The organism is Pseudaquabacterium pictum, assembly GCF_005403045.1.
Taxonomy (GTDB): Bacteria; Pseudomonadota; Gammaproteobacteria; order Burkholderiales; family Burkholderiaceae_C; genus Pseudaquabacterium; species Pseudaquabacterium pictum.
Window position 1 is genome coordinate 1 of the sequence record NZ_BJCL01000017.1, and the last position, 115,343, is coordinate 115,343.

At 65.0% G+C, this 115,343-nt stretch carries 98 protein-coding genes and 2 pseudogenes (1 of these 100 running past the window's edge); 39 read left to right on the plus strand and 61 right to left on the minus strand.

All coding sequences use genetic code 11. The annotated features are described in order from the left end of the window. The 4 genes from FFT10_RS22750 to FFT10_RS22765 form a co-directional block, all read left to right on the plus strand. On the plus strand, positions 1–195 hold a 195-nt coding region (locus FFT10_RS22750; RefSeq protein ID WP_137735180.1), incomplete at its 5' end, for an Hpt domain-containing protein. Positions 196–379: 184 nt separating this feature from the next. After that, positions 380–4,219, plus strand: a complete 3,840-nt coding sequence (locus tag FFT10_RS22755) for a PAS domain-containing protein (RefSeq protein WP_162520889.1) — start codon at positions 380–382, stop codon at positions 4,217–4,219. Positions 4,220–4,238: 19 nt separating this feature from the next. Then, positions 4,239–4,898 (plus strand): trimeric intracellular cation channel family protein, encoded by a 660-nt coding sequence (locus FFT10_RS22760; protein WP_137735182.1) that lies wholly within the window; start codon positions 4,239–4,241, stop codon positions 4,896–4,898. 269 nt (positions 4,899–5,167) lie between these two features. Next, a complete protein-coding gene (locus FFT10_RS22765; protein WP_228027257.1) occupies positions 5,168–7,195 on the plus strand; it encodes a methyl-accepting chemotaxis protein in 2,028 nt (675 codons plus the stop codon). Between the two features lie 15 nt (positions 7,196–7,210). On the opposite strand, the gene FFT10_RS22770 is transcribed toward FFT10_RS22765, so the two are convergent. From FFT10_RS22770 to FFT10_RS22790, 5 genes are all read right to left on the minus strand, one after another. Next, on the minus strand, positions 7,211–7,909 hold the full coding sequence (locus FFT10_RS22770) for a VOC family protein (protein WP_137735184.1): 699 nt from the start codon (positions 7,907–7,909) through the stop codon (positions 7,211–7,213). Positions 7,910–8,637: 728 nt separating this feature from the next. Then, positions 8,638–10,101, minus strand: a complete 1,464-nt coding sequence (ccoG, locus tag FFT10_RS22775) for a cytochrome c oxidase accessory protein CcoG (protein ID WP_137735185.1) — start codon at positions 10,099–10,101, stop codon at positions 8,638–8,640. Between the two features lie 46 nt (positions 10,102–10,147). After that, complete coding sequence (gene fdxA, locus FFT10_RS22780) at positions 10,148–10,471, minus strand: ferredoxin FdxA (protein ID WP_054139971.1); 324 nt, start codon at positions 10,469–10,471, stop codon at positions 10,148–10,150. An 18-nt stretch (positions 10,472–10,489) separates the two neighbouring features. Further along, complete coding sequence (locus FFT10_RS22785) at positions 10,490–10,804, minus strand: DUF2249 domain-containing protein (RefSeq protein ID WP_137735186.1); 315 nt, start codon at positions 10,802–10,804, stop codon at positions 10,490–10,492. 77 nt (positions 10,805–10,881) lie between these two features. Continuing rightward, on the minus strand, positions 10,882–12,120 hold the full coding sequence (locus FFT10_RS22790; RefSeq protein ID WP_137735187.1) for an NnrS family protein: 1,239 nt from the start codon (positions 12,118–12,120) through the stop codon (positions 10,882–10,884). Positions 12,121–12,242: 122 nt separating this feature from the next. On the opposite strand from FFT10_RS22790, the gene FFT10_RS22795 reads away from it, so the two are divergent. Further along, the gene (locus FFT10_RS22795; protein WP_137735188.1) at positions 12,243–12,761 is read left to right on the plus strand and encodes an RrF2 family transcriptional regulator; all 519 of its coding nucleotides are present in this window, start codon (positions 12,243–12,245) and stop codon (positions 12,759–12,761) included. 23 nt (positions 12,762–12,784) lie between these two features. After that, complete coding sequence (locus FFT10_RS22800; RefSeq protein WP_137735189.1) at positions 12,785–13,357, plus strand: hemerythrin domain-containing protein; 573 nt, start codon at positions 12,785–12,787, stop codon at positions 13,355–13,357. On the opposite strand, the gene FFT10_RS22805 is transcribed toward FFT10_RS22800, so the two are convergent. The 4 genes from FFT10_RS22805 to FFT10_RS22820 form a co-directional block, all read right to left on the minus strand. Then, complete coding sequence (locus tag FFT10_RS22805; RefSeq protein WP_137735190.1) at positions 13,348–13,929, minus strand: nitroreductase family protein; 582 nt, start codon at positions 13,927–13,929, stop codon at positions 13,348–13,350. The two genes, FFT10_RS22800 and FFT10_RS22805, sit on opposite strands and share 10 nt — an antisense overlap. Then, on the minus strand, positions 13,926–14,597 hold the full coding sequence (locus FFT10_RS22810) for a response regulator (protein WP_137735191.1): 672 nt from the start codon (positions 14,595–14,597) through the stop codon (positions 13,926–13,928). Before FFT10_RS22810 ends, FFT10_RS22805 begins: the two co-directional genes overlap by 4 nt. Beyond that, positions 14,594–16,411, minus strand: coding sequence for a type IV pili methyl-accepting chemotaxis transducer N-terminal domain-containing protein (locus FFT10_RS22815; RefSeq protein ID WP_306446643.1), 1,818 nt, complete (start codon positions 16,409–16,411; stop codon positions 14,594–14,596). Before FFT10_RS22815 ends, FFT10_RS22810 begins: the two co-directional genes overlap by 4 nt. Before the next feature lie 118 nt (positions 16,412–16,529). Further along, complete coding sequence (locus tag FFT10_RS22820) at positions 16,530–16,949, minus strand: SirB2 family protein (protein ID WP_174246141.1); 420 nt, start codon at positions 16,947–16,949, stop codon at positions 16,530–16,532. A 40-nt stretch (positions 16,950–16,989) separates the two neighbouring features. On the opposite strand from FFT10_RS22820, the gene FFT10_RS22825 reads away from it, so the two are divergent. Beyond that, positions 16,990–17,394: a ribonucleotide reductase subunit alpha gene (locus FFT10_RS22825; protein ID WP_137735268.1), complete on the plus strand. Its 405-nt coding sequence runs from the start codon at positions 16,990–16,992 to the stop codon at positions 17,392–17,394. Between the two features lie 16 nt (positions 17,395–17,410). Here the strand turns inward: FFT10_RS22825 and FFT10_RS22830 are convergent, their stop codons facing one another. The 9 genes from FFT10_RS22830 to FFT10_RS28660 form a co-directional block, all read right to left on the minus strand. Beyond that, on the minus strand, positions 17,411–18,097 hold the full coding sequence (locus FFT10_RS22830) for a carbonic anhydrase (protein WP_137735193.1): 687 nt from the start codon (positions 18,095–18,097) through the stop codon (positions 17,411–17,413). A gap of 22 nt (positions 18,098–18,119) precedes the next feature. Further along, on the minus strand, positions 18,120–18,899 hold the full coding sequence (locus tag FFT10_RS22835; protein ID WP_228027258.1) for a peptidylprolyl isomerase: 780 nt from the start codon (positions 18,897–18,899) through the stop codon (positions 18,120–18,122). Between the two features lie 46 nt (positions 18,900–18,945). Beyond that, on the minus strand, positions 18,946–19,671 hold the full coding sequence (gene narI, locus FFT10_RS22840; RefSeq protein ID WP_137735195.1) for a respiratory nitrate reductase subunit gamma: 726 nt from the start codon (positions 19,669–19,671) through the stop codon (positions 18,946–18,948). Continuing rightward, positions 19,668–20,381 carry a nitrate reductase molybdenum cofactor assembly chaperone gene (gene narJ / locus FFT10_RS22845; protein ID WP_137735196.1) on the minus strand — a complete coding sequence of 238 codons (714 nt, stop codon included), beginning with the start codon at positions 20,379–20,381 and terminating at the stop codon, positions 19,668–19,670. The genes narI and narJ overlap by 4 nt, the downstream gene beginning before the upstream one ends. A 1-nt stretch (position 20,382) precedes the next feature. Next, positions 20,383–21,906 carry a nitrate reductase subunit beta gene (narH, locus tag FFT10_RS22850; protein ID WP_137735197.1) on the minus strand — a complete coding sequence of 508 codons (1,524 nt, stop codon included), beginning with the start codon at positions 21,904–21,906 and terminating at the stop codon, positions 20,383–20,385. Next, complete coding sequence (locus FFT10_RS22855) at positions 21,903–25,709, minus strand: nitrate reductase subunit alpha (RefSeq protein WP_137735198.1); 3,807 nt, start codon at positions 25,707–25,709, stop codon at positions 21,903–21,905. Before FFT10_RS22855 ends, narH begins: the two co-directional genes overlap by 4 nt. A 61-nt stretch (positions 25,710–25,770) precedes the next feature. After that, positions 25,771–27,162: an MFS transporter gene (locus FFT10_RS22860; protein WP_137735199.1), complete on the minus strand. Its 1,392-nt coding sequence runs from the start codon at positions 27,160–27,162 to the stop codon at positions 25,771–25,773. Positions 27,163–27,202: 40 nt separating this feature from the next. Next, complete coding sequence (locus FFT10_RS28655) at positions 27,203–28,861, minus strand: MFS transporter (RefSeq protein WP_137735200.1); 1,659 nt, start codon at positions 28,859–28,861, stop codon at positions 27,203–27,205. A gap of 20 nt (positions 28,862–28,881) precedes the next feature. Next, positions 28,882–30,165 (minus strand): MFS transporter, encoded by a 1,284-nt coding sequence (locus tag FFT10_RS28660; protein WP_137735201.1) that lies wholly within the window; start codon positions 30,163–30,165, stop codon positions 28,882–28,884. A 224-nt stretch (positions 30,166–30,389) separates the two neighbouring features. Here FFT10_RS28660 and FFT10_RS22875 point away from each other — a divergent pair, with 224 nt between their 5' ends. The 5 genes from FFT10_RS22875 to FFT10_RS22895 all read left to right on the plus strand — a co-directional run bounded on the left by FFT10_RS22875 (position 30,390) and on the right by FFT10_RS22895 (position 34,904). Next, the gene (locus FFT10_RS22875) at positions 30,390–30,878 is read left to right on the plus strand and encodes a hemerythrin domain-containing protein (protein WP_137735202.1); all 489 of its coding nucleotides are present in this window, start codon (positions 30,390–30,392) and stop codon (positions 30,876–30,878) included. A 20-nt stretch (positions 30,879–30,898) separates the two neighbouring features. After that, the gene (locus tag FFT10_RS27840; protein ID WP_162520890.1) at positions 30,899–31,882 is read left to right on the plus strand and encodes a DUF6306 domain-containing protein; all 984 of its coding nucleotides are present in this window, start codon (positions 30,899–30,901) and stop codon (positions 31,880–31,882) included. Beyond that, on the plus strand, positions 31,879–32,121 hold the full coding sequence (locus FFT10_RS22885) for a DUF3079 domain-containing protein (protein WP_137735203.1): 243 nt from the start codon (positions 31,879–31,881) through the stop codon (positions 32,119–32,121). The genes FFT10_RS27840 and FFT10_RS22885 overlap by 4 nt, the downstream gene beginning before the upstream one ends. A 208-nt stretch (positions 32,122–32,329) precedes the next feature. Then, positions 32,330–33,468, plus strand: a protein-coding gene (locus FFT10_RS22890; RefSeq protein ID WP_137735204.1) for an IS3 family transposase whose coding sequence is annotated in 2 segments (ribosomal slippage) — positions 32,330–32,591 and positions 32,591–33,468 — 1,140 coding nt in all. Because the reading frame shifts where the segments join, the coding sequence is not laid out codon by codon here. Positions 33,469–33,710: 242 nt separating this feature from the next. Further along, positions 33,711–34,904: an HPP family protein gene (locus FFT10_RS22895; RefSeq protein WP_228027259.1), complete on the plus strand. Its 1,194-nt coding sequence runs from the start codon at positions 33,711–33,713 to the stop codon at positions 34,902–34,904. 494 nt (positions 34,905–35,398) lie between these two features. Here the strand turns inward: FFT10_RS22895 and FFT10_RS22900 are convergent, their stop codons facing one another. From FFT10_RS22900 to FFT10_RS22980, 17 genes are all read right to left on the minus strand, one after another. Beyond that, positions 35,399–36,835: an IS1182 family transposase gene (locus FFT10_RS22900; RefSeq protein WP_137735205.1), complete on the minus strand. Its 1,437-nt coding sequence runs from the start codon at positions 36,833–36,835 to the stop codon at positions 35,399–35,401. Between the two features lie 212 nt (positions 36,836–37,047). Then, complete coding sequence (locus tag FFT10_RS28865) at positions 37,048–37,308, minus strand: helix-turn-helix domain-containing protein (protein WP_137735206.1); 261 nt, start codon at positions 37,306–37,308, stop codon at positions 37,048–37,050. A gap of 1,244 nt (positions 37,309–38,552) precedes the next feature. Continuing rightward, positions 38,553–40,244, minus strand: a complete 1,692-nt coding sequence (locus FFT10_RS22910; protein ID WP_137735207.1) for an LPD7 domain-containing protein — start codon at positions 40,242–40,244, stop codon at positions 38,553–38,555. Beyond that, positions 40,244–40,951, minus strand: coding sequence for an OmpA family protein (locus tag FFT10_RS22915; protein ID WP_137735208.1), 708 nt, complete (start codon positions 40,949–40,951; stop codon positions 40,244–40,246). The genes FFT10_RS22910 and FFT10_RS22915 overlap by 1 nt, the downstream gene beginning before the upstream one ends. Before the next feature lie 5 nt (positions 40,952–40,956). Then, on the minus strand, positions 40,957–42,975 hold the full coding sequence (locus FFT10_RS22920) for a type IV secretory system conjugative DNA transfer family protein (protein ID WP_137735209.1): 2,019 nt from the start codon (positions 42,973–42,975) through the stop codon (positions 40,957–40,959). Beyond that, a complete protein-coding gene (virB11, locus tag FFT10_RS22925; protein ID WP_228027260.1) occupies positions 42,972–44,018 on the minus strand; it encodes a P-type DNA transfer ATPase VirB11 in 1,047 nt (348 codons plus the stop codon). Before virB11 ends, FFT10_RS22920 begins: the two co-directional genes overlap by 4 nt. Next, positions 44,015–45,322 carry a type IV secretion system protein VirB10 gene (gene virB10, locus FFT10_RS22930; protein ID WP_137735210.1) on the minus strand — a complete coding sequence of 436 codons (1,308 nt, stop codon included), beginning with the start codon at positions 45,320–45,322 and terminating at the stop codon, positions 44,015–44,017. The genes virB11 and virB10 overlap by 4 nt, the downstream gene beginning before the upstream one ends. Continuing rightward, positions 45,319–46,230, minus strand: coding sequence for a TrbG/VirB9 family P-type conjugative transfer protein (locus FFT10_RS22935; RefSeq protein WP_137735211.1), 912 nt, complete (start codon positions 46,228–46,230; stop codon positions 45,319–45,321). Before FFT10_RS22935 ends, virB10 begins: the two co-directional genes overlap by 4 nt. Then, positions 46,227–47,012 carry a VirB8 family type IV secretion system protein gene (locus FFT10_RS22940; RefSeq protein WP_162520891.1) on the minus strand — a complete coding sequence of 262 codons (786 nt, stop codon included), beginning with the start codon at positions 47,010–47,012 and terminating at the stop codon, positions 46,227–46,229. The genes FFT10_RS22935 and FFT10_RS22940 overlap by 4 nt, the downstream gene beginning before the upstream one ends. A gap of 9 nt (positions 47,013–47,021) precedes the next feature. Then, positions 47,022–47,738: a TrbJ/VirB5 family protein gene (locus FFT10_RS22945; protein ID WP_137735213.1), complete on the minus strand. Its 717-nt coding sequence runs from the start codon at positions 47,736–47,738 to the stop codon at positions 47,022–47,024. Positions 47,739–47,788: 50 nt separating this feature from the next. After that, positions 47,789–48,847 carry a TrbL/VirB6 family protein gene (locus FFT10_RS22950; RefSeq protein WP_137735214.1) on the minus strand — a complete coding sequence of 353 codons (1,059 nt, stop codon included), beginning with the start codon at positions 48,845–48,847 and terminating at the stop codon, positions 47,789–47,791. Between the two features lie 6 nt (positions 48,848–48,853). After that, positions 48,854–49,288, minus strand: a complete 435-nt coding sequence (locus tag FFT10_RS22955; RefSeq protein ID WP_137735215.1) for a hypothetical protein — start codon at positions 49,286–49,288, stop codon at positions 48,854–48,856. Then, the gene (locus FFT10_RS22960) at positions 49,285–51,738 is read right to left on the minus strand and encodes a VirB4 family type IV secretion/conjugal transfer ATPase (RefSeq protein WP_137735216.1); all 2,454 of its coding nucleotides are present in this window, start codon (positions 51,736–51,738) and stop codon (positions 49,285–49,287) included. The genes FFT10_RS22955 and FFT10_RS22960 overlap by 4 nt, the downstream gene beginning before the upstream one ends. After that, positions 51,722–52,054, minus strand: a complete 333-nt coding sequence (locus FFT10_RS22965; protein ID WP_228027261.1) for a VirB3 family type IV secretion system protein — start codon at positions 52,052–52,054, stop codon at positions 51,722–51,724. Before FFT10_RS22965 ends, FFT10_RS22960 begins: the two co-directional genes overlap by 17 nt. Positions 52,055–52,057: 3 nt before the next feature. Further along, positions 52,058–52,384 carry a TrbC/VirB2 family protein gene (locus FFT10_RS22970; RefSeq protein WP_137735217.1) on the minus strand — a complete coding sequence of 109 codons (327 nt, stop codon included), beginning with the start codon at positions 52,382–52,384 and terminating at the stop codon, positions 52,058–52,060. Further along, positions 52,381–52,884, minus strand: a complete 504-nt coding sequence (locus FFT10_RS22975; protein ID WP_137735218.1) for a lytic transglycosylase domain-containing protein — start codon at positions 52,882–52,884, stop codon at positions 52,381–52,383. Before FFT10_RS22975 ends, FFT10_RS22970 begins: the two co-directional genes overlap by 4 nt. Beyond that, entirely contained in the window at positions 52,881–53,462 is a 582-nt protein-coding gene (locus FFT10_RS22980) for a hypothetical protein (protein WP_162520892.1), read from the minus strand. The genes FFT10_RS22975 and FFT10_RS22980 overlap by 4 nt, the downstream gene beginning before the upstream one ends. A gap of 150 nt (positions 53,463–53,612) precedes the next feature. On the opposite strand from FFT10_RS22980, the gene FFT10_RS22985 reads away from it, so the two are divergent. Further along, the gene (locus tag FFT10_RS22985) at positions 53,613–54,491 is read left to right on the plus strand and encodes a helix-turn-helix domain-containing protein (RefSeq protein ID WP_137735220.1); all 879 of its coding nucleotides are present in this window, start codon (positions 53,613–53,615) and stop codon (positions 54,489–54,491) included. Between the two features lie 24 nt (positions 54,492–54,515). Here FFT10_RS22985 and FFT10_RS22990 read toward each other — a convergent pair whose 3' ends face one another. Then, the gene (locus FFT10_RS22990) at positions 54,516–56,900 is read right to left on the minus strand and encodes a sensor histidine kinase (protein ID WP_162520894.1); all 2,385 of its coding nucleotides are present in this window, start codon (positions 56,898–56,900) and stop codon (positions 54,516–54,518) included. Positions 56,901–57,100: 200 nt separating this feature from the next. Here FFT10_RS22990 and FFT10_RS22995 point away from each other — a divergent pair, with 200 nt between their 5' ends. Together FFT10_RS22995 and FFT10_RS23000 are read left to right on the plus strand one after the other, a co-directional pair. Next, positions 57,101–58,993 carry a PAS domain S-box protein gene (locus tag FFT10_RS22995; RefSeq protein ID WP_162520895.1) on the plus strand — a complete coding sequence of 631 codons (1,893 nt, stop codon included), beginning with the start codon at positions 57,101–57,103 and terminating at the stop codon, positions 58,991–58,993. Between the two features lie 28 nt (positions 58,994–59,021). Continuing rightward, positions 59,022–62,039 carry a PAS domain S-box protein gene (locus FFT10_RS23000; protein ID WP_137735223.1) on the plus strand — a complete coding sequence of 1,006 codons (3,018 nt, stop codon included), beginning with the start codon at positions 59,022–59,024 and terminating at the stop codon, positions 62,037–62,039. A 184-nt stretch (positions 62,040–62,223) separates the two neighbouring features. On the opposite strand, the gene FFT10_RS23005 is transcribed toward FFT10_RS23000, so the two are convergent. The 3 genes from FFT10_RS23005 to FFT10_RS23015 form a co-directional block, all read right to left on the minus strand. Then, a complete protein-coding gene (locus tag FFT10_RS23005) occupies positions 62,224–64,098 on the minus strand; it encodes a hybrid sensor histidine kinase/response regulator (protein ID WP_137735224.1) in 1,875 nt (624 codons plus the stop codon). After that, a complete protein-coding gene (locus FFT10_RS23010; protein WP_162520896.1) occupies positions 64,095–64,565 on the minus strand; it encodes a putative pterin-binding protein in 471 nt (156 codons plus the stop codon). The genes FFT10_RS23005 and FFT10_RS23010 overlap by 4 nt, the downstream gene beginning before the upstream one ends. A gap of 165 nt (positions 64,566–64,730) precedes the next feature. Further along, positions 64,731–65,081 carry a hypothetical protein gene (locus FFT10_RS23015; RefSeq protein ID WP_137735226.1) on the minus strand — a complete coding sequence of 117 codons (351 nt, stop codon included), beginning with the start codon at positions 65,079–65,081 and terminating at the stop codon, positions 64,731–64,733. A gap of 388 nt (positions 65,082–65,469) precedes the next feature. Here FFT10_RS23015 and FFT10_RS23020 point away from each other — a divergent pair, with 388 nt between their 5' ends. From FFT10_RS23020 to FFT10_RS23030, 3 genes are all read left to right on the plus strand, one after another. Beyond that, a complete protein-coding gene (locus tag FFT10_RS23020; protein ID WP_228027262.1) occupies positions 65,470–65,925 on the plus strand; it encodes a hypothetical protein in 456 nt (151 codons plus the stop codon). 299 nt (positions 65,926–66,224) lie between these two features. Continuing rightward, positions 66,225–66,431 (plus strand): hypothetical protein, encoded by a 207-nt coding sequence (locus FFT10_RS23025; RefSeq protein WP_137735227.1) that lies wholly within the window; start codon positions 66,225–66,227, stop codon positions 66,429–66,431. A 343-nt stretch (positions 66,432–66,774) separates the two neighbouring features. Continuing rightward, positions 66,775–67,005 (plus strand): hypothetical protein, encoded by a 231-nt coding sequence (locus FFT10_RS23030; RefSeq protein WP_137735228.1) that lies wholly within the window; start codon positions 66,775–66,777, stop codon positions 67,003–67,005. 47 nt (positions 67,006–67,052) lie between these two features. Here FFT10_RS23030 and FFT10_RS23035 read toward each other — a convergent pair whose 3' ends face one another. From FFT10_RS23035 to FFT10_RS23050, 4 genes are all read right to left on the minus strand, one after another. Next, positions 67,053–67,298, minus strand: a complete 246-nt coding sequence (locus tag FFT10_RS23035; protein WP_137735229.1) for a hypothetical protein — start codon at positions 67,296–67,298, stop codon at positions 67,053–67,055. A 140-nt stretch (positions 67,299–67,438) separates the two neighbouring features. Then, complete coding sequence (locus FFT10_RS23040) at positions 67,439–67,822, minus strand: H-NS histone family protein (protein WP_137735230.1); 384 nt, start codon at positions 67,820–67,822, stop codon at positions 67,439–67,441. Between the two features lie 317 nt (positions 67,823–68,139). Next, positions 68,140–68,472 carry a DMT family transporter gene (locus tag FFT10_RS23045; protein ID WP_137735231.1) on the minus strand — a complete coding sequence of 111 codons (333 nt, stop codon included), beginning with the start codon at positions 68,470–68,472 and terminating at the stop codon, positions 68,140–68,142. A 464-nt stretch (positions 68,473–68,936) separates the two neighbouring features. Further along, positions 68,937–69,356, minus strand: coding sequence for a nuclear transport factor 2 family protein (locus tag FFT10_RS23050; RefSeq protein WP_137735232.1), 420 nt, complete (start codon positions 69,354–69,356; stop codon positions 68,937–68,939). Between FFT10_RS23050 and FFT10_RS23055 the strand changes: the two genes are divergently transcribed. Both FFT10_RS23055 and FFT10_RS23060 read left to right on the plus strand, forming a co-directional pair. Beyond that, positions 69,342–70,376 (plus strand): LysR family transcriptional regulator, encoded by a 1,035-nt coding sequence (locus tag FFT10_RS23055; RefSeq protein WP_306446634.1) that lies wholly within the window; start codon positions 69,342–69,344, stop codon positions 70,374–70,376. The two genes, FFT10_RS23050 and FFT10_RS23055, sit on opposite strands and share 15 nt — an antisense overlap. A 70-nt stretch (positions 70,377–70,446) precedes the next feature. After that, positions 70,447–71,025 carry a VOC family protein gene (locus FFT10_RS23060; protein WP_228027263.1) on the plus strand — a complete coding sequence of 193 codons (579 nt, stop codon included), beginning with the start codon at positions 70,447–70,449 and terminating at the stop codon, positions 71,023–71,025. 209 nt (positions 71,026–71,234) lie between these two features. Here the strand turns inward: FFT10_RS23060 and FFT10_RS23065 are convergent, their stop codons facing one another. The 5 genes from FFT10_RS23065 to FFT10_RS23085 all read right to left on the minus strand — a co-directional run bounded on the left by FFT10_RS23065 (position 71,235) and on the right by FFT10_RS23085 (position 77,558). Beyond that, positions 71,235–73,382, minus strand: coding sequence for a site-specific integrase (locus FFT10_RS23065; RefSeq protein WP_228027264.1), 2,148 nt, complete (start codon positions 73,380–73,382; stop codon positions 71,235–71,237). Beyond that, positions 73,379–74,047 (minus strand): HD domain-containing protein, encoded by a 669-nt coding sequence (locus tag FFT10_RS23070; protein WP_137735233.1) that lies wholly within the window; start codon positions 74,045–74,047, stop codon positions 73,379–73,381. The genes FFT10_RS23065 and FFT10_RS23070 overlap by 4 nt, the downstream gene beginning before the upstream one ends. A 15-nt stretch (positions 74,048–74,062) precedes the next feature. After that, on the minus strand, positions 74,063–74,419 hold the full coding sequence (locus FFT10_RS23075; RefSeq protein WP_228027265.1) for a DUF7673 family protein: 357 nt from the start codon (positions 74,417–74,419) through the stop codon (positions 74,063–74,065). Positions 74,420–75,264: 845 nt separating this feature from the next. Then, positions 75,265–76,290 carry a ParB/RepB/Spo0J family partition protein gene (locus FFT10_RS23080; protein ID WP_137735234.1) on the minus strand — a complete coding sequence of 342 codons (1,026 nt, stop codon included), beginning with the start codon at positions 76,288–76,290 and terminating at the stop codon, positions 75,265–75,267. Then, positions 76,290–77,558 carry an AAA family ATPase gene (locus FFT10_RS23085; protein WP_194150909.1) on the minus strand — a complete coding sequence of 423 codons (1,269 nt, stop codon included), beginning with the start codon at positions 77,556–77,558 and terminating at the stop codon, positions 76,290–76,292. Before FFT10_RS23085 ends, FFT10_RS23080 begins: the two co-directional genes overlap by 1 nt. A gap of 703 nt (positions 77,559–78,261) precedes the next feature. On the opposite strand from FFT10_RS23085, the gene FFT10_RS23090 reads away from it, so the two are divergent. The 6 genes from FFT10_RS23090 to FFT10_RS23115 all read left to right on the plus strand — a co-directional run bounded on the left by FFT10_RS23090 (position 78,262) and on the right by FFT10_RS23115 (position 89,413). After that, positions 78,262–79,581, plus strand: a complete 1,320-nt coding sequence (locus FFT10_RS23090; protein ID WP_137735235.1) for a replication initiation protein — start codon at positions 78,262–78,264, stop codon at positions 79,579–79,581. A gap of 33 nt (positions 79,582–79,614) precedes the next feature. Beyond that, the gene (locus FFT10_RS23095; RefSeq protein WP_137735236.1) at positions 79,615–80,073 is read left to right on the plus strand and encodes a DUF1016 N-terminal domain-containing protein; all 459 of its coding nucleotides are present in this window, start codon (positions 79,615–79,617) and stop codon (positions 80,071–80,073) included. Between the two features lie 99 nt (positions 80,074–80,172). After that, positions 80,173–80,634: an HU family DNA-binding protein gene (locus tag FFT10_RS23100; protein ID WP_137735237.1), complete on the plus strand. Its 462-nt coding sequence runs from the start codon at positions 80,173–80,175 to the stop codon at positions 80,632–80,634. A gap of 118 nt (positions 80,635–80,752) precedes the next feature. After that, positions 80,753–81,916, plus strand: a complete 1,164-nt coding sequence (locus FFT10_RS23105) for a metallophosphoesterase family protein (protein ID WP_137735278.1) — start codon at positions 80,753–80,755, stop codon at positions 81,914–81,916. Then, a complete protein-coding gene (locus FFT10_RS23110) occupies positions 81,913–84,645 on the plus strand; it encodes an AAA family ATPase (RefSeq protein ID WP_137735238.1) in 2,733 nt (910 codons plus the stop codon). The genes FFT10_RS23105 and FFT10_RS23110 overlap by 4 nt, the downstream gene beginning before the upstream one ends. Before the next feature lie 454 nt (positions 84,646–85,099). After that, positions 85,100–89,413 carry a tetratricopeptide repeat protein gene (locus FFT10_RS23115; protein WP_137735239.1) on the plus strand — a complete coding sequence of 1,438 codons (4,314 nt, stop codon included), beginning with the start codon at positions 85,100–85,102 and terminating at the stop codon, positions 89,411–89,413. A gap of 334 nt (positions 89,414–89,747) precedes the next feature. Here FFT10_RS23115 and FFT10_RS23120 read toward each other — a convergent pair whose 3' ends face one another. The 5 genes from FFT10_RS23120 to FFT10_RS23140 form a co-directional block, all read right to left on the minus strand. Continuing rightward, the gene (locus FFT10_RS23120) at positions 89,748–90,479 is read right to left on the minus strand and encodes a TIGR02391 family protein (RefSeq protein ID WP_162520897.1); all 732 of its coding nucleotides are present in this window, start codon (positions 90,477–90,479) and stop codon (positions 89,748–89,750) included. A 186-nt stretch (positions 90,480–90,665) separates the two neighbouring features. Next, positions 90,666–92,189 (minus strand): class I SAM-dependent DNA methyltransferase, encoded by a 1,524-nt coding sequence (locus FFT10_RS23125; protein ID WP_137735241.1) that lies wholly within the window; start codon positions 92,187–92,189, stop codon positions 90,666–90,668. Continuing rightward, on the minus strand, positions 92,186–93,328 hold the full coding sequence (locus tag FFT10_RS23130; protein WP_228027267.1) for a PDDEXK nuclease domain-containing protein: 1,143 nt from the start codon (positions 93,326–93,328) through the stop codon (positions 92,186–92,188). The genes FFT10_RS23125 and FFT10_RS23130 overlap by 4 nt, the downstream gene beginning before the upstream one ends. 54 nt (positions 93,329–93,382) lie before the next feature. Continuing rightward, positions 93,383–94,897 (minus strand): restriction endonuclease subunit S, encoded by a 1,515-nt coding sequence (locus tag FFT10_RS23135; RefSeq protein ID WP_137735243.1) that lies wholly within the window; start codon positions 94,895–94,897, stop codon positions 93,383–93,385. Continuing rightward, on the minus strand, positions 94,894–97,689 hold the full coding sequence (locus FFT10_RS23140; RefSeq protein WP_137735244.1) for a type I restriction endonuclease subunit R: 2,796 nt from the start codon (positions 97,687–97,689) through the stop codon (positions 94,894–94,896). The genes FFT10_RS23135 and FFT10_RS23140 overlap by 4 nt, the downstream gene beginning before the upstream one ends. Positions 97,690–98,295: 606 nt before the next feature. Between FFT10_RS23140 and radC the strand changes: the two genes are divergently transcribed. The 8 genes from radC (at position 98,296) to FFT10_RS23180 (ending at position 104,575) form a co-directional block, all read left to right on the plus strand. Beyond that, positions 98,296–98,829 (plus strand): RadC family protein, encoded by a 534-nt coding sequence (gene radC, locus FFT10_RS23145; RefSeq protein WP_137735245.1) that lies wholly within the window; start codon positions 98,296–98,298, stop codon positions 98,827–98,829. A 416-nt stretch (positions 98,830–99,245) separates the two neighbouring features. Next, positions 99,246–101,375 carry a ParB/RepB/Spo0J family partition protein gene (locus FFT10_RS23155; protein ID WP_137735246.1) on the plus strand — a complete coding sequence of 710 codons (2,130 nt, stop codon included), beginning with the start codon at positions 99,246–99,248 and terminating at the stop codon, positions 101,373–101,375. Between the two features lie 74 nt (positions 101,376–101,449). Then, positions 101,450–101,701 (plus strand): hypothetical protein, encoded by a 252-nt coding sequence (locus FFT10_RS23160; RefSeq protein ID WP_137735247.1) that lies wholly within the window; start codon positions 101,450–101,452, stop codon positions 101,699–101,701. A 495-nt stretch (positions 101,702–102,196) separates the two neighbouring features. Continuing rightward, positions 102,197–103,186: an ArdC-like ssDNA-binding domain-containing protein gene (locus tag FFT10_RS23165; RefSeq protein WP_137735248.1), complete on the plus strand. Its 990-nt coding sequence runs from the start codon at positions 102,197–102,199 to the stop codon at positions 103,184–103,186. 38 nt (positions 103,187–103,224) lie between these two features. Beyond that, entirely contained in the window at positions 103,225–103,476 is a 252-nt protein-coding gene (locus FFT10_RS23170; RefSeq protein ID WP_137735249.1) for a hypothetical protein, read from the plus strand. Positions 103,477–103,489: 13 nt separating this feature from the next. Then, positions 103,490–103,630 (plus strand): hypothetical protein, encoded by a 141-nt coding sequence (locus tag FFT10_RS27710; RefSeq protein ID WP_154694099.1) that lies wholly within the window; start codon positions 103,490–103,492, stop codon positions 103,628–103,630. Continuing rightward, a complete protein-coding gene (locus FFT10_RS23175; protein ID WP_137735250.1) occupies positions 103,627–103,941 on the plus strand; it encodes a hypothetical protein in 315 nt (104 codons plus the stop codon). The genes FFT10_RS27710 and FFT10_RS23175 overlap by 4 nt, the downstream gene beginning before the upstream one ends. Positions 103,942–104,179: 238 nt before the next feature. After that, positions 104,180–104,575: a thermonuclease family protein gene (locus FFT10_RS23180; RefSeq protein WP_137735251.1), complete on the plus strand. Its 396-nt coding sequence runs from the start codon at positions 104,180–104,182 to the stop codon at positions 104,573–104,575. 51 nt (positions 104,576–104,626) lie between these two features. Here FFT10_RS23180 and FFT10_RS23185 read toward each other — a convergent pair whose 3' ends face one another. The 5 genes from FFT10_RS23185 to FFT10_RS23205 all read right to left on the minus strand — a co-directional run bounded on the left by FFT10_RS23185 (position 104,627) and on the right by FFT10_RS23205 (position 108,667). Continuing rightward, complete coding sequence (locus FFT10_RS23185; protein ID WP_137735252.1) at positions 104,627–105,922, minus strand: hypothetical protein; 1,296 nt, start codon at positions 105,920–105,922, stop codon at positions 104,627–104,629. 50 nt (positions 105,923–105,972) lie between these two features. After that, positions 105,973–106,731 carry a TraX family protein gene (locus FFT10_RS23190; protein ID WP_137735253.1) on the minus strand — a complete coding sequence of 253 codons (759 nt, stop codon included), beginning with the start codon at positions 106,729–106,731 and terminating at the stop codon, positions 105,973–105,975. A gap of 214 nt (positions 106,732–106,945) precedes the next feature. Further along, positions 106,946–107,404, minus strand: a complete 459-nt coding sequence (locus FFT10_RS23195) for a hypothetical protein (protein ID WP_137735254.1) — start codon at positions 107,402–107,404, stop codon at positions 106,946–106,948. Positions 107,405–107,426: 22 nt separating this feature from the next. Further along, on the minus strand, positions 107,427–108,179 hold the full coding sequence (stbB, locus tag FFT10_RS23200; RefSeq protein WP_137735255.1) for a StbB family protein: 753 nt from the start codon (positions 108,177–108,179) through the stop codon (positions 107,427–107,429). Further along, a complete protein-coding gene (locus FFT10_RS23205; RefSeq protein WP_137735256.1) occupies positions 108,176–108,667 on the minus strand; it encodes a hypothetical protein in 492 nt (163 codons plus the stop codon). Before FFT10_RS23205 ends, stbB begins: the two co-directional genes overlap by 4 nt. A 309-nt stretch (positions 108,668–108,976) precedes the next feature. On the opposite strand from FFT10_RS23205, the gene FFT10_RS23210 reads away from it, so the two are divergent. From FFT10_RS23210 to FFT10_RS23220, 3 genes are all read left to right on the plus strand, one after another. Then, the gene (locus FFT10_RS23210; protein WP_137735257.1) at positions 108,977–109,282 is read left to right on the plus strand and encodes a hypothetical protein; all 306 of its coding nucleotides are present in this window, start codon (positions 108,977–108,979) and stop codon (positions 109,280–109,282) included. A 91-nt stretch (positions 109,283–109,373) separates the two neighbouring features. Continuing rightward, positions 109,374–109,976, plus strand: a complete 603-nt coding sequence (locus FFT10_RS23215; protein ID WP_137735258.1) for a plasmid mobilization relaxosome protein MobC — start codon at positions 109,374–109,376, stop codon at positions 109,974–109,976. Continuing rightward, positions 109,973–111,079, plus strand: a complete 1,107-nt coding sequence (locus tag FFT10_RS23220) for a relaxase/mobilization nuclease domain-containing protein (RefSeq protein ID WP_137735259.1) — start codon at positions 109,973–109,975, stop codon at positions 111,077–111,079. Before FFT10_RS23215 ends, FFT10_RS23220 begins: the two co-directional genes overlap by 4 nt. A 321-nt stretch (positions 111,080–111,400) precedes the next feature. Here the strand turns inward: FFT10_RS23220 and FFT10_RS23225 are convergent, their stop codons facing one another. Continuing rightward, on the minus strand, positions 111,401–112,012 hold the full coding sequence (locus FFT10_RS23225) for a TetR/AcrR family transcriptional regulator (RefSeq protein ID WP_137735260.1): 612 nt from the start codon (positions 112,010–112,012) through the stop codon (positions 111,401–111,403). Positions 112,013–112,172: 160 nt separating this feature from the next. On the opposite strand from FFT10_RS23225, the gene FFT10_RS23230 reads away from it, so the two are divergent. Together FFT10_RS23230 and FFT10_RS23235 are read left to right on the plus strand one after the other, a co-directional pair. Next, positions 112,173–113,174: an NADP-dependent oxidoreductase gene (locus FFT10_RS23230; RefSeq protein WP_137735261.1), complete on the plus strand. Its 1,002-nt coding sequence runs from the start codon at positions 112,173–112,175 to the stop codon at positions 113,172–113,174. Positions 113,175–113,208: 34 nt separating this feature from the next. Then, a pseudogene (locus FFT10_RS23235) lies at positions 113,209–113,331 on the plus strand (SDR family NAD(P)-dependent oxidoreductase); the annotation flags it as partial. Between the two features lie 90 nt (positions 113,332–113,421). Here the strand turns inward: FFT10_RS23235 and FFT10_RS23240 are convergent. Beyond that, positions 113,422–113,626 (minus strand): annotated as a pseudogene (locus FFT10_RS23240) (putative Na+/H+ antiporter); the annotation flags it as partial. A gap of 88 nt (positions 113,627–113,714) precedes the next feature. Beyond that, positions 113,715–115,343 carry the 3' portion of an ATP-binding protein gene (locus FFT10_RS23245; protein ID WP_137735262.1) on the minus strand. 894 nt of this gene lie beyond the right edge of the window, so 1,629 of the gene's 2,523 nt are visible here — the last part of the coding sequence; its start codon lies beyond the right edge, outside the window; the stop codon is at positions 113,715–113,717.

Genomic DNA, 115,343 nt, shown 5'->3' on the forward strand with positions numbered 1-115,343 from the left:
CAGCGTGGCGTCCACTCGCTGAAGTCCAGCGCCGGTCAGGTCGGCGCGTTGGCGCTGGCAGCCGAGGCGGGACGCATCGAAACCGCCCTGCGCCGCGGCGAACTCGATGCGGCTGCGCTAGCGCCAATGCTCCAGCGCCTGCAGGCCGCACAACGGCGCTTTGCAGAGACCGTAGCGGCGAGCGCCGCGGACTGACGGCCACGCTGAACCCCGGTGCCCGGCGGAGGGCGCGACGGACACCGAATCGTTTGGCCGCCGGCCGAAGGCACGCCCCAAAGTGCGTTCCTCCCGCCCGTGGCGTCGGCTCTTCCACGCCGCCATGACCCGTAAGAAGCGATATCCTGGACCATGCAGGGGCTTTTCAGGGGTGTTCCGGGACATGAGCGCATCGATATCAAAGCTGCTGCGACAGCCTGGTCCGGCCAGACGCGTCCTGTTCCTGGCGCTGGGCACCAGCGTTGGCGTGCTCGTGGCGATCCTCTTCGGGATCGTCGTGTTCCGAAACGGCTCCGTCGAGGCTAGCCGCAAGCTCAACGGGTCGTTCGCCCGCATCGTTGAAGAGCAGACGTCCAGAAGCCTTCAGGTGGTCGACCAGCGGCTGGAACTGGCAGCAGCGGCCTTCCTGACGCTGCAGGCCAGGGGCGTCGTGAGCGAGGACTCCGGCAGGCTCCTGCTCCGCGACCAGATCAAGCAGTTGCCGCTGCTTCGTGCCATGTGGATCCTGGATGCCGACGGGCACATCCGATTTGATTCGGATGTCGGCAACATCGGACTCAACCTGGCCGACCGGCCCTACTTCCAGGCCTACCTGAAGACGCCGGAGGCCGGGTTTCAGCTGGCTGATCCGGTGCGCAGCCGAACCACAGGCGGATGGCTGATCAGTGCCACCCGAGCCCTGAGAGACAGCGCAGGCAACTTTCGTGGCGTCATCGTCGCGGCGGTCGAACCGCCCTACTTCGACCAGCTGTGGCGCTCCATCGACCTCGGCGAGGGCGGCACCATCGCGCTGATCCGCCGAAACGGCACCCTGCTCATGCGGAGCCCGCTGGTCGACCGAATGATGGGGCAACCCAATCCCGAGCTTCGCATCGTGACGGAGCCGATGGATGTCAAGTCCGAAGGCGACTTCGAGAAAGCCAGTTCCTTCGATGGCCAGATGAGGCTGTTTTCCTATCGCCGGCTCTCGGTGGAGCCCGAGCTCGTGATCGTCGTTGGCCAGGCCAAGGACGTGATGCTGGCCCAGTGGCGCCGGCTCTCGCTGCTGGCCCTGATGGCATGGCTAGCAGGCTCGCTGCTGTTGTGGAGCCTGTCGGTGCACCTGGCTCGCGCCATGACTGCACGGATGGCCGGTGAAGCGGCGTTGCGCGAGAACGAACAAAACCTGGCGGTCACGCTGCAATCTATCGGGGATGCGGTCATTGCAACGACCGCAGAGGGATCGATCACCCGGATGAACGTTGCCGCGGAGCGGCTGACAGGGTGGACTCTGGCCGAAGCACGGGGCCGGCCGCTGATCGACGTCTTCCACATCGTCAGCAGCGAGACGCGACAGCCGGTGAAGGATCCGGTCGACCAGGTCATCGCACGAGGAGAGGTGGTCGGCCTGGCCAACGGCACGCTGTTGCTGGCCAAGGATGGGCGCGAGTTCCAGATCGCCGATAGCGCAGCACCAATACGCTCGTCCGACGGGAAGGTTCAAGGCGTGGTCCTCGTGTTCAGTGATGTGACCGATTCCTACCGCGCGAGCGAGACATTGCGCCGCAACGAGCAGCGGCTGCGCACCTTGCTGGCGAATCTGCGCTCCGGCGTCCTGGTGCACAACGCCGACACCACGCTCGTCGAAGTGAACGCAGCCGCGTGCCGGATCCTCGGGTTGTCGGAGGATCAATTGCTGGGCAAGGTGTCGATGGATCCGTTCTGGCGCCTGCTGCGCGAAGACATGTCGCCCGTGCCGATCGAGGACTTCCCGGTGAGCCGCGTGCTGGCGTCGGGCCAGCCCGTCCAGGACCTCCTGCTCGGAATTCAGCGATCGGACTTGCCGCGACCGGCCTGGGGCTTGTGCAATGCGTTTCCGCTGTTCGACAGCCAAGGTCAGATCGCCCAGATCGTCGTGACCGTCGCGGACATCACCGAACGCAAGTACGCGGAGCAGGAAAGCCGTCAGGCGAGAGAGTCACTGAGCGCGACGCTGGAGGCGATCCCGGATCTGATGTTCGAAGTGGACCTGGATGGGCGTTACTACACCGTCCACGCGCCGCAGCCCGAACTGCTGGCCGCGGCCCCGGAGGACCTCCTTGGCAAGACGGTCGCCGAGGTGCTGCCCCGCGAAGCCAGCAGCATCGTCTACTCGGCCCTGCTCGAAGCCGCGACGACAGGCCACTCATGGGGCCAGCAACTCGCGCTTCCCCTGGCGCAGGGTAAGAATTGGTTCGAACTCTCGGTGTCGCGCCGATCGGCGGCAGGTGATGCCCTGCCAAGGTTCATCGTGCTGGCACGTGACATAACCTCGCGCAAGCGAGCCGAATTCAAGCTTGAGCAGGTCAATCGCACACTGCTCGTGCTGAGCCGTTGCAGCGCGCTGGCGTTGCAGTCCACCGACGAGGAGCGTTTTCTTGCCGAACTCTGCAGGACCATCGTCGACGTGGGCGGCTTCAAGCTGGCCTGGATCGGATTCGCGGAAGACGATGCGGCAAAGTCCGTGCGAAAGGCGGCCAGGGCAGGCGAGGCCAGTGACTATCTCGATGCGGTCACGGTGACCTGGGACCCATCGCAGCCGACAGGGCGTGGCCCAACCGGGCGGGCCATTGCGACCGGGACCACTCAGGTCAACCTCGACTTCGCGACCCGACCAGACGCGGCGCCGTGGCGAGAAGCCGCCTTGAAATGGTACCTGCACTGCAGCGTCGCGCTGCCCATCGTCAGCGCCTCGCATGCGAGGGGGGCGTTGATGATCTATGCCGCCAGCGCGGAGGCCTTCGATGAATCGACGGTGGGCGTGCTGCAGGAACTGGCCCAGAACCTGTCCATCAGCCTGCAGGCATTCGGAGCGCGGAGCCAGCGCGATGAGGCGAACGTGGCCAGTCGCGCGAAGAGCACGTTCCTGGCGAACATGAGCCATGAGATCCGCACGCCGATGAACGCGATTCTCGGCATGAACTACCTGCTCAAGCGCACCACCCTGACCCCGGAACAACTCGATCGCGTCGAGAAGGTGGAAACTGCGGGCAGGCACCTTCTGGCACTGATCAACGACATCCTCGATCTGTCCAAGATCGAGGCTGGTGCGGTATCGCTCCAAGGCGAGGACTTCGTCGTCAAGTCCTTGCTGGACCTCGTGCACTCGATGGTGGCGGATTCGGCGTCGCGCAAGGGCCTGCGCCTGTCGGTTGAACACGATGGGCTGCCGCGAAGGCTGCACGGCGACGTGACGAGGATCCGGCAGGCCCTCTTAAACCTGGTCGGCAATGCCGTGAAGTTCACCGAACGGGGCTTTGTCGCGATACGAGCCGAGGCCCTTGAAGAATCGGCAGAGGGTGTACTGGTGTGCTTCAGCGTTCGCGACAGTGGCATCGGCGTCCCGGCCGAAGCGCTCCCCCGGCTCTTCAACGCGTTCGAGCAGGTGCGTACCGTCGGCCGCACCGAAGGCGGGACCGGGCTGGGCCTCGCGATCACGAGGCAGCTCGCGCAACTGATGGGCGGCACGGCGGGTGTCGAGAGTCGGGAGGGCGTGGGCAGTCGTTTCTGGTTCACGGTGCGGCTGCAGCAAGCGGAAGGAACGGACACTGGGTTCTCCGAACTGCAAGGCCAGGGGAACGAGGAGGACCAACTCCGAGAACGGTTCCCGGGAACTCGGGTGCTGGTCGCTGAAGACAACGCCGTCAATCGGGAGGTCATATCGTCGCTGCTGCACCTCCTTGGCTTCTCGGTGGACTGTGCGGAGGATGGACTCGAGGCCGTTGCCTTGGCCGAGACGAACCACTACGACCTGGTGCTGATGGATGTGCAGATGCCCCGGCTCGACGGACTGTCCGCAACACGCACGCTGCGGAACCCGCCCGGCTGCGCCGCCACGCCCATCGTCGCACTCACCGCCGATGCGCTGAGTGAGAGCCGGGCCGACTGTGAAGACGCCGGGATGAACGACTTCCTGTCGAAGCCGGTCGAACCTGCCTTGCTCTATGCCTGTCTGCTGCGCTGGCTCAGCAAGCCAGCGGGTTGAGGCGAAGGTCGCCGGTTCCATGAACGAACCTTCTTCGAACACGCTGACCCTCGCCCTGACGCTCATCGAGGCATGCGCGACCGTGGCCTTTGCGCTGTCGGGACTGATTGCAGCCGCGCGCAAGAAGTTGGACGCAGTCGGCGTCTGCGTCGTGGCGGGGCTGGCCGCCTTCGGAGGTGGCACGCTCCGCGACGTGTTGCTGGACCGTCGCCCGTTCTTCTGGGTCGAACACGCCTCGTGGCTCTGGGCGCTTTTGGCCCTGTGCATCGCCGCCATGGCATTCATGCGGGCACGTCACTTTGCCCCCACCGAGCGCGCGATGCAGTGGCCTGACGCTGTGGGCCTGGGTCTCTTCACCGCCGGTGGGACGCAGGTCGCGATGCAGGCGGGCATGCCTGCCATCGTGGCCGTTTTGATGGGTGTGGTGACCGCAGTGTTCGGCGGCGTGCTGCGCGACATCGTGTGCAACGAGATTCCGAGCGCTTTCAGCGATCACCGGCCCTATGCCGTGTGCTCATTCTTCGGTGGCTGGATTCTGGTGGGGGCGCAGGCCTTGCAGGCACCGGCGTGGGTGGGCCTGGTGGTCGCGATCGCCGTCGCGGCCGGATTGCGCGTTCTCGCGCTCGCAAGCGGCTACACGCTGCCACAGTGGTCGACCGGAGACACCGCCGACCGGTGATACCCGGCGAAGCAGCTGGCACCCGGTAGCCCACTGCGCTCCGCGGCAGCACCTGGACTTGCCGCAGCTTGGGCCGCACAGGTCACGACTTTCTCCCACGCAAAGAGGACTCGTGAATCTGGGGAAACGTGATTCCGCTCAAGCACCAACTCGGTGCTGCCGATAAAGGGGGAGTGCGCTGTGGGGGAAGCCGCGGGCAGCGCCGCTTCAGTGCGCCGTCGCCTTCCCGAACCTCAGCAGCCGGATCGAAACCCAATATGTCAGCAGTCTTGTCTTCCCTCGGAACCTTGCCAACCCGGAACGACAAGGACCGCGGCAACGCCGACGGTTTCTTTGCGCACCACGGCGTGTGGGCGCCGGGCGTGCGGTTGTTCCGTCGCCTGCGCTTCTCGGCGAAGGCGCTGATCATCTCTCTGGCCTTCACGTTGCCCTTCCTTGGTGTGCTGGGATGGCAGCAGGTGACGGAGTACGACCAGCTGCTCGAGGCACGGATGGAGGCGACCCGGCAACACGTGGAGGTCGCGCACGGCTTGATCCGGTGGGCCCAGGCCAAGGAGGCCAGCGGGAAACTGCCACGGGATCAGGCGCAGCAGATGGCGCTGCAGGCGCTCTCGGAACTGCGCTACGACAAGAAGGAGTATTTCTGGGTCAATGACATGCAGCCGCGGGTGCTCATGCACCCCATCAAGCCGGATCTGAACGGCAAGGATGTCGGCGATGTCAAGGATCCCAACGGTCTGGCGCTGTTCAAGGCGTTTGTCGTCAAGGTGCGAGAAAGTGGCAAGGGCTTCGTGGCCTACCAGTGGCCCAAGCCCGGAAGCGACCGTCCCGTGGACAAAGTGTCGTACGTGATGGGCTTCGAGCCCTGGGGGTGGGTCGTCGGCTCCGGCGTGTACACCGGCGACCTGCGTGATGCGGCCCTGAAGAAGGCCGAGTGGACCACGGGCATCGTGGTGGCGTCGCTGATGTTCGCCGCCTATCTGTTCCTGTGCTTCTACCGGGTCATGAACGGTGGCCTGCGCGAGACGCGACGCCACCTTCGCGCCATGACGCAGGGTGACCTCACGACCTCGCCTTCCCCCTGGGGTGGCGACGAGGCAGCCCAACTGATGTTCGAGCTCCGGGACATGCAGGACTCGCTGCGCAGTATGGTCCTGCGCGTTCGCCGCTCCAGCGACGAAATCGTCCACTCGAGCAGCGAGATCGCTTCGGGCGCATTGGACCTGTCAGCCCGCACGGAACAGGCCGCGGCCAACCTAGAGCAATCGGCGGCGTCGATGGAAGAGATCGCCTCGACGGTGAAGAGCACCGCCGAGAACACGCAGGAGGCGTCGCGCGTGGCTCGCCACAACGCCCAGACGGCGTCCGACGGGGGTCGGGTGATGGGCGATGTGGTGAGAACGATGGACGGGATCCGCGCCTCGTCATCGAAGATCGGCGAAATCACCGGCACCATCGACAGCATTGCCTTCCAGACCAACATCCTTGCGCTCAATGCGGCCGTGGAAGCTGCCCGTGCAGGCGATCAAGGGCGCGGATTCGCTGTGGTCGCCAGCGAGGTGCGGGTGCTGGCGCAAAGAAGCGCGCAAGCTGCGCGTGAGATTAAGGCTCTGATCGCGAGCAGCCTCGAACAGGTCGAGACCGGAACGACGGTTGTGCGAGGCGCTGGGACGACGATCGAGGAGATCGTGTCGTCATCCCAGCGCGTGGACCGGCTGCTCGATGACGTGGCCTCGGGCGCGCGCGAACAGAGTTTGGGTGTTGGTCAGATCGGGCAGGCCGTTCAGGAGCTCGACCGCATGACCCAGCAGAACGCGGCCATGGTGGAGCAAACCGCCGCGGCAGCCTCCGCCATGAAGGAACAGGCTCACACGCTGGCCGACGAAGTGGCGCGATTCAAGATCCCGGAAGAGCTCGCCCTCGCGGACGCCTCCGGCCCCGTCACCAACTTTGACTTTGACAAGGCCATCGAGGCGCACCGCCAGTGGAAGGTGAAACTGCGCAAGGCGATCGCGGAGCGCGAGAAGCTGGACAGCGACACCATCTGTCGCGATGACCAGTGCCCACTGGGCAAGTGGATTCACGGCCCTGGTGGCGCCCAGTGGGGTTCGCGGCCATCCTTTGTCGAATTGACGAGGAAGCATGCCCAGTTCCACCAGACGGCCGGCTCGGTCGCCAGGCAGATCAATGCCGGGCACTACGCGGAAGCCGAACGCCTGATCGGATCGGGATCGCAGTTCGCCCGGGCGTCGACCGAGGTCGCGACCATCCTTTCCCGGGCTAAGCGCGGGCTCTAGGCACTCGTCGCCGAGTCATTGCCGCAGGGCGGATCGCACTGGTGCGGCTGTGCTGCCAGGGCGACCATGCAAGGTGATTGCCAGACTGGGAACGTGCAGGTCGATATGGTGGGGTGAGGAAAACTCAATCACAAGTTCCGGCCGGGCCGACCTGTGGACCTTTAGCAATCCGGAGTCTCGTGCTGCACGCATTGGCTCGGAAGGGTCATCAGTATCTGAAAGGCCAACCGACACTTCGAGCATTGACTTCAGCGGCAGCCCATGCGCACGCGGTTGTGGGGACGCTGCGGCTGCTGGCTGCGGCCACCCCAGCACAAAGAGTTCTGGCTCGGACAGGGCAGCTGCTTGGGCGAAGAAGATCCGCTTGCCCTTGGGCAGATAGACCGGTTCGTAAGCCCAGGAAGCAAACGGCAAAGAGAGATCGACTTCAGACTGCGGCGAGAAGCAGATGCCGAACGGATTGGCTTGTCCGCCTCGCATTGACCAACGATCCCAAAGACGAGTCGGCCGGGTGCGGGTGGAGGTTGCTTCCGATTCGTCGTGCACCCACAAGAGCTCGAGGAACCCGTACTCGAAAAAGAAGCGACGGTTGGAAGTGCCTTGGCCTGGATGCACATTGCCACTTCCCTCAACGAGGCCGGCATCGAGCAGTGCCTGTGCCTCCGGGGCGCCAATCGATGTGCAGACGAAGATGTGGTCGAGGCGGAATGTCATTTACGCCGGGCGGATTGCGAGTGAGGTGCGACACCCTTTGGAAGAGAGGCGTTGAGTCGTAGGCTTACAGTTTCTCTTCCGGCAAGAAAAATCTGCCGCATGGGATCTCAGCAGTTCGCCTACAGGGAAGGCTATCTGCTTGGCAAGCACAAGTCCAGCGGCGACCTTGTGTCTGCCTAGGGGCCCCGTCCATCGGCGGCGGCCAGCAGTCGCGCGGCATCAAGAGGGCCAAGGGTCAATCCGTTGAGTCTTCGCCACCAGGCGCTACAGGTGCGCGACACGCTGTCACCCAAGAGGCCGCTGCCAGCCCGTGCGGGGGTCAATACGCCGAGTCCTCCGTCGTTGTCTAGTAGGGGCCCCGACCAACGGCGACGAGCGGCTTCAGTGCTTCGCTTGAGCGACGTATATGGCCGGACTGTCAGCTTGCCGAAGGACCTGACGATCATGAAGCCGAGACGACCGATCGAGGTCGACCCAAAGCAGCCACGTGAGACTGGGCAAAGCGGTCGCCTGCCCTGGTCCTGCCTTGGAGATCCAAGAGGCGGAGCGGCAACTTTCTCGGCAAAGTGCCCCGGCTAGAGTCGGGCCCCAGGCCCTTGTAAGGAGAGTGTATTGAAAACGCATGCCGTCAAGATCGTGCCAACCTTCTTGCGGCTGCATCACGTCCAGGATAGAAGCGCGCACGAAAGGTCAAGCGAAGGACGTAGCCTCTGACGGACCAGCGCGCTTCAGCGAGGGACAAAGAAGGTCGCTTTCTCGAATTGGACGACCGATTCTGTGCCGGTCCCCGCGCTGCGCTCCACGCCCCTGACCTCGAACACCACGGGCACCGACCGGCCTGCGAGCCCTTGCGCCACTGCGAAGGGCAAGCGCAGGCTGACCGGCATCGACGCCACGGCAGCCGGGCCGGCGCTGGCCGGCATTGCCAAGACCTCCAATCCATCGATCCCGGAGGCGGCAACCCGATAGGTCTGCGGGGCCTCCGTGCGATTCATGATCTGGATGCGGTAGACGTTCTCGACGGCGCCCTCCTCCACCACACGCGCCAACGCGCCACGGTCCTTGACCACATCGAATTTGAACGGGCTGCGCATCGCCACGCTGGCCGCGAAGGCAATGCTGGCCGCGGAGAGCACGGCCCCGTAGACCAGGACACGCGGCCGCAGCGCACGCTTGAACATCTGCAGCCGCGTCCAGCCGTTCACGACACCGTTTTCGGTGGAATAGCGGATCAACCCCTTGGCGTAGCCCATCTTGTCCATCACGTCGTCGCACACGTCGATGCACGCAGCGCAGCCGATGCACTCGTTCTGCAGCCCATTTCGGATGTCGATTCCCGTGGGGCAAACCTGCACGCACAAGGTGCAGTCGATGCAGTCGCCCAGTCCCTGCGCGGCGGCGTTCGTCTTCTTCGAGCGCGAGCCCCGGGGGTCGCCGCGCCCGGCGTCGTAGGCGATGACCAGCGAGTCCTTGTCGATCAAGGCGCTCTGGAATCGGGCGTAGGGGCACATGTACTTGCACATCTGCTCACGCAGGAAACCCGCGTTGCCGTAGGTGGCGGCGCCGTAGAAGAGCACCCAGAAGGCGTTCCACGCCGACATGTCCAGGGCCACTGCAGCGGCGGCCAGCTCCCGGATCGGCGTGAAGTAGCCGACGAAGCTGAAGCCAGTGATCAGCGCGATGGCCATCCAGACGCCCTGCTTGGCGCCCTTGCGCAGGATCTTGTTAGCGCCCCAGGGCGCCTGGTCCAGCCGCATGCGCGCGATGCGGTCGCCCTCGATCTGGCGTTCGGCCCACATGAATATCTCGGTGTAGACCGTCTGTGGACAGGTGTAGCCGCACCACAGCCGGCCGGCCACGGCGGTGAAGAAGAACAGTGCCAGCGCCGACAGCACCAGCAGCGCCGCCAGGAAGATCAAGTCCTGCGGATAGAGCAGCAGGCCGAAGATGTAGAAGCGCTGGGCGTCCAGGTCGAACAGCACCGCCTGGCGGCCGCCCCACTGCAGCCACGGCAGGCCGTAGAACAGCAGCTGGGTCAGCCAGACGAAGACCCAGCGCCAGGTGGCGAACCAGCCTTTCACCGCACGCGGGTAGATGGTCGCCTGCTTCTGGTACATCGAGACGAACTGCTCGCCGTCGTTGCTCGCACCCGATACCGGCGCGATGGGAATGACCTTCCGGGAACTTGCCATGCTCAGGACGAGCCGGCCAACGAGCGGTCACATCGCATCAAGGCTTTCATCGCTTCAGCTCGCCCAGCTTGTGTTCGATCTTGCTCCAGGCTTCGGCATCCGGCAGCGCGAGCTTGGTTTTCGTGATCGGCTTCCATTCGCGCGACAGCTCGGCGTTCAGCGGCGTGAAGTGCTGCTGGCCGGTGGGCACGTCTTCTTCGGCATAGATGGCATTCACTGGGCACTCTGGAACGCAGACTGCGCAGTCGATGCACTCGTCGGGGTCGATCACCAGGAAGTTCGGCCCTTCGCGAAACGCGTCGACCGGACACACGTCCACGCAATCGGTGTACTTGCACCGGATGCAGGCTTCGGTGACGACGAAGGTCATCGCTGCGCGAGCGCGATGTCAACCGCAGCAGGCGCCGCCTGAGCAGCAGGAATCGCCCTTCGCGCCCGCCGAAGGCACGGAGGCGTCAGCGATACGGGTGATCTGAATGCGCCAGACCGACGGACCGGCTTCCAGCGTGGCCCATTCGAACTGTCCGAGAGCGCGGTCTTCGAACTGATAACGCAGCGGCTGCGGGTTGTGGTCGTTCACGAGTTGCAGTGCCTGGCCGGTGGCCAGGGCGTCGAAGCGACCGAAGATCAGCGGGTGGCGCTCACGCGGCGCAATGGTGCGCAGGTCCAGCTCGAAGGTGGGTTGAATCAGGGTTGCAGTCATGGGAACCTTTCAGGAGTGAAGTGCGCACCTGGCCGCGCGACATGCGCGGCGGAAGTGCGATGAGGGAACAGGAACGTTCAGCCGTCCTTGCCGTCGAGACGGCTGCTCAGCAGCCAGGGCGTGAAGACCCAGAGGTAGAGCGAAAAGGCCGCTGCCCAGGCGGCTGCAGCCACCACGAGCCAGTCAGATGTGTGTGCCGGCGCCACCAAGGGGAGCAGCACACGGGCGACGGCAGCACCCGCCACCAACAGGTAGGCGGCAACCTCCAGTCGCGACACCTTCAGCGGGCGCCCCGTGTGGCCTCTCGCCGTGCGGGTGACCATGCCGACGATGAGCCCGGCCGTGGCACCTACCGCCAGGGCGTGAATGCCAGCAGAAGCGGCCACGCCACCCAGCTGCGCCCATGCAAGCAGCAAGAAGCCGACTGGCAACCAAGCGTACGCCGCGTGCAACACCCACAGGATGGGGCGGGCACGGGTGCGCCAAGGCTGCCAGTGCCACAACCTGGCGGCATGCAACAGCGCTGCAAGGGCGAAGCCGGCCGCTGTGACCGGATTGGCCGACAGCAGCACCCACGACGCGAGAGACAGCGCCGTCGCTGCCAGCGTGCTGCGCTCCAGCCAGGCTGGCACCTTCAGCTGCCGGCCCGGCAGCGCAGACATCGTGAACGCCGGTATCACCCGCCCCGCGATCACGCATTCGATCATCACGACCAGCGCCAGACCGGCGTGCAGCGCCCACAGCGGATCGATGTTCAGCCAGCCCAGAACCGCTGCGTGAAAGCTGACATTCGCTGTCGCCAGCAGCAGCAGGATCGCGCCCAGCGGCAGGTTGCGCCGGTTGCCGGCTTTCAACAGAACCCGGATCAGCGCTAAGGCCACCCAAGGCAGCAGCACCACGTCCAGAACGGCATAGACCGCATACGGTGCCCCCACGGCGGAGAGCCGCGCTGCCAGCCACAGCCCCGCCATCACCGCCAGCGTCGCGCCGCGCGGCGTGGCCAGGCCCGTCCAGGCCTTGCCGGCCGTCAGCAGGAAGCCGACGATCACTGCCACCGCAAAGCCGTAGAGCATCTCGTGGGCGTGCCACAGCAGCGGCGGCATCGTCGAAGGCAGTGCCACCAGGCCCAGGAGGCCCGCGATCCAGTACGGCACCGCGAACAGGGCGAACGCGGCTGCCCCCAGGTAGAACGGCCTGAATCCAAGGCGAAACAGCGGCCAGCCAGGCAAAGGGAACTGCGCGCTCGACGCGGCGGCCGCAGCACCCTGCGGGGCACCCGTGACGGCCAGGGGTATGGCGGATGTGGGCTTCGTCATGACCGCGCGCACCATCCTTGCGGCCTGCGGACTGAGCTGTTGAACCAAAGATGCAGCATGCGTACATGTTAATGACTCGTTGCCCTTAAAGCAATACACTGCGTGCATCTTTAAGGATTGCCATGCGCCTGTCCGAATACACCGACTACACGCTGCGGGTGCTGATGTACTGCGCGGCGCACCGGGACCGCCTGGTGACGATCGGCGAACTGGCCGAGCACCACGGGTTGTCGAAGAACCACCTGATGAAGGTCGTCAACGACCTGGCCCGCCAGGGACTGCTCGTAACCACCCGGGGCCGCGGCGGTGGCCTGCGGCTGCTGGCCGAGCCCGAGACCATCCGCATCGGCGATGTCGTGCGCTCCACTGAGACCGACTTCAGGTTGGTGGAGTGTTTCGACGCCACCACCAACGCCTGCACGCTGTCACCAAGCTGCCGCCTGAAGCACCTGTTCGACGACGCGCTGGCGGGCTACTTCAAGGCTCTGGACGGCGCAACGCTGGCGGACATGACACAAGGCCTGCAAGGACCGTCAGCGACAACAGCCAGGTCCAACCGATCGCATGCGGTCCGCAAGCTGCCCACCGTGGTGGCCCCACCGACCTCGCGGCGCGCCTCACGCCCGGGCCGCAGCGCCTGAAGGCCCACAGGAGCAATCTCACCATGGCCCTGACCTTGCCCGGCCACAGTGCCCCCGCTGTCGGCTTTGAAGTCCCGCTGGAAATGCTGGCTGCCTGCCACGGGCGCGTGCAGCACCAGTGCGAAACCCTGCTGCGTCTGGTCGCACATCTGCAGACCCATGGCGCGGACCGCCCTGCGCAAGAAGCTGCGAGCGCCGTCATGCGCTACTTCGATACAGCCGCGCGCCACCACCACGAGGACGAGGAGCAGGACCTGTTCCCCGCCCTGCTGGAGTCCATGGCTGGCTCCGATGCGGTGTGCCTGCGCGAGCTGACCGCGTCGCTATGCAGTGATCACCGCCTGCTCGAACAACGATGGGCCTCATTGCGCCAGCAGTTGTTGCAAGTCGCAGAGGGCGCCGCTTCAACGCTGGCCGATGCCGACATACCGGGCTTCGTCAGGTTGTACGAGCAGCACATTGCCCGCGAGGAAGCCGAGTTGCTGCCCATGGCGACCCGCTTGCTGAGTGATGTCGAACTGGATCGCATCGGCCTGGCCATGCGCAGCCGGCGCGGTGTTGTCGCGCTGACCGCAGCGATCGCACCTCAGCCCTGATCCATCCGCCAGCCGCTGATGACGGCTGATGCTTCGGCCCCGGCCTTCGGATGCGCCGCGCGGACGGGACGGCCCGCGATGACCCAGTTGGCAAGCCGTTCTCCCGGCCCGCAGAACGCCGCGTGCACGGCCGGGTCGGACACCGAAGCGCCGCTCAGCGCCTTGGCACCGAAGCCCATCAGGTGCAGGGCATTCATGAAATTCATCAGCGCCGCGCCGACGCACAGCCACTGCTCGTGCGGCGGGACATCGGGCACGTCGTCGCGCACGCGGGCGACCAGCGCAACCAGCCCGGGGCCGTTGAAGGCACGCGCCCGGGCGCGCTCAACTTCTTCGGCGGTCTGCCCACGTTGCTCAGCGCCGCTTGCGAACAACCCGGCCAATGCAACGCGCTGGCTGTCACCAACCACGACAAACCGGAACGGCCGCAAACCGCCATGGTCGGGCGCACGCAAGGACAGGTCCGCGGCGCGGGCCCACTGCTCTGCGCTCGGCCCAGGCGGCGCCAAATACTTCGGCCCCACCGAGTAGCGCAGCGCGAGCAGGTCCAGCAGTTCGTCCCCGGCGTTCACCCCTGCCGCCCTGCCAGGTACACCGCCGCCTGCACACGCGAGCTGAGGTTCAGCTTGCGCAGGATGTGTTGCACGTGGATCTTCACCGTGGCTTCGGCGATGTTCAGCTCGCGCGCCAGTTCCTTGTTGCTGGCGCCCTTGGCGATCAGGGCGAGGATCTCGCGCTCACGCGGCGACAGGGTGTGGATGGGGTCGGTGTCGACGGTCGGCGGCGGTGGCGTGGCAGTGCCCTGCCCCGTCTGGAAGGCATTGACCAGCTTGCTCGTCATCTCGGGGCTGACGACCGATTCGCCTGCCATCGTGCGTTGGATGGCCGAGGCCAGCATTTCGCTGTCCATGGTCTTGAGCAGGTAGCCGCAGGAGCCACCGCGCAGGGCCGCTGCCAGATCTCGCTCGTCTTCGCTGACGGTCAGCATCAGCACCCGGGCCTGAGGCGCCGAGGCCTTGAACCCGGCCAGCGCGTCGACGCCATTGACGCCGGGCATGTGATTGTCCAGCAGGATCACGTCGGGCTGGGTTTGTGCGGCCCGCTGGTGCGCCTCGTTGGCGTCGCCGGCCTCGGCCACCACCTGGAAGCGTGCATCGCCCGCCAGCAGCGAAATCAGTCCGCGGCGGAACAGAGTGTGGTCGTCGACCACCAACACGCGAATGGGCTGTGCGGCGATCATGCGGCCAGCCCCAGACGCTCAGGCAGCTTCAGCACCACGCAAGTGCCCGAACCTGGCACGGAGGCGACCTCCACCGTCGCGCCGATGTTGTGCGCCCGCTCGCGCATGATGCGCAGCCCCACATGGGTCTCGTCAGGACCGGCACCATCGGGGTCGAAGCCACAGCCGTCGTCGCGCACCTCCACGCGCCACTGCGGCGTTTGCTGCACTTCCACCCACACCTCTCGCGCCTGCGCATGCTTGCGCACGTTGGAAAGAGCCTCCTGCACCACGTGCAGCACCTGAACCTGCACGTCTGCCGGCAGCGGCATGCCGTCGCCTTCGATGTCCAGATGGGTGGCCAGGCCGGTCTGGTGTTCGAATTTCTGCAGCGTGGTCTTCAAGGCGGGCGCAATGTCTTCGCTGTTGGTGCGGGTGCGGAAGTGCACCAGCAGTTCACGCACGTCGCCGAGACTTTCGTGGACGCCGGCGTCGAGTTCGCCCAGGGTCCGGTCGATGCGGGCGGCATCCGTGCTTTTGATGTCGCTGCGCAGCAGGCCAAGCTGGATCTTCAGGAAGGCCAGGCTCTGGGCAATGGAGTCGTGAAGTTCTCGCGCGATGAAGCTGCGTTCCTCGGCCACGGCGGTCTCGCGTTGCAGGGCTGCGGCACGCAGGCCCTCGATGGCACCCGCCAGGTGGCTGGCAATGGTTTCCAGCAAGGCACGGTCGTCGTCGGACAAAGCCCTGGGTTCGCGGTAAAACAGGTTGAGCTCGCCAACCATCCGCTCGTGCAGCCTGACAGGCACGCTGATGACGGTCTGGAAGCCTTCCCGGGCGCAGTGTCCAAGGCGCGACGCGGGGCCGTCCGGCAGGATCGGGATCACCCGTGTCGTGGCGTCGCCCTGGGGCTGACCGCACAGGCAGTCCCCCGTGGGAATGCACAGCTCTTCGTCGACCACCGCCTGCGGCAGGCAGTCGGACGCCAGCAGCAGGTACTTGCGGTTGGCCTCGTCAGACCAGCGCACGGCCGAGGCGTCGGCGCGGGCCACCTGGCGCACCTGCCTGGCAATGCCCTGCGCCAGTGCGTCCAGCGACTCGGCACGCGCCACGAACGCGGCCGACTCGTACAGGGCCGCCAACCGCGCTCGCTGGGCCTCCAGATGCTCGGTCTTTTCCTGCACCTTGGATTCGAGGTTCTGGTACAGGCCCTGCAGGGTTTCGGCCATGCGGTTGAAGCCGGCCGCGAGCGCGCCGAATTCGTCGTTGGCGCCTGGGTCGACCCGTGCGCCCAGGTCGCCCGCCTCCACCCGGGCCAGCCCGGCCTGCAACCGGGACAGTGGGTTGAAGATGAACAGCCAGGCCGAATACAGCAAGGCAATCGCACTGCCGATGGTCAGTGCCACCATCACGAACTGAACGGCATTCAGAATGGCCGTCAGTCGGGACAGGTGGTGCTCGATCGCCGACACGAAGGTATCGATGCGGGCCACAAAGGCATCGGCCTGCTGCCCTGACAGTTCGGCACCCGGTCCAGGCAACTCGGTCCACCTTGCCTTGAGCGCCAGCCAGTCGCGCTGTACAGCGGCGAAGGCCTCCTGCGACAGGTCGTCGTGTGGAACGAGCAGCGGACGTGCCGGATCGCCCGTGCGCAGCACGTTCACGCTTTGGTCAAACTGCGCCGCCAGCCCTGCAATCTGTTGCGCGTCCGAGCGAGCTAGCGTTTGGGCCATGCGCCAGGTCTGCATGCGCATGCGGCCGGCCTCATTGACAGCCGCCGCACCACCTTCCAACTGCCAGGTCACCCATAGCGTCAGCCCAATCGAGGCAAACGCCATCAGCAACAAGGCGCCCCCGATGGCGCCAAGCTTGGCGGAGAGGCTCCATGACCGAGGCATGCGCGCACTGTACTGGAGGCCGGAAACAGACCGAGCCCGGTCGAGGCTTGGAGTGCCTTCAGCCGCCATGTGTCCACCATGGCTGCAAAAGCCCCAGCGGGTGGTGCGAAAGCGCCACCGAGGCCATGAACATGTAGACCATCAGGGCCCCGGCGTAGCTGGCACGTTGCGCCGCCGGTGACTTTGCCCGCTTGAGCGCCAGCGAACCGAGCACGATGTACAGCACCAGCAACAGCAGCTTGGCCGCCAGCCAGGGGCTGCCGACCGGGTTCAGCGACAGCAAAACCCAGAGTGAGACACCGGCAGCCAGCAACAGCGTGTCGATGCCGTAGCTCAGCATCCGCCACGGCTTGGCCATCGCCCAGCTCTGCCCAGCCAGCACCAGCGCGCCGCGCAGTGCGAACAGGCCCCCACTGACCAGCACGAGCCCGATATGGGCCGACTTGAGGGGCGAATACCAGAGCGCGATCTCAGGCATGGTGGTCGGCATGTGGGCGGAAGCGACTAAGCTCGGGGCCATGGAAATTAGTCACTTCAACGACCTGTTGGCGGCCGCTCGGCAGCAACCCGACGCGCAGCGTCTCTTGATGGTGTTTGCTGCAGCGAGCCTGCCGCCTGACGCAACGGCCGAACAGCGGGCCCGCTTTGAAGCAGGTGAGTCCGGCGAGCTGGCACCGCTGATGTGCGTGGACAAGGACCCTGCCGACTTGAAGGACTTCGCCGCGTTGCAGGCGGAGGCCTTGTCCATGGGTCAGGACTGGGCCCTGGTCTTCGCTGCGGCCATGTCTGGCCAAGGAAGGCAGGCTCCCGCTTCGACGCAGGTGGAGGCCGCACTCACCCGCATGGTGGAGGCGGTGAAGTCCGGCAACCTGAGCGGCATGATCCCGTTCGACCGTCAGGGAGAGGCCGTCCAGTTGGGCTGACCGGACGGTCGCCCCCTCACAAGCGGGTGGACTCATCATCCTGTAGCGCTTCGGGTTGGTGCGCCACGTACGGCCCGGTGCCCGCGTTGTCGGCCTGTGCCGCTGGCACGAAGCCGCCACGCTGAACGTCGAAGACATGGACTTCGCCGTCTTCGATCACGTAGTGCCAGCCGTGCAAGGCCAAAGCGCCGGATTCGACGCGCTCTCGCACCATCGGGTAGTCCATCAGTCGTTCCAGCTGCAGCACCACTGCGCGTTGCTCGGTGCGCCGCAGCACATCGGGGCCCGGCTCGGCCACGGGCAAAGCTGCTTCGCGCCCGAGCTCCAACCATTGCGACAGGTGCTTGGCGGCCGGTGACACATCACCGTACAAGGCCCGGATGGCGCCGCAGTGGCTGTGGCCGCACACCACGATGCGCTTGACCGACAGGTTGAGGACGGCGAACTCGATGGCTGCCGCCGTTCCATGGAAACCCTGGCTCTGGTCGTGCGGTGGCACGAAGGCACCGACGTTGCGCACCAGGAACAACTCTCCCGGACCGGCGCCGGTCAGCAGGTACGGTACCAGGCGCGAATCGCTGCAGCCGATGAAAAGCGTCATCGGGTGCTGGCCATCGTCGACCAGCAACCTGAAGTGCGAGCGTTGGGCTGGGAAAGCGTCCGTCTGGAAGCGCTGAAGGCGCTGCAGCAGTTCGTCGGGCATGGGTCGGGGGGGCTGAGCCGTGCTACTGGACCAGAGGCGACTCAGCGGCCTCCAGGTCCACACCGGTCAACTTGGCCGCGCCAGCCAGCAGCTGCAAGTACTGCCGCAGCGCGGTGGCAAAGGCTTGCTGCCGAAGCCCTTGCGCCACGGCCGACTTCACGGTCTCGAACGCGGGGTCCAGGCCCGGCTGCCTGGCCTTGACTTCCACCACGTGCAACCCGAAACGGCTGTGCACCAATCGCGGCAACACGCCGACCTCGGGCTTGCCGAAGATCTCGCGCGCGAACTCCGGTGCGCAATCATCGGTCGTCAGCCAGCCCAAGGCGCCGCCATCCGCACCACTGGGACAATTGGATGTGGAAGCCGCCGCTGCGGCGAAGCGGTCTTCGCCACCGGTCGACGCGCAGCGCACATCCAGCAGACAGGCCTCGGCACGTTGGCGCAAGGCATTGACATCCACGCCCGGTGTGACGGCAAACAGCACGTGGCGCAGCTGCACACGTTCACCCACGGCGTAGCGGCCGCGCTGGGCCGCGTGGTGTCGGCGCAAAGCCTCATCTGACGGTTCGGGTATATGCAGTTCCCGGTCCAACAGGGCCTCGATGGCGGAGCTGGCGGCCTCGGTCATGGCGCCGCCCAGGGGCAACGGATCGTCGGCAGCCAGCAGGCCCGCCTCAATGGCAGCCTGGCGCAGCAACTCGGCACAGGCCCGCTGCCTGAGGGTCTCGGTCGTCAGCGCTTCGTTGGGGTACGACAGCACGACGCCATTGACCTGGGGAAGTACAGAAGTGGACGTGGTCATGGTCTGGGCTTTCAGCATGTGTGGGCAACGTTCAGGAGCAGCAGGCTCAACTGCCGCGACGGGGCAGGCCTTGATTGACCGGCACGTTCAGGCGGCGGGCGCGCACCATCTGGTACGGCCGCACAAGATAGGCCAGCGTGCCGAAGCCGCTCCACACATGCACCAGGCGACTGAAGGGGAACAGCAGAAAGATGGTCATGCCGAGCAGCATGTGTGCCTGGAAGTGCCATTCGATGCCCGCCACCAGCGCCGCGTTGGGCTGCATCAGCACGATGCCTTGCAGGTACTCGGCCAGGCGCAGCATCGTGGTGGGCTCCGACACGTGGTGCAGCGAAGAAGGCAGCGTCGACAGCCCGATGGCCAGCTGTACCCACAGGATGAGCAAGATGGCGATGTCTGTGCGGTGGCTGGTCAGGCGGATGCGGTCGTCGAACAGGCGGCGGTGCAGCAGCAAGCTCAGTCCGATGAAACACAAGAGGCCCGCCACACCGCCAGCCACCACGGCCAGCAACTGCTTTTGCGGCGCGGTGACGAAGAGTTCGTACAGCCAGTGCGGGGTCAGCTGCCCGAACAGGTGCCCGAAAAACAGGAACAGGATGCCGCCGTGAAACAGGTTGCTGCCCCAGCGCAACTGCCCCTTGCGCAGCAGCTGCGAGCTGTCACTCTTCCAGGTGTACTGGTCACGGTCGAAGCGGGCCAGGCTGCCCATGAAGAAGACCGCCAGGCAGAGGTACGGGTAGACGTTGAAGGCGAAGTTGTGGAGGGTGTTCATGAAGACGCTCCCGGAGCGGTTGGTGCGACGTGACGCACAGGCGGGCGCACGATCTGAATCGGTTGCGGCTGCCCGGGCCGCGCCTGGCCCTGGGTGGAGCAGCCGTCGAAGGCCACGGGTTCGGCCCAGCTCTCGTCCAGCTCGGGCTCAGGCGGCACAGCAACGGCCTGCGCCTTCTCGCCGGCCAGGTCGAGCAACGCAGCCAGCACGCAGGCATGCGCAGCCTCGCGGCGCAACAGCGCGCTGAAGATCACCTGCAGGATGTGCGCGATCTCGCCCAGGAAGGCCTTGGCCTGCGCAGGGGGCTGTGTCGAGGCGTACTGCAGCACCACCGTCAGGTGATCGGGCAGTTCGCCCGGCGCCAGAAAGAGACCGGCGGCCTCGTAGGTCTGGCACAGGTCCACCATCGCCGGGCCACGGTCGCGGCTGTCGCCGTGCACGTGCTCGAACAGGTGCAGCGCGGTGCCGCGGCCGCGGTCGAAGAGTTCGACGTGGTCAGCCTCCACGTCGAGCGGGCGGCGGCGAGAAAGCCGGGTGATCAGGGCGTCCAGTTCGGCCAGGCGCGCGCCGCTGAGCGCGCCCTCATCGTGCAGAGCCGACTGAAGTTCTGGCAGATGGGAGCGCAGCTCGGCATCGGGGTAGCTCAGCAGGTGGGCGAGCACGCGCAGCGTCTTGGTGGCGGTCGTCGGGGTGGTGTTGAAGAAGCTCATGTCAGACCCCCGCCTTGATGGGAATGGTGCGCTTCTTCTCGCTGCCGAACAGGCTCGTCTCGGTTGTGCCTTCGCTGCAACCGTTGCCGAAGCTGAAGCCGCAGCCGCCGCGCACGTTGAAAGCGTTCTCGGCGTATTCGCGGTGCGTGGTCGGGATGACGAAGCGGTCCTCGTAGTTGGCAATCGCCATCACGCGGTACATCTCTTCCACCTCGTTCACGCTCATCTTCACCTGGTCGATCGCGGCGTGATTGGCCTCGCGGTCCACGTGCTTGCTGCGCTGGTAGGCACGCATGGCCAGCATGCGCTCCAGGGCACGGACCACCGGCGCGGTGTCACCGGCGGTGAGAAGGTTGGCCAGGTACTTGACCGGGATGCGAAGCTGGTTGACGTCCGGGATCTCGCCGTTGGTGCCGACATGGCCGGCATTCGCCGCTGCGGTGATGGGGCTGAGCGGCGGCACGTACCAGACCATCGGCAGCGTGCGGTACTCGGGATGCAAGGGCAGCGCGACCTTCCACTCCACCGCCATCTTGTAGACGGGGCTGTTGCGTGCCGCGTCCATCCAGTTGTCCGGAATGCCGTCCAGCCGTGCCTGCGCAATCACCTTCGGGTCGTTCGGGTCCAGGAAGATGTCGAGCTGGGCTTGGTACAGGTCCTTGTCATGCTCGACGCTGGCCGCCTCTTGAATGCGGTCGGCGTCGTACAGCAGCACGCCGAGGTAGCGGATGCGGCCCACGCAGGTCTCGCTGCAAACGGTGGGCTGGCCGGCCTCGATGCGCGGGTAGCAGAAGATGCACTTTTCGGCCTTGCCGCTCTTCCAGTTGTAGTAGATCTTCTTGTAGGGGCAGCCGCTCACGCACATGCGCCAGCCGCGGCATTTGTCCTGGTCGATCAGGACGATGCCGTCTTCCTCGCGCTTGTAGATGGAGCCAGACGGGCAGCTCGCGACGCACGCCGGGTTCAGGCAGTGCTCGCACAGCCTGGGCAGGTACATCATGAAGGTGTTCTCGAACTGGCCGTAGATGTCCTTCTGGATGTCGTCGAAGTTCTTGTCCTTGCTGCGCTTGCTGAACTCGCCGCCCAGGATTTCTTCCCAGTTCGGACCCCAAACGATCTTCTCCATGCGCTTGCCCGTGATCAGGCTGCGTGGCCGCGCGGTGGGCGCGTGCTGCATCTCGGGCGCCGACTGCAGGTGGTCGTAGTCGAAGGTGAAGGGCTCGTAGTAGTCGTCGATCTGCGGCAGGTTGGGGTTGGCGAAGATCTTCATCAGCAACTGCCACTTGCCGCCCTGGCGCGGAACGATGGAGCCATCGGCCTTGCGGATCCAGCCGCCGTTCCACTTGTCCTGGTTCTCCCACTCCTTGGGGTAGCCAATGCCGGGCTTGGTTTCGACGTTGTTGAACCAGGCGTACTCGACGCCGGGGCGGCTGGTCCACACGTTCTTGCAGGTCACGCTGCAGGTGTGGCAACCGATGCACTTGTCCAGGTTCAGGACCATGCCGACTTGCGCGCGGATCTTCATGCGCCTTCTCCTTGTGCTTGCACGATCTCGGCGCGTTCATCGCCCAGTGGGGTGTCGAGCCAGTCGACCTTCTCCATCTTGCGGACCACCACGAACTCGTCGCGGTTGGTGCCGATGGTTCCGTAGTAGTTGAAGCCGTAGCTGAACTGCGCGTAGCCGCCGATCATGTGCGTGGGCTTCAACACGATGCGCGTCACGCTGTTGTGGATGCCGCCGCGCACGCCGGTGATCTGCGACCCAGGGGTGTTGATGATCTTTTCCTGTGCGTGGTACATCAGCAGCATGCCGGGGTTCACGCGCTGGCTCACCACCGCCCGAGCCGCGATGGCACCGTTGATGTTGAAGACCTCGACCCAGTCGTTGTCCTCGATGCCGCTGCGCTTGGCGTCGTCTTCGCTCAGCCACACCACCGGGCCGCCGCGGTTCAGCGTCAGCATCATCAGGTTGTCGCTGTAGGTGCTGTGGATGCCCCACTTCTGGTGCGGCGTGATGAAGTTGAGCAGGATCTCTTTGTTCCCGTTCGGCTTGATGTTGTGGATGCCGGCCGTGGTCTTCAGGTCCACCGGCGGGCGGTAGCTGCTGAAACCCTCACCGAAGGCGATCACCCACGGGTGGTCCAGGTAGAACTGCTGGCGGCCAGTCAACGTGCGCCAGGGGATGTACTCGTGCACGTTGGTGTAGCCGGCGTTGTACGAGACGGTCTCGCTCTCGATGCCGCTCCAGGTCGGGCTGCTGATGATCTTGCGCGGCTGCGCCTGCACGTCGCGGTAACGGATCTTCTCGTCCTCGCGGTACAGCGCCAGGTGCGTGTGGTCGCGCCCGGTCTGCTTGCCCAGGGCCTGCCAGGCCTTCACCGCCACGTGGCCGTTGGTCTCGGGTGCCAGCTGCAGGATGACCTCGCAGGCATCGATGTCGGTCACGATCTTCGGCATGCCCTTGGTCACACCTTCGGTCAGCGTCTTGCCGTTCAGTTGGCCGAGCTGCTCGACTTCGGTGCCGGTCTTCCAGCCGATGCCCTTGCCACCATTGCCCAGCTTGTCCATCAAGGGGCCGAGGGCGGTGAAGCGCTTGAACACGTTCGGGTATTCGCGCTCCACCACCATGATCTGCGGGGCCGTCTTGCCGGGGATCAGCTCGCACTGGCCCTTCTTCCATTCCTTCACCTCGAAGGGCTGGGCCAGCTCACCAGCGGTGTCGTGCATGATCGGCGTCAGCACCACCTCTTTCTCGACACCCAGGTGGCCGACGCAGACCTCGCTAAAGGTCTTGGCGAAGCCCTTGTAGATCTCCCAATCGCTGCGGCTCTGCCACACCGGGTCGACCGCCGCGCTCAGCGGGTGGATGAAGGGGTGCATGTCGCTGGTGTTGAGGTCGTTCTTCTCATACCAGCTGGCCGTGGGCAACACGATGTCGGAATACAGGCAGGTGGTGCTCATGCGGAAATCCAGCGTCACCACCAAGTCGAGCTTGCCGACCGGGCCTTCTTCGTGCCACTTCACTTCGCTGGGCTTGGCGTCGTCCTTGCCGAGGTCCTTGCCCTGGATTCCGTTCTCGGTTCCCAGCAGATGCTTGCAGAAGTATTCGTGGCCCTTGCCCGACGAGCCCAGCAGGTTGCTGCGCCACACGAACAGCACCCGCGGCCAGTTCTGAGGTGCGTCCGGGTCTTCGCAGCTCATCTGCAGCGTGCCGTCCTTCAGCGCCTTGACGACATAGTCCTTGGCGTCCATGCCGGCAGCGCTGGCGTCCTTCACCACCTGCATCGGGTTGGTCTTGAGCTGCGGTGCGCTCGGCAGCCAGCCCATTCGTTCGGCGCGCACGTTGTAGTCGATCATGCTGCCGGCATACAGCGCCTTGTCGGCCAGCGGTGACACGATCTCTTCCATGCCGAGCTTCTCGTAGCGCCACTGGTCGGTGTGGGCGTAGAAGAAGCTGGTGCTGTTCATCTGGCGCGGCGGGCGGATCCAGTCCAGCGCGAAGGCCAGCGCCGTCCAGCCGGTCTGCGGGCGCAGCTTCTCCTGGCCGACGTAGTGCGCCCAGCCACCACCGCTCTGGCCGATGCAGCCGCACATCATCAGCAGGTTGATGACGCCGCGGTAGTTCATGTCGGCGTGGTACCAGTGGTTCATCGCCGCGCCGATGATCACCATGCTCTTGCCATGCGTCTTGTGCGCGTTCTCGGCGAACTGGCGCGCCACGCTAATGATCTGGTCGCGCGGCGTGCCGGTGATGCTCTCGGCCCAAGCAGGCGTGTAGGCGGCATCGTCGTCGTAGCTCTTGGCACCACTGCCCAGGCCGCGGTCGATGCCGTATTGCGCCACCTGCAGGTCGAACACCGTGGCCACCAGGGCTTCGCGGTGGTCGCCTTCCTTGCCCAGGCGCAGGCGCACGGCCGGCACCTTGACGAAGTTGACTTCGCCGTTCTGGGTGTTGGACTTGAAGTGCGGCGTGCTCACGCCGCCGAAGTACGGCAGGCCGATGTCGACGACTTCGTGCGCCTGCTCGCCATCCTCGATGACGGACAGCTTCAGCTTCACTTCGGCGCCGTGGCGCGCTTCCTTGCTTTCCAGGTTCCACTTGCCCTGGTCGACGCCGCCTTCAGGTGTCCAGCGGAAGCCGATGCTGCCGTTGGGCAGCACGGCGCGGCCGTTCGTGTCGAAGGCCACCGTCTTCCACTCGGGGTTGTTCTCCTGACCCAGCTTGCCGTTGAAGTCGGATGCGCGCAGGTAGCGGTCGGGCACCAGGGTCTTCGTGCCGTCGGGCAGGGTGTGCTCCTTCAGCATCACCAGCAGCGGCAGGTCGGTATAGCGACGCGCATAGTCGTCGAAGTACGGGCTGCGCTCCTTGAAATAGAACTCGTTGAGCGCGACGTGGCCCATGGCCATGGCCAGCGCTGCATCGGTGCCCTGCTTCGGGTGCAGCCAGATGTCGGCCAGCTTGGCCACCTCGCTGTAGTCGGGCGTGATGGCCACCGTCTTCGCTCCCTTGTAGCGCACCTCGGTGAAGAAGTGCGCGTCGGGCGTGCGGGTCTGCGGCACGTTGCTGCCCCAGGCCATGATGTAAGTGCTGTTGTACCAGTCGGCGCTCTCGGGCACGTCGGTCTGCTCGCCCCACACCTGCGGGCTGGCCGGCGGCAGGTCGCAGTACCAGTCGTAGAAGCTCATGCACACGCCGCCGATCAGGCTCAGGTAGCGGCTGCCGGCGGCATAGCTGACCATGCTCATCGCCGGGATGGGGCTGAAGCCGATGACGCGGTCGGGGCCATGCTTCTTGATCGTGTAGACGTTGGACGCCGCGATGATCTGGTTGACTTCGTCCCAACTGCTGCGCACGAAGCCGCCCATGCCACGCACCTTCTGGTAGTCACGGCGGGCAGCGTCGTCCTCGACGATCGTGGCCCAAGCATCGACCGGCGTCTTCGCCGACTTCATCGCCGCGCGCCAGCGTTCCAGCAGGCGTCCGCGCACCATCGGGTACTTCACGCGGTTGGCGCTGTAGAGGTACCAGCTGTAGCTGGCGCCGCGAGCGCAGCCGCGCGGCTCGTGGTTGGGCATGTCCCAGCGCGTGCGCGGGTAATCGGTCTGCTGCGTTTCCCAGGTGACGATGCCGCCCTTGACGTAGATCTTCCAGCTGCAGCTGCCGGTGCAGTTCACGCCGTGCGTGCTGCGCACGATCTTGTCGTGCGCCCAGCGATTGCGGTAGGCATCCTCCCAGGTGCGGTCTTCACCGGTGGTCAGGCCATGGTCGCCGGAGAAGGTCTCCTTGGGCAGCGAGAAGTGGGTGAGGCGGTCCAGAAAGTGGCTCATGTTGTCGTCCTTGGAAGATGTCGTCTGCGGTCAGCGATCAGCAGGGGATTCAGCAGGTGGATCAGCAGGGGTAAGGCGCGTTGCGGCGGCTGTATGCCCACCAGGTCAGCGCAATGCAGGAGAGGTAGAACACGATGAACATCACCAGCGCGGCCGAAGCGCTGCCTGTCATCGCGAGCGAAGAGCCCACGCTCTTGGGGATGAAGAAGCCGCCGTAGGCTCCGATGGCGCTTGCGAAGCCGAGGGCTGCAGCGGCTTCAACCGCGCCTTCCTTGGCCGCGAGTACCTGGTCCGATGGCAGACCCCCGGCGCGCTGCACCCGTTCGGCAACGAAGAGGCTGGAGATCATGCGAAACGTGCTGCCATTGCCGATGCCCGATGCCGCGAACAGCACACCGAAGGCAGCCAGGAAGCCGGGGAAATTGCCGCCGTGCCCTGGCTGACCGGTGGTGTCGGTCGCGGGCAGGAACAACAGCGCAGCTGAAGCGGCAAGCGCCATCGCCACGAAGATCCAGAAGGTCACGCGCGCGCCGCCCCAGTGGTCGGCCATCCAGCCACCCAGCGGGCGCAGCACCGCGCCGATCAGTGGGCCCAGCCACACCAGGTGCAGTGCATCGGCGCGTTGAAACTGGCTTTGCGCCAGCATCGGCAAGCTGGCAGAAAAGCCGATGAAGCTGCCGAACGTGCCCAGGTACAGCCAGCACATCAGCCAGTTGTGCCGGCGCGTGAAGATCACCGCCTGCTGGGCCATGCCGGCGTGGGTGGCGGCCAGGTCGTCCATGCCGAACCAGGCGGTAGCCGTGCTGGCCAAGATCAGAGGGACCCAGATGAAGCCCGCGTTCTGCAGCCACATCGGCCCCTCGACCGTCTGCTGAGCCGGACCGCTGAACACGCCGAAGACCCCGGCGCTGATGGCCAGTGGGACCAGCAGCTGAACCAGTGCGACGCCTAGGTGGCCCAGTCCGGCGTTCAGGCCCAGCGCATAACCTTGGCGGGCACTCGGGAAGAAGAAGCTGATGTTGGCCATCGAGCTGGCGAAGTTGCCGCCACCCAGGCCACACAACAGAGCCAGCACCACCATCCACTCGAAAGGCGTGTTCGGGTCCTGTACCGCCAGGCCGATGCCGACCGCCGGCACCAGCAGACTGGCCGTGGCCAGCGTTGTGAAGCGTCGCCCGCCGATCATCGGCACCGCGAAGGCGTAGAAGATGCGCAGCGTGGCGCCACACAGGGCGGGCAGCGCCGTCAGCCAGAACAGCTGGTTGGTGCTGTAGCGAAAGCCCGCTGCCGGCAAGTGCACCACCACCACCGACCACAGCATCCACACCGCGAACGCCAGGGCCAGAGCAGGGACCGACACCCACAGATTGCGCCGGGCCACCGCGCGACCGGACAGGTCCCAGAACTTGCGGTCCTCGGGGTTCCAGTGCTGGATGATCGTCATGCTGGTCATGGCGTGAAGGGGTGCCGGCGTCAGGGTGCGTCGCCGTGACTCAAGGGTTCTTCACGTAGGCATTGCCACGCAGGTAGAACCACCAGTTCAGCACCAGACAGACGGCATAGAAGATCGCGAAGCCGTACATCGCGTATTGCGGCGTACCGGCCTTGATCTGCGCACCGATGACCACCGGTGCGATGAAGGCGCCGTAGGCGGCGATGGCCGAAGTCCAGCCCAGCACCGGGCCAGCCTGCGTGCGGTCGAAGATGACGCCGATGGTGCGGAAGGTGCTGCCGTTGCCGATGCCGCTGGCGAAGAACAGCACCATGAACAGGCCCAAGAACATCGGGAAGTACTGCTCGGGAGTGGCCGAACCGTAGGCCTGCATCATCACGTAGCCCACCCACACCGAGGCCACCGCCATGACCACCGAGATCACTTGGGTCACGATCGATCCACCGACCTTGTCCGAGATCCATCCGCCCAGCGGGCGCACCGCAGCTCCGACGAAGGGGCCGATCCAGGCGTAGGTCAGCGCCGAAGGTGCGTTCGGGTTCTTCAGCGCGTGTTGCAGGACACCGTCGGCGCCCGGCACATGCTGGAAGCCGAAGATCACCGTGATGGCCAGCGGCAGCGCCATCGAGAAGCCGATGAACGAGCCGAAGGTGACGATGTACAGCGCGGTCAGCGCCCACGTGTGCTTGTTGCTGAAGATCGCAAACTGCTTCTTCACACCTTCCTTCATCTCGCCGAAGGCTGCGAGCTTCATCACGCCCAGCGCCAGCAGCACATCCAACGGGATCGCCACCCACATGCTCAGCAGCCCCAGCCCAGTGGGCTTGGGCAGGTACAGGTAAAGCATGAAGATCGACGGCACGAAAGCCAGCGTGTACAGGTAGGTGATCTTGGCGAACGCGACCAGAGGCGAACCCGTACTCGGCGACACCGTCTTCAGGTTGTTCATGCCCCACCAGCACAACACCGACAACGGCACCAGGGACAACACCCACGCGAAGCCGGCGTTCTGGATCCAGGTGGGCGTACCGGCGGCAATCTTTCCGAAGATCCAGCCGCTGTCTTTCGCGAGCACCATCGGTTCGCCGGCGAAGCTGCCGAGCAGGCCCATCGTCATGACCAGCGGGATGACGATCTGCATCGTCGTCACGCCAAAGTTGCCCAGGCCCGCGTTGAGGCCGAGTGCCGTGCCCTGCAGCCGCTTCGGGAAGAACGTGCTGATGTTGGACATCGAGCTGGCGAAGTTGCCGCCACCCACGCCCGACCACAGCGCCATCAACTGGAAGGCCCACAGCGGCCAGTCCTTGTGCTGGAGAACGATGCCGGTGCCGATGGCCGGGGCCAGCAGCATGGCGGTGGTCAGGAAGATCGTGTTGCGTCCACCCGCCAGGCGAATGAGGAATGAAGCGGGGATGCGCATCGTCGCGCCAGAGATGCCAGCGATGGCCGTCAGCGTGAACAACTCGGCCTGGGTGAAAGGAAAGCCCAGGTTGAGCATCTGCACGGTGATGATTCCCCACATGCCCCAGACCGCGAAGCCGCACAGCAGCGCGGGTACCGAGATCCAGAGGTTGCGGTAGGCAACCTTCTTGCCCGTGGCATTCCAGAAGGTGTCGTCTTCGGGACGCCAGTCCGCGATGTCGGGGCCGGGAGCCTGGTTTGGGGCGGACTTGGCACCCGCCGTCGTCGTGGCATTCATTGCTTCTTCTCCTTGTGCTTTCAGCGCGCGAAACTGCGCGACAAGGGCGACGCCGGTGCGTTCGTGCCCATCATTTCGGTCTTGCGCACTTCGGTCCAGTACATCCAGATCAGCGAGACCCAGACCACGCCGTACATCAACATGAATGCGCTCGAACGGATGCCGGTGAGGTCCATCAGCGCCCCGAACATGATCGGCAGCACGAAGCCGCCCAGGCCGCCGGCAAGGCCGACGATGCCGCTGACGGTGCCGATGTTTGCCGGGTAGTCGTCGCCGATGTACTTGAAGACACTGGCCTTGCCGAAAGCGAAGGCGATGCCGAGCACGAACATCAGGGCTGTGAAGAGATAGACGTTCAGGCCGACGTGGAAAGTCCGTGGGCCATTGACGGTCACCACCGTGAAGTCGGTCTGCGGGTAGCTGAGCAGGAATAGACAGACCCAACTGACCCAAAGCACCCACCAGGTAACGTGGTGTGCGCCGAACTTGTCGGACAGGATGCCGCCAACGGCGCGCAGCACGCCACCGGGCAGGCTGAAGCAGGCCGCGAGCAGTGCGGCGGTCTGGATCGACAGGCCGAACTCGCCCACGTAGTACTGCACCATCCACAGCGCCAGCGCCACGTAGCCGCCAAAGACGATGCTGTAGTACTGGCAGTACTTCAGCACCTTGGGGTCCTTCAGCATTTTGAGCTGGTCGCTGAATTTCACGTTCGACGCCACCAGGTGCTTGGGGTCACTGCTGCTGCCCAGCCAGAACAGGATGACCGTGCCCAGCATCACGGCGGCATAGACCTGCGGCACCAGGGTCCAGCCACCGATGGCCAGTAGCACCGGCGCGGCGAACTTGTTGACGGCAGAACCGGAATTGCCAGCCCCATACACACCCATGGCCATGCCCTGACGGCTCTTCGGGAACCAGCGCGCCACGTAGGGCGTGCCCACCGAGAAGGAGCCGCCAGCCAGTCCGACGAAGAGGCCGATGACCAGGAAATGCCAGTACGCGGTGGCGTAGCTCATCAGCCAGATCGCCGGCACCGTGGCGGCCATCAGCAGCGCCATGACGATGCGGCCGCCGTAGCGGTCGGTCCAGATGCCCAGGGGCACGCGGATCAGCGAGCCCGTGAGAACCGGCGTGGCCGTCAGCAGTCCGAACTCCGTGGCGTTCAGGCCCAGGGTCTTTTTCAGCGGGATGCCGATGACGCCGAACATCATCCACACCATGAAGCAGACCGTGAATGCGATCGTGCTGACGATCAGCACGGACCACGCCTGGCGTGGGATGGGGGTTGCGGTGGTGGCCATGGAACGTACTCGTCTTGGGTTTGACGAGACTGTCCGCCTGCAGGGCTGCCGTGAACATCAGCACGCTGGCTATGCGTCGCGCAGCAGAAGAACTATGCGCGGCGGCACGCACATAGTTCTGAAGAACTACGCCGGGACCGTTCGGTCCGGAAGTTGACCTGGGTCAACGCGAGTCGATCGAGCGCTCGCCCAGACTGGGCCTCATCCGCTTCCAAACACCCACGATGCCCCCGAACATCACTGCACAGGCCAAGGCGCTGATCGAGCACATCCAGATGCGCTATCACGAGGGCCACCGCCGCACGCTTCCCGACCTGTTGGCCCTGGCTGCAGCCGCGGAAGAGCACGGCGTCGGGGACGGCCTCGCCAACGCACTGGCTGCGATCGGCCACGCGCTGGAACAGCACATGTTCAAGGAAGAGATGCGCCTCTTCCCGATGATGGAGCAAGGTGGCAACACCTTGATCGGGCGGCTGATCGAAGACCTGCACCGAGAGCATGTCGATCACGAGGCCGCGATGAACGAGCTTCGTGCTCGCCTTCGGCTTTTGAACGGGACCTATTGCACCGACCCGGCACTCCAGAAACTCGTCCGCGGTGTCGACGACCTAGCCCATGAACTGGCACAACACATCCGCGCCGAGGACGAGGAACTGTTCCCCTTGTTCTCAGCATCCCATGCGCCTGCCTCGAACGCGGCATTCCATCCATAGCCACTTGTACCCGGAATCCCATGAACTCGACACCTTTGAATCCGGCCACCGACGTGTTGGCATCCGACGTGGCACGCCAGGAGGTGCTGAGCGCACTCAATGAACTTCTGGAGGCTGAGCGCGCCGGCGCCCGGGTGGCGATGGAAACGGGCCGCGAGATCACTGCACCCGAACTCGCCGCACTGGTCGAGGACATCCACAGGGACGAAGTCCGCTGGTGCAGCCTGCTCATGCGCACGATCAAGTCCTTCGGTGCCACGCCCTCCAGCGCCACCGGCGCGTTCTGGGGCAAGGCCATGGACATTCCCGATGTGGATGAGCGCCTGAAATTCCTGAACCGAGGTCAGGCGTGGGTTGTCAGAAAGCTCGAGGCCCTGATTCCACGCATTGAGGTTCCGGCGGCGCGAGAAGACCTGAAGGCCATGCTGCAGGCGCACCGGCACAATATCGACCGGGTCGAATCCCGGTTTGCCTCACAGCCATCGATCGACTCGCCCCGGACGACGGATGAACCGCCGCCCTCTGACGCATCGGCATTGGTTGCGTACATCCTTCGGCGCTTCCACGAGGTTCATCGCCGGCAATTGCCGGAATTGATCCAGCTCGCGAACAAGGTGGAGACGGTGCATGCCGACCACCCGTCGGCGCCGCGCGGCCTCACGGTGCTGCTGGAGCAGATGCATTCAGAGTTGCTGGACCACATGGCCAAGGAAGAAGGCGTGCTCTTCCCGATGCTGGCTCGCGGGGGCAGCTCCTTCGTGACCCACCCCATCTGCGTGATGATGTCGGAGCATGAGGAGCATGGCCGCCGGGTTGCGCAGTTGATGGCCATGACTTGTCAGGCCACGCCACCTGAAGATGCTTGCCGCACGTGGGTCCAGCTCTGTTCCGCGACGAGGCAATTTGCAGATGACTTGCAGCAGCACATTCGCTTGGAGAACGAAGTGCTGTTCCCGCAGTTCGACCTTTCTTTGGCTCACGTACAAGGATCGGATAGCAGGTGAGCAAGCGCTCTCCGGCCAATCCCGCCCATCCGGAGCGCATCTGCTGGGGTTGTGACCGCTACTGTCCTGTGGGTTCAATGGCGTGTGGCAACGGGAGCGTGGCGATACCCCATCCTTCCGACCTGTTTGGCAAGGACTGGGAGAGCTGGGGGACCAACCCACAGCTGTCCGGAAGTCCTGACGCGCCGGTCGTAGAGTCTCAAGACTCTGTAACAGGGGCCAAGCACATTCTCGAATGATGAGCCGTTCCATCGACGAATGCCTCGAACCAGTCGCGCCCCAGCACGCGTACGCGCAGGTGCTACATGCAGGCTTCGTCGTCGAGATCAGGGCGAGAACAACTGCCGATCGTCCTGGAAGCTATGTGCACGTGGTGGTCCTGACCTGCCCCCCGCCAGCCGTACCAGTCTGAAGTAGAGGAGTCCGCCGATCAGGAGAATGGCGGACATGAGGAAGAGCAAGTTCACAGAGGAACAGATCATCGGGTTCCTCAAGCAGGCCGAGGCCGGGATGGCGGTGGCGGAGATCTGCCGCAAGGGCGGGTTCTCGGACGCGACGTTCTACAAGTGGCGCGCGAAGTTCGGCGGCATGGAGGCGTCCGACGCACGGCGGTTGCGCGAGCTGGAGGAGGAGAACTCCCGGCTCAAGAAGCTGCTGGCCGAGGCGCACCTGGACATGCATGCGCTGAAGAGCGTTCTCGGGGTAAAGCGCTAGCCCCACAGGTCAGGCGCGAGGCGATCGGGCGGCTGGTGCGCGAGCACGGGTTGTCCGAGCGCCGGGCGTGCCGGCTTGTGGGGCTGAGCCGAGACAGCTATCGACATCCACCGCAGCCCAGCGCGCAGGAAGAGGCGCTGAGGCAGGAGATCGTTGCCGTCGCGCACCAGCGGCGGCGGTTCGGCTACCGGCGGGTGCACGACATGGTCAGAAGGCAGTTTCCAGGGGTGAACCACAAGCGCGTGTACCGGCTGTACCGGGCGGCGAACCTGGCGGTGAAGAAGCGGCGCAAGGTGCGCCGGCCGCTGTCGGAGCGCCTGCCACTGGGCGTGGCCACGCGGGTCAACGAGGTGTGGAGCATGGACTTCGTCAGCGACAGCCTGGCCAACGGCCGGCGACTGAAGTGCCTGACAGTGGCCGACGACTTCAGCCACGAGGCCGTGGACATCGCGGTGGACTTCGGCATCAGCGGGCAGTACGTGATCCGGCTGCTGGACCAGGCGGCGCGGTTCCGCGGCTACCCGAAGGCCGTGCGCACCGACAACGGGCCGGAGTTCACACGCCGCGCCTTCATCGCCTGGACGCAGGCGCATGGCATCGAGCACCTGTTGATCCAGCCCGGCCGGCCGATGCAGAACGGCTACATCGAGAGCTTCAACGGTCGGTTCCGCGACGAGTGCTTGAACGAGCACTGGTTCGAGAACCTGCAGCAAGCTCGGCAGGTGATCGCTGCCTGGCGGCGCGACTACAACGAAGTCAGACCGCACGGCAGCATCGGCCGGGTGCCGCCGGCGCAGTTCGCCGAGCAGCATCGCCGGCATGCCGGCGATGCTGCTCGGCACCTCACCCCTGCAAGCAACGAGATCCAGTAACCTTCAACCGGGATTCCCTACGAATCATTGGTACGCCGGCAGGGGGCAGGTCAGTCCACGCATCGCCGACCTGCCCGCACGAACATTCGGCCAAATACCTGATCGAGGATGCGACGGCAAGTGGTGCGGTGAGATCTGGTATCGCCATCGCGCAGGCGATGATCGAGGATCAATTTGCATAGGACACCACACGACGTCTATGTGGATGGTGACGAGTCGGGTCCATCCACGTTCCCTGCGCGATGATGAAGAGTCTTCTGGAAAACAACCGATGGCTGCTTTGGCTGGGCTTCCAGCGCCAGACCGTTGATGCCCGTGAGCGAGCACGCGACGTGACTGGTGCCGTGCTCGGCCTGCTGCTGACCGGCGGCCTGAGCTGGTGGGCCTGGGGCGCCGAATCGGTCTGGCTGGGCGCGCCTATGGGCGCATCAGCCGTGCTGTTGTTTGCTGTGCCCAGCAGCCCGCTGGCGCAGCCCTGGCCGGTGGTGATGGGCAATTTCATGGCTGCGCTTGTAGGCGTGCTTGTCTACCGCAGCTTGGGGGCCACACCGCTGTCCGCAGCGCTGGCCGGCGGCCTGGCACTGGCTTTGATGTTCCCAATGCGCTGCGTGCATCCGCCGGGTGGGGCAGTAGCGATTACCGCAGTGGTCGGTGGCACTGCGGTGCACGCTCTCGGCTTCGGCTTCGCTCTCGCACCCATTGCAGTGAACTCCGCAGTACTGGTGGCCTGTGCCCTGCTGTGGCGGCGACTGACGCATAACCATGTGGCCCCGCACCCTGTGGTGCACGCCAACCGCCACCGCACGTCCGATGCGGCGCCACAGGACCGCATCGGCATGACGACTGCGGACCTCGACGCCGCGCTGCGCAGCTTCAATGAACTGCTCGACATCGACAGCGAATCGTTGGAACAGGTTCTGCGCCAGGCGCAGGGGCTGGCCTGGCAACGCCAGTTCGGCAGCGTGCGTTGCGCTGACATTATGTCGCGCGACCTAGTGACGGTGGAGTTCGCGACCCCTCTGCAGGAGGCTTGGACCTTGTTGCACCGCCACCGCATCCGCGTCCTGCCCGTGGTTGACCGAGCGCGTCGCGTGGTCGGCGTGGTCACGCTGGTGGACTTCCTGAAGCATGCCCACCTCGACCCGCGCGACCACCTCAGCCTCGGACAGCGTGTACGGCGACTTCTGGCGCCAACGCCTGGCGATCACTCCGACAAGGCCGAGGTTGTGGGTCAAATCATGACCAGCCCAGCGCACACCGTTGCCGAGCTGGATTCCGTGGTCGACCTCGTTCCGATGCTGTCTGACAGTGGCATGCACCACCTGCCGGTCGTCGACGCCGAGCGCCGGCTGTCAGGCATCGTCACGCAGTCTGATCTGGTGGCCGCGCTGTACCGCGCGCAGTCGGCGGCTTCACCGAGTGGCAACTCCGTGTAGGTTGAAACCTGCAGGGTCGACTACATAAAGTTGGGATTGCGGCCAAAGACAGTCACCGGGGGCCTTTAGCAACGGCCTTTCCTGCACATTGCCGGCCCCGAGGGCTCGACCATGTGACCGCCAACGCGGCCCGACTCTGGTTGGCCATAACCGTTGCGCATGGCGTCGAAGTACGACGCCTGCATCGAGGACTCCTGATTGGCCAATCGACTGTCGGCTTTCGGACAGAACCTCGTGGGGCGGGTTGTGGCCGGCCGCGTGACTTCGGCTCGACATTGCGAGAGGCGGCGATGCGGCCCCAAGCAGTCAGCAAGCCCACGAGCGTCGCTTGTCCATCGCATCGCCGCCTTCCGCGGCTGGCGGCTCGCCGGCTCCCCACGACCGAGGCTGTGTGGAAAGCACCCGAGGACCGTGCAACCAGCGCCAAGACTCAAGCGGCCCGTCGCCGTTGATGAACATGAAGATCCAGTCTAAGCCGGCCCATCTTCTCGCCTTCATGCCCTCATCGCACCAATCAGCGCCCCGGTTCCAAGGATCTTGATCGTGCGCTTCAGGTTGTAGGCCAGAACCTGCAGATTCATCTCGGTTCGCACCCGCGGCAGCTTCTTGGTCAGGAAGTGGGTCGATCCCATCCAGGCCTTGAGCGTGCCGAAGACATGTTCGACCGTCTGCCGTCGTAGCGTCATCGCCTGGGGCGCCCCGTCCAGCCGCTGTTGAACGACATCCAGTATGTCTTCGTGCTCCCACCGCGAGATGCGCCGCTCTTTGCTGGTGGTGCAACGCGGTTTCATGGCGCAGCCTGAGCAGTCCGACGACCAGTACTTGTGCTGGATCTTGCCGGCTTCTTCGGTGGTCATGCGGTGGATGGCGATACTTCCAGCCGGACACCGGTACTGGTCAGCCTTGTCGTCATAGACGAAGTCGCGCTTGTCGAACAGGCCCTTTGCAGCGTTGTTCGATGTCATCGGCTTGGGCACCACCACGGCAACACCCGCAAGCTCTGCATCCAGGATCTCGTGGCCCTCGTAGTAGCCTTTGTCGGCCACGGCGATCAGGTCGTCCTGCCCGGTCGCGGCCTGGGCAAGCTTGGCCATGTGTGCCAATTGATTCCGATCGTGGCCGACGTTGGTGACCTCGTGGGCGACGATCAAGTGGTGCTTGGCATCGACAGCTGCCTGTACGTTGTAGCCCACGATGCCGGTGCCCCGGCCACTGGTGGCCATCGAGCGCGCGTCGGGGTCGGTCAGGGAGATCTGACCGTCCTCAGACGCCTTCATCTGCTTGCCGATCTCGTTGAGCGCTTCGATCTGCTGCTTGACCTTGCCAATCTTCTCCTTCAGATGCTCGACCCTGCTTGGCAGGACAGCAGCGGCATCGCGGTCGGCGCGGTCCAGTTCGACCAGGTACCGCTTGATGCTGTCTTCCAACTGCTCGATGCGCGCCTCCAGCTTGCGGTCGGTGAAGTTCTTGTCCCGGTTGTTGACCGCCTTGAACTTGCTGCCGTCGATGGCGACGATGCCATCGGTGAACAGCTTCAGCCGTCGGCACAGCAGGACTAACTCCTTGCACACCTTGCCGATCGCTTCGCCGTTGTCGCGCCGGAAGTCTGCAATAGTCTTGAAGTCCGGAGCGAGGCGACCAGTCAGCCAGATGAGCTCGATGTTGCGCTGCGCCTCGGCCTCTAGGCGCCGACTCGACTGCACCCTGTTGAGGTACCCGTACACATAGATCTTCAGAAGCGTGGTCGGCCTGTACCCCGGTCGGCCAGTTGCCGCTGGCTGGGCTCGGTCGAAGCCCAGCTTCTTCAGGTCGAGACCGTCGATGAACACATCGATGACGCGGACAGTGCTGTCTTCGTGGATCCAATCATCCAGTTGCTCGGGGAACAGGGCACTCTGCGTGCGATCCCGGCCTTCGATGAAGCCAACCATACCGACTCCAGCGCTTGATATGGTTCCGGATCCTATCGTTCAACTGCAGCGTCCTACAGAGGGGTTTCCACACAGCCTCGACCCTATGCGGACATTGCTGCTTTGGAATTCAACGCCCGATTGCGGCCGTGAAGCAGCGGACGCTACTGCACGACTAGCCGTATGGCAATGGGTGCGATGACATATCGTGGCGTGGATGCTTGCCTGACAGGCTAGACCGCCTTGTCCAGCTGTGTTCGTTTGGCAGATGCCAAGTACCTTGGCAAAGCGCGAAGGATAGCGCCCACCGCATTAGGGATGCTGTCCGCTCGCTCCCAGCGCTGAATTGTGCGCAACGGGATTCCGTACTCATCGGCAAATCGCTCTTGCGATAGGCCAAGACTCTTCCGAAATTGTCGGAACTGAGCAGCGGTAACCTCAGGAGAGACGAGGCAACCGGAGCGAGGGGATTTTCGAAGATCGTCCGTCACCATTCCCCCCTCTTGGCTTGACCCTTGTCACGTAAGTAGCCGCGTAAGAACCCGCTCGAAGAACGAAAGCAGCGAGAGGATCCAAGGGGCGTGTTGCTTAGCCTGCGCGAGGCTAGGCCGCGATCTCGACTCCTCGATGTCCACATCAATGCAATCGCCAGTGCACCTATATGAAACGATCCACGCGGACGACTTCGGACGCGGAAAGCGGACCAGTCCAGCGGGCGTCCTGAGCGCAGCAGCCTCGCACGTATGTAGGAACAAGAACTGTTCCTCAGGCGAGAGTTGATCATAGCTAGGCAGGTCCTTTGCAGAGACGCGAATGCAAGTATTGCTCGCGGGTGGCAGTACCACATGGACGCGCTTCATGAAACATATCCCCAAGGTTTAACGATTCGCCCAATGGCCAAATCGTTGGTGTCCAGACGGCTGTCGACATTGATTTCCCGAGCACACCCAATTGACCTCTACCCCCGCAAAACACAGGTTAGTGCAGTGCTGAATAGGAGTCGAATGTGGCGCGAAACCATGCCCGAGGATGCCGCGCTCAAAGTTAGAAGCGAACTCATCCTCGACCGACCAATTGCGCTTCCTGGTGACTGCCTCTGTAGAGACTAGCCAGCAGAAACTGCTCTCCTGGATATGGAGCGCACAACGCAGACACCCTTCAACTCGAACCGATCAGGCTAGCTTGTGGCCGCGAACGCCTGCTTGCGCAGGCCGTTCACCGCCTTCCCGGTTCATTTTGAGTCTAGGGATAAGGCACCTCACGGTCGAGCGAGGTACCCATTGATGGGTAGTGTGCCGAGATCAACCCCCCGCGTCAAGCAAGGATTTCAGGCGAGCGCTCTCGACGGTAGCAACGTTGACAGCCAGGGGATAAGGTAGGCAAATGGCGTAGGCTCAGGGCTGCAGCGCTGGTACCACCAACCCAGATCGAGATAGCGCCGTCTGCCGTACTGTGGGTGAGTTCTCTTCTTGCGAGTGGACGCCGCATGAGGCAGGCAGAGCACCGTCTAAGGCAAAGATCTCCATCCGCAAAGCCTGAATCGGACTGGCACCACTGACGGCTATTGGCCGAGTCGAACCGGCGAGCGACGCGGACTTGCCGCCGCAAAGCTGTCCTTGGCGGCCTCGTCTATGGCCAAACTGGGAGCGCAGGTCGACCGGTCGCTGATGGCCGGGTGGAGAAATCGGCATGGCGGCATCGGGCGACAGCTGAGGGCGGCATAGCTGCCGGCCCAAGATCAGCGCGACCGTTCCCGGTCGCCGTGTCGTTGAGGGCCAGCCTGAACGGTCTTGGCTCGCGCTCGTGGGGCGCGCGCGTCATAGACCGGGACCTTGAACCTCTCGCCTCTCGCAACTCTCTTGGCACCCTCAGCCGCCATCATGGCGCGCACCTGGCCACGAAGCTCGGGGGATACCTTGCCGTCGACGAGTGCCTTCTCAATCGCTGTTGCAAGCTGGCGGTGCCCCCCAAGTTCGGTTGCCTTTCTGTCGCCGCTCAATCTTTCGATGTGCTCCGATTGCACACGCCCGACGGCTTCACCTGGTCTCTGCGGTGCCGGTCCATCGCGACCAACTTGTAGTCGCGTCTGCTCCTTCGAAGCTGCTTCACGGTCGCTAAGCGTGGCCGTGTGCCCGACAGCTTTCAGCCCCTGCGCAGTAGCGGCTATCCATCCCTCCCGGACAAACTCCGGTGATCCGACGAGCCTAACTGTTTCCCAGCCACGCTCAGCAGCTCGATCCACCATGGCTTTGATCGCCGCCGGGCTCTCGCTGCCAGTGCTGATGCTCATGAACTTGTCGGTGAAGGCAACCTTGCCGGCCTGGTCCCTGAAGTGATATTCCTTCTCGAGCAGCCCGACCCGCTTGACGTTGAAGCGGTCTTCAAGCGGAGGAATCGCGCGGCGCTTCTCGGCGGTGACGCCTTCCGGGCGCATCAAGTTGATGTCGCTGGCGGCTTGGTCGGCTGAGGGTGGAGTCTTGCCACTTGTCTTCGCACTTGAAGGCGCTGCCGACGCGCTCGCCTGGTCCATTGACTCGCCCGACCCAGCGCGTGCCAACAGGCTTGCTGGCCTATTGACCCCAGGCATCGCCCACTCGGCCGTCTCCCGATCGAACGTGATGCGGTAGGCGTCGCTCTTCAGACTATCCGCAACCAATGCCTTTGCTTCGCTGGCGCGCGGATGCGGCGGTAACCCGTCGATCAGCAACAGGTCCCGACTGTCCTTGATGGCCAATCGATCGAGCGCCGGCCCCTGCAGGTCTTTGACGGTCAGGCCGGCGCTCGCCATCGTCGCGTACCGGCCTGCAATACTGTCGGCGGCATCGTCACGACCACTGGCGTACTCGAACGCCTTTCGAACTTCTTTCGCTGCCGACTGCTGCTGTTCATCGGCAAAGGCTCGCTCAGCCAGGCCGGCATATTCAGACGAAATCCCCTTGAGCGCAGACCTGTATGACAGATGCTGATCGCCGGTGTCACCCATCACGGCGGCAGCACGGCGCTGCAGAGTCTTGTCGGCAAAGCTGTTCAGCGCCGACACATCACTGGTCGCCGCTTCCCGTGCCGCCACAGCACCAAGGGCTCCTGGTTCCAAGGCCTGCAGACCATCATGGCGCCTGTCGACGTTCCGCAAGGCCTGCGCATCGGCCAGGGCTGAAGCTGAAGGCGGTCGGGGCTCACTCTGCGGCCCGGTGACGCTGTCGCGCTTCTGCTCTGCCGTCGCCAGCGCCTGGTCTGCCACGAGTGGGTCAATCGCCGACTGGCCCTCGGCTGCAGCACGTTGAGTCTCAGCGCCCCGTCCTGCCAGCATGCTGGCCTGTGTTCGTCCGCGGCCCTTCGCGGCCTGGCGACCATCGAGGTCCAGTGAGTCGGCTTCGCCGGCCTCGCCGCTGCTCTCGCCCGAATTGCTTCTGTCGGAGGCCGCGCCCATCACAGGCTCGCTGCGGTGGTGCCCTTGCCGTTCGCCGCGCTGCTGCGCAGGCTCACGAGCATGGGCGCGGCCGTATAGAACTCGATCTCGACGCGACGGCTCTGTGAGCGATCAGCGGGGCGAAGGCCGGCGATGGGATCGCCAGCACCCTGCCAGGTCAGGCGGAGCTTGTCCTTGGGCACGCCGGCTTGATGCAAGAACTCAGCTGCCGCTTCGGCACGCCGGCGAGCCAGCGCGGTTTCCTGCAGAGAGTCGCCGGTCGCATCGGTGCGCCCGCGGATCATGATCACAGCGGCGTCTTTGGCGCGCCGGACCAATGCTGCGGCGTCGGCCTGCTCGACGCTCCAGGCTGCGGAGCCCATGCCGAAGGGCACGACCGCCACCAGATTGCCGGTTGCCTCCGCGGCGCCCGAGTCGGCGGCACCTGTCGAAGCAACGCCAGGCACTGGCAGCGCTTTGGCCAGCGTCGTCGCTACGACGCCAGCGCGCGCCATCTCCGACACGAGGATCGTGGCCCGGCTCAGGTCGCCCTGACAGGCCTTGAGGTCGACTGCGGCACGGGCGTTGACCGGCCGCTTGGTGGACTCATCCACTGAAGGCGGCTTCGGGGGCGTCGAGCACGAGGTGAGCAGCAGCGCGCCGATGCCGACGCAGCAGGCGGTGTGCGCCGTCGTCACCGCCTTGTAGATCGTCCGTGAGATGGGCATAGCTGTTACGCGGCGCGAGCCGGCTCCAGGTTGGATTGCAGGTTGGGCGTCTGTTCGACGGTGGCGATCGTCCGCGCCGAGGCCACTTCGAGCGCCTCGAAGAACCCGGCGACGAAGGACTGCACTTGTTCGGGCGAGGCGCCGGCGTCCAGCTGGGGTAGGCCATGGAAGTCGACCGCGATCTGGTCGAGGCCAAACTCCTCGTCGTCGCCGGCCAGGCGCACGCGGTGCTCCACGCGCGCGCGATGTGTAGCGAGATCGAGCTCAGGTAGATCAGGCGGCGGCATGAGCCTCTCCATGAGAACCGGGTCGGTGTAGTAGCGGATCTTGTCGGCCAGGATCGGCTTGCAGTTCTCCAGGATCAGCACTTCGCGGTCCACGCCCAGTTCCTTGAACTCCTGGGGCAGCAAGAGGGCGCGGCGTTGCGAACTTTCGTTCGTCGACTGCGAGCTGCCGCCACCCTTCGCGCCTGAACTGCTGGACCGGCCGCGGCTCTTCTCCTGCTGGGTGAACGTGCCCAGCATCTCGCTGTACTCATTGGCGTCCCGCTGCTCGCGCGGCGCGTACAGCACCTGCAGCGCATGGTTGGTTGCGAAGGTGCGGGCGTCGTGCTGACCGTAGACGGATTCGAGCTGGCTGACCGCTTGAATCACCGTCACCAGGCGCAGGTTGTAGCCAGCGAGGTAGCCCACCGCGGCGTTCAGGATGTTGATGCGGCCGAGTGCAGTGAACTCGTCCAGCAACACCAGGCACTGGTGCTTGAGCGCCGGGTTGTGCTCGGGCAGTTCCGCCGTGTTCAGGTTGATGAGCTGCGCGAAGAAGAGGTTCAGCAGCACTCGCGCATCGGCTAGCCGGTTCGGCGGGATGCAGACATAGACCGTCATGCGCTGCCTGCGCACGTCGGCCACCGAGAAGTCATCGCCACTCGTGGCCGCGTCCACCAGTGGATCGCTGAAGACCGTCAGCGGCGCATTCAGCGTGGCCAGGATGCTCGACAGCGTGTTGTCGCTGGTGGAGAGGAAACGCATCAGGGCATCAACGCAGGCGTCCGACAGCGGTCCTCTCGGGTGCGAGCAGCCCTCCATGCGCTGCTGCATCAGACCTTGCAGATGCTGCTTGATCGGTTGTCCCTGGCCACTCGACTGCCGCAGGATTTCGCCGATCGTTCGCGGCAGCTCGGGCGTCTCGACCAGGTATAGGGCGAGGCCGAGGAACAGGTTGCGCGCGGTGTCGTTGAAGAAGCCTTCGGTGCCGCTGCCCTTCACATCCGTGGGGTACAGGACCTGTGCGATGGCCAGCGTGTCGCCGACGACGTGGCGATCGGCCAGCCGGATCGCGCTGAGCGGGTTCCAGCGGTGCGAGCGGCCGTCTTCGGCAAAGGGTGCCCAGGCATAGACGGCCTGGCCATGCGCCGCCCGAAACCCCGCCGTGATCGCCCAGTTCTCCGACTTGATGTCGACGACCACGGCGCTGTCCTGCCAGGCCAGCAGGTTCGGCACCACAACGCCAACCCCCTTGCCGCTGCGGGTCGGTGCGCTGAGCATCACCGACTGCTTGCCCGGCAGCGTGAGGAACTTGTCCCGGTACTTGCCGACGATGATCCCCTGACCACCCAGTAGCCCGGCGTCGCGCACCTCGATGGCGCTGGCGAAACGTGCAGAGCCGTGCAGTTCGCGGCGCCTCTGAGTGGCGGCTGCGATGCCCATGGGCACCAGCAACAGCAACACGAAGGGCGGGACCATCAAGGCCAGCTGGAGCTTCTTGCGCTCCTTCGGGTCGGCCGAGTATTCAGACCAGAAAGCCGACATGGTGCCGGCCGAGATGCCGGCCGGCCGTTGCTTGTGGAACAGCATGTAGAGCGCGGCGCTGCCATACACCGTTGCCGCCGCGGTGGCGCCGAGGTAGGTGGCCACGCCCAGGGCGATCAGCACGCGCTTCGCGGTGGGCGACACCGCCGCCGTCTTGCCGGCGCGGCCTGCCGGCGCTCCGGGTACCGCACGGGTCGTGGTTGGGGAGGAACTCATGCTGCCTCCCGCCAACGAGCCTGCGGGTCGTAGTGGATGCCACTGATGAAGCGCCCACCGGCATCGACGCCGAAGTGCACCACGACATCGATCACCGAACGCGCCAGGCGGTTGATCTCCGGCATCGTCATCCCGCCACCACCGGCCGACTCGCGGACCATTAGCGAGATCTGCTCGAACGCCAGTTCGCAGCTGCCCGCGTGAACGCTCGTCACGCTGCCCGGGTGCCCTGAGGCGGCCAGGCGCAGGAAGTAGAAGGCTTCCTCGCCGCGCATTTCCGCCAGAAATATGCGGTCCGGCCGCAGGCGGAGGCAGGCCTCCAGCAGCAGCTTCGCAGACACCGCACTGGCGCCCTGGCCACCCTTGGAATAGAACAGGTGCAGCTTGTTCGGATGGCTGGGCAGGGTCAGCTCAGCCGCGTCCTCGATGGTGATCAGGCGTTCGGTGACCGGGACCTCCTCGACCAGGCCCTTCATAAAGGTGGTCTTGCCCGAGCCGGTCTTGCCCGCCACCACCATCGTCTGGTGCGACTGGACGGCCAGGCGGAAGAACTCGACGAACTTGCCGTGAGCTTTCAGGTCCAGCAGCTCGCGCTCGAAGGGCTCCAGCTCGCGGCTGGTTTCGCGCACCCGACCGAACAGGCCTTGTGCTGCGAAATCTTCCAGCCGGCGCACCTGCATCGAGGGCTTGCGGATGCACACGCCGATCTGGTCGGCCGGCGTGGCGCTGGGCTGGACGATCTGCACGCGCTCGCCCGTCGAGAGGGCGGCGCTGAGCAGCGGGTTCTGTTCGTTGGTGTGCTGGCCGGTCAGCGTCGCGATGGCGGTGGCCAGGCTCTGGCAGTGCCGGAACGTGAACTCGGGAATCTCGTGGCGCTGCCAGACGCCGGCGCGTTCGACGAAGACCTCGCCGGGCTGGTTCACGCACAGCTCGTTGACGCGGCTGTCGTCGAGCATGCCCCGAATCGGCTGCAGGAACTCGGTGACGGTGGCGTCAGACCGCAGGACGGAGGGAACGGCCCGCAAGGCGGGCGCGGCGCTCACCGCGGCTCCAGTGCGTAGACCTTCGAGAAGTCCACGTCGCGGGCGACGTACACGCCCACGACGCTGCCCTGGTTCTGGTACAGCAGCGGCGGGATGTTGATCGTCGCTTCGAGCACCTTCTCGGCGAGCTTGGAGCCGGCCGCCGTCGTGCTCGGGAGCAGGACGGTCGTGCTGCCGGTTGCCGGGTTCGAGTCGGTCGCCACGATCTTCACGGCGTCATCGATCAACGACACCAGCATGGCTGCGCCGATGCGCTCCGGCCAGCGGTTGTCGACGTAGCCGCCGATGCCGCTTTCGCCCAGGGCGCCGGTGCCTGGGGAGTCCAGGTCCACCGTCACACCGTTTGGCGTGCGCAGGCGGGTCCACAGCACCGGGATGCGGGTCACGCCAGGCCGAACCTGTACCACCCGGTATTCGCCGTCCAGATGCGAGCCGCGTTCGGCCAGCACCACCTTGCCATCGTCCGAGAAGACGTTGCGCTGGACCTGGCAGGCAACGAAGCCGCTGGTGGCCGAGATCACCCGTGTCTTGAGGCTGCAGGTGAACAGCACGCCCTTGGGCATGGTCAGGCTGCGATTGCCGAGCAGGCCGGCCGCCACGGTCGGCGTGGCCGAGCGCTCCATCGAGCCAAACAATGCGGGGTTGGCCTGGGCCGCTGCGTTCATGTTCGTTCCCGGCAGGACCATGGCCGAGGCCAGCGCTGCCGCGGAAGCCTTGTCGCCGCCTGCGGCCTTGTCGGTCAATCCCTGCAGCTGTCCGAGCATGCTGCCCAGCTGGCTCTGGTAGCGCCGCATGTTGGCCTGGGCTTCACCTGCGATGCCGGGCGCTGGCGGCGGGTCTGCTGCGCCTGCCTGCGATGCCAGCGCTCCACCACCGGCACCGCTTGGGCCGAACGGCGATTCGTCACCCACCGGCACAGCCTGCTTCGCCGGACGGCCGCCTGCAGTGCCTCGAACCGGGATTGCTGCGGCCGGCGCGGTGGCGTCTGCCTCGATGCTGGGCACGCGGGTCTGATCGACGACCGGGATGGCTTTGGCGACCGGCACGAGTGCCGGCACCACGACCGGCGGGTCCTGGAATTTCAGCTTCGTCACCGTGGCGGAGGCCACGTCCACGGCGGCTTCCGGCGGTGCTTCCTTTTTGCCGAAGTAGCGCGTGGCCGCAAAGCCCAGCGCGCCCACCAGCGACAAGATCAGCACACTCGCCGCAATGATCGGCTTGTGGTTGGAGGCACCGCCTCGCGGCGTCAGCGAGGGAATCTCGGGCTCGCCTTCGAGCCGCTTGAGCGTGTCGGGGGCGTTCATGGCGCGGGCCGGTTGGCGGGCTGGTTGGGTACCGCAGCCTTGACGACGCGCGCCACACCCGGGACGGTTGTGCCGTCCTTGGGCGGCACGCCGTCGAGATCGAAGGCATCGTTGATGATGGCCGCGACGCTTTCACCCAGGCGCAGGACGAAGCGCCGACCAACACGGTCGGCGACGAGCAGGTCATCGGGGTCCATACGGGCGTTGACCATTTCCTCGCTGCCGTCCGGCGCGATCTGGAAGACAGTGGGGATGGGCCTGTTGTTCGGAAAGCTGAAGTAGGTCTGCGTGCCGTCATCGAACACCATGACTGGCACGATGTCCTCGGAGTCCTTGCCGGTGGCCACCGAGTAGGCGGAGTTGCGGACCAGGGGCTTGGTCTGCCAGCGGGCGTCGATTAGTTCCCTGGCGGTCGGCAACACCGGTGATGCGGCGACAGAGATCGGTCGCGGCACCATCGGCGCTGCAACAGTCAGACGCATCAGCGTCAGGCCTGCGCCCTCGACGGGGTGCAGCAGGAAGGCGTGCCGGCGGCGGTCGGTGACGACGATGAGGTTCGTCGAGGTCGCGCCCGACTTGGGCTTGACGAACAAGTCGCGCCCTTGTTTGGCGATGCACCAGGTGTGGGCCTCGTCGCTGCAGTTCGACCCCTTGCCGCTGATCGGGATGCCGACGATCTGCTCGTCGTCGCCGAGCACGATCTGCGTGATCTGGCCGCGCCGCACCGGCACGTCCACCACCATGTCGGCCGCGAACAGCACGGTCCGAAGACGCGGGTCCGGTGTCGTGCGCTGGCCAGGCTGGATCGGCTGCGCGGTCGCAGACATCAGAAGAGCCGGTGCGAAGAGCGCAGCGCCAAGTACCGCGACCGCGCCGACCGGCGCGATCCACTTCGAGGTGGCCTTCATGACGCGCCGCCTATGACCGTGTCGGCTGGTTTGGCCGGCGCCACCAGGTCAGCGTCGGCGCGGTAGCCAGTGACGACAAACCCGAACGGGTTCTCGATGCGGTCGGCCGGCTTCTTCATCGCGGTCGGCCGGTACTCGTAGCGCACCGTGGAGACGAAGCGGGTGGTCACCGGCGACTGCCCCTGCGTCGGACGAATCTGCCGGTCGAAGGTCACCACCGCTTCGCCGGACTTGCCCGCGACGGGCGACCGGGTCAGCCGCACGGAAACTACCGTCACCCGGTGTTCCTCCTTCGCTGCGATCACCGCCTGCATGGCCTTCTCGCCGGCGAACTGACTGCCGTATGGCGCCCAGGTGTCGGGGACCGTCATGCGCGCGACCTGGTCGTAGTCGCGTTGCAGCAGCTGGAAGTTGTAGGACTCCCGGGCCCGCACAAACACGGCCGCGTTGTGCTGGTCCAGTGCAGCCAGCGCCGGGACGTTGGAGGCATCCAGCGTGGCGACGACGCTGGTCTCCCCCGTCGTCCGGTCCACCACGACCGGATACGGCGCCGGCGGCGGCCGCAGGCTCTGGAACGTCGCCATACTGAACCCCAGCACCGCCAGCACGCCACCGATGCCAGCGGCGATCCAGCCACGGCGGCCCGAGGCGATTGCCTGCGCGATGCGGTCCTGTTCCCAGCTGTTGGCCGCTGCGATGGCTGCAACGGCCTTCTTCGAAAGCGGCAGCCGGTCAGTCTGCGCGGCGTCGGGTACTGCAGCGGCTTCAACTCTGTTGTTCACAGCCAGTCCTCAGTCTCGAATGAAGTCGGCGAGCCGACGATTGCGGGAGGCCTGTTCCAGCTGGCCCTCACGAGCCCGCGAGTCGGCCACGCGCTGATCCGCCTCGGCCAGGCCGCGCATCAGCTCAATCTGGCTGACCTCGTGCTGCAGGAGGGCGTTCTCCGCGCCGATGCGGGCGGTGACCTCCTGGATCTCCTTCTGGTCGGATGTCGCGCCGGCCCGGCGCATCAGGCTGTTGATCTGGGCCACGCGGTCCTTGGCCTTGGAGAGCGCGTCCTCCATGAAGGCCTTCTGCTGGTACGGCTTGGCCAGCGTGCTCTGGCAGTTGGTGCGCTTGCCGGCGTCATCGACGTCCATGCAGTTGTAGGTCATCTGGGCGTCGCGCAGCGTCTTCGACGCACCAGCCAGCGTGCCGTAGCCGCCGGACTCCAGGCTGCGAACCATCGTGTTCGCTTCGCGCGGGACGTAGTTCTGCAGCGCCGGGTTGTTCAGCACGTCGCCCAGCGAGCGGGCGTTCGAGATCGACTCGATCTGCTGCCCCAGGCCCACGATCTGCTGGTATTGGTTCTCGATCTGCGAGATCCCGTTCATCACGTCGAGAACGGCCTGGATGATCGCGGCCACGTCGATCACGGGGATGCCGGCGCGTGCCGGTGCGCTGGTGCACATCATCATCACGCCTGCTGCGAAGGCTGCGAGCCCCGAACGGACCTTTGAACGCTTCATGACCTGTACTCCCGTGGTTTGCAAATGAGCTTGAAAAGACCGCTGACCCGTCACGTCGAAACCCCGCCTCGCTGGGCGACCCGCTGATACGCAGCGCGAGCGCCACCGGCCACTGCACCGCCTGCCGAGCCCACAGCGCCCGCGGCTCTGCCGGCGACGTAGGCCGCACCGCCGCCTCGGGACAAACTTCCGCCGCCCCCCGCCGCACCGCTGCCTCCTGACCGACCGCCACCCATCGCACGCATGGCGACCATCGAGTTCGTGACCATCTGGGTGCCGCTCTGTATCGAGGCGCCACCCGTCAGGCTGGACGCGAGGGAAGGCGCCTGGAAGAGCACGATGGCCAGGAGGCACATGACGGTCAGATAGGTGCCTGCGGCTTCGAGTGCACCCACTGACCCGGGTACTCCGGCGACAAAGGCGCTGCCAGTGCTGATCGCCTGCAGAACTCTGTCGGAGACGTACAGGGACATGCCTAAGGCGAAGAACACGAACCACGACAACACGACAGCGCTCAGAACGAACGAGAGCCAGCTATCGAAGAAGCGTGCGGTCGACTTGAAGATCAGGCACAGGATCGCCAGCGGACCAATCGCAAGCGCGAACGTCAAGATCAGCTTGCCCAGCAGGCCGACAAAGGCCCCGAGGACGAGGAAGATCGTTGTGCCAAGTGAGAAGAGAACACTGGCGAGCACCAGGTCGAGGCGGAACATGCCCGCGTCCTTCCAAAGCAGTGCCAACTGCTCGTTCGCTTGGGTGTTCGCCAGGTCTAACGCGCCGAAGGCTGTCGTCGCGGCCGCCGCTCGCGGCGCAACGAACAGCGTGGCCAGTCCATCCTGCAGCCCTGTTGCCCAGGCGACCACGTTGCCGCTGTAGTAGAGGCCAGGCAAGGCGAAGGAGAGGATGGCACCGACTTTCACCATCTTCCAAGCGAAGGTGCCCACGGGCTCGCTGGCTTCCCCGCGCATGACCGCCAAGCCGTAGACCGCGACGTAAATCGTCACAAGCAGGAGCGCAATCGGCACGAGCCCGACGGCAAGGTCACCCGACACTCGCGCGGCATAGCCGACGAAGAACGTGTTGAACCAGGCTTCGAGCTTCGTGAACATGATCCGCTACTCCACCGTTCCCATTCCGCCCGGCACCCCCGCCGAAGCGGGTTCGCACTTGCGAGACGGGGCCCGCGATTCGCAATGCAGCCAGCTGCCGTTGACCTTCACCGTCCAGAAGCGAGACCGCTTGCTCGTGCCCAAGGATGAAGGGAGGCATCCGGTGCTCGAAAGGAAGACTCCGCGGCACTCCATCAGGCCTTCGGCGCTTTCGATCATGAAAACCTCGCTGCCCGGCGCTGGAGGAGCGGTCTTTCCTCCACCATCGACAAAGCGCTTCGCCGCGGCCGTCAGCGGAGGTGCTTCCACCACGCGCTTCCCATTGACGATTCGGACAGCCTCGTTGCCTGGGAATGCCGGGCCTGTGGGCTCAGCTTGAGCCGTCACGCAAACGAGCGCGAACAGCGCTCCGATCGCGGCTGTGGTGGGTTGAAGTTTCATGCTGCCCTCCGGGCATGGCTGCGCCGATCGCGCACGCGCTGATAGAACAAAGGGAGCCAGGTTGTCGGTGCGTCACCGAACTCAGCACGAATCTGGTCGAGAAGTTCGACGTTGTCCGTGGTGGAACTGAGGACGGCCAGGAAGTCGTTCATGCCGCCGAGGTCGAACTCGCACTGGACCGAGTCCGTGCCCTGCTTGCACAGGAAGCGCCGCGAGCCCGTGGCGCCAAGCGACTTGACGATGGCGAATTCGGCATCGGTCAACCCGAGGCCGCCCACATACTCGTCGCGGTCGGCGTCCGCGTTGGGCAGCACGAGCTTGGTGACCGACTGCTCGATCATCGTGCGCCCGTTCTCGTTGGAGAGCAGGTCGGCGACCTCCTGCGTGTCGAACAGGCCGAGGCCGTTCATCTTGCGGATGGTCTTCTGCTTGTGCTTCACGAACGGCGCGAACGCCGGGTCGCCAAGTGCCTTCCAGCACTCCGCGACGTGGTAGATCATCGGCTCGCCGTTGACCAGCTCGTCCATCACGTTGAGCAGGTACATCATGATCGGCGTGCGAACGTCCGGGCTGCTGAGCACGCCCGTGTAGTCGAAGCCGATGGCCATGTGGCTGCGCAGATCGCCGAGACGATCGTCGGCCATGTCGAAGACCCAACCCAGCTCGCCGCCCCGACACCACTTGCCCAGGCGGTCATAGAGGCTGTTGGCGCCAGAGCGCGGCAGCGACTGGCGGACCGTGCTGAACCACCGAAGCTCTGGCTTGAGCGCAGCGACCGTCGCAACGGCACGCGCGATGGCCTCGTGGTCGTTGGGCAGCAGCGGCATCTCGGGTGACGCGATGCACTGCTTGACCAGTTCGGTCCAGAACCCGATGCGCTCGGGGGTCACGTCGCGCTGGAACGGGTTGCAGCCCGTGGGCTGGTTGCGGTCGAAGGTGTAGAACACACCGCCCAGCGCCCGGATCACGATCTCGGTGTCGCGGTCCAGGCTGAAGCTGACCACGCGAGGCCGAACGGCCCACTTGGGCGTCAGGGCCAGCAGGCCAGTCAGCAGCGTCGTCTTGCCCGAACCGGTCGAGCCGATCACGATGGTGTTGCCGGGAAGCTTCTTGCCTTCGCTGTCTTCGCCTTCGGGGCTGGCGTGCAGGTTCAGATAGAACGGGTTGCCGGCCGGCGTGCGCATCAGCGCCAGGGCTTCACCCCAGGGGTTGCCGTCGCGCTTGCCGCGCAGGAAGTTGTGGCCGCAGGTCAATGCCGCGAAGGCGCGGCTGCTGATCGTGGCCTTGCGCGGACGCCACTGAAAGTTGCCGGGCTGCTGTGAGAACCACGCGGCATCGGCCACCAGGTCCACGGGCACCAGCTCCATCGCGGTGGTTTCCGTCAGCGCTCCGACTGCGCTTGCCGCACGCTTGCCGCATTCTTCGAGCGTGTCGCCAAACACCGCCAGGGTGTAGCTGTATTCGCCCATGACGAACTGGCCATCGCCCAGCTGGTCGAGCGCCACGTCCATCGCTTCGATCTGCGTGACCACTGCGTCGTCGGACGCGAGCAGCTGATCGCGCTGCGTGGTCAGAGCGGCCATCGCCTGCCGGCGTGGCAGGCTGGAGAAGCTCTGCGTCTCGATGAACTCCGAGTCTTCGTAGAGCAGCGCGCCGAGCGTGCCGGGTTCGACCTGGCCGGCGAACTCCTTGATCGACAGCATCGAGGCGTAGCGCCGACGCTCGCCCTGCCGGATCTCCAGCATGCCGCCGCCGAAGGTCAGGCGAGCGTCTGGCAGCGCCTGGTACGCGGGGCCGGTGGGGAAGCGCACCTTGCGCCACACACCGTTGATCAGGAAAGAGAACAGCTCGCCCGACTCCCAAAACAGGTTCCCGCCCTGTTCGTAGCAGCCGAGCAGGGTCGGTCCGAACTCGCGCAGGCTGCGCTCGATGAGCGCGCCCTGCTGCTCCATCGTGGCCAGGGTCTGGGCCTGGTGGTCAGCGAGGCTCTGCTTGGTCTTTTCGCTGCGGGCGCTGCGCTTGGCCAGCTCCGACGGAAACGGCCGGTACAGCAGCGTGATGTACAGCTCGTTGGACATCATCGGCGCGACGCTGATGCGGTCCTGGTAGGCCTTGGAGAAGGCTGCGCTGAACTCCGGCTCGGTCGCATCGGTCAGCCGGTCATGGATGCGCCTGTGGATGCGGTGGTGATAGATGGCCGTACGGCCCGCGGGAAGGTTGCGCAGCACGTTGCACCAGGCGTCGTGCCGATCCTTGATGAGGTTGAACTCGGCACTCTCGAAGGCGACGCCATCGAGGCGCCAGACCCGCAGGCAGTCGCCCGACCGCGTTGCGGTGTCGTGCTGCGAGAGCGGCGCGCCGATCGAGACGAACTCGCCGACGTTGGATTCCTTGCCCGCGCGCTCCCAGTAGCGCGGAGTGGCACGTTCGGGGCTAACGGCGCCAAACATGGCGGCCCCCTCGGTAGCCGACGGGCGCATAGCTGCGCGCCCCGCTGCGCAGCACCCGGTTCGGGTTGCGCACCGCCAGCTTGAGTTTCAGGACCATCTGCGTGAGGCGCTGATCGTCCCGGCTCGTGACGATGCGCATCCAGACATAGGCCACCGCGAGCGAGCCGAAGATGACCGGCGCGAAGCGCCAGTTCACCATCGTGGACAGCCACATGCCGGAGATGAACCCCGGCAGCAGCAGAACCACCAAGGGGACCAGCGGCACCCCGAATTTCATCGGGGGGCGTGTGGCCCCTTTGAACACGGTCTCGATCACGGCTCAGCCCATGAAGACCGCGGCGATCGCGGCGGCTGCGCCGGCGATGGCGCCACCGAACAGCAGGTTGGACACGTCGCGGAAGCTGGCGCCGGCGAACATGATCTTGTAGCCGGCCATGCCGACTCCGACCGTCATCAGCAGCAGCGTGATGGCCACGACGGTGTCGCGCGCGATCGTGGCGCCCCGCACGACTGGCTCCAGGGCCTGCGCCATCGCGGGGTTGGAGGCAGCGAGCGCCGCGCCGAAGACCAGCAGCGCCAAGCCGGCGCGGACGGCGGTGACGGACGGGATGGGGCGGACCGAAGGTTGATGGCGGGTGAAGTTCATTGCGAGGCTCCTGGGTTGACGGATGCGGTGACGTGGGAGAACGAGGGGGGCTTTGACGACCACGCTGCGAGGACCTTGCCCACGTAGCCGTGTTGGTGACCGGTCAGGAAGTTGCCGGAGTAGTAGCAGCTGAAGGCGTCTCGCAAAGCCGCCTGCTTCGGTGCGCGTCGGCTTGCGCGAGAGAAGCACTCGCCCAAGATGCCCTGCATGGCGGTGAGATTCGCGCAGGGCCCGAACGCGGTCGCTGGACTCAGGCCGTAGCGGTCGAAGTTGCGCTTGTTGATCTGGCCGAGGCCAACGCTGTAGTTCCACCCCGCCGCTTCCAGCGCGGCGACCGTGGCCAGGGCCTCGGGAAGATTGACGGGCTGGCGCACGAGTGCGCCGCCGACCACGCCGATGGCGAATGGGTTGCCGCCGCTTTCGACCTGGATCAGGGCGCGTGCCGTGTCCTGCGCGACCAGCGGCGCGCAGGTCAGCACGAGGGCGGCCAGGTCAATCACCCGCCGCCGCCTTGGGCGGCTGCTGCCGCAGCGGCAGCCTCGGCAGCAAGCCGGACCTGTTCACTGATGACCCACGCCGCGTGGTCGCGGTCGAAGCGTTCGTCCATGGCATCCGGCGAGTTGGCGAATGCCGCCTTCGCTGCGGGCAGCCACTCGACCACCGAGTCACCCGAAGGGGACCACCAGGTGCGCGACCACGGTCGTCCTTCGACAGCGACATGGATCACACCGCTGAAGGGGCAGCTGTAGATGGGCCGGCCGCTCTCGTCGCTGCCGGCGTTGGTGATGTACTGCTCCGGGCACTGCTCGGGCGCCACGTACTGGTTGCCGCTGGCACTGTTGCCGCCCATGCTGCAGGTCGGCCAGCCGCGACCGCGCGCCACGTCCCGCAGCGCCTGGCGCACGGTGGGCGTGCACTGGCTGATGTTCTGCCAGTTGCCCGCCATGCACAGCAGTAGCTTGCAGCCGTCGACCGCGTGCGCCGGGCCGCTGAGCCCCAGGCCGAGGCCTAGAACGAGGCCGAAAGGGGCAGCAAGTCTCACTAGGGGCCGGATTGCGGTGCTGAAATGTGCTTTCATTGCCAACCTTTCGCTGGTGTGAAGACCTGACGCCATACAGTAGCAGGAAAAGACAATGTAGCAGAGTAAAACGTGCATGGCACGCAAATATCCTCTGTTACACGATATGGACAAACTCATGAAGACAAAAAGTTGCGTGATAAGCAATGAATGGCCACGAGGTGTGCAGTGAACACTCGTTCTACCGCCCCGCCACCCCCGTCAGAGCCAGCAAAGGCGGAGGCCCAGGGCTCCCTCGCTGCCACCTGCATCCGGGCCCTTCTCGACCGGGCCGGCCTCCCGAGGCACAGGCAATCGGCACACATCGCCGGCCTGCTCAGCCTGTCGTACCACCAGGCCCACCGTCGCATGACGGGGATCGCTCCGTGGTCGCTGGAAGAGCTTCAGACCGTCGCCACGCACCACGGCGAGACCCTGGTGGACCTGTTCGGCGAACAGAAGTCAGCGGACTACGAAACCGCGCTGCTCATTGCCGGGCCGTTGCGCGTCACCTGCCGGCTCTGGCCTGGTCAGCCCCTGTCGCAGCATCGGCCGGGCGACCTCATCGCGATCAAAGGCGGGTCGGAGTGGGTGGTGATGGTGGCCGGCGACACGCCGACACCACAGGCCTGCACGGTGCGGCGACTCATCATCGAGCCGAAGCCGGATCGGCCGCGCCGCTTTGCGATCCTCGACGACGACATCGACGTTGCCCGAAGCCTTGCGGCCGGCCTGGTCGAGCTGGGCTTCGAGGCCACGGCGTTTGCGACCGAGGCGCAGCTTGACGCTGCCCTGCAGTTCGACAGCTTCGACGCCTACGTGATCGACTGGGTTCTGCCAAACGGCACGGCCGAGGCGCTTGTCACCAAGCTGCGGAGCCAGAGCGCCACTTGCCCCATTGCGCTGTTGACCGGCAAGGCCGGCAGCAAGGAAGTCGACGAGAAGGACCTGGTCGCGGCCATCGAACAACATGGGCTCCTGTTCCTGCAGAAGCCGATGACCGCCTCGATCGCGGCGAGCCAGTTCAGTGCGGCGTTCGCCAACAGATAGACCGCGATCGGACCAGGCTGTGAATCAGGCGCGCGAGTGGGCGCGCAGTGGAAGCGTGATGTGAAAGGTGCTTCCCTCGCCAATTCGGCTTTGAACGCCCACCGAACCCCCTTGGGCCTCGATCATCCGTCGGACCAATGCCAGGCCCAGGCCGGTTCCTTCATGCGTCTTCGTATTGCCAGAGCTGAGCTGATGGAACTGGTTGAAGAGCCGCGGCAAGTCGGCTTCGGAAATGCCGATCCCGTGATCCTCGACCTCGACGCGGAAGTGCGACTCCCCTTCGAGGCGAGCGCGGACATCGATCCGGCCGTACTCGTTCGAGAACTTCACTGCATTGCTCAGCAAGCTCAAAAGGACCTGCCGCAGCCGTGCCGGGTCCACCTCTGCCTCGATCAAGTCGCTGCTCACCACTGAGGTTGCCACGACGCGCTTCCGCTCGCAGGTGTCCTGCAGCATGTCGATGACATCGTTGATGACGTGAGCGACAAATGTCCGCTCCGGCCGGAATTCCATCCTTCCCGACTGCGTCTTTGCAAAGTCGAGCATCGAATCGATCAGCTGCAGCAGATGCTTGCCCGACGCACCGATCTGCGTCAGGTACGGGACGTACTTCGGAGACCCGGGCTTGATCGTGCCGGACTGCAGGAGGTGCGCGTAGCCGATCACTGCATTCAGCGGCGTGCGCAATTCATGCGACATGTTGGAGACGAACTGGTCCTTCAAGCGTCCGGTTTCCTGCAACTGCGCATTCTGGCTTTCGAGTTCGATCAGCTTGATGCGCGCTTCTTCTGCGTCCTTCAGCGACGTGACATCGACCAGCAGCAACATGACTTCGCCACGCTCAACCGACAGCGTGGCGCCACTGACGTCGATCCAGATGGGTGAGCCGTCCTTGCGCCTCATCTGGACCTGCTCCCGATACCTGCCTGCATCGCGCATGGCGGCATAGGCGTCACGTCCAATGCGCTCATAGGTTTCGTCGTCCAGATACAGACAACGGACCGGCATGTCTTGCCATTCGGCCTCGCTGTAGCCGAACAGGCGCCCCATGCCCCCGTTCGCCCATATCACGCGGCGATCCCGCAGCCTGACGATGCCCACGAGGTCGTTGTCCAGCATGGCCTGTTGCTCGCGGCTCAACTGCTGCAGTTGCACACGGGTCCGATGCAATTCCGTGATGTCGAACATGACTGTCCGGGACATCAAGAAGGAGCCAGCGGCATCCTTCATCGCGGTGGCCGTCACACTGACGCGCCGACCAGGCCCTGCCGCTGGGGCAAGATCGAACTCCAGTCCCTCCACGCGCCCGCTCGTCATCAGCTTGGCGAAGTTTTGACGAAACTGCTCTTGCCCCTCGGGCGTGAAGAACTCAACCATGCGGCGCTTGCCGATCAAGTCTTCCCGCCTGCACCCCAGCCAAGATGCGGCGGTTGCGTTGATGTGAAGGAACGTGCCAGTGGCGTCCAGCGAGTGATATCCGCTGGGCGCGTTGTCGTAGAGATCCTGTACCTCGGCCATTGCCGTTGCGAGCTTCAGTTCCAGGTTCTTGCGCTCGGTGATGTCCTGGAAGGCACCCACCAGCCGCTTTGGCTTGCCGTCCTGAAACTCGACAGCCCCCACGGCCCGGGCCCAGATGCGCTGACCATCTGCACAGATCAGCGGCAGTTCGAGGTCCCACGCCTCACCTGCGGCGATTCCGCGCTCGACGGCCGCCTGAATCACCGGCCTGGCCTCGGGCGCGTAGAAGTTGATTGCCTCCGACATCACCGGCTTGAAGTCGGAAGCGACGCGATGGATGCGCCGCGTTTCCGCCGACCAGGTGATCTCACCCGTGGCGATGTCCACTTCCCAGCCGCCGACACCTGCAACCCGCCCTGTCCGGTCGAGAAAGTCTTCGCTCTTGCGGAGCAGCTGACTCGCATGGCGGCCTTCCAGCGCCTGGGCAGCCACACTGGCCAGCGCCCGCAGAATCTCCCGCTGCGTGTCGGTCAGGCGCCGCGGCTGCCGGTCGATGATGCACAAGGTGCCTACGCGGTGACCGCTGCTCAGCTGGACAGGCGCGCCAGCGTAGAAGCGGACGCCGGGCTCGCCGGCGACCAGCGGGTTATCGGCGAACCGCGCGTCCTGCTCGGCGTCCGGAACTTCGAACAACTCGTCACCCAGGACGGCATGGGCGCAGAACGCGACGCTCCGCGCTGTCTCAGTCACCCCGGGAAGGCCGATATTGGCCTTGAACCACTGGCGATCCGCATCGACCAGGCTGATCAGCGCGATCGGGGTACCGCACGCGAGCGATGCCGCACGGGCGAGCGCGTCGAATTCCGCCTCGGGCGGGCTGTCCAGTACCCGCAGGGCGTTCAGCGCTTCGAGGGTCTGGGCCTCGTCGGGACGCGGATCGGCTGACTGCATCTCGGTATACCTCGATTCTTTCAGGGCGTTCGCCGAGCGTACCAAGCACCGGCACGTGGCACCTTCGTGCTGGCGCCGGGCAAGATTGTCCCGCAAGCTCGGTCCCAACCTAACGGCGCAGATCAAGCCACCCGACGGGCACACAATGTGTGTCGCGCACAACATGTGGAGCGATGATGCAAGCTCAAACCGTCTTGATCGTGGAAGACGAATCCGTCGTTGCCCTCGATCTGAAGCTGCAGCTCAGGAAACTCGGGTACGAAGTCTCGGGCGTGGCTGGCAGCGGCGAAGAGGCCGTCGAACTGGTGGCCCAGGGGCAGCCGGACATCATCCTGATGGACGTTCGCTTGCGGGGTCAGATCGACGGGATTCAGGCCGCCGAGCGGATCAGACGCAACCACGACGTTCCGGTCATCTTCCTCACATCACACAGCGACGATGAGACCGTGCAACGTGCGGCCCAGACGGCCCCGTACGGCTACCTCACCAAGCCATACCAGATCAAGGAGCTCCGCGCCGGCATCGAAGTTGCGCTGACGAAGGCCCGCATTGAGCGGCAGCTGCGCGAGTCCGACCAGTGGTTCGCGCACACCTTACGCTGCGTGGACGACGGTGTCGTGTTGACGGACCTGGAGGGCTGCGTGCGGTTCGTGAATCCAGCCGCCGAGCGACTCACCGGATGGCGCATCGACGACTCGATAGGAAGGTCATTGAATGAGATCGCGACCGTTACCCGGAGCAGTGGGGCCTCGGATTCGTTGACGGATCAGGACATCGAGCCCATGGCACTGGTGCGTCAGGTCATCTCCGGCGGGCGTCCTACTCCGACCATCCATGCCGTCACATTGACTTCGCGCGACGGCATCGACACCGTGATCGACGAGACCGCCGGACCAGTGGACGACGGACGCGGCAAGCGGCTAGGTGCGGTCCTGATCCTGCGTGACGCCACCGAGCGTATGGCCCACGAGGCCATGCTGCGTGCGAGCGAAGAGCGGTTTCGCGGTGCCTTCGACAATGCGCCCCTGGGCATGGCACTGGTCTCATTCAATGGGGAGTTCATCCAGGTCAATGCGGCACTCTGCCAGTTGCTGGGAACGACAGCGGACGAACTCAAACGCCAGTCTCAAGCCAGCCTGGCCAGTAATGACGACCGCGCGCACGAGACGCGGCGCCTGAGCGAACTCATGAGGTCCACGCAGGGAGTGGTCCAGTTCGAGCAACACTACCGCCGGTTGGACAGCGGGGAACCCATCCCCACCCTGGTCAGCGTTTCGCTGATGCGCGAAGGCAATCAGCCGACCTGTCATCTGTACCAGGTGTACGACCTCACGGAGCAGAGGAAGGCCGCTCGCCACTTGGCTGAACTCGCAGAAGAACGCATGCGCCGTGAGTCGATCGAGATGGCCAGCAAGGCGAAGAGCGAGTTCCTCTCGCGAGCCAGTCACGAGATGAGGACACCGTTGAATGCCGTGATCGGGTTCGCGCAGCTGCTGGAATTTCAACAGGGAAGCGACCCAGCGAAGACGACTGACTATGCCAAGCACATCAAGACAGCTGGAGAACACCTGCTGCACCTCGTGACGGACGTGCTCGACCTGAACAGCGCGGCGCAAGGCACCCTGAAGATGTCTCCGAAATCTGTCGACGTCTTAGCCGCAATCAATGAGGCTGTCCAGCTGCTTGAGCCCTTGAGCACTTCGCATGGCGTCGACGTCCGCGCCTCTGGGCCGCCCGACCTGACAACCTTCGTAGATCCCACTCGCCTGCGGCAAATCCTGCTGAACCTCGGCTCGAATGCGATCAAGTACAACCGCCAGGGCGGCGAGGTGCGGTTCCAGGCCAGTCATTCTCCGGATGGGCGGATGCTGGTGATCATCGAGGACACTGGCATCGGCATGACCCGCGAGCAGATGGAGCGGCTATACCAGCCGTTCGACCGCCTGGGACAGGAGCGCACCAAAATTCCGGGGGTCGGACTGGGATTGGTGATCGCAAAGGGCCTCGTGGGTGAAATGGGCGGAGACCTGGAGATCACAAGCCAGCCACGCAGGGGAACGACAGTCACGATTTACCTGCCTGCTCCGGCCTGAAGCTCAGCGCAGACATTACGCGAAAGACATGACCAAGTCGGAACTGGAAGCAAACGCCGAGGCCGTCAGATTGGATCGGCTTCGATCCCTGCAGGTCCTGGACAGTGAGCCAGAGGTCATCTTCGACCAGGCGACCCGACTGGCGGCCGATCTCTGCCTTGTCCCCTTCGCGTTGATCAGCCTGATCGACAAAGACCGCCAGTGGTTCAAGTCGAACATCGGCCTCAGCGGCAACTCAGAAACCGCGCGCGTCCTGGCGTTCTGCTCGGAGACCTGCCGCAGCGATGATCTGCTTGAAATCGCAGATGCATCGAAGGAGCCAAGGTTCTCCACAAATCCTATGGTCACTGGTGAGCCGCACATCCGCTTCTATGCAGGCTCGCCGATCGTCATGCCGGGTGGCGAGCGTGTCGGCACCTTGTGCGTGATGGACCGCGTGGCGAGGCAGCTCGTCGAGGGTCAGCGAACAGCATTGACCGGCCTGAGCCGGATGGTCGCGACGGCCCTTCTGGAGCGCGAGCGCCGACTCAAGCTCGTCGGCGACCTGGCTCGCACCGAAGCGACGTACCGTACGATCGTCGAGGGGCAATCCGAACTGGTGTCGCTCGCGGACGAAGTCGGTACTCTGACCTACGTGAACGGCGCCTATGCCGAGTTCTTCGGCCTGCAGCCGGAGTCCATGGTCGGTCGGAATTTGTTCGAGTTTGTGGCCGAGAACGACCGCGAGTCGGTGGCCTCGCATATGCGGCGCGTTCTTTCGGAGGGCGTCGGGGAGAGTGTGGCCAACCGAATGGTGTGCGCACGGGGCGAGGAACGGTGGGTCGCTTGGACCAATCGGGTGGTCCCTGCTCAGGAAGGCCTGGGTCGAGCCATCCACTCGGTCGGTAGAGACGTCACCCGGCAGAAGCTCACCGAAGAGGCACTGGAGCAGTCCGAACGGCGAACCCGGCTGCTGTACGAGTCGACGCCGGCCATGCTGCACTCCATTGACCCAAAGGGGCGCCTGGTCAACGTCAGCGATGTCTGGCTCAGGACACTGGGCTACGAACGTGCTGAGGTCATTGGGCGGCCCGTGGTGGAACTCCTCACGCCGGACTCACAGCGGCGCGCCCTTGAGGAGGAGCTTCCCGGTTTCTTCAGAAGTGGTTCGTGCGACAACGTGCCGTATCAGATGGTGAGTAAGGACGGAAAGGTGCTCGACGTGCTGTTGTCAGCCGTCCTGGAACGCGACGCGGATGGGGAACCGCTGCGATCACTTGCCGTCGTGAGGGACGTCAGCGAACTCAGGACCACTGCGGCGCAACTACGCGAGTCGAACCATGTCCTGCAATTGGTGCTCGACAGCGTGCCGGCACGTATCAGTTACTGGAATGCTGCCAGCCGGAACCAGCTTGCCAATCGCGCTTTCCTGGAAGGGTACGGCGTCACCCAGGCAGAAATCACAGGAAGACACGCGAAAGACGTACTGGGCGCCGACTGGTACCAACGCATACAGGCACCGATTGAGCGCGGCCTGGCGGGACATGCCGGTCATGTCGAAGTGTCGTTCGTGACACCCAACGGGCTCCGCCGTGACGTTGACATGCACTTCACGCCCGACCTGCGTGAGGGTCAGGTCCATGGCCTGTTTGTCTTCGCGCTGGATGTCACCGCTCGGCGCGAGGCCGAACGCGGCTTGGCTGATCGCGAGAAGCGGTTCAAGCTGCTGATCGACGGTGTGCGGGACTACGCCATCTACATGCTCGACGCGGAAGGCCGCATCGCCACCTGGAGCGCCGGCGCCGAACGAACAAAGGGGTTTCGTGCGGCCGATGTGGTCGGCAAGCATTTCAGGATGCTCTTCACCCCGGAGGACATTGCCGCGGAGAAGCCTGAGCAAGAGCTCGCCGAGGCGGCCATCGAGGGGCGGTTCGAAGCTGAAGATTGGCGCATCCGCGCTGACGGGCGCAGGTTCTGGGCAGGCATCACCTTGAGCGCGATTCGGAACGACAGAGGCCACCTGGTCGGGTACGCGAAGATCACCCGCGACCTGACCGAGCAGATGAAGCAGAAGCTCGTCCTGGAGCGCGCCGTCGAGCTGGCGCCCTGCGCGATGCTGATGGTCGACGCCTCCGGCACCATCCTGATGGTCAACGCGCAGACCGAAAGCACTTTCGGCTACGCGCGCGACGACCTGCTTGGCCAGCCACTTGAGAAGCTGATCCCCACGCGGTGGCGTGATCAGCACGAGCGCCTGCGGGCAGGCTTCCTGGCGCATGCCACGGTGCGAACGATGGGCGCGGGGCTGGAGTTGCGGGCGATGCGAAGCAATGGTGAGGAGTTCCCCGTCGAGATTGGCCTGAGCCCGATCGAATCGGCCGACGGGATCACCACGCTGGCGGCCATTTTCGACATCACCGAACGACGCCGGCAGCAGGCCTTGATCGAACAAGCACTGGCGGAGAAGGAGACGCTGCTCAAGGAGGTCTACCACCGGGTCAAGAACAACCTGCAGGTCGTGCAGAGCCTCCTGAGCCTGCAGAGCCAGACCTTGCCCGACGGCGCGGCTCGGGAGGCCGTGGACGACAGCGCGCAACGGGTGCGTGCCATGGCGCTCGTGCACGAAAAGTTATACCAGTCGGGGAACCTGTCCGCCGTATCACTGCAGGTCTATGTGAAGGACCTGGTTGACCAGATCGCCGAGGCACTTGGCACTGATCGGCGCAAAGTAAGGCTCCATCTGGACATCGCCGATGTCCAGACCGGACTCGACAACGCGGTACCGTTCGGATTGCTGCTGACCGAGCTGATAACGAACTGTCTCAAGCACGCGTTCGAAGGCCGGCAGAGCGGCGACATTTGGGTGCGCCTGAGTCGAGAGGCCGACGGCGACCATCTGACCGTCTCCGACAATGGTGTCGGCCTCCCTACCGGCTTCAACTCAGCAGCGCAGTCGACATCGATGGGATTGCAACTGGCCGATGGCTTGGCTCACCAACTGGGTGGGCAGCTTCGCGCGCATACAGCGAACGGCGCAGTGCTGAGTGCGCGCCTATCCCGGCTTTGAAATGGCAATGTTGTTGCCCACGCAGCCGGTTGGTTGGTAGTCAACGGATGGCGCACGGCGCTTCGCGCCCGGATGTAGCGTCGAGGCCACGCGCCTTCCTATCAGAAGCCGGCTCACTCGTGACCTACAGCTGAGGCGGCCTACACGGACAAGCAGCCGGACGCCACCAGACCTGGCCTCAAGGTTACCGAGGTGAATGACTGGCCCCGATGAGCCGGGCCAAGGCTTGGCCGTCGATTGGCTTCTGGAGGAACCCATCGAAGGGCCAGCTCTGCCCAACAGCCTGGTTTTCGGCCGCGCTGATGAGGATCAGCATCGCCGAGGCGTTCTGCCCAGCGCCCTGACGGATTTCAGTCGCGAGAGCCAGGCCATCCGTGTCCGGCATCTCCAGGTCGATCAGCACAACGTCGAAGTGCGTGTTGGCAATCAGCGGACGGGCTTCGCTAGCAGACGCAGCCGTGCGGCATGCGTGGCCCAGTCGGCGCGTCACATCGCTCAGCGAATCTCGCACGTCGGACAGGTCATCCACGACCAACACACTGAGCGCCTCTCGTCGTTCCGCGACGTCGTCTTCGGACGCGACGCGGGCTGCCGGTCTCGCCGGGATGGTCACCGTGAAAGTTGTGCCCTGCCCTTCTGCCTCCGAGGCGTCTCGGGATTGCACTTCAAGGCCACCACCAAGCTGCTGCAGCACGTCGCGGATCACGAAGAGGCCGATCCCCGTGCCGTCGTCACTCAAGGCGAAGGGTACGGCTGCACTCTTCAGCCGCTCCACTGCAACTGGCGGCAAACCTGGCCCAGTGTCATGGACGATGAAGCGAACCAGACCACCGGCTGTCGACTCCGAGGCGCCCGCAGCACTTGCTGAACGCGCGAACGGCTCAACGCGAACCCGAACACGGCCGGCACTCGTGTAGCGCACGGAGTTCTCGACGAGGTTGCGCAAGACCTGCGCAATGCGAATCGGATCAGCGCTGACCGTCAGCGGCGACAGTGGAATATCGACCTCGAACGCAAGCCCCTTGGCAAGAGCCGCCTCTTCCAAGCCGACGCAGACATCTTGAACCAGTTCGCCCATATCGAACGTCTCGGCCTGCGTGGGCAGCTGTGCTGCATCACCGCGCGCGATGGTGAGAAGGTCACGCAGTTGTCCCTGCAGGACCGTCACCGCATGTCTGATGCGGCGAATCGCTGCAATGGTGTCTGGCTGGCGGTCCTTCATGGCCAGGAACTCCGCCGAGGCGACGATGCTTTGCAAAGGCGAACGAACCTCGTGGTTCACCATGCTCAGGAACTTGCGCTTGGAGGCATTGGCTTGCTCCATGGCCTCGACTGCCCGCTTTCGATCGTGTGCCGCAGCCCGGTAGCGACGCCGTGACCGGATCGCATAGAACAGCCAGAGCGCTAGCGCGAACCAGCAGAACGAAAAACCACCCCAGGCCCACCAGATGCGCCTGCTCAGCGTCTTGGTCATGTCTTCCTTGGCCGTGATCTCGGCCAGGCGCACGTCGCTGGCCAGCTGGCTCAGAAGCTCTTCGTCGCCTGCGGCCTGGAACAAGCCAAGCACCGCGATGGCGTCAGCCTGACCAAACGGGTGCCTTTCAAGGATCGGCCCGACACGGCCCTGCAGCTCGGCGACGCGGTGCGTCGCTTCGGCATAGCCGGGAACACCATTGAGGAGGCTCTTGATCTCGGAGGGCTCGCTGAGGATGCTGACCCTTGAGGCAACCACGGCTGCGCGCCGGCTCAGTTCCTGGGCGTTCACCGTCTCGCCGGCCGCAACAGCACGCAGTTCCTGCTTCAGCCTGTGGTGCGCGATCTGGTACTGGGCAACGGACCAGTAGAAGCCTTCGTTCGGCACGGCATTGGCCGCGCGGGAAAGAGTCAGTTGCTGGCTGAGCAGAGCCGTCGTGGCCGCGATGGCGGACAGCACCACCAACACCACCAGGGGCCACCAGCCAATCCCCCTCGCAGACGGCCGATCGCCCGATCGCCGATCAAGCCGCTCGGGTTCGACGGAAAGATGCGCCGCGCCCCGGCGCTCCGCCTCTTCACTCAACCGCCCGCTTCGATCCTGTCGACTTGCCAGATGAACCTCGATTCCGCTATGGGACCCCGCAGCGCGGCCGGATTCTGGTCGCGAGGGTAGATTGTCCACAACGGGCCCCAGCGCTTGTTGCTCAAGCGCCGACCATCCTGGCTGTGCGCCAGGATCACGCCGTAGCGGACGAGATCGTCCCAGGGGATAGGGGCGGAGTAGTCATCGAGGGTCTTGAGCACCAGCATGCCGGACGTGACGCCGGCAGCACGCATGACATCGAGCAGCAGAGGCCCGGCAAACACCGAGGTCGGCGTCCACGGTGTGCCTGTCGTGATGCTGGTCGTACCCAGCTTCAGAAACTCGGCTTCGGTGAAATCGAAGGTGTCCGTTGCGTCGTTGTTGATCCGACCGATGCGGCCACTCACGGTGAGGAGCACCTTGGGTTGAGGCGCCGATGCCATGCTCGGAAGGGCGGCAAGGGCCATCGAACCGAGCAGCGCTCTACGTTTCATGTATTTCCCTGGGGTATGGCGAGTTGAGATCAACCCGTTCTACCCCCTGCGAGGGCTCGATCCCGCCGGGCGGCGTAACACTTTGCGCGCATGGTCGCTGCCCACTTCGACGACAAATCGGCCTGCGAGCCGCCCAGGCTATGCAATACCAAAGTGAGCGGTAAATGCCGGCCACACTTCTTTACGCCAAATGTCGTCGAGCGCGGCGATCACGCGAGGGGCCGGGTACCGGTAGAACCCGATCCAGTCGCTCACCGGCATGCCTCGATCGAAGGCCTCCACGACGAGCAAACCGAAGGGACTGACGGGAGAAACCGCGCCGAAGTTGAGCGGTCGCGTTCGCCGACCTTGCAGGACCAGGTCCAGGATGTCCAACGTCGGCACGGCAGGGTGCGACGCGCGAACCTTCAACGCATCGTCGATGACTGCTGCCGCGACAGGATCTACATCGCGAGACGGAACGACTTGGGCGGCTGGCTTGTTGGGCATGGCGACAGCACTTTACCCACGGGCGCATGCCTGACGCAACGGCCGACAACAACGCCGACGACCCGGCATTGACGTGCGCCGCGGTGCGGCGATAGATCGCTCAGCTGGGAAGCTTCGCGCGTGTCGTTGATGGGGTGGTGAGCCGGCCTGTGCGTTCGGTCGCTCGGGGTGGCTGATCTGCCTGTCGTTCCGCCTCTTTCCGACGCATAGCGGCATCCAGTCACGCCCCAAGGGTGAAGGCTTGCGCCCACGGTCCTCACCCGGTCTCTGCGCTGCGCTTCGAGCTGCGGCTTGTGGTCGTGCCCTTGTGTCCTGCCTGGCTTCCGCTGTTCATGCGTCGAGGCGAAACCGACGGGCAGATTTCCAACCACCACACGAGGCCACCAGCATGAACGCACAGTCCAACCACCCCAGCACTGACACCACCGATCCGCAGTTCCTCGGCCCCGAGGCTGGCCAACGGGCAGGGGGTCAAAGCCACAGGCAGAACGAGCTGGATGCCCACGGCTCGGAGCTGCATCGCTACTTCTCAGTTGCGCGCGGTGCCTTGATCTCGGTGAGGTCGAACGGCGTAACTCTCTGTCGTCAGGTCGATGACGAGTGGAAAGTGCTGTCGCGCAAGAAGGGCGACGTACCGCTCGCGCAATGGGTGGTCAACAAGCAGGCCGCGCTCAGCGACCTGGCCCGCTGGCAACTCGATGTTGACGAGCTGCCCAGCATGCAGGACCTGATGGCATGGAACGAAGACGGCATCTGCGAAACGCCGACAGGCCACCGTGTCGAGCCCGATGGCACCGGGCCGGATGGCGTGCCCTCCTGGCTTCGCGCACTGCGGTTGATCTGACCCACATGGCCGCTATGAGCACCGCAATGATGGACACATGCTGCGTGGCCGGCGAACGCCGGTTTGTGGTCGAGGCCGGCAACGCCGATCCGGCGACCCAGCACTAACACGAGCACGACGAGCTGATTGATCGCGAGCTGCACTCATGCCGCACCGCCGCCAATCTGGCCGCGCGCGCCTTCTTGCATCGAGGGCTTTGGGTCGAGGTCTACGACGACGAAACCAAAGAACTGCTGGCCGGACCTTTCGACCCGGACCAGCCAGCGCCCTCATACATCGTCTGACCAACCAGAGGCACCATGACCGACATCCTGTATCCAACGAAGACCCGGCGCTTCATGTCAGAGGTGGCAGGTGTGCGCAGGTATCACCGCGATCCAGCACGAGCGACGGCGGCTGCACGCGGTGGCGTCTTGTGGGTCGCGGTATGCAAGGGCTGGAGCTGCAACCCGGACCGCGTAGCCAACTTCATCGCCATCGTCAGCGGACAAGGACGGGAGTCGTGATCGAGGACGGGTTGTCTGGCAGCACCGCTCTCTTCTGGGCTCCGCCCCGAGGGCGCGGGCCCATGCCCCGCAGCTGGAGGCGCTGGGCCTTTGGGCAAGACGGCAAGCACGCCGGTCTCGCAGACGGAAGCGCAGCGTTTGTTCTTGTCTTGCACTGCATCAACACCTACAAAAGCGGCTGCTCGGCAAGCGAAGCGCGTCAGGCCGTAGGCGAAGGCCGGGGAGCGGTGGTCACAGGCACGTACCTCGCAGAGGCCATCCACAGGCTCGCCCTGTGGGTGGGTGGCTTGTCCACGGTGGGCGCGATATGCACGCTGCGACAGCATTCAATGGAGAAGTACGGATGAACTACCAAGACAAGCCGATGCCCCTCGAATCGCTTCCGGAGAACTGCAGCGCCTTCAATGATTGCGAGGTGTTGCCGTGGCGGATGTTCCGGGCCGATGCTGCAGCAGTCTTGCAGCGGGCGCGAAGCCTTCGCGCGCGAGGACAGGCAATGATCAGCGTCGAGTCGGTCGGGCGCTACCGACGTTCGACCTTCAACACCTTGATACTTCAGACGAGGCGGTGTTGATCGCAGGCACTGGCCTTCGGCAAGCGCCTGGCCTGCGACGTGTCGCGTCAGGTCAACTGAGTCTCTTGGGGGCGCCGGTTCAATGCCGCGAAGACGGGCGCAAGATCGGACACCATCGCGTTGTCGCTGCGTTCGTCAATTTCCATGTCGCAGATGCGGCCGTTGAGGCGATTGCCCAGCGCCGCGGCGAAGCCCGCTGCACGGTCCGGTGGCAACGCGGCCACCAGTTCGACCATGATGTCCCTGAGCACATCGAGGCGCATGGTGACTGCGCGAAGTTCGGCTGCTTTCATGGTGAGGCCTTGACCGTTCGTTGCTGACTGCACGAATGCTCAGCGATGTCCTGCTCACAGGCCATCACCCGATACGGGCCCCCGCACGAACGGGTGATAGGCACCCCCAAAAAGGGGCACCCGTCGCCGCTGCGCCTGGCTCAGCTCTTTGCCAGCAGTTCCTCGGGTGTCTTGCCTGAAGCCAAAGCAGCCTTGAACCATGCCGGCCGCTTGCCCATGCCACCCCATGTGTTGCCTTGATCGTCCTTGAACTTCACCGTCCTCGCCGCTGGCTTTGGTCCGGCCTTCTTGCGCCGTTTGCTGGCCGGCTTGTCGCCGCCAGCTGCAGGCAACTTCGCAATCTTGCGGGCACCCGTTGCGAGACCAAGGTCGGCAGCCGTCAGGCCGTAGTGCGAGATCGCGTCCTTGATCTTGGCGACGACCTCCGAGACCTCCTTCTTACGCAGTGCATCGGCCTGCGCCTGCAGCGCAGCAATCTGCGCGTTCAATGCGGCAAGTGTCGGTCCGCTCCTCTTGGTTGCCATGTGCCAGCTTTCGGGTTGGGGAGAATGCCGCACAGGATAGGGCAGCTGCGCTCAGCAACGTAGCTTCCCGGGAAGCGGGCGCTCGTGGGTACCTGCAGCCGGCCACAACCGGTCGGTCGCCCCGTGCGCCCAGTCGTGGCCTTGGCGAGTCGCTGAACGACAGGTTCGCGGCGACGAGTCTGGGCCTGTCTCTGGCTTGACCCGGCCAAGAGCCGTCCTTCGCGACGGACAGCTTCGCTTCCCCGCGCCTTTCGCGGCCTGTTAGGTGATGGGCGTCGTCCAGTAGGGGCTTCCGCTGCGAAGCAGACGCAGCCTGTCTACTTGGCGCTGAGATTGAGTGCGACCAATCCGAACACGATGCAGCCTAGACCAGCAATGCGCAATGCCGAGCTTGCTTCCCCGAACCAGATCATGCCCAGCAGCGCCGTGAGTGCAGTCCCGACGCCAGCCCACACTGCGTAGGCAAGTCCCATTTCAAGCTGCTTGACAGCGACGGACATGAGCCAGATGGCGCAGGAATAACAGGCTACGACGGCAGCGGATGGCCAAAACTTCGTAAAGCTGGCTGCGTATCGCAGAGCCAGGGTGCCGAGAACCTCAGCCAGGACGCTTGCAGCCAGGACCAGCCACGAGAACTTCTGGGAATCCATGAGGAAGTACCTCTCCCGACTTGGCGCCTGTACCGGGCGCGGTCGCGAGACGGCGAAGAGAGCGGTACCTCACTACTCTGGTAGGAATCCTAGCAAGCAATCCACCCTGTTTCTGACGGTCGAGCAAGACTGAAGGCTGCGCCGAGCGGTAGCTCTGCAGCTAGAACCGCCTTCCACATTCGTGCCTGCCGACCGCCGGGATTCGGGCAGACTGTTTCGTATGGCCTCCGCCTGCTGTGGTCAAGTCAAGCCTGCGGGAAACCAAGGGAGCAGCCGTTCAACCCCTGCTGCAGCGGCTGTCGGCTGCCTGATATTGCGGCGAACAGAAGGTCTCGGCCATGTGCAGCATTTCACCGGCGTCCGCTCTCGGTCGCGGCACGACGTCAGCACCCGAGTGCCTCAGTTATTGCCAGCGAATCTATGGACTCGATGCTGCATCGCTGACCGTGCCGCACGCTGACCGCTCAAGCGTCGAGCACCGGGTTTGGCGCGTATTTGTCACCCACCCTCTCGCGCAGCGGATGCGTGTCGTAAACGATGTGCATGCTGTCGATGCGGTCTTTGCCCGGCCGAAACCCGAACACGTCCACGCACGTGAAGTCGACCAGCCTCCCATCGCTCAGCGTCCAGTCGTATCGGAAATAGGCTGCCACGCGCACGGTGTCGTCCGAGGGCTCTACGGACGCGAACAAGTCGATCAGCGTGATCACGCTCTGGCTCGACGCCTGGGCGAGCTTGGGAAAGAAGTCCCGCGCCTTCATCGTGCCGAGAAACGGGGAGTGCACAACGCCGTCCTCCTCAAAAGTGGAAATCAGCCCCGTCGTGTCGCTCGCGTTCAGGTGCCGCAGGTAGGTGCGCACCGTATCCAATTGAAGTTGACTCATATCAGGGCTCCCGTTCAGTTCGACGATGAATCGTTCCAGAAGCCGCGCCTGTCGACAAGCGGCGTATCTGAAAATCCATTAGAGTTGTTTATGAATCTACGCTACCTGAACTACCTCACGCTGGTCGTCGAGCACGGCAGCTTCGCTGCCGCGGCGCTTGCTGGAGGCGTGTCGCAGCCTGCAATTAGCCACGGCATGAGGCAGCTCCAGCAACAGTTCGACACGCCGCTGTTCGTTCGGTCGGGGCGCAAGCTGATACCCACCGAGGCCGCGTTGCGAGCGGCGCTCCGAAGCAAGGATCTTGCCGAGCGGATGGACGCACTTGCCGCGACGGGCGCGATCCCGGCCCATCGCGACACGCTGCGCGTCGGGGTGACGCCATCCGCCGCCTTGGTCTGGGGCCCGGCCTTGCACGCTGCTTGGTGCCAAGGCCACCCGCGTCGGCGTCTCGACATGGCGAGCGCTGACGAAGGGCGCATGCTTGCCAGCTTGCAAGGCGGCCAACTCGACCTGGTGATTTCACCGCGGCCTCGTGGCTACCGTGCCACCGGCTTGGCTTGCGAACCGCTGTACCAACTTACGCCGCTCGCTTACGCCCGCCGCGCTCACCCCTTGGTCATGGCGCAATCACTGATGGAACTGCAAGCAGCCTCTTGGGCCATCGTCGGGCCCAGCGTCAGCGGGCCCGTGGACGTGCTGCACGAAGCCTTTGCTGTCCGGCGGATGAGGCCGCCACGCGTCGCCGCATCGTGTCCCGACTACTCCAGCCTTCTCCATCTGCTGGTTCACAGCGATATGCTTGGTGTTCTCCCTCACCCGATCTTGCTGGACGGAGCGCTGAAGGGACAGGTCGCGCCCCTGCATCTGCGCGAGGCCCTTCCGCGCTACGAGATGCATCTGTTCACGCCGATACGGCAGCGCCGTGCCCTGGGCCCTGCCGTCGCCGTGTTGAGGCAAAAGGCCGCTTTGATCTCCGAGGGTTCGGGACATGCGCTGGCTTCTGCCGAGAGACCGGTCTGAGCCGATCCAGCACGGCCAATGAAGTTTTGCAACGGGTCGACCACCGCCGGCCGCGGACGGGAGGTATTCGGTGGCCGAAGTTGTGGGTCAGCTTTCCGGCATTGCGATCGCGCGCCTGATCGGCGCTGGCCGAACCGTAGCAGACGAACAGCCCTTTGCCGTTACGATCGTCCGTATGAGCGAGCATGCAAGTATCCAGGTGCGCTGTGCCGACCATGTAGGCTTCGCGGTCGCCTCCCTCGATGAGGCGCTTCGGTTTTGGCTTGATGGGCTTGGGGCGCGGCTCGTGCGCACGGGCGAGATGGGGGGCGAGTTCCTCGGCCAAGTGACGGGTGCGCATGGGGCGGAGGTCCGCACCGCAATCGTGTCGCTGGCAGATCAGACGATCGAACTCCTGGAGTATCGGGGCGTAGATCGGCCAAGCGCACCGGCCAAGCCGTTCGACCCGGGCTTCGCGCATCTCGCCCTCGTGGTCAATGACATCGACGCGGTCTTGGCGCGGATCGCCATCTATGGCTGGAAGGCACAAGGCACGCCTCAGCCGATCGCGGGTGGCGTGCGGGCTGGAACACGGGTGATCTACGTCGTTGGCCCTGACGGCGCGACCATCGAGTTCATGCAGCCGCCGAACGCTGTTCGCGCGCGCTGATCCTGCCGTCAAGTTCTAAGTGCGCTTCTGGCCGGGTCCCGGTGGCCACGAACGGCTGCTTCGCGGAAGCGGATCCCGATGGAGGTCGTTCCAGGGGTAGGGCAGCTTTGGAGAAGTCCGGCCGGCCCCTTTGGGTCGTTTCCAGCTGTCCAGATTTCGCGCCACGCTGCCGGAAACCGGTCACACGCCGACCCGTCGAATAGCTTGCGCTATCTCTTCCAGAAAGCATCTACAGCCTTCATTCGACGGCGCTTCTCGGTCGTGACGTAGACCGTCGTGGTGGCCAGCGATGCATGCCCGAGGTTCTGCTGCGCGATCTCGATGGGCATTCCGCTAGCGATTGCATGGCTCGCGTGCGAGTGCCGCATCCAGTGCGTGCTGGCCTTGGTGAATTGCGCCGCGCCTCGCGCGTCACCCTGCCCTCGCAGCACCCCGGCGCAGTCCTCGAAGAACCTCTTGATCTGGTCGTAGAACGTCGTCGCGGCGATGCCTTGGCTCGGGTCGATCACCTGCCCAGTGCTCAGCCCCGGCGCGCGCTCCGCGGCATCGCTCGCCTTGCCGAGTAAGAACGCCCCTTGGTTACCGATGTCCTCCGGGTCGGCATCAAGCCCCCGCGAAACCAGGTACCTGGCCAGCTCGCTCACGACATCGGCCGGCAGCGGCACTTCACGTTCCTTCTGCCCCTTGCCGATCACCCGCAGCAACCAGCCTTCCATGGGCTGATCGTCCGAGGCATCCGCCGGGTACTCAACCCACTGCAGGTCATCGACTGTTGCGGCCACCACTTCCGACAACCGCAGCCCGGTCGCATAGAGCAGGTGCAACCCAAAAGTCAGCCGCTGATTCGCCGAGGTCGCCGGCAGCATCTTCAGCTGCCCCTCGATGAACTGCCACTGTGCCAGGCTAAAGCTCCGCCCAGCATTCACTTTCGGCCCCGAGGTCCGCGGCACACCGACCGCCGACCACGGGTTGCCCATCAAGTAGTTCTGGTCGACGAGGAAGCCATAGAGGTTCTTCAGGATCGTCACCGCATGCCGCTGCGCCGACGCCGACAGCGGCCCCTCGAACGGTCGCCACAGCGGCGACCAGCGCTCACGCCCGCGGTCGCCACACCAGCGGCTGCGCGGCTGCGGGTCGGCTAGGAATTCCCGATACTCGATGCAGTCCTCGTTGCTCATCGAGGACAAGGCCTTCCCCTTGTGCGTGATCGCCCAGAGCAGGAAGCGCTCGGCTTCCTTGCGGTAGGCGCGCTGGGTGTTCGACAGCGCCTGCAGCCAGTCAATACCCTGCTCGACGCCGGTGTCCCGCTGGCGCCGGCGCGCCTTGAGGTGCGCCTTCTGCTCGGGGGTGAGGCCGTGCTTGGAGCGCAGCCAGGCGAGGATGGCCTGGTAGTCGTTGGTGGCCTTCAGCAGGCACTGCGCCTGCGGGCGCCGGTACAGGCCTTGACTGCCGTCGAGCTCGGCCGGCACGATGAACTTCTCAAGCGGTCGGATGTCGGTCGCCGGTAGGACCACGGCCTGCAACTCCTGCGCGTAGAGCTTGCTGCGCGGCATCGCCACATGGCGGCCGAGCTGCAGCGCGATGCTGTCCTGATGCTCGCGAAGCCACTCGACGATGCGCAGGGCCTTGCCCTCCCCCATCGCCTTGATGCCGGCGTGCCACCGCCGTCCGACGCCGTTGATGCGCTCAACCAGCTGCGCGAGTGTGAAGATGTCGGCGGCTTCGAGATGGCTGGCGAGCGTCGGGTTCAACCAGGCGGCGACGGAGTCGCCGGCCTTCGGCGACTGGGCGACCAGGCTTTCGAGCCAGCGCAGCGCTTCGAGCTGGCGCGCGATCAGTCGGGCGCGCCGGCGCAGCCGCTGCGTCGCGCGGCCGTACTCGGCTTCGTAGGCGGCGATCTGGTCGGCCTGACGCTCGTCTTCGAGTCCATGCGCTTCGGCGAAGGCTTCGAGGCTGGGCAGTTCGAGCGACGGGTCGGCGATGCGGGTGGCGTCGATGCGCACCAGGCGCGCGGTGCCGAAGCGGTCTTCGCGCTTCGCGGCTGCGGCGAACTCGTCGCGGATCCAGGCGATGGTGGCGCGCACGGTGCGCTGGTCAGTGGCCTCGCCTTCGACGCGGAAGTAGCGCTCCCAGCTTTCTCGGGGATCGAGGCCCTGAACCACCGAGCGCATGAACGCGAAGTGGCCGACATGCAGCTTGCGCTTCCGTGCGGCGCTGACCGGCGCAAGGCTGCGCGTCGGCGTTCTGGTGGAGGTCCCGAACAGTGGTGCCGGGGCACGAGCGCCCTGCCCTGCCCGTGCGGCCTTCGGCCGCGTCGGGCTCGGGCTGGCCAGCGCCTTGTCGTCGCGCGCGTTCATTGCGCGAGCCGCGACAACGCGGCGGCCAGGTTGATGCGGGCTTGGGCTTCGAGCGGCTCGACCGCGTGCTCGCCGTAGTACAGCTGCGGCCGATCGAGGAAGCTCTGCAGGACCTGCGCCCTCGCCTCCTGATAGCGGAAGCCGGGTACCCACGCGTACTCCTTGCGCACGTCCTGGTCGTAGCGTTCGAAGCGTTCGGCCGGACTGCCGAGGATGGAGAGGTCGATGTCGACGAGCAGCTGAGCGTCGGGGCTCGACCCCAGCGCGGCCGACGCGTCGTGCTGCGTAGCCATCACCAGATCGTGGACGCGCTGCGCGGTGTCGCTGTCGGCGCCGGCGCGCACAAGCGACCGGGCCGCCCACGCGGCGCTGTTCAGTTCGTTGCTTCCCGACACGGGCGCCGGCGGGTCGTAGATGGCGTCGTGGAACCAGAGCGCGATCGCGACCTCGCCGGCGCGCGGGCTGTGCTCGCGCCACCTCGTCCACAGCGCCAGGCACTCGCGCAGGTGCCGTTGATCGTGATAGTGCCGCTGCGGCTCGGACCAGGCCGTCATCAGTTCGGCCTGCAGGCCCGCTGGAGCCGGCCGGCCGAGCGCCGACCAGGCCGCAGCCCACGTCGCGCCGAGCGCGGCGTCGTCAAGCGGGTCCGGGTAGGTGTCAGTCACCGAGGTGGCCAGCGGTCACTGCGCCTCGGGCCACTTCAGGCCCCACTGCTCGATCACCGCCCTCACCCGCCGGTCGCCATCCGGCACCAGGCTGTGCAGATCGGACTGGCCCCGGCGCAGCGCGTCGATGCACAGCAGCATGTCGTCGCTGATCGCTTCATCGACCGCGCGCAGCTCGAACAGATCGAAGGGGAAGGCCTCGCCGTTGTAGGTCGCGGCGATGAACAGTGCGACGCGCCGGACCTGGCCGGAGTCGCGGGTTTCGGCGAGCTGCAGCAGCCGCTGGAAGGCGTGGCCGCCCTTCGCGGTGGCCTCGCCCTTGCGCAGCACCATGCGCTGCATGTCGTCGTTGATGTCGAGCGGACCGGCCACGGCAGTTCTCCTTACGGATCAAGCACTTGGCCGATTGTCTCCCGGAGAAGGTCGATTTGTCACCTGTTTCTGAGCATAATGATAAGGATACTTATCATGTATTGCATTGCTGTCGACGCTGGACAGCTTCGGGCTGTCGGAAGGCCTTCTCGCCCAGACAATTGACCCCAGCCGGCCGGGAATGGCTTCAAGAGCTTAATCAGGTCCAGGCGGCCGGATGCCTCTGCCGGCAACGAGGCCAGCTTGCGCTGACTGATCGTGAGGCGTACGGGTCAACTCAATTGCTTTCTGCACTGGCGGCTCGCCGATCAGGTTGGCAGAGACATCGGCCGCAGCCCGGTTGGATGGTCTGCCCGCCAGGCTGCCCGCCAGGCTGCGCGCCCAGTGCGGCAGGCCCTGCTGATCCTGCTGGATGGCGTCTGCCAGCGGTTTGGCCCGGCGCTCTTGCAATTTCAGCCGGGACAGTAGCTGGGGCAGCCACTTCGGGTGGCAGCTTGACCGGCTATGCCGCGCGCGATGCGCCCGCCAGGTTGACGCGCAGGCTGTCCGAGACGGGCCACGGGCTGGGTACACGCCTTGGCGGATGGCTTCGTGATGCATGCGGCCCCGCTCCCAGGCGCTGAAGTTCTTGCGCCCGCTGCTCTGCCCATTCATGGACTCGCGCCGAAGGACACGATACGCAGGACGCAGCCCACATGGCGGTCCTTGCGGTACGGGCTCCGGTCAAGTACAACTGCCCCCCTGGAATCGCGTCAGGCACTTCCCACAGGGCAGCCAGCTGACCATTCAGCCGATTGCTTCCGGTAGCGCGGCACCATGATTCCAGCCAGCCGCAGAACGGACGCTCAGGTCTTGAGAAAGTCCTCCAGAGCCTTCACCAGACCTCTTCGCTTCGCGTCGGGAAGGGCTCCAGCCTCAAACCGTATCAGTGCCCTCCCCTTCGTGTCAGTGGTCAGCTTCGCAACCACTTTGCCAGCCCTCGAGATCGTGAGCGCCTGCTGCTTGGATTCAGCACCAGCTGGCTCGGGCTGGCCGAGCAACCTTGCCAAGATTGCCGAGGGCGCGAGGTCTCCGCGAGTCTCACCAATGGCGCGTGCACGGGACAACGTCCCGTCGGGGTCCTTCTGCATGGCCTCAGTCAACGGCGCAGCCCAGCGGAACTGGATGTCGAGCGGGCTGCGGAACGCTGCGATCACGGCGTCTGGCAGGCGCGCCAAGGCGATGCTCTTTGACACGAGCGACAAATCCACCCCAAGCCCGTCGGACAGCCGACGCAGCGAGCTGTAGAGCCCCTCATCGAGGGCCCTCCGGTACATCACGCCCTGCTCCCAAGCGGAAAGGTTCTGCCTGCCGCGGTTCTCGCGCTCCATCTGCTCGAACAGGCTCAGGTCGGTCGCCTCTTCCACAATCGCTGAAACCGGGATGCCCAACTCTGCACAGGCCCGGTGTCGCCGATGCCCGTAGATCAGTTCGAAGGCCGCACCGGCTTCGGGTGTTGAACCGTTCAACACCCCCATCGGCCGAACCTTCACAGGCTGCACATTCCCGCCCGCAGCAGCGATTTCCGCCTTCAGCGCCTCAAAGTCATCCGTCCGGAACGAAGCCTCATGGCGGTTCGCCCACCGTGATGGCTTGATGGTCGCTGGGTCCAGCTTGCGGATCGGGCTTTCCTCTTCAAGCGCTTTCACCCTAGCTCGCAGCGCCTCAGCCTCCTGAACGGCACCTGACTGCGCAGTCAGGAAGCCCATCATGGTCCCAGGCGCGGTTTTGGGTTTGGGTTGCTCCGACGCTGGGGCGGCCTCAGGTGCCGGCTTCGCGCCGGGCTGCAAACCGGGGATCAACCCCGCCTTTTCAAAGATCTTCCGCGCCATCAGGCAGCCCTCCCCTCGCCTGGTGTTGAACGGTTCAACACCTTACCGCTACGACCAACCGCAGCCGAGTCAACCCCACTGTTTTCCAGCTGCCGACGCCAAACGGCCTGGATCGAAGTCTCGATGTACCCGACCATCAAGTCGTAGGCATCTCTGGCCCGCTTGAACGTACGCGCATTGCCGTCGTACTTGACGATGTCGTAGACGGTTCCGAACTCAACCGTCGCTGATGCCGTGACCGCCGACTTCGGAATTTCCATCGGCAGCACTGTCACACGACTGGCATACGTGCTCTGAATCCACTGCTTGACGATGGCCCCAGTTGCGTCAGAACTGTCGACACGGCTGAGCAAGATGTTCATGAAATCGAACTGCTTGTCGTGACCCCGATTGGTCAGAAGCTGGGTCGTCAGATCAGAGAACAGCGACCAGAACTGCGCGGCGGATGCGAAGTCCAGGGTGCTGGGCGGCAACGGCATGATGATCCCGTTGCTCGCCAAGAGCGCATTGATGGTCGTGTACGAAAGGGCAGGGGGGGTATCGATGACGATCACGTCGTAGTCGGGCCGCACGTCGTCGATGCCGTAGTTCAAGACGTTCCAGAACTCGAACCCTTCTTCCTTTGTCTGCCGGGCCGGAAGCGCGAACTCCGCTCCAAACAGCAGGGGAGACGCCGGCACGAGATCGATCCCATCCCAGTAGGTCGGCCTGATTGCGTACCGGATGGATGTCTCAGCCCCCATGACGAGCGGGAGGATCGTGTCCTGCTCCTCCACCTCAGCGTCGGGCAAGATTCCGAACAAGGTTGTCAGCGAGCCCTGCGGGTCGGTGTCGATGACCAACACCCGGTGACCGAGCAGTGACAGGCCTTGCGCCAAGGTGATTGCGCTCGTCGTTTTGCCGACTCCACCCTTGAAGTTGGCGATGCTGATCGTGACTGCCTCTGCGCCAGCTGGCCGCAGGCTGTCGCTGCGGTACGCCCTGACCCACGCCCTTACTTCGGCCAGGCTGAACTGCCGCCGGTTACCGGTGTCATTCAGTGTTCCTGCAGGAAGATCTCCTCGCCCCATGCGATGCGTCAAGGAACCCTTCTCGATGCCCAACAGCTGGGCCAGCTGGCTAAGGTTCCATGCAGGTGCCGCCTTGGTGGTCGTGGGCGACAGCATCGCAGCTCGAATCTGCGACATCATCTCTACTGAGTGCGCTGCCTGATCTGCGATGTCTGCCAGTCCTATCGGAGCGGGCGCCTTGATACTGAGTCTTGACATGATGTTCTCCTGATCGAAGTCTACCGGGTGCTTTACGATTTTCAGGCGAGCGGATTAGAAAGCGTCAAGCAATCAGCCTGGAGTTGGTCGGCACTCAGTCTCGGCGGGTTGGGCGGCTGTCTTTTCTTCTCAACTCCCATGCCCCGGGATTCAATAGGTTCTAGCCCTTCAAATCCCTTCAATACCTTTAAGGCACGCTTTCTTCCTTGAAATCAAAGGGTTATGGCGTTCTAGGTGAGGGGATATAGGACTTTGCGTGAGAGCTTTTAGGTCTCCCCGTGAGGGGACACAGGGGCCTGCGTGAGGCGCACTAGGACCTCACGTGAGTGGCTGCAGGCAGCCAGGCTCCGACGGGACAAAGCTCACGTTTGGCACCGTCAGGACCGAACCCAGGTCAACGACGTGAGATGTTTTGGTTGTTCGCCGGGCACCGAAAGCCAAAGGCCTGGCCGGCGGAGGACTTTGGGCGCCGCCTCCTGCGAAGTTGCGAAGGCGCATCGGGGTGGCCAGTGCGTTCAGTCAACACGTGAGAGGTTCTAGGCGACCGAGCGCAGCAGCCAGCGTGAGGACTTTTGGGTAGCTGATGCGTACCTTCTCCAGCACCAAGAGACGTAAGAACGACTTCTAGGTGAGATGTTTTAGGCGCCTCATGTTCGCGTGAGTCCGGGCTTTCACGCTACGATGCCGGAATGGACGCTTTCACATGAACCGGGTGGCTTCAAAGGCCTCAGAGTCTGCCGAGAACCCGCTGAGAAAGCCGGTCAACACGCTGGCCATTGTCCCGACCAAGTCCAGCAAGATCACCGTGCTGGCACGCAAGGCCTACAACGTGCTGCTGTACATCGCGCAAGAGCAGGGCATCGACCAGGAGGTTTACCGCTCGCCGCTGAAGGACATCCTCCGCGGAGTCGACTTCAATTCCAACGCTCGCGAGATCGTGAAGCAGCACCTGCGCGCGATGGTCAGCACGACGGTGGAGTGGCAGTCGCCAACAGCAGGGGAGGGCGATGCATGGAATGTGGCTGGCCTGCTGGCGCACGCCAAGGTCTACAAGCAAGGTGGCGAAAACTGGGTTGAATGGTCCTTTGCCCCGAACATCAAGCATGAGCTGTTGGAGCCGCAGCGCTTTGCCCGTCTTCGCCTGGACGTCATTTCGCAGTTGAGGCGGCACTCCGGCGTGGTTCTCTACGAGATCTGCTCGCGCTACAAGGATGTCGGCCAGACGGCAAGGCAGCCCTGGCCTTGGTGGCGGCCCGTCTTGACCGGCAGCCCGGACACAGAGGACTCTGCCAAGCAGGAGTACCGCTTCTTCAAGCGCGATGTTTTGAAGCTCGCCATCGCTGAAGTCAACGCGGTCACGGATCTTGAAGTCGAGCTGATCGAACACAAGGCAGGGCGTTTCATCTCCGACATCCAGTTCAAGGTGCTGAAGAAGCAACAAGAGGCCTTGCCGCTGCGACACCCTCCGGTACCGATTGACCTGTCGCAGGTGGTGCGAGCAACGGCCATGGGCGTGCGCACCGAAGACGCCGAAGCCTTGATCCACTCACATGGAAACGAAGCGATGGCGACAGCGCTCGACGCCCTCCAGAAGCGTGTCGCCAGTGAGTTCCCGGAGCCGCTGCGCGATCCCAGCCGGTACTTGCGGGCGTTGCTCGAGTCAAGTTCCGCCGCTGCAGCAAAGAAGCAGGTGGAAACGGGCAAGCCCGCAGAAGTGACTGCTGCGACGGCGACCGCTGCGCTTGAAGGCTGGACGGCTGAGTGGATCAGTAGGCGTCGTGCCATGGTTCTGGAGGAGTTTGATGCCTTGTCCACTGACGAGCAGGCCAAGTGGGTCGAGCGCCTTCGCACCCACCTGTACGAACGTGGTGCCCACCCGTCAATCCGGAAGCGTCTCGAAACCAGTGGATGGAAGCATCCGATGGTGGCGGGGGAGCTGATTCGGTTTTTCAAGGGTCCGGACTGGGACAAGCCCACCTCGCAAGAGTTGCTCGCTATCGCAGCGCAGCGAGGCGGCCGCTAGGCTGCAGGCTGTCCAAACAAAGGCAATCCAGTCGTGACGAAGTCGAGCGAGCGGCCCAAGGCCAAGCTGGCCCAGTCGAAGACCCGAACGGTTGCGCCTGGGTCTGCGGCACAGTTGCCGGCCGTCATCGACGAGACCGCGCTGTTGGGCGACCTGCGCACCCTCGTCCAGTCGGCCCGCCAGCGGATCGCGATAGCTGCCTATTCCACCCAGACCTTGCTGTGCTGGCGCATGGGGCGGCGCCTGGCCAGTGAGCACCTGCAAGGCGGGCGCGCCGCCTATGGCAAGCAGATTCTTGTGACGGTGTCACGAGAATTGACAGCGGACTATGGCCGCGGGTTCAGCCACAGCGAGCTCACGCGCATGGTCCAGTTTGTGCAGGCGTTCGGCGCCTGCCTGACGCGGAGGACCATGCGTGACGCAGGATGTCTGCAGGAGGTTGCTGGCCGGCAAGCGCCCAGACTCACGCGCGACGGCATGGCATCCAGCTGACCCTGTCAGCGCAAACAGGGACCACGCTGCAGCTGCGCGCTAGCATGCGCGTCCCTTTCACAACATTGATCTGGCGCTTCGATGGCGCTCCCAATAACCATGGCCACTGCCAAGAAATCTGTATCTGCCCCCGCTGCCAAGAGGTCCGTGAAGGCCGCCGCGCCCGCCAAGGCCCCTGTCAAGAAGGTCGTGGGCGCCAAGTCAGTCGCCAGCAAGACCGCGGGCAAGTCTGGGCCAGCGCCGCTGAAGCCGATCAAGACCGCCTTCAACAAGACCAGCCTGCTGGCCCAAGTGGCTGAAGTTGCAGCGGTGGAGTTGAAAGCCGTCAAGGCCGTGATGGGTGCGCTGGAGGCGACCATCCTCGCCTCCATCCACAAGAAGGGACTTGGCGAGTTCACGCTGCCCGGCCTGCTGAAGATCACGGCGCAAAGCGTGCCGGCCAAGAAGAAGCGCTTGGGCAAGGACCCGTTCACTGGCCAAGAGCGCATGTTTGCCGCGAAGCCGGCGACGACCAAGATCAAGACTCGCGCGCTGAAGAAGCTGAAGGACGCCGCGCTGTAACGCGACAGAGGGGCGCCGCGCCACATCGCAACACCCGGCGCCTTCGGCCTTCGCGCGTTCCGCCAAGCTGGCGCGCATGTTCAGCCATGATCGAAGGCTCCCCTCACATCATCTGAAGATGCCTAGATTCATGCACACCGCGGACCTACAGGTCGGCCGGGTCTACCGCCAGTTTGATTCTGTCGACGCTCCCGCCATCGCTGAGGAGCGCATCCATGTGGTCGCTCGGATGGCGGCTTTGGCGAGTGAGCGCCAGGTGGACGCGGTGCTGGTCGCGGGCGACGTCTTCGACCTGCAGACGGTTCCGGACAGGGTGATTCGCCAACTGTTCGGCGCGATGGCCGGCTATGTGGGAACGTGGGTACTCATCCCCGGCAACCACGACGCAGCGCTCGCAGAAAGCGTGTGGACGCGCGCTCAGCGGCTGAATGCCATCCCGCCGAATGTGCGGGTGATGCTTGAGCCCGGTGTCGTCGGTCTGCCCGCGTGCCAGACGGCTGTGCTGGCTGCACCGCTGACTCAGCGGCACACCTACAACGACACCACCGAGTTCTTCGACGGCGTCGAGACGCCGCCCGGCTGGTTGCGTATCGGCTTGGCCCACGGAAGCGTCGAGGGCATCCTGGCCGAGGACATCGACTCGGCCAACCCGATTTCGTCAAGCCGGTGTGAGACGGCGCGGCTGGACTACCTGGCACTGGGCGACTGGCACGGACATAAGCGCGTCAACCATCGCTGTTCCTACAGCGGTACTCCGGAGCAGGATCGCTTCCGAGGCAATCAGCCCGGCTACTGCCTCATCGTCGATTTGCAGCCAGGCGTCATCCCGACGGTGGAGGCGGTGCGAGTGGGACGTTACCGCTGGCATGAGATCGAGCATGCGGTCGCGGTCGACTCCGACATCGATCTGCTCTGTGCGCGACTCGCAACCTTCGCGCGCGACGACATCGGACAGGTGCGGGTCTCGGGTCGTTCTGACCTCGCCGGTCAGCGTCGCCTTCTGGATGCAATGGGGCGCGCCCAAGCCGAGATGCGAAGCCTGTCCTGGGACGTCTCCGACCTGCGGCTGATGCCGACGGCCGAAGACATCGCTTCGTTGAAGGCGGATGGCTACCTGTCTGAGGTGATCGAAGAGTTGCGCGCCGCCCAAGCAGACGGCGCGGCCGATGCGGATGCCCGCGTGGCTCGGGAGGCGCTAACGATCCTTTGTGGCGCACTGGCGTCGTCAACCGTCGGTGCTTCATCCGGTTCCGTTGGCTCCTCCACGGCCGCTGCACCATGAAGTTGACCCGTCTTCGCGTGTCGCAGGTCCGACAGTTCCGCGGAACGCTGGATGTGCCCGACTTCGACCCGGGCCTCAACCTCTTCTTCGGGCCCAACGAAGCCGGCAAGAGCACGGTGGTGCGCGCGATCCGCGCGGCCTTCCTGGAACGACATCGCTCCCTGGTGATTGAAGACCTGTTGCCCCGTGGAGAGACCGCGAGCACATGCTCGCCCACCATCGAGCTGCAGTTCGACGTCGGCGGCCAGCCGCATGTGCTGTCCAAATCGTTCTTCCACAAGAAGCGGTGCGCCTACAGCGCCGGCGGTAAGCAGTACGACGGCGAGGCGGCGGAGGACGCTGTAGCGGCGATGCTCGGCTTCAGCTTCGCCGGCAAAGGGGCGTCGAAGGCCTCGAACTGGGGCATACCGGGGCTGCTCTGGGTCCAGCAGGGTGACGGCCAAAGCGTCGCCGACCCGGTCGGGTACGCACGTGACCACCTGCGCACGGCCTTGGAGTCCACCGTCAGCACCGTTGCCAGCACGGCCGGCGATGACGTCCTGACAAGACTGCGCGCAGAGCGCGGGCTGCTATTAACGCCGGAGACCGGCAAAGCGAGAGGTCAATACGCCGAAACGATCTCCAAGCTGGAGACCGCGGACGAGCAGATCGAGGTGCTGGACGACCAGATCGCGACCTACCAGTCCAACGTCGACCGGCTGGCGTCCCTGCGTGCGGCGCATGCTTCTGACAGCACCAAAAAACCCTGGGAGGCACTTGGCGTCCAGCATGAAGCGGCGAAGGCCGCACTTGCCGCAGCGCGGCAACTGGCGCAGCGGCTCAAGGACATACAGGAAGCCGAGCGCACGCTCGCGACAACATCCGAGGTGTTGTCGCAGCAGCTGGCAGGCTACGCCAACCAGCGCGCCAGCGGTCTGCAGCGCGAACTAGACCATCAAGCAGCGAAGGCCGAGATGGACGCGGCGCAGTCTGCCGCGGCGATCTGGGAGCGGCGCCGCGGGCAGGTGGCCAACGAGGTGGAGGCAGCGGCACGGGCGGTGGACAGTGCCGAGGTCGAGAACCAGCGCGCGACGTTGACGCAGCGCCTGGCAGATGCAGCGGCGCAACAACAGCGCTTGGCCAGGGTTGTCGATCAGGCAGCCGGCCAAGCCGAGGCGGTCGAGCGCCACAAGGCCGAGGTCGCAGCGAACGCGGTCAAGGAGGACGATCTCAAGGATCTTGCCAAGCATGTCGACGAACTGCGGGATCTCGCGGCCATGCAGCGCGCTGCGGCAACGACGATCAACCTCGCTCTCATGCCCGACATCAAGGTCACCTTGAACGGTCGACCGGTCGACGGCCAGAGTGAGCACCGCGTGGTTGCGTCGACCGCGATCGAGATCGAAGGCGTTGGCACGATCGGAGTCGTTCCAGGTGCGAACGCGATCAACGACCTGGCGGGCAAGATCGAGAAGTCGCAGGCATTGCGCGATGCCGTGCTGCGACGCATCGGGGTGGTGTCCGTCGAGGAGGCACACGCACGCGCCGATCGGCATCGCAGTGCCCAGGCGCAGCTCATGACGGCGATCCAGGTGCTGAAGGCCTCCGCGCCCAAGGGGCTGGACCATCTCCGCACTGAACTGGCCAGCGCGCAGGCGATCTCCGACACGGCAGCCCACCAGCTGGGCGCTCTGCCGCCGGCGCCGGAGCATGCCCCCGATGCGGCCGCATCGGTGGCCACCAACGCTCGGACGATCGACCTGGTTGCGGCGCGCCAAGCTCTGCAGGGCGCCCATGCGGCCCAACAGGAGGTCAACACGCGCCACAGCGAAGCAGCGCAAGCGCTGGCGCGTGCGCAGGCCAAGGAACAAGCGGCGGCCACTGAGTTGGCTCGGGTCCGTGTCGCCATCGGCGAAGCCGAACGCAGCGGGCGGGAGACCGCGATTCAGGCGGACTTGGCGACCACGACGGCGCGACTGCAAGAGAACCGGGCCGCGATCGCCGATCTCGAGTCCCAGCTCCAGACGTCGCAGATCGACGCGCTTCATTTGGAGGTCCAGCGCCTGAAAGCGAGCATGGACAGCGCCCTCCAGGCGTTCCAGCAGCGGGCGAACCAGATCTCCAGCATCGAGGGTGCATTGGATCAAGCCGGAGCCCAGGGGCTCGAAGAACGCCGCGCAAAGCTGCTGGCGGAACGCGATCACCTTTCCCGGCGCCACGCCGAACTGCAGCTTCGCGCGCAGGCCTTGCAACTGCTGGTGCAGCGCATGGAGGACAAGCGCCAAGCCCTGACGCGCCGGCTGCAGGCGCCGCTACAGCGGCGGCTGGAGCACTACCTGCGGCTGCTGTTCCCCAATGGCCGGCTTGCCCTACAAGAAGACCTGACGCCGGGAGCGCTGTCGCGCGGCCTTGGGCACGACGATGCCGAGTTCGAGCAATTGAGCTTCGGCGCCCAGGAGCAGCTCGGGCTCATCAGTCGACTGGCCTACGCGGACCTCTTGCAGGAGGCCGGGAAGCCGACCTTGATCATCCTGGATGATGCGCTCGTACACAGCGACCACGAACGGCTGGATCGGATGCAGCGGGTTCTGTTCGATGCGGCACAGCGCCACCAAGTCCTGCTGTTTACCTGCCAGCCCGAGCGCTGGACAGCGCTGGGTGCGAGGCCGCGTGAACTGCGGTCGCTCGTGACGTCCTCGGTTGCACCTACCACGCGCACGACGAAGAAGATCACGGCCGAAGACCTTTAGTCTTTACCGTCTTGCCTTTGCCAGTCCTCTGTAGAGCTGGCGCCAAAGGGTCTGATCGCGGACCGAATAGGTTGGTCCACGCCCTGCGGTTCAGAACACTCCCGCAGCCCAGTATGACACCGGGTCCGCCTATCAGCACTGACTGGTAGAAGCCGGGTACCCGCTTTAGACTGAAGCCGGTCATTCGTTCCGCAAGAGCGAGTACCGGCGCCTTCCGGAACCGGCCATTCGACGGCGCCCGCCATCAGTGACCGCTGAAGACACAAAACGAATCTGAAGGTTGACGCCCGGCTGCACCTCAAAGCGCACCGGATAAGCGGCTGGGGCGACTGCGGCATGCGTGACAATGCGCAGCTGCAGGATGGCAAACCGAAAAGGCCCAAAGAACCTCTCGAGCCCAGTGTCCACCTCTGGGGAGGGGGGCCACTTCGAGTCGCGCGTGCAGGCGAGCTATTTGCTCGCACTGCTGAGCGGTGACGACTCGCGCTTCCTGGCGCACAGCCAGATCACCGAGCTGAGGTTCCAGGGCCGAATCCACGGCTTCAACACTGACGACCTCATCTGCACGGTGGAGCGCGACGACGGCAGCACTTTCAAGGTTGCCATGCAAGTCAAGCTCACCTTGAAGGCTCGTGTCTCTGACGCCCCCTTCAAGGACTCGATCACCGACGCCTGGCACGACTACGACGGCGGAGCGCAGTTCAGGCAAGACGTCGACCGAATCGTCATCGTCTACTCCCGCGACTCTGGGACCGGCACCGTTCACGCGGCCTCCCAGGTGTGTGCGAAGGCTCGGGCGGCGGCCAACTCAGCAGACTTCCTGAGAGCCGCTCTCTCGGAGGGCTACAGCTCAAGTGACCAGCGCGAGGCTCTTGCCGCCATACGCAAGGTCGTTGAGCAGGAAACCGGAGCGACGCTATCGGACGACGACCTGTATGGCTTTTGTCGGCATCTTTGGTTCCTGGAACACCGCCTCGCGACCGACGACTCAGCCGACGTCAACAACCTCATCAAGGAGATAGGCTGGGCGCTCGGCAAACACCGCCACGGAGGGCCAGCCAACGTCTGGAGAACCCTCATCACGGCTTGCGAGCGGCTCAATGAGCAGGCAGCAACTGTCACCCGGCTCACCTTACGCAGCCAGTTGGACTCGGCACAGCTGGTCGCGGATTTCGAGCGGCATCGAAACAGCCAAGCCGGCGGTGAAGCCATCGAGATCCCGCCTGCCGCAGTCCCAGCGGACCGCAAGCCCTTGGACGACGGCCTTGCTTTCAGGGCCTCCGTGGGTGCCGCCAGTACGCCGCTCATGGACAGCGTAGCGCTCGGCGAAGCACGGCAAGACTCCGCCAATCGCTGGGCCACCACCGAACTCGAAGGTGCGAATGACCGCATCAAGGCGTTTCTATATCAAGACGCCCTGGTCCGGCTTGCAGGCTTGGAACCGTACCTTCCTGAGTTCGATGACTACCAGAAGTCTCGCTGGCACCTCCTGCAAGGCACCTGCCACTGGCACACAGGGGCTACGGCTAACGCGGCGCGTGACTTCCTCAAGGCGGCAGAGATCTTCCCTGACGACGAGCGAAACGCTGCTGCCAAGGTTCGGGGACTGCTACTTGCAAACAAGCTCTCAGAGGCACTAGAAGCCGGCCGCCTTGCCCGCGAGCGCTTCCCGGAGTCCATCTTCGTTTGGACCGCCACCGCGAACGCCGAGATCATCGGCGGCCTGATCCCGGATGAGAGCAGCATCCCTGCTGCTCACCGCAACAGCGCGGACGCCCTGCAGCTCATCGCGGCTGGCCTGCACAAGGCTAGCCGCCTTCAAGAGGCTGCTGACGTCTCTCTGCGTTCGCTGACAGCCGATAAGCCGGGCTTCTACGTTCGGGCGGCGGCTCTCGCACACGTTCTGGACCTCGTGGCCCAGAACAACGTCCACGTTGCCCTCCGAGTGCTCACGGCCGAGCACAAGCGGATGCTTAAGGCGGTGAGCGACTCCCTGGAGCCTCGCGCCGAGCGGCTCTGGGCTATCCAGGCCGACGAGGCGGTGTCGGTCGTCGCCTCCAACCTGGCGGCTGTGTACTTGCTGCAGGGCAATCCGACCGAGGCACTTGAAGTTGCCAAGGAGGCTCGCACCAACCAGCGCTCTCGTTCGGAGCTCGTCCGTGTCGAGCTTGAGGCCCTGCATGACACCGACCAAGTGCAGGCGATGTTCGCACTTGGTGTCGAAAACCTCTCGTACCTGCAAGATGGCGGCCTCGTGGCCTTGGCGCAAGTTGCAGCCAACCGCGGAGAAGCTAAGGTCGCGCAGCAGATCTTCGAGCGGACGCTGCCGCGAGAAGACATTGAGCCCGACGTCAAGGAGGTCCTGCATGCCACCAAGTGGCTCGCCATGTGGAACGCCAAGAAGCGCGCCGAGGTTGCCCAAGAGCTGCAAGGATTCGTGGTCGAGGAGTCCAACAGCATTGCGCTGCTCGCCGCTGTCGCCCGTTTGGCACGGCCAAGCGACAAGCACAAGAGCGAGGCAGCGCTCGCGCGTGTTCGACAGTTGGCAGGCAAGAAGCCGCCCGCCGAGGTGCGGCTGCTCCTGGCTGACCTCTACTCGGACCTCAAGGACTTCAAAAGGGCTACCAAGTTCTACCAGTCGGTTTTGCCTTCAGAGGGAGCGGGAGAGCTGCACGCGCGGCTTCTCCACAGCTTGCTGCGCTCAGGCGATCGCCGAAAGGCTAAGGAGGTCCTCGAACGCCTCCCCGACGGCTGGGTCAACAACGACGACCTGCGCTCCCTTGCGATCGAGATCGCGCGCGATGCAGGCGACTGGCCGCTGCTGACACGTCTGGCCGACGCTCAGTTCGCACGCAAGCCCGACGACATTGGCAGTTGGCTCTTCAAGTACATGGTGGGCAGCCGGGACCTTCCAGCGGCGGACCTCAAGGAGTTCATTGGCAGAGCACCCCTAGGACTGAGCGGGTCCATTCAACAAGTCTCTCAGCTCGCGTTCCTGGAGTTGCGTCTGGGCCTGCAGGGCAAGGCGGTGCAGCGTCTCTACCAGATGAGGCGCCTGAACGCGGCCAAGATCGAGTCGGCGTCCGCTCTGATGATGGCCTACCTTGCCTACAACGAGCCGATTGCCGAGCTTCACGAGGCGCCGAACGTAGTCGCACCTGCTGTCCACGTCACGCTAGAAGGCCCTTCGGGTGCCGTCCATCTCACGGTGGACCCGCAAGAGTTGCCTGGCCTTCCCCCAGACACTGAATTCAAGCCAGCTGGCGACGCGTCAGTCCAGGAGTTCTTGGGCCGCGCTGTTGGGGACGAAGTCCGGATTGAGACCGGGTTCGGTGGCCCGCGGGTGTACCGCGTGCTGTCACTGGGCTCTGCGTATGCGCGCCAATTGGCGCTCGCCCATGCCCAGGTCGAGTCCAGCGTTGAGCCGGTGCCGAACCTGTGGATGGTCCAGGTGCGCAAGGAGCCGGATGGCGAGGCCGACTTCTCGGCGGTTCACGAGACGCTCAAGCGCCAAAGTCAGCGCATACGCGAGGCGCTCAAGAGCTACCAGGAGTTGCCCTTCACGCTAGGCGGCCTTGGACGCTTGATGGGCAACAACGCCGTGGACATCGTCAAGGGCTGGATGACCGGCCTCGATGACGGACCGCTCTACGTCTGTGATGGAAACGCAGAAGAACTCGAGAAAGCTCGCGCGGTCCTTTCGAACCCGGACAACGCCTACCTTATCGATGCACCAACGCTCACTGAGCTGGTGCTCCTCGACGCGACTGATGCGCTCTCGGCGCTCGGTGAGGTGTACGCCACCACCGAGACCGAGGGCACTCTGCGCCACAAGCTCGAAGAGCTTCGGGAAAAGGGCCCAGAGGGTCGCCTGCTGGACGATAACGGGCAGATGCGCTTTGTCGAGGTGACGCCCGAGGGAAGGGAGCATGCGCGCAGCCAGGCCCAGGCTGCAATCGACGCTCTGGAGAACTACTGCACGGTCGTCCCCGCCTACGGCCCCGAGCACAGGCCGAAGTTCCTCGACCGGGTCGAGCGCATCCTGTCTCCAGAAGAACTGTCAGTACTCGACGCAGCACTTGAGCGAGGGTTGTGCCTCATCACGACCGATCTTCGGCTCAGGCAGATTGCTGACCAGGTTCAGGTGAGGGGCGTATGGCCACAGGTGCTGCTACAGCACGCGGCAGAGAAGGGGGTGTTGACTAGGCAGCGGTACTCATTGAGCGCGCTGCGATTGCTGCTGTCAAACCGCTCATTCGTTCCGTTGACGCCAGCAGACCTTTGGGTCTTGTTCCAGCAGAGCACGCCCTGGGTGCGCCATGGCGTAGTACGGCTCAAGGCGTACTTAGCCAAGCCGAGTGTGCACTTTGAGAGCACCTATGGAATCGTGAAGTCCTTCATCGGGCTGGCCGCTATGCAAGGCATGAGGCTGCTGGCGTTGGGCGAGGTGGTTAGGCATCTGATGGAAGGCGTCATGAGGCACAAGGACGCGACGCCAGAGACGATGCGCGAGATGCTCGAGGTCTTCCAGGCTCTGTTGGAGCCAGAGTGGCGGCCACCTTATCCCCCGCTGACCCGCTACCAGGACGCCGAGATTGAGGCGCAGTTCCGCTTCTTGGCCAGGGCCGCCCAGGAAGGCGCAATGTGGGCAAAGAAGCCCGTCGAGGATAGGCCCGTGCGGCTGATCACGCACTTTGTGACCAAGACTCCTGTGTTGCTGTATGGCATGCCAAAGGAGTCGGAAGGGGTGACGCTGGGAGACGGTTGAGCAGGCGTCTGTCGATCGAATGAGAGCGGGCGGACTGGCGGGCTCGAATAGGGACAAGGACCCTGGTGGGTCCTTGTTAGCTTGTGTGGTACTCCCGGTTCGCGCCGCAAAGCAGCATTCATTGAGAACTTGCCCGGGCGCGAGAGGTCGCACGACCGCTTGACTTTGCATTTCGGCCTTTCACCCCTTCAATGTTCGCCAAGCCCAATGTCCGCTTCATGCCGGGCAGCGCAAGTAGAGCTGCTTGCGGCGAGAGACCGCACTCGCTGCGCAGCAGACGACCATGAAACGCACTCTAGATGTTTGAGTCGTCACAAGAAGCAATCCAGAATTGTCAACCCGCCTTTGGCAAAGAGCACGGATCAACTTCCGTCGGTGGTCGTTCAACTGCCTCTGCCTCGAATCGAAACAACTGATTCAGCACCATGAACTCAACAAGCGCAGAAACAAGATCATCGTCAGGCGTTCTGTGCGCACGCGGGTTGCGAAATGCTTGGTAGGCCCCGGTAAAGAGTTGCGCCCGGCCCGTCTGCTCTCCTGGATCGATCGGTTCGTCGCCGGCACGGCGCCAGAATAGCTTGGACTCCTCGCCCTGGAAAGCGCGCGAAAACAACTTTGACCCGTGGTCTGAGAGACCAGTGCGCTCACGCACGCGGTCTTCCAATATGCGGAAGCCAGTCAGCAACACGTTGTCAGGCTCATGGCGTAGACGCAACCCCAATGTCATAAGTCTCTGATCAAGCGCCGCAAAAGGAATACTCGGTTCGAAGCCGGCCCACACAGCGGCCGACTGATCGATTGATCCGAAAATGTTGTAGACGTAATCGAACCAGCGGCTCGGCCGAACTGGTTCCGCCGTTCCAAGAAACTCCAAATCGTCGCAAGTCAGCGCAGAAACGCTGAGTCGCTTGATCAGTTCCAGCGGCGCTTCCACTTCGTCCAGTTCGATCTTAAGAGTATCCAGAATGCAAAGCGCGCGCGCCAATGCTGAAGGGCCGGCACCGCGATATCCAGATGTGAAGCCATCCTTGACTGCGATCGGCCCTCCTCGCTGGAAGAAGAACACGAAGGCATGTCGGGTGCTGGCGGTTATCAGCCTGACTCGATCGATGTGATCAGAAACAAGGACCAAGCGCCTGACGGCATCCACGCAATCCTCAGAAACCTCCGTGCCTGCGTATTGAATCCCAGCCAGATCAGCCAAGCGAACCACTGGATTTGTCCCTGCCTTCCGCATCGCGATCACCTTGCTTCAAGTTCTGGCGGGAAGTGCGCCGCGGCCTGGCAGCGCTGCCCCCACGTCCCTGAACGCCGCCAACGCCGCCTCCAAGTGCTCCACGATCTCCTGCTGCAACACCTCCGGCGCCGGCAGATCCTCCAGCCGATCCAGGCTGTCGTCCTTCAACCAGAAGAGATCCAGGCTCGCCTTGTCCCGCGCCACCAACTCGTCATACGGGTAGAACCGGAACCGCTCGCCCGCCTGCCGCTCGTGCCGGTTCTGCGGCCGGTAGCAGTCGACGAAATCCCGCAGGTCGGCCAGCTTCAGCGGCCGGGTCTTCAGCGTGAAGTGCTGGTTGGTGCGCAGGTCGTAGAACCAGATGCCCTTGGTGTGCACCCGGCCATCGCGCGGCGCCGCGTCGAAGAACACCACGTTGGCCTTCACGCCCTGGGCGTAGAACAGCCCCGTGGGCAGGCGCAGGATGGTGTGCACGTCGCAGGTCTCCAGCCACTTGCGGCGGATGGTCTCGCCCGCCCCGCCCTCGAACAGCACGTTGTCCGGCAGCACCACCGCGGCCCTGCCGTCGGTGCGCAGCAGGCTGACGATGTGCTGCAGGAAGTTCAGCTGCTTGTTCGACGTGGTGCACCAGAAGTCCTGCCGCTCGTAGGTCAGCGCCTCGCGGTCTTCCTCGCCCTCGGCGTTGGTGATGGTCATGCTGCTCTTCTTGCCGAAGGGCGGGTTGGCCAGCACCAGGTGCACCCGCTCGCTCGGCTCGGCGATCAGCGCGTCGCTGCGCGCAATCGCCGGCTCGCCGTCGATGTCGCCGATGGCGTGCAGGAACAGGTTCATCAGACACAGCCGCCGTGTGCCCGGCACGATCTCGTTGCCGTGGAAGGTGCTGCGCGCCAGCGCCTGCTTCTGCGTGCGGGTCAGCGGTGCCACGTCACGACCCAGCCAGTGGCCGTGTTCACGCACCCAGGCGCCGGTGCCGGCCATCCAGTCGTTGGCCGCCAGGAAGAAGCCGCCGGTGCCGCAGGCCGGGTCGGCGATGCGCTCGCCGGGCTTGGGCCGCATGCAGGCCACCATCGCCTGGATCAGCGCCCGCGGGGTGAAGTACTGGCCGGCGCCGCTCTTGGTGTCCTCGGCGTTCTTCTGCAGCAGGCCCTCGTACAGGTCGCCCTTGGTGTCGGCGTCCAGCCCCACCCAGTCCTGCTCGTCGATCAGCTGCACCAGGCGGCTCAGCTTGGCCGGGTCCTGGATCTTGTTCTGCGCCTTGAAGAAGATCGCGCCCAGCATGCCACCCTGCTGCCCCAGCGCGTGCAGCGTGGCCAGGTAGTGCGCCTCCAGCGGCTCGCCGCTCAGGCTGCGCAGCCCGGCCCAGTCGAAGCCGGCCGGAATGCCCACGCTGCGGCTGTACGGCGGCAGCGTGTACTCATGCGCCATCTTCAGGAAGAGCAGGTAGGTCAGCTGCTCCAGGTAGTCGCCATAGCCCACGCCGTCGTCGCGCAGCGTGTGGCAGAAGTTCCAGACGCGCTGGATCAGGGTGGAGGTGTTCATCGTGGATTCGGCTTGCGCGCGGTGCGGCGCCTGGGCGTCGACGGGGCCGCTGCCGCCTGCTCAGGGTTGATGTCATCGGTGGCCGGGTTGGCCGGCGCGTTCGCCTCCAGCCGCGCCCGCGCATTGGCCAGCGCCTGCTGCACCCGTGCGGCAAACACCTCGCGCGGGGGCAGCACGGTCAGGTACTCGGCCACGTGGATGCCGCTCTTGTCCAGCTCCAGCAGCTCGATCTGGTCGGCCTTCTTGCCGGTGCACAGAATGATGCCCAGCGGCGGCGCGTCGCCCGGCTCCTGGTCGTACCTGGCCAGCCAGCGCAGGTACAGCTCCATCTGGCCCTTGTACTCGGGCCGGAAGTCGCCCAGCTTCAGCTCGATGGCCACCAGCCGGCGCAGGCGCCGGTTGTAGAACAGCAGGTCGATGTAGAAGTCGTCGTTGTCCAGCTGAATGCGCCGCTGCCGCGCCACGAAGCTGAAGCCCGCGCCCAGCTCCAGCAAAAAGGTCTCCAGCTCGCGCAGGATGGCGTCCTCGATGTCCTTCTCCAGGTGCCGGTCGTGGAGCCCCAGGAAGTCGAGCAGATACGGGTCCTTGAACAGCAGCCCGGTCGATGGCGCACCGCCTTCGCGCACCGCCTGCAGCTCGCGCTCGATCACGGCCTGCGGCTGTTTGGCCACCGCCGTGCGCTCGTACAGCATCGACCCCATGCGCTCGCGCAGCACGCGCACGGGCCAGCGGTCCATCGCGGCCAGCTGGGCGTAGAAGTCGCGCGCCAGCGGGTCTTTCAGGTAGATCAGTTCGAGGAAGTGGCTCCAGGGCAATTGTCTAGACAGCGTCGAGACAATCTGCTCGTCGGGGAACGCGTCGGCGAAGCGCATCATGTGGCGCAGGTTCTTCTCGCTGAAGCTGCGGCCGTACTCCAGCGTCAATTGTCTAGACAGTGTCGAGACAATCCGCTCGCCATAGCTGGCGCGCTGGTCGCCCAGCACGTCGCGCCGGGCGCGCCGGCCGACACGCCAGTACATCAGCGTCATGCCAGTGTTCACCGCGGCGGCGGCCTCGCGCCGGGCCGTCTCGATCAGGCTGCGCAGGTCGTCCAGCAGGCCCGGCGGCAGGCCGGGGGCATCGCTGGCCGGCACGGGCACCGGCAGCGCGTCGGAAGGTTGGCTGGCGGGAGGGCGGCGGTGCGTAGGCATAGTTCAGCCTTGTGCCACAGCGCGCGCGGCAGCGGCGCGCTTGCGCGCGGGCGGCTTGGCCTCGGCCCGGCTGGCACGAATGCGGGCCAGCACCGCCTGCGCCGGCTCGTCGGCCGGGTCCTGCGGCACCAGCTGGCCGGCGAAGGCGGCGCGGAGGATGTTCTGGCGCTGGGCGGCGGATTGGCGAAGCGCAGTGGCAATTGCACGATCCAATTCGCCTGCGACTTGCAGATGCGCATTGGCGACGGCGACGATCACTTCCTGCTCCGCCAAAGGCGGGAGCGGAAAAGGCGCCGCTTCAAACTTCTCCAGAGTCAGGTGCGCGATGTTGGTGGTGATCGACGCCAGCGATCGAAAGACACCGGTGCAAACATTCGCCCTGAACACCAACTGCGCGTACTCGGGCAAAGCGACGCCAGGTGATGCCCGATACCGGTGAAGCGTCTTCTGGAAGCAAAGCGGTTCGGCATATCCACGGAAGATGGCGCTCTGGCCGACCAACTCTGGACTTTGGCCCTCACTGACCAAAATATCGCCCTCGACCAGCCGGTACTTGGCGAAGTGAGCGTCGTCAAAATCCATGGACTCGACATCAGAGAAGTCGATGCGGTTGTCCTTGATGTTCGCCACCCGAAGGTAGCGCTGTGTCCACCTGCCAGTGAGGTATTGAGGTGCGCGCTGGCGCCCCAGCAAGACGTCTCCAGTCATTTCGGTGGTTGCCCAGATCCAGCCAACGGGAAGTTGCTGTTGGCCCCCTTTCAGCGCAGGCGCGGGCGCGGCGTACTTCGCCTGCCAACCAGGCGGCAGCGCCTTACCCGATGCCTCAGCCTTGTCGCGCTGCGCGCCTTCCCACCGCGCGCGTCGCTCGGCCAGGATGCGCTGCAGCAGTTCGGCGCCAGTCTCAGCGGGCGGATTCGCTGCGCGCCAATCGGCCGTCAGGTCGCCTTGCACTGCCGCCTTCAGCATAGACTGGCGGTAGCGCTGGAGCTTGGCTTGGGCGGTCTTCAGTTCTTCCACCCCGGCATCCAGCTCGGAAAGCAGATCTTCGAGCGCGTTCGCAATCCGGAGCTGTTCCTTGGGCGGTGGCACTGGCACCCGGTGCGCCAGGAACGGCCCGCGATTGATGTGCTTCATCGTGGACCCGTGCAAGTGCTCGGTGTCTTGCATCTGCGCGATCGCAACTCTCAGCCAGTGCAGCAGCCAAGGTGCATGGGCGACTGCTGAGTTCGGAACCACCTTGAAGATGTGTTGGTTGACCAACGCCTCGCCTCTTCCCCAGCGGAAGGCGTCCAGCGTCGCTGACCAACTGACCAGAATGTCCCCCGTCCGAACACGGTACTCATCCGGAACCTGACGCTGCGTGAGGTGAAGCGGTCGCTCAGGGTCCGTTAGGTTCTGAATCCGGATGATCGGCAAGCCGCTTTCGGATCGATCTGTCGGCTTGAAAGCGAATCCGTTGATGTACTCCGCAAGGTCACCAACGGTTGCCCAAGCCCAGCCCTTCGGCAACTCACTCACGCCACCAACTCCACATTCATCTCATCCATCAACCCACTCAGCTCCTGCCCGAACAGATTCCACGCCCGCTGCCGCCCGCCCTTGGCCGCCAGGTCGGCAAAGTCCAGGTCGTCGATCTCGATCACCGCGCTGGCTGCGATGTGGTCCTTCATCGCCCGCAGCCAGTCCATCTGCTCGGGCGTGAAGGCCGTGGCGCGCTGGGCGTTGTGACGAAACACCCAGGTCTGGAAGCGGCGGTCCACCTCGTCGGCAAAGGGCCGCAATTCGGCGTCCAGCCCCAGGGCGAAGCGCAGCAGCGACACGATGTCGGTCAGCTGCCGGCGCAGGCCCACGCCCTTCACCCGGTTGCCCTGCACCCGGGCGTAGGCGGCCCACAGGCGCTCGGTGGTCAGCATCAGCGGCGGACGGGCCAGGTTGTCGTGCAGGGCCTGCACCTGGTCCAGCACCAGGGCGCGGCGCTGCCAGGGCTGGCCGTAGACGAAGCCCAGCGCGGCAATCTCGTCGGCATGGTGGCGCAAATGGTCTTCAAACGCCTGGATGGCGGCCTGCGCCTGGCCGTCGGCCTGTTCGCTGAAGCCCGAGAAGCGCAGGGTGTCGAGGTTGACGTGGTCGATGATCTGCTCACGCTCGCGGCGGGCGGTCTCGATGCGTTCACGCAAGTCGGGTGAATCGAAGGCGGCACAGGCGGCAGCCACGCGGGCGCTGCGGGCAGCGTCACGCTCAGCGTCGGTCAGAGTGCCGGCGCTGCGGGTGATGCCGGCCGCCTGGGCGGTGGCGAGTGCGGCCTGCTCGATGGCGTCGGGATTCAGTGCCTGGATCAGCGCGCGGCCCAGTTCACCCACCGGCACGCCGCCCGCGGCCTGGGCGATGCGCTGCTGCTGGCCGTCGTCCAGCAGCCTGGCCAGGCGCACCAGGCGGTTGCCCAGGCTGAGCACGGTATCGTCGTCGCGCGTGCCCATGGCCACCTGCTTGAGCAGGCTGTCCAGCGGCACGGTGGGCTGGCGCTCCAGCGGGCGGCTGTCGGTCTTCAGCGAGCGTTCCACGCCCACGGCGTCGATCAGCACGAAGCGGGTCTTGGCGCCCTCGGCGCTGGCGCTGACCTTGCGCAGGCCCTCGGCATCGAGCCCGCGCACACCGCGGCCCTTCATCTGCTCGTAGTAGCCGCGGCTGCGCACGTCGCGCATGAACAGCAGCACCTCCAGTGGCTTCACGTCGGTGCCGGTGGCGATCATGTCGACGGTGACGGCGATGCGCGGGTGGTAGTCGTTGCGGAAGGCCTGCAGCACGCCCTCGGCGTCCTTCTCGCCATAGGTCACCTTGCGGCAGAAGGCGTTGCCCTGGTCGTAGACCTCGCGCACCGCCTGCACGATGTCGTCGGCATGGCTGTCGGTCTTGGCGAAGATCAGGGTCTTGGGCGCTTCCTTGCGGGCCGGGAACAGCCGCGTTTCCACCGCCGACTTCATCGCCTGGATGACCTGGCGGATCTGGCTTTTGTTGACGACCGAGCGGTCGAGGTCGCGGCCGGTGTAGGCGGTGTCCTCGTCGAGCTGGGCCCAGCGCTTCACTCGGGTGGCGCGGTCGCGGTGGTCCACCCATTCCCGGGCCTGCAGCGCGCCGCCTTGCCCTGTCACGTCGGTCTGGATCTCCCACACGTCGTAGCCCACGTTCACCGCGTCGGCCACCGAGTCCTCGTAGCTGTACTCGGCCACGATGTTCTGGTTGAAGAAGCCGTAGGTGCGGTTGTCGGGCGTGGCGGTCAGGCCAACCAGGAAGGCGTCGAAGTAGTCCAGCACCTGCTTCCACAGGTTGTAGATGCTGCGGTGGCACTCGTCGATGACCACCACGTCGAAGGACTCGACCGGGACGGCGGGGTTGTAGCGCACCAGCCGGCCCTGCCCGGTCTGACGCTCGGCCGAAGCGGGCGGCGCCACCTCGAACGACGACAGGTCGTCGGCTGAATCGTCGATGGGCTGGCCGCTCAGCACCGAGTACAGCCGCTGGATGGTGCTGATCACCACCTGGGCATGCGGGTCCAGCGCCGGGCCGGCCAGGCGCTGCACGTTGTACAGCTCGGTGAAGGTGCGGCCGTCGTCGGGCGGCGTGTAGGCCATGAATTCCTGGTGCGCCTGCTTGCCCAGGTTTCGGGTGTCGACCAGGAACAGCACGCGCCGCGCGCCGCCGAACTTCAGCAGCCGGTAGATGGCGGTGATGGCGGTGAAGGTCTTGCCGGCGCCGGTGGCCATGTGCACCAGGGCGCGCGGGCGGTTCGCGGCCAGGCTGGTTTCCAGTCCGGTGACGGCGCTGACTTGGCAGCCGCGCAGGCCCGCTTCCGCCAGCGCGGGCAGGCCGTCGGCCAGGCGCTTGCGCAGGCTGCGTGGTTCACCAGCCCAGGCGTCCAACTGCTCGGGCCTGAAGAAATGAAAAATCTCGCGCGACCGCGGTGCCGGGTCGCGGCTGTCGGTGAAGCGGATGATCTGACCGGTGGCCTCGAACAGGAAGGGTAGCGGCTGGTGGTTGGTGGTCCACTTCAGCCGGGCACTGGCGTAGCGCTCGGTCTGCGGCTCGGTGGCCGTCAGGTTCTCGCCGGCTTCCTCGCGCTTGGCCTCGATGACGCCGAGCGGGCGACGATCCACGAACAGCACGTAGTCGGCCGGGCCCGCGTCAGTCATGAATTCACGCACCGCGATGCCAGAGGCGGCACCGAGGTTGGCGGTCTTCAGGTCTTGCACCAGCCAGCCCGCGTCGACCAGCTGCTTGTCGATGATGAGCCGGGCGCGTGCTTCTGGCGTCATGCGGCGGTACTCTCCCTTGGGCGGAAGCATAACTGCCGGCCGAACTGCCACCAGGTCGCCAATCAGGGGGCTTGAAGGCAGCCAAGCCAGGCAGTGGCGGGCAGTTGGACTCGGCGGGTCGCAGCTTCACCGTCCGCGTCCGCTGCGCGGTGGTCCAGGGCGCGCCAGCGTCGCGCTATGGCGGGTAGCGTGACTACGGTCGCCGCAGGTCACCGCCGGCAACCGCTGCATGGCGGTCGTTGGGCTGCCGAAGCGCTCAAACTCTTCGTTGCCAGGCTTGGGGCTTTTCGCCTGAGCGAAAACCGGGATGCCCATTCCAGGCGCGCGCCGTCGCGCTTGGTCCCTGCGGGACTGCCGGCACGCCGGCACCCTCCAGGCCACCCTAGCCCTACGCGCTTCGCTTGTCGCAAGACCCAGTGCGGTGGTGTGGTGGGGGTGTGGGTTGCTGTGTCGACCCACCGTATCACGTCGTTCTCGCCGTCAAGGTCTGCGTGAGCGCGGGGCGCTCCCTTGCGCCCTTCGGTCGTCTTCGAACCCTGACCGCTGCGCTGCGACGTGATGGATTCGGTCTCGGGCAATCCCGCCCGATCAAGACCGGAGTTCCTCATGTCGCAGTCTTCTTTCTCCTTCGCTGTCTCTTCCACGGAAGCCCGGTTCACGAACGCGCTGCTGGTCCGTGACGTCGATGGCCAGTACCGCGTGGCCAGTGCCGACGAAGTTCTGTCGCAGGCCTGGGGCGTGCTGGCAGATCGCGTGAAGCCCGGCGTGACGCTGTCGTCGCCGCAGGACGTGAAGGACTATCTGCGCCTGGCGATCGGCATGCTGGAACACGAAGTCTTCTGCGTTGTCTTCCTGGACGCGCAGCATCGCGTCATCGAGCTGCAGCAGATGTTCCGCGGCACAGTGACGCAGACCTCGGTCTATCCCCGCGAAGTCGTCAAGGCGAGCCTGGCGCTCAACGCGGCGGCGGTCATCCTGGCGCACAACCATCCGTCGGGTGCGGCGGAGCCGAGCCGTGCGGACGAGTACCTGACGCAGACGCTGAAGACCGCGCTGCAGCTGGTCGACGTGCGTGTGCTCGATCACCTGGTGGTCACGGCGAATGTCGTGGTGAGCTTCGCGGAACGTGGGCTGCTCTGACACGTTCGCATCGGGGCGGCCGCGGTGTCGCCCCTTCTTCTCGCCTGCGGCATGGGCGGTGGGCTGGCACCCACCGGGCCAACCCAGACCTGAAGTGCGCCGCTGCGCGGCGGTGGATCGCTCACCCAGCAGGTTCGCGCGTGTTGCCAGTGCTGTGGAAAGCCGGTCGTTGCGCCCGATGGCCCGCAGAACACGGTGGCCGATCTGCTCTTGTCGGTCCGTCCCTTGATCGACGCATAGCGCCAGCCATTCATGCCCCAAGGGTGAAGGCTGCGCCCACGTCCTCACCCGGTCTCTGCGCTGCGCTCCGAGCTGCGGCTTGCGGGCGCGCCCTTGTGTCCTGCCTGTCTGTCGCTGTTCATGCGTCGGGACGGCTCCGAAGAGCAGATTTTTCAACCACCGCAGAGGACACAGCCATGAGCGCAACGACCATCCACAGCACCGACACCACCACCAAGGCGCGGTTCCTCGCCCCCGGGACTCACCAAAGAGCAGACGCCAAGGGCAAGGGAAAAGGGCAGGGCGCATTGCCTGCGAAAGGCATGACCAAGACCAGCAAGGGCCGAGCCACCGAGCCGGCAGCGAGCGTCGAAGACGAAGCCTTCGCGGCGGGCGACCTGGTGCTGATCCCGCTGTCGCGCCTCGTGCCGTCCGCGTTTAATGTGCGCAAGTCCGGCGGTGAGGATGTCGGCGAACTGGCCGCACTCATCAAGGCCCAGGGCCTGCTGCAGAACCTCGTCGTTCATCCTGACGAAACCAAGCGCGGCAAGGCGACCGGTGACTATGGCGTCGCGGCTGGCGGCCGCCGTCTGCGTGCGCTGGGCCTGCTGGCCAAGGCCGGGGACATCGCGCTCGACAAGGACATTCTTTGCCGACTGATCACGCGCGATGCCGCCATCGCCGCGAGCATGGCCGAGAACAGTGGCCGGGCTGCGATGAGTGTGGCCGATACCGTCACGGCCTTCGCCGAGATGATCGCCGCAGGGGCGGGCGTGGAAGACGTGGCGGTGTGCTTCGGCATCACGCCGCTGACGGTGCAACGCCGTTTGAAGCTGGCGAAGGTGTCGCCGTTGCTGTTCGAGCTGTTCCGGCAGGACAAGATCAACCTTGACCAGCTGATGGCGCTGGCGATCACCGACGACCACGCCGCGCAGGAGCGGGTTTGGAACTCGACGCCGTCCTACAACCGCAACCCCAGCGGTCTGCGTCGCCTGCTGCTGGGACGCGAAATTGGCGCGGCCACCGATCCCCTGGCCAAGTTCGTCGGCATCCCGGCTTACGAGGCAGCGGGCGGTGTCGTGGTGCGCGACCTGTTCGAGGATGCAGGCGGCGGCTACATCACCGACGCCGAACTGCTGCAGCGGCTGGCCGTCGAGCAGCTGACCGAGCGGGCGCATGCCTTCAAGGGCGAAGGCTGGGCCTGGACCGAGGCGCGGACCTCGTTCGATCACTCGGAGCGGCAGGGCTTCGGGGTGGCCACCATGAAGCAGCGCGCACCAACGCCAGAACAGCAGGCCGCGCGCGATGTGCTTCTGGCCGCCAAGGAGGAAGCCAACAAGGGACTTGAAGACCTCTATGACGCCGAAGACAGCGACGACGATCCGGGCTTCGACTCAACGAAGGCGAGCGCGCTGGAAGCAGAAGTCGAGGCCATCGACGCCAAGCTGGAAAAGCTGCGCCACGAACTGAGCGAGTGGAGCGCCGACATCCTGGCTTTCGCCGGTGTCGTGGTGGCACTCGACCGCAATGGCGAGGTGATCGTGCATCGCGGCATGGTGAAGCCGGAAGACCGCAAGCAGGCAGCAAAGGCCGCAGCGGCAGCGGCTGGCGCACCCGGAGCGAACGGGGCAACCGGCGACACAGGAGAGGGCGCCGAGCCACAAGCCAGCGCGAACCCTGAAAGCCTCGTCCGCAAGCTGACCTCCCACAAGACGAAGGCACTGCAGGTGCTGATGTCGGACAACACCCACGTTGCCCTGGCTGCACTCGCGCACACGTTGGTGCAGCAGCTGGTGATCGGCTACGCGGGCGGCAGGCACCGCACCGTGTCGGCGCTGAACCTTCGGGCCAACGACTGCGACAGCGCACTCAAGGGCGTGGCCGACGACATCGAGGCATCGCGCGCATGGGGCGAACTGGCGAGCCGGCTGGACAACTGGCGCGAACGCCTGCCGGGCGATTCGGATCGGCTGCTGCCCTGGCTGATCGGCCAGCCGCTGGACACGTTGCTCGAACTGTTGGCGCTTTGCTCGGCGCTGTCCGTCAGTGCCATGAGTGGGCGCGAGGCCGACACCACCGGCGACGCCCTGGCCGATGCGGTGGGCCTGGACATGGCCGACTGGTGGACGCCGACCGCTGGCAGCTATCTCGCCCAGGTGCCGAAGGCGCGGATCGTCGAGGCAGTGACCGAGGCGGTTTCCGTCGAGAAGGCCGCGCCGCTGGCCAAGCTCAAGAAGGGCGAAGCGGTCGCCGCTGCCGAAGCGCTGCTGCAGGGCACCCGCTGGCTTCCCTCGCCACTGCGCGCGCGGGGGCCGGCCACGGCCTGACGAATCAATCCCGGCCGTTGTCCGCACTACAGCGGATGACGGCCGGGCCCACCGAACACAACTGAAGGACGACCATGAAGATCGGCGAATTTCGCGCAGCGGTGGACTCCCTGAACTGGAACCGCCGCGACCTGTCCGGCGCGACGCGCCAGGAGTTCGTGGCGATGGATGTGCGGACGCGGCTTGAGCGTCACATCGTCATCGTCTCCGGCCTGCTGCCGCTGGTGCACGTACGGTTTGCGGACGACCTGGCGCACGCGACCTCGGCCATCGAATCGGCGCAGGCCACCATCGTTCGATGGGAAGGCTACCGGGCCCAGGCCTGACCCAACCAGGCGGGGCGCTCTCTTCGGGGCGCTGCCCCGAGGGCGCTGGCCAGAGCCCCGGCTGCCGGCATCGTGGGCGCTGCGCGCCGGTGCTGGAGGGGGTCGCTCAAGTAGGGACGACTCGCGCCTGGTCGCCCTCTCGCTGCGCTCGGGTTGCCCAGGCGCGAGACACCCCTTCGGCGCTGGCCTTAACCCCGCACAGCAGGCCCAGCGCGTTGCGCACGGCCTCAAGCCTGCGCTGCGCTGGTTGAAGTGCGCCGCGGTGCGGCGATGGATCGCTCAGCTGGGAAGCTTCGCGCGTGTCGTTGATGGGGTGGTAAGCCGGCCTGTGCGTTCGGTGGCTCGGGGTGGCTGATCTGCCTGTCGGTTCGCCTCTTTCCGACGCATAGCGGCCTCCAGTCAGGTCCCAAGGGTGAAGGCTGCGCCCACGGTCCTCACCCGGTCTCTGCACTTCGCGTTGCTTCGCTTCGAGCTGCGGCTTGCGGCCGTGCCCTTGTGTCCTGCCTGGCTTCCGCTGTTCATGCGTCGAGGCGAAACCGACGGGCAGATTTCCAACCACCACACGAGGCCACCAGCATGAACGCACAGTCCAACCACCCCAGCAACGACACCACCGATCCGCAGTTCCTCGGCCCCGAGGCTGGCCAACAGGCAGATGGGAAAGCAGGGGGGAGCGCGCGGGATGTTCAAGCCCACGAGCTGGGCGACATGCGGACGATCCTGCACATCGCGCTGACCCAACCCGGCGTGATGAATCAGGCCTACCGGGCGTTTCACAACTACAGCATCGGCAACCAGCTGCTGGCCGCGCTGCAACTGCTGGACAAGGGCCTGCCACTGGCGCCCATCGCCAGCTTCAACGCTTGGCGCGAAAAGGGCCGCTTCGTGAAGAAGGGCGAGAAGGCCATCAGCCTGTTCATGCCCATCAGCGTGAAGCGCCGCGCCGACAAGGACGCGCCGGCCGATTCCGCCGAGGCAGGGGAGGGCGGCACGTTCAGCATGTTCATGCTGCGGCCGAACTGGTTTTCACTGAACCAGACCGAAGGCGGCGCGTTCACCGCCGAGACCGTCACGCCCGCCTGGGATGCCGTCACCGCCATGGCCGCGCTCGACATCATCGAAGAGCCCTTCGAGCACCTGCAGGGCAATCACCTTGGCTATGCCCGCGCGCGATCCATCGGCCTCAACCCGCTGAACCCTCTGAAGCACAAGACCCGGTTTCATGAGATGGCGCATGTGGTGCTCGGTCACACCGCCGTCGCCGACATGCACGACGACGAAGCCCTGAAGCGCCAGATCGAGGAGGCTGAAGCCGAGGGCGTGGCCTACCTGCTGTGTGCGTTGCTGGACCTTCCCGGCCAGGCCGAGAGCCGCTTCTACATCCAGGGCTGGCTGCAGGGTGGAACGCTGCCCGAGAAGAGCGCCAAGCGGATCTTCGGCGCCGCCGATCGGATCATGAAGGCCGGCCAGCCGGTGCAGCACTGATCCACCACCAGACCACGACGCACCAGGAGCAAGCCCCGATGGCATCCCAAGACCTCACCCCCGAAGCGGTGGCGGGCTTCGCCGCCCAGCTGGACGGCAAGCCTGCGCACGAGGCCTGTCCGCACTACACCAGCAGCCCCGCCGGCATGGCCTGGCTGGTCGGTGCGTGGCTGCAGAAGACCGGGCGCCCGGCGCCGCGCGATGTCCGGATGTCGCGCGGCTACACGGTGCGCGTCGGCGATATGCGCGTCTCGGTCGCCGACGCTGCGGCCTTGGTTCGTGTTCAGTGAAGGGGAACCCGCGATGAGTGACTACGCCTATCGACTGCTTCTGATGAAGCGCGCGCTCGCCCGCAGCGACGCCGAGCTGTTCGGCCAGCGGCCTCGGTATCTCGAAGTGGCCAGGCACCTTGCGGCGCTCTTGCTTTCCACGGAACTGCCATGAAGGTCTCACGGCGATGGATCGAATGGGCGCATGGACCGGGCGCCGAGGATGGCCAGTCACTGGCGATGAGCTTGTGCGACCTGGCCAGCGCGCCCGGTGCGGGCTCGATCGAGGTTGCTGACCCGGCGTTGATCGCCGAGCTGGTCGACGTGGCCGGTCTTTACGTCAATCCGCGTCGCGGCGATGCACTGCATGACATGGGCCTGTGGTGGATGGGTCAGCCGCGCCGGATAATTTCCGAAGGAAGGGCTTCGCTTCGGTCAGCCAACAGCGCGGCGAAGTCGCCGACGGTAGATGGCCAACCAGAATGACAACAACGGGGCGCTTCATGCTTCGCATCTCTGCACCAGGTGGCCGCTGCGGCACAGGCTACAAAGTCTCCCGGCAGCCAGGGCGTACCCGTTGAAGGGCGCCACCTTGAATCGTCGGACCGCACTGCGCGCCGGCCTGTCCTTGATGCTGCTGCTCTGCGTTGGCCAGGCCGGCGCCCGAGAAGACACGCCAGGCGCCGGAGGACCGCCGGCGCCAAGCAGCTACCGAGGGCCAGCGATGGTGACGGGCGTGGCGGACGGCGACACGCTGTATGCGAATGTCGATGGCCACTCGATCCGCATCAGGCTCGCCCAGATCGATGCCCCGGAGAAGGCACAGGCCTTCGGCCGTCGATCAGAGCAGTCCCTGCGCGAACTGGTGGGCAAGAAGCAGGTCGAGCTGACTTGGAAGTCGCTCGACCGGTATGGCCGGCCCATCGCGCAGGTCGCCGTCGATGGCCTTGATGTGAACGCCGAACAGGTCAGGCGAGGTTTCGCCTGGGTGTTCCGGCGCCACTCGCGCGATACTGCCCTGATAGCGGTGGAAGTGCGGGCGAAGGCTGCGGGTCTGGGGCTCTGGGCTGACCCGCATCCGATCGCACCATGGGAGTGGCGAGCCGGCCCGAGGGAGTAGGAAACCTGTTCTGCGCCTTTGGGCAACATCAGGCTGCGAGCAGTGACTGCCTCAGCCAGCCTTTGCAGGCTTGAGCTTTGCGCCGATCGCCTTCAACAGAAGGTTGATTGCCATCTTCTGTTTCTTCGATGTTGTTGTCGAATTCGCCTCTAGTTCTTGAAGGACTTCAATAAGGCGCTTGCTTGCAAGTGTCTCCACCTTGTCGACCGAGTCTTCGGCCTTCGTGCTGATTAGCTCGAAAGAACTGAGCTTTGCTTCCGCGTAGATGGCTGCGTCGCCCGCAAACTCGTGACTAGAGGCCCAAGCGTAGAGGTACACCGTGGGTAGTCGGGCTTTCTCATGGCTACTAGTTTTCTCTACCTTGATCCAGAAGCCGTAGCCCACTCGCAGCCAGCCTTTCCCGCTTCCCAACGAGTGCCGTGCGTAGACAGATACAGAGCCGCCGTCCCGGGCTCTGGTGTTGAGAGTGCCATCATGCGCTCGAAGGTTTGCGTCCTTGATCTTTGCGGCCAGTCTCGGAAGTACTTCAAAGTCAATGGACGCATCCTTGGTGCCAGCTGGATCGTCGGCAGAGTCATGCTTGGCGCCGGCAAGTTTCCAGGCTGACTTGAAGTCACCGTTGAATCGAGCGGACAGCAGTTTGACGTTTCTCAGTAGGCGTGCGAACTCCTGAGGCCCGTCGAGATTGCCAACCTGGACGCCGGCCCCGTTGGGTGAGCACAGGATCCTCTTCAGAAAGCCGATCAGCGCCTTTGAGTCAACGTTCTGCATGACGATTCCCTCCTCTTCGAGATGCTCGATAAGCGCCTTTGCCAGATCTGAGCGGCCCGCATGGCGACGAAGTAGACGCGCCGCTTGCGTCCAAGTCAGTGTTGGAACGCCAGGCGTTTCCAATGTTTCCCGGCTCAGGATTAGCAACTGACGCCCAGCTTCGGAGCGGCGCCAGAACTCGTAGTCGGCCAGTTGCGCTGGTTTGATCTCGCTTTCCGGGATCAACTTGTCTCTGTACTTGATCTCGATCAGTACGATGGGCTCTTCGTCTTCGTGGTTCGCAAAGACGGCCAGATCGGCGCGGCGTATCCCTGTGCTGCCGCGGAACGCAAACTCTGGTTCGAAAACGGGTTGTGGAAGTGCCCGCTTTCCAAGGCGACAACTGGTGCAGACCAACTCACGAACCAGCGTTGGATGGTGCTTGCCAATTTCCGCGAGGATGTACGCTAGGTAGCGACCGTGAAAGCTCCCGCTAAACCATGATTGAACGCGAGAAAAGAAGCTGTCGCGAGGCAAGGTTGTCCTCCAGTGAGTTTGGGCCGCGCCGCGTGTGCCTGCGGTGCCGCCGCTGTTCATTCTCGCTGCGAGGTGGGACGCACGACTCTGCGAGTCGCGCTGGCGAGTAGTTACGCCAGCTTGGCTAACACCCACAAGAGCGCAAGGTGAGTGGAATAGTAGATATAGAAGCCGAGGCGGCCGCGTGGCAGGTTCAGCCTGACCTGTCCTGCCGCAAAGATGAGCGGCAACGCGGCAAGCGCCCACAGATTGCGATTGATGACGTACAGCGAGGCGAGGGCGCCGATCCACAGGGCCAGCCTCAACCAGCTGGGCCGGCGACAGTAGGCCCACGCCATCACGCAGACCGCGAGCCCTGGCCACCAGAACTCGACGAGCGCGCCGCCGACGATGAAGACCGCAGCGGCCGCCACCAGCCGCGCCGGTCCGCCGACCTCGATCAGCCAAGCGCAAAGTGTGGCGACCAGAAGCGTCGCCATGATGTTGAAGGGCCACCACCCCCAACCGAGTCCACCGAGCCCGATGAACGGAATGGTGGCGATGCTCCCGAAGATCGTCAGCCGGCGCGCTGTGCGCGAGTAACTGCCACTGGCCAGCGCACCAGGCCGGGCCAGGTTGTAGCCCAGCACGAAGCCGAACAGCGGCAGTGCGAGACGCCCCGCCGCGAACAGCTCTGGCACCGAGGCGTGCAGCAGATGTTTGTTGACGTGATCGAGCGTCATCAGCAGCAACGCGAGCCACTTCAGCGCTTCCAGCGAGCCGCTGCTCAACTCCAGCCTCGGGGCCGTGCTCACTGGCGCACGGATCGGCGCATTGATGCATTCGCTCACGCCCAACACCCTCGCTCCCACCTTGGCACCGGTACTCATGCCGAGATCCCTTCATGACAAGCAAAGAGCCGTCGAACGCCACCACCGGTTCCCGATGGCATATAGAGCTTGCGCGGCAGTCCGGGGGACTGCCGCGTGCCCCGGTAGGAGCCGGCCCGGTAGGGCTGCAACCCGCCCAAGCGGGATGCACTCCGTAGCCCGGGGCACTCATGCCAGAGCGCGCTGTCGTGGCATGCACAGCAGTTGGTCTTGGTCATCGCATCCAAAGCACTGCGCTCCCGATGCCGAGCGCGACGCCCAAAGCAAGCGCCGTGAGCACTGGCGCGAGCCTGGTACGAACGAGGTTGCCGTGCAGCTTGATCTGGCGGGCAATGTCCCTCACCGCCGGCGCCAGCTGTTCGGCAAACGCCAGAGTGGCCGCTTCCTTCATCGCCTTGCGATGTTCGGCCAGCGCTTGCGTCGTTGCAGCTGAGGCGCGGCGCTCGATGTAGTCGGCCAGGGCCCTTTTCGTCGCTTCGGTGAGCTGCGCCACTTCGGCCGAGTACACCGTGCCGGCCGCAGCGAGGCCGGCAGCGGCAGTCTCCAGCCGCTGCGAGCTGGCCGTTAGTCGCTCGCCGACCGCATCGGCCGCGGCGAGCACCGTGTCGACGCCGCGAAGCGCTTCGACGATCAGCGCCTCGCGCGCCGATCTGGCGTCCAGTGCGTTGCCCATCAGGCCGCCTTCATCCGCAGTTTCACGCTGCGACGGATAGTGCGAGCGAGGCCTGGAGCTGAATCGGCAAACCCAGCGGGAAGAGCGCAGCGAACGCGGTATCGAGGTTCTTGTTGCAGGTCTTGGCCAAGCGCTTCATGGCGATCATCTGGATCGCGGCGTCCTGCTCGTCCTCGTTCGCCGCCGCGCGCAACCGCTGCCGGTAGTCGGTCGCGTCGTCGTTCAGCGCGCCGATCGACAGCTGCTGCGTCTTGAGCATGGCGAACAGCTCGTTGGCGAAGATCACGCCACCTTCGGGGATCGTCGCCTCACCGCTGGCGCAGAAGCCGAAGACGCCGGCAAAGTCGGTGCGCAGGTCGTCGTCGGTCTCGACCTTGTTGATGAGCACCAGGATCTTCGCGGCCGGCACGCCGATGGCCCGAAGCGCTCGGATGGTGTTCACCGTGTCGGCCTGCTGCTTGCCGTCCTTGACCACCGGCACCACGAAGAGGTCGAACTCTTCTTGGCTGTCGGCGTAATGCTGCATCATTTTGAGGAAGTCTTCGACGTTGGACGAGCCCACGTCCACAATCGCATCGTCCAGCTTCATCAGCCGCTGCAGCAGATCGTTGTAGTGCTTGCCTCGCAGCCTGGCGACCTCGACGCCATCGCTGGAGGCATCGACGTTCAGGCTCTCGACGCTGAAGACCTGGGCGTTCAGGCGAGGCTGCAACAGATGAGCGGCGATCGTGCTCTTGCCGACGTTGCCGCTGAAGTTCAGGACGCAGACTTTCATGACTTTCCTTGGTTGGGGTGTTTCGGCGCCAACTTGGCGAGTGCTTTCATGTCTGGCGTGCTGCGCATGACCTCGTCCAGCAGGCGAGGGTCGTGCGCACCGAATTTCGATGCCGGGCTGGCGGCCGGTGCAGCTGAAAGCGCAGGCGCGAGCGTGGGAACGCTCGCGATCCTGGGCACCGGCAAGACGGCTGCCCCGCTTTCCGGGATGCCCGCGCCGAACGTCGGCCTTGCCTCTGGCAAGCCTGGCGCGTCTTCCCGCTGCCTGCGCAGACGGGCGATGACGTTCGAGAGCTGGTGCGGTGTGACCTCGATGCCCACGTCCAGGAGCGCCGTGACGATGTGGGCGCGCGGGCTCCCCTGAGCCATGGCCGCCTCGATCTGAGGCAACAGCGCCGCGATGCGGCGAGCCTTCGAAGGCGGGTGCTTGGCTGCGCTTCGTTCGAGGCTGGCCGAGAAGGCGTCCGGAGTCATTGGACGGCCGTCCATGAGGGACGTCTCAGGGCAGGGTGCGGGTGCTTGGGGTGCATGTTGCGTACCTTCTACCGTTTGAACATACAAACGGTGCAAGAGAAGTGCGTACGAAGACACTATAGGTGATTGCAATGCAAGAACAGTGCATATAAAGTAAATGCAAGCCAGTGGACCGGCCTTCTTGTGCAACAGAGCGTACGTTTGGTGCTCTGGAAGCAAGCTTTTGGAGGCGGTTCGGGTACGCCACGGCTCAAAGCACGTACGACGTGCGTATGAGCTGGCGATCTGGCGCTGTCCTTGTGGTGTCTGAGTGAGTACCAACCAATGAACCCGACTTTCGAGCGAGCGCTGTGGGCGAGCACCCCAGCGCTGCGGTGCCTGGCACCGCTGGACGCCATCCTTGCGCCGGCCCTTGGCCTGTACTGGATCAAGACCTTGCCCGCCTCTGGCGGGCTGGTAGGGGCCGTGCTGGGGGTGTTCTGCCTCTGGATCGGGGCCAGGCGCGCCTATCGCGCGCTGTTCGAATTCGAGGCCTACCGCTGGATGACGCTTCGCCTGGCGAAGCTCGCCATCGCGACCTGGGTCGTGATGGCGATGGTCAAGCTCGTCTGGTTCATCCAGGGGTCGTGATGCACGAGGGGATGCGACACCAAACACAGATGCGAAAGAGTGGAGAGCAGGATAGGCTGCGCCGGCTTGTTTGTGTCACGAGGCCTGCCCGATGAACACGGGCAGGCAGGCCTCGCATCGGGCGACGCTTCACGTCGATGTCGGGCCCGAGCTGTCGGCTCGTGTCCGGGCCGCGGCGGCGGCTGGTGGTCGCACCCCCTCTGAATGGACTCGCGAACTCCTCCAGCGGGAGCTGGCACAGGAGGCGGCATCGGTAGGCACCGGGCATCAGCAGCAGTCGGGGCCTGACGCATCGGCGGCGGCACCTGGCCGCCTGGTGCTCGACGCCGAGTTGGCCTGCCTCCTGCAGCAGGTCCAGGTACAAGGACAGTTCCGCACGCGCCCAGCAGCGCTGCGCTTGGTGCTGCGTCACTTCATTGGCCAGGGGTCAACACCGGCGGCCGAGCCGGTCGACGCGACGCCGCTCAAGGACGGTGTGGCCGCGCTCATGCGCTCGAACCACGAGCTGCTGCCGATCGGCAAGAACATCAACCAGATCGCCAAGTCGCTGAATGCGATGCAGGGCGGGTTCCGCAATACCGACACCAAGAACCTGCAGGTCTTCGCGCAGGCGGTGCGCGAGCACGTCGAGCAGGCCGCTCGGGTCGTGGCGACGATCCGGGCGCTGGTGACGCCTCACAAGGAGAAGTCTTGAGCAACGACCGATCGAAGACCGGCACGGGCCCGGCCACGCCGCAGGGCCCTACGCGCAACACGCTGGACACCGACGGCATGCTGTCCGAGTGGGGCGCCAGGCTGTTCTATCCCATCCCCAAGGGCAAGGGCGGCGGGGGCGGCGGCAAGTTGCCGCTGCTGACCACCGTGGCCGCGTTGACTGCGGTGATGTCTGCTGGCGAAGTGCGCAGCCGGGTGCGCAGCACGGTCTCGCCTGGCGCCACGCAGGTGATGGTCAAGATTACCGGCGGCGGCCGCGGTATGAAGGCCATCGCGGCCCACTTCCGGTACATCGGCCGCCAGGGCAAGGAAGAGGTCGGCGGCAAGGGCAAGACGCTGGAGATCGAGGACGAGCGCGGCGAGAAGACCCAGGGGCGCGACGGCTTGGTCCGGCTGGCCGACGAGTGGCGCGTCGCCGGCGCATACATCGACGACGACAGCCCGAGGCGGGAGGCTTTCAACATCGTTTTCTCGATGCCGGTGGGCACGCCGCCGGAGGCGGTGCGCGCGGCTACGGCCGAGGCCGCGCGCGAGTTGTTCGAGGGGCACAAGTACGTGTTCGTGATGCACGAGGACCAGGGGGCGCCACACGTGCACCTTTCGGTGCGTGCTGACCGGTACGACGGTGTGCGTTTGTCGCCTCGCAAGGCGGACTTGGATCGTTGGCGTGCGGTGTTTGCTCGGAACCTGCAGGACCGAGGTGTGAATGCGGTGGCCAGCAGGCAACCCGTTCGGGCAGTGAATCGGAACTACCGAAAACTGTGGGAGGAGCGTGCGGCGGGTCGGGGGCAACTGACTCGGCAGCGTCCAGCGCAGCGGACCAGCGCGCGCGCCTTGGCAGTTCGAGTCGAAGCGATCAGGGCCTGGGAGCAGATCGCGCGGGCGCTGGCGAGCTCAAATGACCCTGCTGATTTGCGTCTCGCGGTGGAAGCGGTCAGGTACTTGGCAGAGATCGCCCCAGGGGGCCAGGTGGCGGCTCGCGAGGCCGCCAAGTCGGCTCAGCGCAGCGAATCCGAGCGTACCGGGAGCGGGCAGCAATCGCCTGGTGCGAGGCCTGAGCGTGACCGAAGGTCAGACCGTTGAAGGTGCACGGCGGCGCAATCGAGCCCGATAATGTTTATGTCAACCTCGGTAGCGGCTGTCGAAGGTTCTGGTCGCCGCGGAATGCACCCGCCGGCCGACGGGCGGCCATGTTACGCCGAGCCGTCATTCGTACTGCTTCGACGCTAGGCTCTGGACGGCCACAAGCGGGCATGCGCCTGATGTCCCCCAAAGCCGCCGTCGCGCTGCTCAGGCAAGTCCAGTTGGAACACGCACCCGCTCGCGCCATCTGCGCCGCGGTCCGCACCGGTGTGAGTCTCCAGGGCTTGGTGGGCAGGTGGACGACCGATTGTCCGCGGATCGTCAGGCCGACCGGCCGCTGCGAGTCTTCGACTTCGCAGCGCCAAGCAGCGTCTGTGAACCCAGGATAGTGTCGCGGCAGACCACCAGGATTTCATCGGCGAGGGGCGAGTCGTCCGGACAGGCTCGCGACAGGACGAGGGCGCCCACCGCGTGCGCCAGTAAGTCGAGGGTCCTGGCCCGCGCCTGTGAGGCGTCGGCTGGGTCCGATGTCAGGCCCTTCTGGCCGAGCAGGGCCAGCAGGCTCTCGACACCCTCTTCGAAGGCGACCCGGACCGGCTCAGGCTGCCGTGCAGCATCCCCGCCCAGCGCAGCCATCGTGCAGCCGGTGGCGCGGCCGTCTCGGTGCTCACGAGACAGGTAGTGGTTGACGAAGGTCGCCGCGTCCACCCCTTCGGCCAGCACTGCGGTCTGCGCGAAGCCGCAAGCCGCGGACTCCGCCATCAAGTCGGCCTTGGATCCGAACTGCTTGTAGAAGCCGCCGTGGGTGAAGCCCGCAGCTGCCATGAGGTCGGCCACGCCCACCCCGTCAAAGCCGCGCTCGCGAAACAGCTTTGAGGCCGTCTCGACCACGAGCGCCCGGTTGGCTTCTGCCTTTGCCTTGGTGACTTTCATGTCGGCCTGATCTGTGCGTGCTCAATCTGTAGGCGCGCCGACTATACATTGATGATGATCGTCATCACAGTCTTGACATTAAAGATTATGGTCGTCATCATTGCTGCATTCGAACTCGCCAAGCCCGGTGAGACGGAAACCTCAGACCGCTGCGAGCCCCATGAAAGCACTCACCTTCAAACGCTATGGCAAGTCGCCCGAGATCGGCTTCTCCGACGTCCCGCGTCCTGCGCTGAAGGCCGATGACATGCTGGTCCAGGTCCACGCCGCCAGCGTGAACCCGATCGACAACATGATTCCGACCGGTCTCTTCAAGGCCGTCGTGAAGTTCCAGCTGCCGGCCACGCTGGGCAGCGACCTGGCCGGCGTGGTGACCGAGGTCGGCAGCCGGGTGACCCGCTTCAAGGTGGGCGATGCGGTGTTCGCGAACATCTTTGACCTGGGCACCGGCTCGATCGCCGAGTTTGCCGTCGTTCCCGAGAGCGCCGCCGCGCTGAAACCGGACAACCTCGACTTTGTGCAGGCGGCGTCGATTCCGATGGTGGGCCTGACCTCCTGGCAGGCGATCAAGGAGCGCATCGGTTTGCGCGCAGGTCAGAAGATGTTCATCCCGGCGGGCTCCGGCGGCATCGGCACCTTCGCGATCCAACTGGCCAAGCTGCTGGGCGCAAAGGTCGGCACGACCACCAGCACCGGCAACGTCGAACTGGTGCGCAACCTGGGCGCCGACGAGGTGGTCGACTACAAGAAGCAGTCGTTCGAGACCGTGCTGCGCGACTATGACGCGGCGCTGGGCACCGTCCGGGGCGACTCGATCGAGAAGTCCATCGGCATCCTGAAGCCGCGCGGAAAGATCGTCTCGCTGGTCGGGCCACTGGACGTCGCCTTCGCGCGCGCTCGCCGGGCCAACGTCGTCCTGACGGTCGTGTTCGCGCTGATGAGCCGAAGGATCAAAAGCTTGGCGAAGAAGCGGGACGTCGACTACTCGTTTCTCTTCGCCCGCGCCGATGGCGAACAACTCGCCCAAATTGGCAAGCTGCTCGAAGCGCAGCGCATCCGGCCTGTGATCGACAAGGTGTTCCCCTTCGAGCAGGCCAAGGAAGCCCTGGACTACCTGGCCCAGGGTCGCGCCAGGGGCAAGGTCGTCGTGCAGATGCGATAGCCGGACCGACTACAACCCCTGCACCGAGGAAACAATGAAGATCGACAACGCAGTGGTCCTCGTCACGGGCGCGAACCGGGGCATCGGCTTGGCCTTCGCCCACGAACTGCTCGCTCGCGGTGCGCGCAAGGTCTCTGCAGTTGCACGCGACCGCGCCATAGGCCTTCTTAAGCCCAGGATCATCAGGAACAGACCCAGGAACGCCACCGAGTGATGAGCGAGCAGCACGACGCCCGCCAGTAAGGCCACCGCCGGTGACCACAGCCATGACCAGCACGGGCACGATGGCCCGGAAGCCGAAGACGACCTCCACTTCACCGAGCAGGTGGAACAGGCCGAGGTTAGCGGTGGGCGAGGTGCTCGAAGTGCTTGGCGGCGAACGTGTGCAGCAGCGCCACCGCGAAGTCGATGGCCAAGATGACTTGCACCGCCGGCTCCTGGGTCGGATTCATGGTCGTACTTGATCTGCGCGGCGGCCCGACCGACGCGTGAACCTGCCGAACCGGAGCAGTTCGACAGCAGGCGGCGGGTCTATCCCAGTCAATCTACCAAGGCTGACTGCCCCCCACGTTCGCCAAGATCTCGAGGCAGGATCAGGGAGAACGTGCTTCCTGCGCCGAACTGGCTGCGAACTTCGATGCGTCCGCCCTGCGCCTGGGCGATCAATCGCACCAGCGACAGACCGATGCCGGTTCCACCATGGGTCTTGGTCGAGCCCGAGCTCAGCTGCACGAAGGGCGAAAAGAGCCGCGCAATGTTCGCTTCCTCGATACCGATACCCCGATCGGCGATGTCGACCTGCCAGAACGCATCGTCCACGACGCTCGCGCGAAGGTCGACGCTGCCGCCTTCATGCGAGAACTTGATCGCGTTGCCGACCAGCGCCAGCAGCATCTGCTTCAGGCGCAGCGGATCGGTGATGACCGACTCCACGCCGTCGTCCACGTCGACCCGCACTGCGACTTGCCGGGAGGCGCTGTCGGCTTGGAGCATCTCGACCACCTCATGCAGCGTGTGGGGCACGCTGATGGGCTCGGGATCGAAGTTCATCTTGCCGGACTCAACCTTGGCGTAGTCCAGCACCTGGTCGATCAGGCTGAGCAGGTGCTTGCCGCTGCTGACAATGCGGCTGATGTAGCCGGCGAACTTCGGCGAGTCGGGCTTCACCGAGCCGGACTCGAGCATCTGCCCGAACCCCAGGATCGCGTTCAGCGGCGTGCGCAGTTCGTGCGACATGTTCGCCACCAGCTCGCTCTTGAGCCTGTTCGTCTCGCGCAACTGGAAGTTCTGGGCCTCCAGCGAGGCCGCTCGCAGGCGCTCCGCTTCCGCCGCCTTCAAGGCCGTGATGTCAGCCAGCAGCATCATGACCTCCCCGGTGTCCGGGCCCAGCGACGCCCCGCTTGCGTCGATCCAAACCGGGCTGCCATCCTTGCGCCGCATCGGCAGCTGGCACCGGTACACCTGCCCCTGCTCCAGCGCGGCCAGGAGTTCCGCCCCCGCGCGCCGGTGGGACTCGTCGTCGAGGTACAGGTCCCGCGACGGCATGCCGTTCCAGTCGCCGTTGGCGTAGCCGAAGATCCGGTCCATCGCCTGGTTCTTCCAGAGGATGCGACGGTTCTTGAGCCGCACGATGCCGATCAAGTCGTTGTCGAGCATCACGCCCTGCTGCAACGCCAGCGCGCGCAGCTGCGTTCGGGCCGCGTGCAGTTCGGTGATGTCGTACATCACCGAGTTGCTGTGCAGCAACCCGCCTTTGGAGGCTTTGACTGCCGTGGCGTTCACCAGCACGCGCCGCACGGAGCCGTCACGACTGACCAGGTCGAGATCCAGGCCCTCGATCTGCCCTGTGCGTTCCAGCTTCGGAAAATTGGCCGCAAACGTCGCCCGGCCTTCGTCGGTGAAGAAGTCGGTGGGCTTCAGCTTCCCGACCACCTCCTCACGTGAACAGCCGAGCCAGGCCAGCTCAGTGGCATTGATGCTGAGGTAAGTGCCACTGGGATCGAGTGTGTGGTAGCCGCAGGGCGCCTCGTCGTACAGGCGAAGCGCCTGGGCATGCTCGCGCAGGTTGCTCGACGTGGCGCGCGCCAGCTGCCAGCTGACCACCGCGAAGATCAGCAGGAAACCAGTGGTCCAGGCCACCTGCAGCCGCCAGCCGGTCAGGAAGTCGCC

What these genes read in the sequence shown, in the direction of transcription:
- FFT10_RS23110 (WP_137735238.1), top strand. Translation starts at nt 81,913, where the DNA reads ATGAAGTTGACCCGTCTTCGCGTGTCGCAGGTCCGACAGTTCCGCGGA.
- FFT10_RS22875 (WP_137735202.1), top strand. Translation starts at nt 30,390, where the DNA reads ATGCCCCCGAACATCACTGCACAGGCCAAGGCGCTGATCGAGCACATC.
- FFT10_RS22990 (WP_162520894.1), bottom strand. Translation starts at nt 56,900, where the DNA reads ATGCAGTCAGCCGATCCGCGTCCCGACGAGGCCCAGACCCTCGAAGCG.
- FFT10_RS28660 (WP_137735201.1), bottom strand. Translation starts at nt 30,165, where the DNA reads ATGGCCACCACCGCAACCCCCATCCCACGCCAGGCGTGGTCCGTGCTG.
- FFT10_RS23065 (WP_228027264.1), bottom strand. Translation starts at nt 73,382, where the DNA reads ATGAACGCGCGCGACGACAAGGCGCTGGCCAGCCCGAGCCCGACGCGG.
- FFT10_RS23155 (WP_137735246.1), top strand. Translation starts at nt 99,246, where the DNA reads ATGAGCGCAACGACCATCCACAGCACCGACACCACCACCAAGGCGCGG.
- FFT10_RS23020 (WP_228027262.1), top strand. Translation starts at nt 65,470, where the DNA reads ATGAACGCACAGTCCAACCACCCCAGCACTGACACCACCGATCCGCAG.
- FFT10_RS22760 (WP_137735182.1), top strand. Translation starts at nt 4,239, where the DNA reads ATGAACGAACCTTCTTCGAACACGCTGACCCTCGCCCTGACGCTCATC.
- FFT10_RS23090 (WP_137735235.1), top strand. Translation starts at nt 78,262, where the DNA reads ATGAACCGGGTGGCTTCAAAGGCCTCAGAGTCTGCCGAGAACCCGCTG.
- FFT10_RS22955 (WP_137735215.1), bottom strand. Translation starts at nt 49,288, where the DNA reads ATGAAACTTCAACCCACCACAGCCGCGATCGGAGCGCTGTTCGCGCTC.
- FFT10_RS27840 (WP_162520890.1), top strand. Translation starts at nt 30,899, where the DNA reads ATGAACTCGACACCTTTGAATCCGGCCACCGACGTGTTGGCATCCGAC.
- FFT10_RS23050 (WP_137735232.1), bottom strand. Translation starts at nt 69,356, where the DNA reads ATGAGTCAACTTCAATTGGATACGGTGCGCACCTACCTGCGGCACCTG.
- FFT10_RS23225 (WP_137735260.1), bottom strand. Translation starts at nt 112,012, where the DNA reads ATGAAAGTCACCAAGGCAAAGGCAGAAGCCAACCGGGCGCTCGTGGTC.
- FFT10_RS22770 (WP_137735184.1), bottom strand. Translation starts at nt 7,909, where the DNA reads ATGACATTCCGCCTCGACCACATCTTCGTCTGCACATCGATTGGCGCC.
- FFT10_RS23100 (WP_137735237.1), top strand. Translation starts at nt 80,173, where the DNA reads ATGGCCACTGCCAAGAAATCTGTATCTGCCCCCGCTGCCAAGAGGTCC.
- FFT10_RS22910 (WP_137735207.1), bottom strand. Translation starts at nt 40,244, where the DNA reads ATGGGCGCGGCCTCCGACAGAAGCAATTCGGGCGAGAGCAGCGGCGAG.
- FFT10_RS23230 (WP_137735261.1), top strand. Translation starts at nt 112,173, where the DNA reads ATGAAAGCACTCACCTTCAAACGCTATGGCAAGTCGCCCGAGATCGGC.
- FFT10_RS22855 (WP_137735198.1), bottom strand. Translation starts at nt 25,709, where the DNA reads ATGAGCCACTTTCTGGACCGCCTCACCCACTTCTCGCTGCCCAAGGAG.
- FFT10_RS28865 (WP_137735206.1), bottom strand. Translation starts at nt 37,308, where the DNA reads ATGGTGACGGACGATCTTCGAAAATCCCCTCGCTCCGGTTGCCTCGTC.
- FFT10_RS22790 (WP_137735187.1), bottom strand. Translation starts at nt 12,120, where the DNA reads ATGACGAAGCCCACATCCGCCATACCCCTGGCCGTCACGGGTGCCCCG.
- FFT10_RS22815 (WP_306446643.1), bottom strand. Translation starts at nt 16,411, where the DNA reads ATGGCGTTTGCCTCGATTGGGCTGACGCTATGGGTGACCTGGCAGTTG.
- FFT10_RS23085 (WP_194150909.1), bottom strand. Translation starts at nt 77,558, where the DNA reads ATGTCAAGACTCAGTATCAAGGCGCCCGCTCCGATAGGACTGGCAGAC.
- FFT10_RS22795 (WP_137735188.1), top strand. Translation starts at nt 12,243, where the DNA reads ATGCGCCTGTCCGAATACACCGACTACACGCTGCGGGTGCTGATGTAC.
- FFT10_RS23205 (WP_137735256.1), bottom strand. Translation starts at nt 108,667, where the DNA reads ATGGACGGCCGTCCAATGACTCCGGACGCCTTCTCGGCCAGCCTCGAA.
- narI (WP_137735195.1), bottom strand. Translation starts at nt 19,671, where the DNA reads ATGAACACCCTCCACAACTTCGCCTTCAACGTCTACCCGTACCTCTGC.
- FFT10_RS23015 (WP_137735226.1), bottom strand. Translation starts at nt 65,081, where the DNA reads ATGCCCAACAAGCCAGCCGCCCAAGTCGTTCCGTCTCGCGATGTAGAT.
- FFT10_RS22920 (WP_137735209.1), bottom strand. Translation starts at nt 42,975, where the DNA reads ATGAGTTCCTCCCCAACCACGACCCGTGCGGTACCCGGAGCGCCGGCA.
- stbB (WP_137735255.1), bottom strand. Translation starts at nt 108,179, where the DNA reads ATGAAAGTCTGCGTCCTGAACTTCAGCGGCAACGTCGGCAAGAGCACG.
- FFT10_RS22945 (WP_137735213.1), bottom strand. Translation starts at nt 47,738, where the DNA reads ATGAAGCGTTCAAAGGTCCGTTCGGGGCTCGCAGCCTTCGCAGCAGGC.
- FFT10_RS23160 (WP_137735247.1), top strand. Translation starts at nt 101,450, where the DNA reads ATGAAGATCGGCGAATTTCGCGCAGCGGTGGACTCCCTGAACTGGAAC.
- FFT10_RS22900 (WP_137735205.1), bottom strand. Translation starts at nt 36,835, where the DNA reads ATGGTTGGCTTCATCGAAGGCCGGGATCGCACGCAGAGTGCCCTGTTC.
- FFT10_RS22985 (WP_137735220.1), top strand. Translation starts at nt 53,613, where the DNA reads ATGGCCACGAGGTGTGCAGTGAACACTCGTTCTACCGCCCCGCCACCC.
- fdxA (WP_054139971.1), bottom strand. Translation starts at nt 10,471, where the DNA reads ATGACCTTCGTCGTCACCGAAGCCTGCATCCGGTGCAAGTACACCGAT.
- FFT10_RS23215 (WP_137735258.1), top strand. Translation starts at nt 109,374, where the DNA reads ATGAACACGGGCAGGCAGGCCTCGCATCGGGCGACGCTTCACGTCGAT.
- FFT10_RS23190 (WP_137735253.1), bottom strand. Translation starts at nt 106,731, where the DNA reads ATGAGTACCGGTGCCAAGGTGGGAGCGAGGGTGTTGGGCGTGAGCGAA.
- FFT10_RS23025 (WP_137735227.1), top strand. Translation starts at nt 66,225, where the DNA reads ATGACCGACATCCTGTATCCAACGAAGACCCGGCGCTTCATGTCAGAG.
- FFT10_RS23080 (WP_137735234.1), bottom strand. Translation starts at nt 76,290, where the DNA reads ATGGCGCGGAAGATCTTTGAAAAGGCGGGGTTGATCCCCGGTTTGCAG.
- FFT10_RS23045 (WP_137735231.1), bottom strand. Translation starts at nt 68,472, where the DNA reads ATGGATTCCCAGAAGTTCTCGTGGCTGGTCCTGGCTGCAAGCGTCCTG.
- FFT10_RS23040 (WP_137735230.1), bottom strand. Translation starts at nt 67,822, where the DNA reads ATGGCAACCAAGAGGAGCGGACCGACACTTGCCGCATTGAACGCGCAG.
- FFT10_RS23000 (WP_137735223.1), top strand. Translation starts at nt 59,022, where the DNA reads ATGACCAAGTCGGAACTGGAAGCAAACGCCGAGGCCGTCAGATTGGAT.
- FFT10_RS23125 (WP_137735241.1), bottom strand. Translation starts at nt 92,189, where the DNA reads ATGAACACCTCCACCCTGATCCAGCGCGTCTGGAACTTCTGCCACACG.
- FFT10_RS23105 (WP_137735278.1), top strand. Translation starts at nt 80,753, where the DNA reads ATGCCTAGATTCATGCACACCGCGGACCTACAGGTCGGCCGGGTCTAC.
- FFT10_RS22980 (WP_162520892.1), bottom strand. Translation starts at nt 53,462, where the DNA reads ATGAAAGCACATTTCAGCACCGCAATCCGGCCCCTAGTGAGACTTGCT.
- FFT10_RS23210 (WP_137735257.1), top strand. Translation starts at nt 108,977, where the DNA reads ATGAACCCGACTTTCGAGCGAGCGCTGTGGGCGAGCACCCCAGCGCTG.
- FFT10_RS22785 (WP_137735186.1), bottom strand. Translation starts at nt 10,804, where the DNA reads ATGACTGCAACCCTGATTCAACCCACCTTCGAGCTGGACCTGCGCACC.
- FFT10_RS22835 (WP_228027258.1), bottom strand. Translation starts at nt 18,899, where the DNA reads ATGACCACGTCCACTTCTGTACTTCCCCAGGTCAATGGCGTCGTGCTG.
- FFT10_RS22970 (WP_137735217.1), bottom strand. Translation starts at nt 52,384, where the DNA reads ATGAACTTCACCCGCCATCAACCTTCGGTCCGCCCCATCCCGTCCGTC.
- radC (WP_137735245.1), top strand. Translation starts at nt 98,296, where the DNA reads ATGTCGCAGTCTTCTTTCTCCTTCGCTGTCTCTTCCACGGAAGCCCGG.
- FFT10_RS23140 (WP_137735244.1), bottom strand. Translation starts at nt 97,689, where the DNA reads ATGACGCCAGAAGCACGCGCCCGGCTCATCATCGACAAGCAGCTGGTC.
- ccoG (WP_137735185.1), bottom strand. Translation starts at nt 10,101, where the DNA reads ATGGCAAGTTCCCGGAAGGTCATTCCCATCGCGCCGGTATCGGGTGCG.
- FFT10_RS28655 (WP_137735200.1), bottom strand. Translation starts at nt 28,861, where the DNA reads ATGAATGCCACGACGACGGCGGGTGCCAAGTCCGCCCCAAACCAGGCT.
- FFT10_RS23180 (WP_137735251.1), top strand. Translation starts at nt 104,180, where the DNA reads ATGGTGACGGGCGTGGCGGACGGCGACACGCTGTATGCGAATGTCGAT.
- FFT10_RS23195 (WP_137735254.1), bottom strand. Translation starts at nt 107,404, where the DNA reads ATGGGCAACGCACTGGACGCCAGATCGGCGCGCGAGGCGCTGATCGTC.
- FFT10_RS22830 (WP_137735193.1), bottom strand. Translation starts at nt 18,097, where the DNA reads ATGCCCGACGAACTGCTGCAGCGCCTTCAGCGCTTCCAGACGGACGCT.
- FFT10_RS23035 (WP_137735229.1), bottom strand. Translation starts at nt 67,298, where the DNA reads ATGAAAGCAGCCGAACTTCGCGCAGTCACCATGCGCCTCGATGTGCTC.
- FFT10_RS22820 (WP_174246141.1), bottom strand. Translation starts at nt 16,949, where the DNA reads ATGCCTGAGATCGCGCTCTGGTATTCGCCCCTCAAGTCGGCCCATATC.
- FFT10_RS23175 (WP_137735250.1), top strand. Translation starts at nt 103,627, where the DNA reads ATGAAGGTCTCACGGCGATGGATCGAATGGGCGCATGGACCGGGCGCC.
- FFT10_RS22915 (WP_137735208.1), bottom strand. Translation starts at nt 40,951, where the DNA reads ATGCCCATCTCACGGACGATCTACAAGGCGGTGACGACGGCGCACACC.
- FFT10_RS22810 (WP_137735191.1), bottom strand. Translation starts at nt 14,597, where the DNA reads ATGATCGCCGCACAGCCCATTCGCGTGTTGGTGGTCGACGACCACACT.
- FFT10_RS22960 (WP_137735216.1), bottom strand. Translation starts at nt 51,738, where the DNA reads ATGTTTGGCGCCGTTAGCCCCGAACGTGCCACTCCGCGCTACTGGGAG.
- FFT10_RS23010 (WP_162520896.1), bottom strand. Translation starts at nt 64,565, where the DNA reads ATGGCCCTTGCCGCCCTTCCGAGCATGGCATCGGCGCCTCAACCCAAG.
- FFT10_RS27710 (WP_154694099.1), top strand. Translation starts at nt 103,490, where the DNA reads ATGAGTGACTACGCCTATCGACTGCTTCTGATGAAGCGCGCGCTCGCC.
- narJ (WP_137735196.1), bottom strand. Translation starts at nt 20,381, where the DNA reads ATGAGCTTCTTCAACACCACCCCGACGACCGCCACCAAGACGCTGCGC.
- FFT10_RS22950 (WP_137735214.1), bottom strand. Translation starts at nt 48,847, where the DNA reads ATGTTCACGAAGCTCGAAGCCTGGTTCAACACGTTCTTCGTCGGCTAT.
- FFT10_RS22825 (WP_137735268.1), top strand. Translation starts at nt 16,990, where the DNA reads ATGGAAATTAGTCACTTCAACGACCTGTTGGCGGCCGCTCGGCAGCAA.
- FFT10_RS23185 (WP_137735252.1), bottom strand. Translation starts at nt 105,922, where the DNA reads ATGAACAGCGGCGGCACCGCAGGCACACGCGGCGCGGCCCAAACTCAC.
- FFT10_RS22895 (WP_228027259.1), top strand. Translation starts at nt 33,711, where the DNA reads ATGATGAAGAGTCTTCTGGAAAACAACCGATGGCTGCTTTGGCTGGGC.
- virB10 (WP_137735210.1), bottom strand. Translation starts at nt 45,322, where the DNA reads ATGAACGCCCCCGACACGCTCAAGCGGCTCGAAGGCGAGCCCGAGATT.
- FFT10_RS23030 (WP_137735228.1), top strand. Translation starts at nt 66,775, where the DNA reads ATGAACTACCAAGACAAGCCGATGCCCCTCGAATCGCTTCCGGAGAAC.
- FFT10_RS22860 (WP_137735199.1), bottom strand. Translation starts at nt 27,162, where the DNA reads ATGACCAGCATGACGATCATCCAGCACTGGAACCCCGAGGACCGCAAG.
- narH (WP_137735197.1), bottom strand. Translation starts at nt 21,906, where the DNA reads ATGAAGATCCGCGCGCAAGTCGGCATGGTCCTGAACCTGGACAAGTGC.
- FFT10_RS22800 (WP_137735189.1), top strand. Translation starts at nt 12,785, where the DNA reads ATGGCCCTGACCTTGCCCGGCCACAGTGCCCCCGCTGTCGGCTTTGAA.
- FFT10_RS22755 (WP_162520889.1), top strand. Translation starts at nt 380, where the DNA reads ATGAGCGCATCGATATCAAAGCTGCTGCGACAGCCTGGTCCGGCCAGA.
- FFT10_RS22935 (WP_137735211.1), bottom strand. Translation starts at nt 46,230, where the DNA reads ATGAAGGCCACCTCGAAGTGGATCGCGCCGGTCGGCGCGGTCGCGGTA.
- FFT10_RS23170 (WP_137735249.1), top strand. Translation starts at nt 103,225, where the DNA reads ATGGCATCCCAAGACCTCACCCCCGAAGCGGTGGCGGGCTTCGCCGCC.